General features: G+C 70.6%; 102 protein-coding genes (1 of these 102 cut by a window edge). 68 read left to right on the top strand and 34 right to left on the bottom strand.

The genetic code is table 11. From position 1 onward, the window contains the following. Positions 1–599: the 5' portion of an SDR family oxidoreductase gene (locus tag AB0N16_RS25865; protein ID WP_351708045.1), read on the bottom strand. Its footprint begins 172 nt before the window's first position; 599 of the gene's 771 nt are visible here — the first part of the coding sequence; it begins with the start codon at positions 597–599; its stop codon lies off the left edge, out of view. A gap of 131 nt (positions 600–730) precedes the next feature. Here AB0N16_RS25865 and AB0N16_RS25860 point away from each other — a divergent pair, with 131 nt between their 5' ends. Both AB0N16_RS25860 and AB0N16_RS25855 read left to right on the top strand, forming a co-directional pair. Continuing rightward, on the top strand, positions 731–1,372 hold the full coding sequence (locus AB0N16_RS25860; RefSeq protein ID WP_365800521.1) for a TetR/AcrR family transcriptional regulator: 642 nt from the start codon (positions 731–733) through the stop codon (positions 1,370–1,372). A gap of 96 nt (positions 1,373–1,468) precedes the next feature. Next, a complete protein-coding gene (locus AB0N16_RS25855; RefSeq protein ID WP_365800519.1) occupies positions 1,469–1,684 on the top strand; it encodes a DUF4177 domain-containing protein in 216 nt (71 codons plus the stop codon). A 70-nt stretch (positions 1,685–1,754) separates the two neighbouring features. Here AB0N16_RS25855 and AB0N16_RS25850 read toward each other — a convergent pair whose 3' ends face one another. Further along, positions 1,755–4,037: a (Fe-S)-binding protein gene (locus AB0N16_RS25850; RefSeq protein WP_365800517.1), complete on the bottom strand. Its 2,283-nt coding sequence runs from the start codon at positions 4,035–4,037 to the stop codon at positions 1,755–1,757. A gap of 247 nt (positions 4,038–4,284) precedes the next feature. On the opposite strand from AB0N16_RS25850, the gene AB0N16_RS25845 reads away from it, so the two are divergent. From AB0N16_RS25845 to AB0N16_RS25825, 5 genes are all read left to right on the top strand, one after another. Next, the gene (locus AB0N16_RS25845) at positions 4,285–5,304 is read left to right on the top strand and encodes an MraY family glycosyltransferase (RefSeq protein WP_365800515.1); all 1,020 of its coding nucleotides are present in this window, start codon (positions 4,285–4,287) and stop codon (positions 5,302–5,304) included. A 94-nt stretch (positions 5,305–5,398) separates the two neighbouring features. Continuing rightward, positions 5,399–7,240 (top strand): molecular chaperone DnaK, encoded by a 1,842-nt coding sequence (gene dnaK, locus AB0N16_RS25840; protein WP_351740615.1) that lies wholly within the window; start codon positions 5,399–5,401, stop codon positions 7,238–7,240. Further along, a complete protein-coding gene (grpE, locus tag AB0N16_RS25835; protein ID WP_365800512.1) occupies positions 7,237–7,893 on the top strand; it encodes a nucleotide exchange factor GrpE in 657 nt (218 codons plus the stop codon). Before dnaK ends, grpE begins: the two co-directional genes overlap by 4 nt. Positions 7,894–7,938: 45 nt before the next feature. Beyond that, positions 7,939–9,114, top strand: coding sequence for a molecular chaperone DnaJ (gene dnaJ, locus AB0N16_RS25830; protein WP_365800510.1), 1,176 nt, complete (start codon positions 7,939–7,941; stop codon positions 9,112–9,114). A gap of 5 nt (positions 9,115–9,119) precedes the next feature. After that, positions 9,120–9,566 (top strand): helix-turn-helix domain-containing protein, encoded by a 447-nt coding sequence (locus tag AB0N16_RS25825; protein ID WP_351708068.1) that lies wholly within the window; start codon positions 9,120–9,122, stop codon positions 9,564–9,566. A 54-nt stretch (positions 9,567–9,620) separates the two neighbouring features. On the opposite strand, the gene AB0N16_RS25820 is transcribed toward AB0N16_RS25825, so the two are convergent. Continuing rightward, positions 9,621–11,597 carry a PA14 domain-containing protein gene (locus tag AB0N16_RS25820; RefSeq protein WP_365800508.1) on the bottom strand — a complete coding sequence of 659 codons (1,977 nt, stop codon included), beginning with the start codon at positions 11,595–11,597 and terminating at the stop codon, positions 9,621–9,623. Between the two features lie 292 nt (positions 11,598–11,889). Here AB0N16_RS25820 and AB0N16_RS25815 point away from each other — a divergent pair, with 292 nt between their 5' ends. Then, positions 11,890–13,002 carry a substrate-binding domain-containing protein gene (locus tag AB0N16_RS25815; RefSeq protein WP_365800506.1) on the top strand — a complete coding sequence of 371 codons (1,113 nt, stop codon included), beginning with the start codon at positions 11,890–11,892 and terminating at the stop codon, positions 13,000–13,002. 285 nt (positions 13,003–13,287) lie between these two features. On the opposite strand, the gene AB0N16_RS25810 is transcribed toward AB0N16_RS25815, so the two are convergent. The 3 genes from AB0N16_RS25810 to AB0N16_RS25800 are packed head-to-tail and all read right to left on the bottom strand — an operon-like array spanning position 13,288 to position 16,608. Then, positions 13,288–14,130 (bottom strand): transglutaminase family protein, encoded by an 843-nt coding sequence (locus AB0N16_RS25810; RefSeq protein ID WP_365800504.1) that lies wholly within the window; start codon positions 14,128–14,130, stop codon positions 13,288–13,290. Between the two features lies 1 nt (position 14,131). After that, positions 14,132–15,064: an alpha-E domain-containing protein gene (locus AB0N16_RS25805; protein WP_365800502.1), complete on the bottom strand. Its 933-nt coding sequence runs from the start codon at positions 15,062–15,064 to the stop codon at positions 14,132–14,134. Further along, entirely contained in the window at positions 15,061–16,608 is a 1,548-nt protein-coding gene (locus AB0N16_RS25800) for a circularly permuted type 2 ATP-grasp protein (RefSeq protein WP_365800500.1), read from the bottom strand. Before AB0N16_RS25800 ends, AB0N16_RS25805 begins: the two co-directional genes overlap by 4 nt. 394 nt (positions 16,609–17,002) lie before the next feature. Here AB0N16_RS25800 and AB0N16_RS25795 point away from each other — a divergent pair, with 394 nt between their 5' ends. Beyond that, positions 17,003–18,055, top strand: coding sequence for a helix-turn-helix transcriptional regulator (locus AB0N16_RS25795; protein ID WP_365800498.1), 1,053 nt, complete (start codon positions 17,003–17,005; stop codon positions 18,053–18,055). On the opposite strand, the gene AB0N16_RS25790 is transcribed toward AB0N16_RS25795, so the two are convergent. From AB0N16_RS25790 to AB0N16_RS25780, 3 genes are read right to left on the bottom strand one after another with little or no spacing between them, the layout of a single operon-like run. Next, the gene (locus AB0N16_RS25790; RefSeq protein ID WP_365800497.1) at positions 18,018–18,998 is read right to left on the bottom strand and encodes a helix-turn-helix transcriptional regulator; all 981 of its coding nucleotides are present in this window, start codon (positions 18,996–18,998) and stop codon (positions 18,018–18,020) included. The two genes, AB0N16_RS25795 and AB0N16_RS25790, sit on opposite strands and share 38 nt — an antisense overlap. Beyond that, positions 18,995–19,993 (bottom strand): helix-turn-helix transcriptional regulator, encoded by a 999-nt coding sequence (locus AB0N16_RS25785; protein WP_365800495.1) that lies wholly within the window; start codon positions 19,991–19,993, stop codon positions 18,995–18,997. The genes AB0N16_RS25790 and AB0N16_RS25785 overlap by 4 nt, the downstream gene beginning before the upstream one ends. Continuing rightward, positions 19,990–21,021, bottom strand: coding sequence for a helix-turn-helix transcriptional regulator (locus AB0N16_RS25780; RefSeq protein ID WP_365800493.1), 1,032 nt, complete (start codon positions 21,019–21,021; stop codon positions 19,990–19,992). The genes AB0N16_RS25785 and AB0N16_RS25780 overlap by 4 nt, the downstream gene beginning before the upstream one ends. Positions 21,022–21,355: 334 nt before the next feature. Here AB0N16_RS25780 and AB0N16_RS25775 point away from each other — a divergent pair, with 334 nt between their 5' ends. The 3 genes from AB0N16_RS25775 to AB0N16_RS25765 all read left to right on the top strand — a co-directional run bounded on the left by AB0N16_RS25775 (position 21,356) and on the right by AB0N16_RS25765 (position 25,707). After that, the gene (locus AB0N16_RS25775; protein WP_046730465.1) at positions 21,356–21,652 is read left to right on the top strand and encodes a (2Fe-2S)-binding protein; all 297 of its coding nucleotides are present in this window, start codon (positions 21,356–21,358) and stop codon (positions 21,650–21,652) included. 568 nt (positions 21,653–22,220) lie between these two features. Next, the gene (gene clpB / locus AB0N16_RS25770) at positions 22,221–24,878 is read left to right on the top strand and encodes an ATP-dependent chaperone ClpB (RefSeq protein WP_365800491.1); all 2,658 of its coding nucleotides are present in this window, start codon (positions 22,221–22,223) and stop codon (positions 24,876–24,878) included. A gap of 295 nt (positions 24,879–25,173) precedes the next feature. Then, positions 25,174–25,707 (top strand): YbjN domain-containing protein, encoded by a 534-nt coding sequence (locus AB0N16_RS25765; protein WP_351740584.1) that lies wholly within the window; start codon positions 25,174–25,176, stop codon positions 25,705–25,707. A gap of 6 nt (positions 25,708–25,713) precedes the next feature. On the opposite strand, the gene AB0N16_RS25760 is transcribed toward AB0N16_RS25765, so the two are convergent. From AB0N16_RS25760 to AB0N16_RS25750, 3 genes are all read right to left on the bottom strand, one after another. Then, positions 25,714–26,772, bottom strand: a complete 1,059-nt coding sequence (locus AB0N16_RS25760; protein ID WP_365800640.1) for a hypothetical protein — start codon at positions 26,770–26,772, stop codon at positions 25,714–25,716. A 405-nt stretch (positions 26,773–27,177) separates the two neighbouring features. Then, complete coding sequence (locus tag AB0N16_RS25755; protein WP_365800489.1) at positions 27,178–28,344, bottom strand: pyridoxal phosphate-dependent aminotransferase; 1,167 nt, start codon at positions 28,342–28,344, stop codon at positions 27,178–27,180. Between the two features lie 681 nt (positions 28,345–29,025). Next, positions 29,026–29,484 (bottom strand): hypothetical protein, encoded by a 459-nt coding sequence (locus AB0N16_RS25750; RefSeq protein ID WP_365800487.1) that lies wholly within the window; start codon positions 29,482–29,484, stop codon positions 29,026–29,028. A gap of 408 nt (positions 29,485–29,892) precedes the next feature. On the opposite strand from AB0N16_RS25750, the gene AB0N16_RS25745 reads away from it, so the two are divergent. The 8 genes from AB0N16_RS25745 (at position 29,893) to AB0N16_RS25710 (ending at position 37,890) form a co-directional block, all read left to right on the top strand. Next, positions 29,893–30,204 carry a hypothetical protein gene (locus AB0N16_RS25745; RefSeq protein WP_365800485.1) on the top strand — a complete coding sequence of 104 codons (312 nt, stop codon included), beginning with the start codon at positions 29,893–29,895 and terminating at the stop codon, positions 30,202–30,204. Between the two features lie 380 nt (positions 30,205–30,584). Continuing rightward, the gene (locus tag AB0N16_RS25740) at positions 30,585–31,115 is read left to right on the top strand and encodes a DUF2617 family protein (protein ID WP_365800483.1); all 531 of its coding nucleotides are present in this window, start codon (positions 30,585–30,587) and stop codon (positions 31,113–31,115) included. Positions 31,116–31,200: 85 nt separating this feature from the next. Continuing rightward, the gene (locus tag AB0N16_RS25735; protein ID WP_365800481.1) at positions 31,201–32,835 is read left to right on the top strand and encodes a polyamine aminopropyltransferase; all 1,635 of its coding nucleotides are present in this window, start codon (positions 31,201–31,203) and stop codon (positions 32,833–32,835) included. Positions 32,836–32,929: 94 nt separating this feature from the next. After that, positions 32,930–33,652 carry an SRPBCC domain-containing protein gene (locus AB0N16_RS25730; RefSeq protein WP_365800479.1) on the top strand — a complete coding sequence of 241 codons (723 nt, stop codon included), beginning with the start codon at positions 32,930–32,932 and terminating at the stop codon, positions 33,650–33,652. A gap of 189 nt (positions 33,653–33,841) precedes the next feature. Further along, positions 33,842–34,630 (top strand): aldose 1-epimerase, encoded by a 789-nt coding sequence (locus AB0N16_RS25725; RefSeq protein WP_365800477.1) that lies wholly within the window; start codon positions 33,842–33,844, stop codon positions 34,628–34,630. Between the two features lie 10 nt (positions 34,631–34,640). Next, positions 34,641–35,189: an orotate phosphoribosyltransferase gene (gene pyrE / locus AB0N16_RS25720; protein WP_365800475.1), complete on the top strand. Its 549-nt coding sequence runs from the start codon at positions 34,641–34,643 to the stop codon at positions 35,187–35,189. A gap of 168 nt (positions 35,190–35,357) precedes the next feature. Further along, positions 35,358–36,380: a class II fructose-bisphosphate aldolase gene (fbaA, locus tag AB0N16_RS25715; RefSeq protein ID WP_365800473.1), complete on the top strand. Its 1,023-nt coding sequence runs from the start codon at positions 35,358–35,360 to the stop codon at positions 36,378–36,380. A gap of 67 nt (positions 36,381–36,447) precedes the next feature. Continuing rightward, complete coding sequence (locus AB0N16_RS25710; protein ID WP_365800471.1) at positions 36,448–37,890, top strand: MFS transporter; 1,443 nt, start codon at positions 36,448–36,450, stop codon at positions 37,888–37,890. Between the two features lie 10 nt (positions 37,891–37,900). On the opposite strand, the gene AB0N16_RS25705 is transcribed toward AB0N16_RS25710, so the two are convergent. The 3 genes from AB0N16_RS25705 to AB0N16_RS25695 are packed head-to-tail and all read right to left on the bottom strand — an operon-like array spanning position 37,901 to position 40,100. Beyond that, positions 37,901–38,578 carry a hypothetical protein gene (locus AB0N16_RS25705; protein ID WP_365800469.1) on the bottom strand — a complete coding sequence of 226 codons (678 nt, stop codon included), beginning with the start codon at positions 38,576–38,578 and terminating at the stop codon, positions 37,901–37,903. Then, positions 38,575–39,606, bottom strand: coding sequence for a metallophosphoesterase (locus AB0N16_RS25700; RefSeq protein ID WP_365800467.1), 1,032 nt, complete (start codon positions 39,604–39,606; stop codon positions 38,575–38,577). The genes AB0N16_RS25705 and AB0N16_RS25700 overlap by 4 nt, the downstream gene beginning before the upstream one ends. Continuing rightward, entirely contained in the window at positions 39,603–40,100 is a 498-nt protein-coding gene (locus AB0N16_RS25695) for a cupredoxin family copper-binding protein (RefSeq protein ID WP_365800465.1), read from the bottom strand. Before AB0N16_RS25695 ends, AB0N16_RS25700 begins: the two co-directional genes overlap by 4 nt. 203 nt (positions 40,101–40,303) lie before the next feature. On the opposite strand from AB0N16_RS25695, the gene AB0N16_RS25690 reads away from it, so the two are divergent. The 4 genes from AB0N16_RS25690 to AB0N16_RS25675 all read left to right on the top strand — a co-directional run bounded on the left by AB0N16_RS25690 (position 40,304) and on the right by AB0N16_RS25675 (position 42,988). Next, the gene (locus tag AB0N16_RS25690) at positions 40,304–40,906 is read left to right on the top strand and encodes a sigma-70 family RNA polymerase sigma factor (protein WP_365800463.1); all 603 of its coding nucleotides are present in this window, start codon (positions 40,304–40,306) and stop codon (positions 40,904–40,906) included. A 25-nt stretch (positions 40,907–40,931) separates the two neighbouring features. Further along, on the top strand, positions 40,932–41,711 hold the full coding sequence (locus AB0N16_RS25685) for a zf-HC2 domain-containing protein (RefSeq protein WP_365800461.1): 780 nt from the start codon (positions 40,932–40,934) through the stop codon (positions 41,709–41,711). Positions 41,712–41,972: 261 nt separating this feature from the next. Then, positions 41,973–42,401, top strand: a complete 429-nt coding sequence (locus tag AB0N16_RS25680; RefSeq protein ID WP_365800459.1) for an ATP-binding protein — start codon at positions 41,973–41,975, stop codon at positions 42,399–42,401. Beyond that, on the top strand, positions 42,398–42,988 hold the full coding sequence (locus tag AB0N16_RS25675) for a hypothetical protein (protein ID WP_365800457.1): 591 nt from the start codon (positions 42,398–42,400) through the stop codon (positions 42,986–42,988). Before AB0N16_RS25680 ends, AB0N16_RS25675 begins: the two co-directional genes overlap by 4 nt. Before the next feature lie 12 nt (positions 42,989–43,000). On the opposite strand, the gene AB0N16_RS25670 is transcribed toward AB0N16_RS25675, so the two are convergent. After that, positions 43,001–43,420 (bottom strand): DUF3151 domain-containing protein, encoded by a 420-nt coding sequence (locus tag AB0N16_RS25670; RefSeq protein WP_365800455.1) that lies wholly within the window; start codon positions 43,418–43,420, stop codon positions 43,001–43,003. 206 nt (positions 43,421–43,626) lie between these two features. Here AB0N16_RS25670 and AB0N16_RS25665 point away from each other — a divergent pair, with 206 nt between their 5' ends. The 11 genes from AB0N16_RS25665 to AB0N16_RS25615 all read left to right on the top strand — a co-directional run bounded on the left by AB0N16_RS25665 (position 43,627) and on the right by AB0N16_RS25615 (position 55,542). Beyond that, positions 43,627–44,472, top strand: coding sequence for a tryptophan 2,3-dioxygenase family protein (locus tag AB0N16_RS25665; protein ID WP_365800453.1), 846 nt, complete (start codon positions 43,627–43,629; stop codon positions 44,470–44,472). Continuing rightward, on the top strand, positions 44,465–45,706 hold the full coding sequence (gene kynU, locus AB0N16_RS25660; protein WP_365800451.1) for a kynureninase: 1,242 nt from the start codon (positions 44,465–44,467) through the stop codon (positions 45,704–45,706). The genes AB0N16_RS25665 and kynU overlap by 8 nt, the downstream gene beginning before the upstream one ends. A gap of 192 nt (positions 45,707–45,898) precedes the next feature. After that, entirely contained in the window at positions 45,899–46,774 is an 876-nt protein-coding gene (locus tag AB0N16_RS25655) for an alpha/beta hydrolase (RefSeq protein ID WP_365800449.1), read from the top strand. A 381-nt stretch (positions 46,775–47,155) separates the two neighbouring features. Further along, positions 47,156–48,166 carry an alpha/beta hydrolase gene (locus tag AB0N16_RS25650; protein WP_365800447.1) on the top strand — a complete coding sequence of 337 codons (1,011 nt, stop codon included), beginning with the start codon at positions 47,156–47,158 and terminating at the stop codon, positions 48,164–48,166. Further along, positions 48,159–49,409: an acyltransferase gene (locus tag AB0N16_RS25645; protein ID WP_365800445.1), complete on the top strand. Its 1,251-nt coding sequence runs from the start codon at positions 48,159–48,161 to the stop codon at positions 49,407–49,409. The genes AB0N16_RS25650 and AB0N16_RS25645 overlap by 8 nt, the downstream gene beginning before the upstream one ends. Positions 49,410–49,419: 10 nt before the next feature. After that, positions 49,420–50,820, top strand: coding sequence for a sensor histidine kinase (locus tag AB0N16_RS25640; RefSeq protein WP_365800443.1), 1,401 nt, complete (start codon positions 49,420–49,422; stop codon positions 50,818–50,820). Beyond that, on the top strand, positions 50,817–51,506 hold the full coding sequence (locus AB0N16_RS25635; protein ID WP_365800441.1) for a response regulator transcription factor: 690 nt from the start codon (positions 50,817–50,819) through the stop codon (positions 51,504–51,506). Before AB0N16_RS25640 ends, AB0N16_RS25635 begins: the two co-directional genes overlap by 4 nt. Positions 51,507–51,662: 156 nt before the next feature. Further along, positions 51,663–53,000: a histidine kinase gene (locus AB0N16_RS25630; protein ID WP_365800638.1), complete on the top strand. Its 1,338-nt coding sequence runs from the start codon at positions 51,663–51,665 to the stop codon at positions 52,998–53,000. After that, positions 52,997–53,662 (top strand): response regulator transcription factor, encoded by a 666-nt coding sequence (locus AB0N16_RS25625; RefSeq protein WP_365800439.1) that lies wholly within the window; start codon positions 52,997–52,999, stop codon positions 53,660–53,662. The genes AB0N16_RS25630 and AB0N16_RS25625 overlap by 4 nt, the downstream gene beginning before the upstream one ends. A gap of 151 nt (positions 53,663–53,813) precedes the next feature. Further along, entirely contained in the window at positions 53,814–54,284 is a 471-nt protein-coding gene (locus AB0N16_RS25620; protein ID WP_365800437.1) for a ricin-type beta-trefoil lectin domain protein, read from the top strand. Between the two features lie 52 nt (positions 54,285–54,336). After that, positions 54,337–55,542 (top strand): cytochrome P450, encoded by a 1,206-nt coding sequence (locus AB0N16_RS25615; protein WP_365800435.1) that lies wholly within the window; start codon positions 54,337–54,339, stop codon positions 55,540–55,542. Positions 55,543–55,641: 99 nt separating this feature from the next. On the opposite strand, the gene AB0N16_RS25610 is transcribed toward AB0N16_RS25615, so the two are convergent. Then, positions 55,642–57,165, bottom strand: a complete 1,524-nt coding sequence (locus AB0N16_RS25610) for an APC family permease (protein WP_365800433.1) — start codon at positions 57,163–57,165, stop codon at positions 55,642–55,644. Between the two features lie 160 nt (positions 57,166–57,325). Between AB0N16_RS25610 and AB0N16_RS25605 the strand changes: the two genes are divergently transcribed. Beyond that, complete coding sequence (locus AB0N16_RS25605; RefSeq protein ID WP_365800431.1) at positions 57,326–58,708, top strand: ethanolamine ammonia-lyase subunit EutB; 1,383 nt, start codon at positions 57,326–57,328, stop codon at positions 58,706–58,708. After that, the gene (gene eutC, locus AB0N16_RS25600) at positions 58,705–59,544 is read left to right on the top strand and encodes an ethanolamine ammonia-lyase subunit EutC (RefSeq protein WP_365800429.1); all 840 of its coding nucleotides are present in this window, start codon (positions 58,705–58,707) and stop codon (positions 59,542–59,544) included. The genes AB0N16_RS25605 and eutC overlap by 4 nt, the downstream gene beginning before the upstream one ends. A gap of 221 nt (positions 59,545–59,765) precedes the next feature. Here the strand turns inward: eutC and AB0N16_RS25595 are convergent, their stop codons facing one another. Then, the gene (locus AB0N16_RS25595) at positions 59,766–60,605 is read right to left on the bottom strand and encodes a diacylglycerol kinase family protein (protein ID WP_365800427.1); all 840 of its coding nucleotides are present in this window, start codon (positions 60,603–60,605) and stop codon (positions 59,766–59,768) included. 197 nt (positions 60,606–60,802) lie between these two features. On the opposite strand from AB0N16_RS25595, the gene AB0N16_RS25590 reads away from it, so the two are divergent. The 9 genes from AB0N16_RS25590 (at position 60,803) to AB0N16_RS25550 (ending at position 77,003) form a co-directional block, all read left to right on the top strand. Beyond that, positions 60,803–62,086, top strand: coding sequence for an adenylosuccinate synthase (locus tag AB0N16_RS25590; RefSeq protein ID WP_365800425.1), 1,284 nt, complete (start codon positions 60,803–60,805; stop codon positions 62,084–62,086). Between the two features lie 113 nt (positions 62,087–62,199). After that, the gene (locus AB0N16_RS25585) at positions 62,200–63,468 is read left to right on the top strand and encodes an ATP-binding protein (protein WP_365800423.1); all 1,269 of its coding nucleotides are present in this window, start codon (positions 62,200–62,202) and stop codon (positions 63,466–63,468) included. Positions 63,469–63,545: 77 nt separating this feature from the next. Continuing rightward, positions 63,546–64,238 (top strand): RloB family protein, encoded by a 693-nt coding sequence (locus tag AB0N16_RS25580; RefSeq protein ID WP_365800421.1) that lies wholly within the window; start codon positions 63,546–63,548, stop codon positions 64,236–64,238. 96 nt (positions 64,239–64,334) lie between these two features. After that, a complete protein-coding gene (locus AB0N16_RS25575; protein WP_365800419.1) occupies positions 64,335–67,064 on the top strand; it encodes a class I SAM-dependent DNA methyltransferase in 2,730 nt (909 codons plus the stop codon). Continuing rightward, entirely contained in the window at positions 67,054–68,271 is a 1,218-nt protein-coding gene (locus AB0N16_RS25570; protein WP_365800417.1) for a restriction endonuclease subunit S, read from the top strand. The genes AB0N16_RS25575 and AB0N16_RS25570 overlap by 11 nt, the downstream gene beginning before the upstream one ends. Before the next feature lie 344 nt (positions 68,272–68,615). Then, positions 68,616–72,368, top strand: a complete 3,753-nt coding sequence (locus AB0N16_RS25565; RefSeq protein ID WP_365800415.1) for a type I restriction endonuclease — start codon at positions 68,616–68,618, stop codon at positions 72,366–72,368. Positions 72,369–72,420: 52 nt separating this feature from the next. Next, entirely contained in the window at positions 72,421–73,191 is a 771-nt protein-coding gene (locus tag AB0N16_RS25560; RefSeq protein WP_365800413.1) for a SprT family zinc-dependent metalloprotease, read from the top strand. Positions 73,192–73,586: 395 nt separating this feature from the next. Next, positions 73,587–75,419, top strand: coding sequence for a 5'-nucleotidase C-terminal domain-containing protein (locus AB0N16_RS25555; protein WP_365800411.1), 1,833 nt, complete (start codon positions 73,587–73,589; stop codon positions 75,417–75,419). Positions 75,420–75,701: 282 nt separating this feature from the next. Further along, a complete protein-coding gene (locus AB0N16_RS25550) occupies positions 75,702–77,003 on the top strand; it encodes a DUF3500 domain-containing protein (RefSeq protein WP_365800409.1) in 1,302 nt (433 codons plus the stop codon). Here the strand turns inward: AB0N16_RS25550 and AB0N16_RS25545 are convergent. Beyond that, positions 76,976–77,683 (bottom strand): hypothetical protein, encoded by a 708-nt coding sequence (locus AB0N16_RS25545; RefSeq protein WP_365800407.1) that lies wholly within the window; start codon positions 77,681–77,683, stop codon positions 76,976–76,978. The two genes, AB0N16_RS25550 and AB0N16_RS25545, sit on opposite strands and share 28 nt — an antisense overlap. Before the next feature lie 68 nt (positions 77,684–77,751). On the opposite strand from AB0N16_RS25545, the gene AB0N16_RS25540 reads away from it, so the two are divergent. From AB0N16_RS25540 to uppS, 4 genes are read left to right on the top strand one after another with little or no spacing between them, the layout of a single operon-like run. Next, positions 77,752–78,411, top strand: a complete 660-nt coding sequence (locus tag AB0N16_RS25540) for a HupE/UreJ family protein (protein ID WP_365800405.1) — start codon at positions 77,752–77,754, stop codon at positions 78,409–78,411. Positions 78,412–78,460: 49 nt separating this feature from the next. After that, the gene (locus AB0N16_RS25535) at positions 78,461–79,069 is read left to right on the top strand and encodes an ABC transporter ATP-binding protein (RefSeq protein ID WP_365800403.1); all 609 of its coding nucleotides are present in this window, start codon (positions 78,461–78,463) and stop codon (positions 79,067–79,069) included. After that, positions 79,066–79,932: an ABC transporter permease gene (locus AB0N16_RS25530; protein WP_365800401.1), complete on the top strand. Its 867-nt coding sequence runs from the start codon at positions 79,066–79,068 to the stop codon at positions 79,930–79,932. The genes AB0N16_RS25535 and AB0N16_RS25530 overlap by 4 nt, the downstream gene beginning before the upstream one ends. 16 nt (positions 79,933–79,948) lie before the next feature. After that, a complete protein-coding gene (gene uppS / locus AB0N16_RS25525; RefSeq protein WP_365800399.1) occupies positions 79,949–81,754 on the top strand; it encodes a polyprenyl diphosphate synthase in 1,806 nt (601 codons plus the stop codon). A 34-nt stretch (positions 81,755–81,788) separates the two neighbouring features. On the opposite strand, the gene AB0N16_RS25520 is transcribed toward uppS, so the two are convergent. After that, positions 81,789–82,304: a DinB family protein gene (locus tag AB0N16_RS25520; protein WP_030947091.1), complete on the bottom strand. Its 516-nt coding sequence runs from the start codon at positions 82,302–82,304 to the stop codon at positions 81,789–81,791. 172 nt (positions 82,305–82,476) lie between these two features. Here AB0N16_RS25520 and AB0N16_RS25515 point away from each other — a divergent pair, with 172 nt between their 5' ends. Continuing rightward, on the top strand, positions 82,477–82,827 hold the full coding sequence (locus AB0N16_RS25515) for a hypothetical protein (RefSeq protein ID WP_365800397.1): 351 nt from the start codon (positions 82,477–82,479) through the stop codon (positions 82,825–82,827). On the opposite strand, the gene AB0N16_RS25510 is transcribed toward AB0N16_RS25515, so the two are convergent. Beyond that, entirely contained in the window at positions 82,824–83,078 is a 255-nt protein-coding gene (locus AB0N16_RS25510) for a DUF397 domain-containing protein (RefSeq protein ID WP_365800395.1), read from the bottom strand. The two genes, AB0N16_RS25515 and AB0N16_RS25510, sit on opposite strands and share 4 nt — an antisense overlap. Continuing rightward, positions 83,075–83,911, bottom strand: a complete 837-nt coding sequence (locus AB0N16_RS25505; protein WP_365800393.1) for a helix-turn-helix transcriptional regulator — start codon at positions 83,909–83,911, stop codon at positions 83,075–83,077. The genes AB0N16_RS25510 and AB0N16_RS25505 overlap by 4 nt, the downstream gene beginning before the upstream one ends. 88 nt (positions 83,912–83,999) lie before the next feature. Here AB0N16_RS25505 and AB0N16_RS25500 point away from each other — a divergent pair, with 88 nt between their 5' ends. The 3 genes from AB0N16_RS25500 (at position 84,000) to AB0N16_RS25490 (ending at position 85,678) form a co-directional block, all read left to right on the top strand. Next, the gene (locus AB0N16_RS25500; protein ID WP_365800391.1) at positions 84,000–84,929 is read left to right on the top strand and encodes a hypothetical protein; all 930 of its coding nucleotides are present in this window, start codon (positions 84,000–84,002) and stop codon (positions 84,927–84,929) included. 75 nt (positions 84,930–85,004) lie between these two features. Next, positions 85,005–85,268, top strand: coding sequence for a hypothetical protein (locus AB0N16_RS25495; protein ID WP_365800389.1), 264 nt, complete (start codon positions 85,005–85,007; stop codon positions 85,266–85,268). Positions 85,269–85,273: 5 nt separating this feature from the next. After that, positions 85,274–85,678: a hypothetical protein gene (locus AB0N16_RS25490; RefSeq protein WP_365800636.1), complete on the top strand. Its 405-nt coding sequence runs from the start codon at positions 85,274–85,276 to the stop codon at positions 85,676–85,678. Between the two features lie 43 nt (positions 85,679–85,721). Here the strand turns inward: AB0N16_RS25490 and AB0N16_RS25485 are convergent, their stop codons facing one another. The 4 genes from AB0N16_RS25485 to AB0N16_RS25470 all read right to left on the bottom strand — a co-directional run bounded on the left by AB0N16_RS25485 (position 85,722) and on the right by AB0N16_RS25470 (position 91,094). Then, positions 85,722–86,372 carry a hypothetical protein gene (locus AB0N16_RS25485; protein WP_365800387.1) on the bottom strand — a complete coding sequence of 217 codons (651 nt, stop codon included), beginning with the start codon at positions 86,370–86,372 and terminating at the stop codon, positions 85,722–85,724. An 89-nt stretch (positions 86,373–86,461) separates the two neighbouring features. Further along, positions 86,462–88,885, bottom strand: a complete 2,424-nt coding sequence (locus tag AB0N16_RS25480; protein ID WP_365800385.1) for a dolichyl-phosphate beta-glucosyltransferase — start codon at positions 88,883–88,885, stop codon at positions 86,462–86,464. Further along, positions 88,882–89,580, bottom strand: a complete 699-nt coding sequence (locus AB0N16_RS25475; protein ID WP_365800383.1) for a GntR family transcriptional regulator — start codon at positions 89,578–89,580, stop codon at positions 88,882–88,884. The genes AB0N16_RS25480 and AB0N16_RS25475 overlap by 4 nt, the downstream gene beginning before the upstream one ends. 158 nt (positions 89,581–89,738) lie before the next feature. Next, entirely contained in the window at positions 89,739–91,094 is a 1,356-nt protein-coding gene (locus AB0N16_RS25470; RefSeq protein ID WP_365800381.1) for an aspartate aminotransferase family protein, read from the bottom strand. 222 nt (positions 91,095–91,316) lie between these two features. On the opposite strand from AB0N16_RS25470, the gene AB0N16_RS25465 reads away from it, so the two are divergent. After that, positions 91,317–93,137: a serine/threonine-protein kinase gene (locus tag AB0N16_RS25465; protein WP_365800379.1), complete on the top strand. Its 1,821-nt coding sequence runs from the start codon at positions 91,317–91,319 to the stop codon at positions 93,135–93,137. 42 nt (positions 93,138–93,179) lie between these two features. On the opposite strand, the gene AB0N16_RS25460 is transcribed toward AB0N16_RS25465, so the two are convergent. Together AB0N16_RS25460 and AB0N16_RS25455 are read right to left on the bottom strand one after the other, a co-directional pair. After that, on the bottom strand, positions 93,180–94,334 hold the full coding sequence (locus AB0N16_RS25460; RefSeq protein ID WP_365800377.1) for a Gfo/Idh/MocA family oxidoreductase: 1,155 nt from the start codon (positions 94,332–94,334) through the stop codon (positions 93,180–93,182). Positions 94,335–94,432: 98 nt separating this feature from the next. Continuing rightward, positions 94,433–95,185: an SLATT domain-containing protein gene (locus AB0N16_RS25455; protein WP_365800375.1), complete on the bottom strand. Its 753-nt coding sequence runs from the start codon at positions 95,183–95,185 to the stop codon at positions 94,433–94,435. 304 nt (positions 95,186–95,489) lie between these two features. Here AB0N16_RS25455 and AB0N16_RS25450 point away from each other — a divergent pair, with 304 nt between their 5' ends. From AB0N16_RS25450 to AB0N16_RS25415, 8 genes are all read left to right on the top strand, one after another. Next, positions 95,490–95,834 (top strand): YbaB/EbfC family nucleoid-associated protein, encoded by a 345-nt coding sequence (locus AB0N16_RS25450; RefSeq protein ID WP_351708258.1) that lies wholly within the window; start codon positions 95,490–95,492, stop codon positions 95,832–95,834. A gap of 153 nt (positions 95,835–95,987) precedes the next feature. Then, entirely contained in the window at positions 95,988–96,587 is a 600-nt protein-coding gene (recR, locus tag AB0N16_RS25445; RefSeq protein WP_123975374.1) for a recombination mediator RecR, read from the top strand. Next, positions 96,580–97,242: a DUF5063 domain-containing protein gene (locus AB0N16_RS25440; protein WP_365800372.1), complete on the top strand. Its 663-nt coding sequence runs from the start codon at positions 96,580–96,582 to the stop codon at positions 97,240–97,242. Before recR ends, AB0N16_RS25440 begins: the two co-directional genes overlap by 8 nt. A 280-nt stretch (positions 97,243–97,522) precedes the next feature. After that, positions 97,523–97,714 carry a hypothetical protein gene (locus tag AB0N16_RS25435; RefSeq protein WP_365800370.1) on the top strand — a complete coding sequence of 64 codons (192 nt, stop codon included), beginning with the start codon at positions 97,523–97,525 and terminating at the stop codon, positions 97,712–97,714. 165 nt (positions 97,715–97,879) lie between these two features. Then, positions 97,880–99,151 (top strand): aspartate kinase, encoded by a 1,272-nt coding sequence (locus tag AB0N16_RS25430; protein ID WP_365800368.1) that lies wholly within the window; start codon positions 97,880–97,882, stop codon positions 99,149–99,151. Next, positions 99,148–100,227 carry an aspartate-semialdehyde dehydrogenase gene (locus tag AB0N16_RS25425; protein ID WP_365800366.1) on the top strand — a complete coding sequence of 360 codons (1,080 nt, stop codon included), beginning with the start codon at positions 99,148–99,150 and terminating at the stop codon, positions 100,225–100,227. Before AB0N16_RS25430 ends, AB0N16_RS25425 begins: the two co-directional genes overlap by 4 nt. Before the next feature lie 550 nt (positions 100,228–100,777). Continuing rightward, a complete protein-coding gene (locus AB0N16_RS25420; RefSeq protein ID WP_365800634.1) occupies positions 100,778–101,374 on the top strand; it encodes a SigE family RNA polymerase sigma factor in 597 nt (198 codons plus the stop codon). 257 nt (positions 101,375–101,631) lie between these two features. After that, positions 101,632–102,723 (top strand): hypothetical protein, encoded by a 1,092-nt coding sequence (locus AB0N16_RS25415; RefSeq protein WP_365800364.1) that lies wholly within the window; start codon positions 101,632–101,634, stop codon positions 102,721–102,723. 33 nt (positions 102,724–102,756) lie between these two features. On the opposite strand, the gene AB0N16_RS25410 is transcribed toward AB0N16_RS25415, so the two are convergent. Next, on the bottom strand, positions 102,757–103,548 hold the full coding sequence (locus tag AB0N16_RS25410) for an SURF1 family protein (RefSeq protein WP_365800362.1): 792 nt from the start codon (positions 103,546–103,548) through the stop codon (positions 102,757–102,759). A 148-nt stretch (positions 103,549–103,696) separates the two neighbouring features. On the opposite strand from AB0N16_RS25410, the gene AB0N16_RS25405 reads away from it, so the two are divergent. Beyond that, positions 103,697–105,505, top strand: coding sequence for a prolyl oligopeptidase family serine peptidase (locus AB0N16_RS25405; RefSeq protein ID WP_365800360.1), 1,809 nt, complete (start codon positions 103,697–103,699; stop codon positions 105,503–105,505). 46 nt (positions 105,506–105,551) lie between these two features. On the opposite strand, the gene AB0N16_RS25400 is transcribed toward AB0N16_RS25405, so the two are convergent. Further along, complete coding sequence (locus AB0N16_RS25400; RefSeq protein ID WP_365800632.1) at positions 105,552–107,441, bottom strand: NAD-binding protein; 1,890 nt, start codon at positions 107,439–107,441, stop codon at positions 105,552–105,554. 285 nt (positions 107,442–107,726) lie between these two features. Here AB0N16_RS25400 and AB0N16_RS25395 point away from each other — a divergent pair, with 285 nt between their 5' ends. Together AB0N16_RS25395 and AB0N16_RS25390 are read left to right on the top strand one after the other, a co-directional pair. Further along, a complete protein-coding gene (locus tag AB0N16_RS25395; RefSeq protein ID WP_365800630.1) occupies positions 107,727–108,656 on the top strand; it encodes a permease in 930 nt (309 codons plus the stop codon). Next, positions 108,653–109,402, top strand: coding sequence for a TIGR03943 family protein (locus tag AB0N16_RS25390; RefSeq protein WP_365800359.1), 750 nt, complete (start codon positions 108,653–108,655; stop codon positions 109,400–109,402). Before AB0N16_RS25395 ends, AB0N16_RS25390 begins: the two co-directional genes overlap by 4 nt. A gap of 4 nt (positions 109,403–109,406) precedes the next feature. Here the strand turns inward: AB0N16_RS25390 and AB0N16_RS25385 are convergent, their stop codons facing one another. The 3 genes from AB0N16_RS25385 to AB0N16_RS25375 form a co-directional block, all read right to left on the bottom strand. Continuing rightward, positions 109,407–109,544, bottom strand: a complete 138-nt coding sequence (locus AB0N16_RS25385) for a hypothetical protein (protein ID WP_365800357.1) — start codon at positions 109,542–109,544, stop codon at positions 109,407–109,409. Between the two features lie 622 nt (positions 109,545–110,166). Continuing rightward, a complete protein-coding gene (locus AB0N16_RS25380; RefSeq protein WP_365800355.1) occupies positions 110,167–110,535 on the bottom strand; it encodes a peptidoglycan-binding domain-containing protein in 369 nt (122 codons plus the stop codon). A gap of 10 nt (positions 110,536–110,545) precedes the next feature. Next, positions 110,546–111,541, bottom strand: a complete 996-nt coding sequence (locus AB0N16_RS25375) for a sulfite exporter TauE/SafE family protein (protein ID WP_365800353.1) — start codon at positions 111,539–111,541, stop codon at positions 110,546–110,548. A gap of 223 nt (positions 111,542–111,764) precedes the next feature. On the opposite strand from AB0N16_RS25375, the gene AB0N16_RS25370 reads away from it, so the two are divergent. Both AB0N16_RS25370 and AB0N16_RS25365 read left to right on the top strand, forming a co-directional pair. Further along, entirely contained in the window at positions 111,765–112,802 is a 1,038-nt protein-coding gene (locus AB0N16_RS25370; protein ID WP_365800351.1) for an ATP-binding cassette domain-containing protein, read from the top strand. Beyond that, positions 112,799–113,593 (top strand): ABC transporter permease, encoded by a 795-nt coding sequence (locus tag AB0N16_RS25365; protein ID WP_365800349.1) that lies wholly within the window; start codon positions 112,799–112,801, stop codon positions 113,591–113,593. Before AB0N16_RS25370 ends, AB0N16_RS25365 begins: the two co-directional genes overlap by 4 nt. Here the strand turns inward: AB0N16_RS25365 and AB0N16_RS25360 are convergent. Next, entirely contained in the window at positions 113,571–113,816 is a 246-nt protein-coding gene (locus AB0N16_RS25360) for a hypothetical protein (protein ID WP_365800347.1), read from the bottom strand. The two genes, AB0N16_RS25365 and AB0N16_RS25360, sit on opposite strands and share 23 nt — an antisense overlap. Between the last annotated feature and the right edge of the window lie 153 nt (positions 113,817–113,969).

Genomic DNA, 113,969 nt, shown 5'->3' with positions numbered 1-113,969 from the left:
TCCGCGCCCGCCGGGGCCGGGGGCAGGATCACGCCCGGCGAGACGGCGTTCACCCGCACGCCCTGGGGGCCGAACTCCGCCGCCCAGGCCCGGGTGAGGGTCTCCATGGCCCCCTTGGTGGAGCTGTAGAGCGCGCCGACGGGGACGGCGAGCCGGGCGATCCACGAGCCGAGGTTGATGATCGCCCCGCCGCCGGCCTCGGCCATCGCCGGGGCGACGGCGGCGGTGAGGAAGAACGGCGCCTTCACGTTCACCCCGTAGACCTTGTCGAAGGTCTCCTCGTCGGTGCCGGTGGTACCCGGGGACGGATAGATGCCGGCGTTGTTCACCAGGATGTCGATCCGCCCGCCCAGGGTCTCCCGGGCCCGGGCGGCCAGGCTCCGGGAAGCCTCCGGGCTGCCGTCGAGGTCCGCCGCCACGAAGTCGGCCAGGCCGCCGGACGCGCGGATCCCCGCCACGACCTGTGCGCCCCGTTCCGCATTGCGCCCGGACACGATGACATGTGCCCCCTCGGCGGCGAAGGCCTCGGCGATCGCCTGCCCGATGTTGCTGGTCGACCCCGTGACCAGGGCCGTCTTGTTCCGCAGCCGTTCACTCATGACGCAGTCTCCCTCAGTCCGTCTGCTGTGCCGAGCGGTGTGCGCTCCACTGTGCGTCGGATAAAATGGACCAGCAAGTCCAGAAAGTCGATCGCGCGGACGGGCTTTGACGGAGTCGGAGGAGGAGTCGCATGCCGGAAACGCTGACCGCGAAGGGGCGCGCTACCCGGGCCCGGATCGTCGAGGGGGCCGCCGAGGTGCTGCGCGCGCAGGGTGTCGCCGCCACCACGCTCGACGACATCCGCGGCCGCACCGGCACCAGCAAGAGCCAGCTCTTCCACTACTTCCCCGACGGCAAGGACGCCCTGCTGCTCGCGGTGGCCCAGTTCGAGGCGGACCGCGTCCTGGCGGACCAGCAGCCGCACCTGGGGCGGCTGGACTCCTGGGAGTCCTGGCGGCAGTGGCGGGACGCGGTGGTGGAACGCTATGAACTCCAGGGCGACCAGTGCCCCCTGGGCTCCCTGTTCCTCCAGGTCGGCCGGTCCAGCCCCGGCGCACGGGCGATCGTCACGGAGCTGATGCGCCAGTGGCAGCGGCAGCTTGCCCGCGGTATGCGCGCGCTCCAGGCGAACGGTCTGGTGTCACCGGACCTCGATGTCGACCGGACGTCCGCCGCACTGCTCGCGGGCATCCAGGGCGGTGTCTCGATCATGATGTCCACCGGTGACTCGACCCACCTCAGAGCGGCCCTGGACACCGGCATCGAGTACCTCCGGGTCAGCGGGCCGGGTGGGTGGCCGCCACCGCGGCCTGACGCGACCGGTGCCCCGTAATTCCGGTCCCGCGGTGTGCGGCGGTGCCCCGGGGTGATTGTCTGGCTCCGGCAACCCCGTCCCGACCCGGCCCCGCCGCAGGAGGATCCCGCAGTCATGAGCAGTGCCTACGCGTACGAGTACAAGGTCGTCACCTTCCGGGAGTCGCTGGTCGGCGACGCGCTGGACAGCGACAAGCTGGAGAAGGTCCTCAACAAGCACGCCGAGGACGGCTGGGGCCTCAAGGTCATCACCTCCGCTGACGTCAAGGGCCGGATTGGTCCCGGAGCCGTCGAGGGCCTGCTGCTGACCTTCGAGCGCCCGCGCGCCTGACCGAGGCAGACCACAGCGGAACGCCCCCCGACCTAAGCAGTGGGTCGGGGGGCGTTGCGCTGTGCGCGGGTTACTTCACCGGCTCCGGCTCCGGCGCGCTCTCCTGCTCCGTCTCGCCCGCCGGGTCGACCGGGGTCTTCACGGAGTCGAGGAGCAACTGGGCCACGTCCACGACCTGGATGGACTCCTTGGCCTTGCCCTCGTTCTTCTTGCCGTTGACCGAGTCGGTGAGCATCACCAGGCAGAAGGGGCAGGCCGTCGAGACGATGTCGGGGTTGACCGACAGCGCCTCGTCGACGCGCTCGTTGTTGATGCGCTTGCCGATGCGCTCTTCCATCCACATCCGGGCGCCGCCGGCACCGCAGCAGAAGCCGCGCTCCTTGTGGCGGTGCATCTCCTCGTTGCGCAGGCCCGGGACGTTGGCGATGATCTCGCGCGGGGGCGTGTAGATCTTGTTGTGGCGGCCCAGGTAGCAGGGGTCGTGGTAGGTGATGATGCCCTCGACCGGGGTGACCGGGACCAGCTTGCCCTCGTCCACCAGGTGCTGGAGCAGCTGGGTGTGGTGGATGACCTCGTAGTCGCCGCCGAGCTGTGGGTACTCGTTGCCGATGGTGTTGAGGCAGTGCGGGCAGGTGGCGACGATCTTCTTGGCCGACTTGGGCTTGCGGGACTCCTCGGTCACCTTGCCGTCGTCGTCCGTCTCCTCGCCGAACGCCATGTTGAGGGCCATGACGTTCTCCATGCCGAGCTCCTGGAAGAGGGGCTCGTTGCCCAGGCGGCGGGCGGAGTCGCCGGTGCACTTCTCGTCGCCGCCCATGATCGCGAACTTGACGCCCGCGATGTGCAGCAGCTCGGCGAAGGCCTTGGTGGTCTTCTTGGCGCGGTCCTCGAGGGAGCCGGCGCAGCCGACCCAGTAGAGGTACTCCACCTCGGTGAGGTCCTCGATGTCCTTGCCGACGACCGGGACCTCGAAGTCGACCTCCTTGAGCCACTCCAGGCGCTGCTTCTTGGCCAGCCCCCAGGGGTTGCCCTTCTTCTCCAGGTTCTTGAGCATCGTGCCCGCCTCGGAGGGGAAGGCGCTCTCGATCATCACCTGGTAGCGGCGCATGTCGACGATGTGGTCGACGTGCTCGATGTCCACCGGGCACTGCTCGACACAGGCACCGCAGGTGGTGCAGGACCACAGCACGTCCGGGTCGATGACGCCGTTCTCCTCGGCGGTGCCGATCAGCGGGCGCTCGGCCTCGGCGAGGGCGGCGGCGGGCACCCCGGCCAGCTGCTCCTCGCTCGCCTTCTCCTCGCCCTCCATGGTCTTGCCGCCGCCCGCGAGCAGGTAGGGCGCCTTGGCGTGGGCGTGGTCCCGGAGGGACATGATCAGCAGCTTGGGGGAGAGCGGCTTGCCGGTGTTCCAGGCCGGGCACTGCGACTGGCAGCGGCCGCACTCGGTGCAGGTGGAGAAGTCCAGCAGGCCCTTCCAGGAGAACTGCTCGACCTGGGAGACGCCGAAGACGTCGTCGTCACCGGGGTCGGTGAAGTCGATCGGCTTGCCGCCGGAGGTCATCGGCAGCAGGGCGCCCAGGGAGGTCTCACCGGTGGCGTTGCGCTTGAACCAGATGTTCGGGAAGGCCAGGAAGCGGTGCCAGGCGACGCCCATGTCGGTCTTGAGGGCGACCACGATCATCCAGATGAAGGAGGTCGCGATCTTCAGGCCGGCGAAGAAGTAGGTGAGGTTCTGGAGCGTGGAGACGTCCATGCCCCGCAGCCAGGAGACCACCGGGTAGGAGATGAAGAAGGAGGCCTCGTAGGAGTCCACGTGGTGCTGGGCGCCCTCCAGGGCGTGCAGCATGAAGATGCAGACGCCGACGATCAGGATGACCGTCTCCACGAAGTACGCCTGGCCGAAGTTGGAGCCGGCGAAGCGGGACTTGCGGCCCGGCCGGTTCGGCTTGCTCAGCTGGCGGATGACGATCAGCACCAGGATGCCGAGGACCGTCATGGTGCCGATGAACTCGACGAAGACGTTGTACGGCGGCCACTCGCCGATGACCGGCAGCAGCCAGTCGGCCTGGAACAGCTGGCCGATGGCGTTGACGATCGTCAGCAGGAGCGAGAAGAAGCCGACCGCGACGAACCAGTGCGCCACGCCGACGATGCCCCACCGGTTCATCCGGGTGTGGCCGAGGAACTCCCTGACCACCGTGACGGTCCGTTGCACGGGCTCGTCGGTACGGGTGCCGGCGGGCACGTTCTGGCCGAGCCGCATGAAGTTGTAGATCTGCAGGACGGCGCGGGCGAACAACGCCACGCCGACCACGATCAGAACCAGCGACACGATGATCGCGGCGAGTTGCATGGGGGCTCCTCGGGCCTGCGAGGGGTCTCTTCGGGTCTCTTCGCGAGAGAGGGTTCCCGAAATTACTAAGCGGTAACTTATGCAGTCGGTCTGAGACTACCCGCATCTTTACTCGCACTGTAGTCAGGTGCGAGGTGATCTGAATCGCTGAGGTGTGCCTGACCTGCCGCTGCCTTGCGGTGGCAAAGTGATCGTGTTATTCGTGTTATTCGTACGGAATTGTTACATTCAGGTCTAATTTAGACCTGTGCTCTACGGGATCGCCGCCGCCACCACCGCCCTGCTGCTCGCCGCCGTCCTCGCCGCGCTGATCCGGCCGCTCGCGCTGCGGCTGGGGCTCGTCGACCGCCGGCGGACGCGGCCCGTCCCGGTGCTGGGCGGATTCGCCGTCGTGGGTGCCACCTGTCTGGTCGCCGGTGCCGGCGACTGGACCGGGGTCGCCCCGCTCGGCACCGGGGTCGGGGAGCTGCTGATCGCCGGGGGAGCCGTGTCGCTGCTCGGGCTGGTCGCCGACGTGTGGCGGCTGAAGACCCGGTTCCTGCTGATCAGTACGGCGGTGGCGGCCGCGTGTGTGGTGCCGTACGCGGAGTTCGGTGTGGCCGAAGGGCTGCTCGGCGTCGGATGGATCGCCTTCGTCGCCGTCGCCTTCAAGGGGCTCGACCACGCGGACGGACTGGCCGGGACCGTGGGAGTGATCACCGCCTTCGGGGTGGGGGCCTGTGCCACCGCCGAGGTCATGGACGGGCTGGCCGTGCTGCTGAGCGTGCTCGCGGCCGCCCTCACCGGGTTCCTGATGCACAACTGGCATCCCGCGCGGATCGCGCTGGGTGCCACCGGCTCGCTGTTCGCGGGGTTCGTGCTGGCCGCGGCCGCGCTGATCACCCGGACCGGCCACGATCCGGTCGCCAGCGCGGGCGTGCTGTTCGCGCTCACCTGCGTCGCCAGCGCCGACGTGCTGCTCGTCGTGCTGTCGCGGCTCCTTGCCGGGCGGCCGGTGCTGCGGCAGGGGCCCGACCATCTCGCGCACCGGCTGCGGCGGCTGGGGCTCACCCCGCCGGGCGTGACCGTCGTGCTGGGTGTCGCGGCCTTCGCGGGGGTGCTCGTCGGGGTGCTCGTGCACGGCGGCTGGATCGGGCGGACGGGTGCCACATGCGTCGCCTGCGTCACCGTCAGCGTCGTGCTGCTACTCCTTCGGGTGCCGGTTTATGGGCCCGGCCGCCTGGAATCAACGCAGGTCAGCGGGCGCTTGCGTGTAAGGAACGGATAAGAGTTGAGTCTTCGCGACTCAGGTCTGTTGACCCATGGCGAGGCTTGATGCACACTTGAGTCCGTTCCACTCAAGTCAGCTGGAGGAAATCACCATGGCACGTGCGGTCGGCATCGACCTGGGCACGACTAACTCTGTCGTCAGCGTTCTTGAAGGCGGCGAGCCCACCGTCATCACCAACGCCGAGGGTGCCCGGACCACGCCGTCCGTCGTCGCCTTCGCCAAGAACGGCGAGGTTCTGGTCGGCGAGGTCGCCAAGCGCCAGGCGGTCACCAACGTGGACCGCACCATCCGGTCCGTGAAGCGTCACATGGGCACCGACTGGAAGATTCAGCTGGACGGGAAGGACTTCAACCCCCAGCAGATCTCCGCGTTCATCCTGCAGAAGCTGAAGCGGGACGCGGAGGCCTACCTGGGCGAGAAGGTGACCGACGCGGTCATCACCGTCCCGGCCTACTTCAACGACTCCGAGCGCCAGGCGACGAAGGAGGCCGGCGAGATCGCGGGCCTGAACGTCCTGCGTATCGTCAACGAGCCCACCGCGGCCGCGCTCGCCTACGGCCTCGACAAGGACGACCAGACGATCCTCGTCTTCGACCTCGGTGGCGGCACCTTCGACGTGTCCCTCCTGGAGATCGGCGACGGCGTCGTCGAGGTGAAGGCCACCAACGGCGACAACCACCTCGGTGGTGACGACTGGGACCAGCGCGTCGTCGACTACCTGGTCAAGCAGTTCGCGGCCGGCCACGGCGTGGACCTCGGCAAGGACAAGATGGCCCTCCAGCGCCTCCGCGAGGCCGCCGAGAAGGCCAAGATCGAGCTGTCCTCGTCCACCGAGACCTCGATCAACCTGCCCTACATCACGGCGTCCGCCGAGGGCCCCCTGCACCTGGACGAGAAGCTCACCCGCGCCCAGTTCCAGCAGCTGACCGCGGACCTCCTGGAGCGCTGCAAGACGCCGTTCCACAACGTCATCAAGGACGCCGGCATCCAGCTCGGCGAGATCGACCACGTCGTCCTCGTCGGCGGCTCCACCCGTATGCCCGCCGTCGCCGAGCTCGTCAAGGAGCTGACCGGCGGCAAGGACGCCAACAAGGGCGTCAACCCGGACGAGGTCGTCGCCATCGGCGCCGCCCTCCAGGCCGGTGTCCTCAAGGGTGAGGTCAAGGACGTCCTGCTCCTCGACGTGACCCCGCTGTCCCTCGGTATCGAGACCAAGGGCGGCATCATGACCAAGCTCATCGAGCGGAACACGACGATCCCGACCAAGCGGTCCGAGATCTTCACCACCGCCGAGGACAACCAGCCCTCCGTCCAGATCCAGGTCTACCAGGGCGAGCGCGAGATCGCGGCGTACAACAAGAAGCTCGGCATGTTCGAGCTGACCGGTCTGCCGCCGGCCCCGCGTGGCGTCCCGCAGATCGAGGTCGCCTTCGATATCGACGCCAACGGCATCATGCACGTGACCGCGAAGGACCTGGGCACGGGCAAGGAGCAGAAGATGACCGTCACCGGCGGCTCCTCGCTGCCGAAGGACGAGGTCGACCGGATGCGCCAGGAGGCCGAGCAGTACGCGGAGGAGGACCACCGCCGCCGCGAGGCCGCCGAGACCCGCAACCAGGGCGAGCAGCTCGTCTACCAGACGGAGAAGTTCCTCAAGGACAACGAGGACAAGGTCCCGGGCGAGATCAAGACCGAGGTCGAGGAGTCCATCGCCGAGCTGAAGGAGACGCTCAAGGGCGAGGACACCGCCGAGATCCGCACCGCCACCGAGAAGGTCGCGGCCGTCTCCCAGAAGCTGGGCCAGGCCATGTACGCCGACGCCCAGGCCTCGGGTGCCACCGCCGGCGGTCCCGCCGGTGCGGCTGCCGGTGACGCCGACGACGTGGTGGACGCCGAGATCGTCGACGACGAGCGCAAGGACGGTGCCGCGTGACGGAGGAGACCCCGGGCTTCGAGGAGAAGCCCGACGTCCCCTCCGGCGCCACCTCCGACGACGCCGAGCCGAAGGCCACTCCCGCACAGGGGGCGGCCCCGGCCGGGGACTCAAGCGCACAGCTGGCCGGTCTGACGGCGCAGCTGGACCAGGTGCGCACCGCGCTCACCGAGCGCACCGCGGACCTCCAGCGGCTCCAGGCCGAGTACCAGAACTACCGCCGCCGAGTGGAGCGCGACCGGATCACGGTCCGGGAGATCGCCATCGCGAACCTCCTGACCGAACTCCTGCCGGTGCTCGACGACATCGGCCGGGCCCGGGAACACGGCGAACTGGTCGGTGGTTTCAAGTCGGTGGCCGAGTCACTGGAGACCGTCGCGGCGAAGATGGGACTCCAGCAGTTCGGCAAGGAGGGCGAGCCCTTCGACCCGACGATCCACGAGGCCCTCATGCACTCGTACGCGCCCGACGTCACCGAGACGATGTGCGTGGCGATTCTGCAGCCCGGGTATCGCATCGGCGAGCGCACCATCCGTCCCGCACGGGTGGCGGTCGCCGAACCGCAGCCGGGGGCGACGCCGGTGAAGGCCGAGGGGACCGATGAGGCCCCCGCGGCCGGCGACGAGAAGGACAACGGCCCTGAGGAGGGCTGAAGTCGTAGAGATCGAGCGGAACACCGGAAAGGGGGCGCGTCGAGGATGAGCACCAAGGACTTCATCGAGAAGGACTACTACAAGGTCCTCGGCGTCCCCAAGGACGCCACCGAGGCCGAGATCAAGAAGGCGTACCGGAAGCTCGCCCGCGAGTTCCACCCGGACGCCAACAAGGGCAACGCCAAGGCCGAGGAGCGCTTCAAGGAGATCTCCGAGGCGAACGACGTGCTCGGCGACGCCAAGAAGCGCAAGGAGTACGACGAGGCACGCGCCCTCTTCGGCAACGGCGGCTTCCGCCCCGGGCCGGGCGCGGGCGGCGGCAACTTCAACTTCGACCTGGGCGATCTCTTCGGGGGCAACCCGCAGCAACAGGGCGGGGGCGGCTTCGGCGGCGGTTTCGGCGACGTCCTGGGGGGCTTGTTCAACCGGGGCGGCGGCGCGGGCACGCGCACCCAGCCCCGGCGCGGCCAGGACATCGAGTCCGAGGTCACGCTCAGCTTCACGGAGGCCATCGAGGGGGCCACGGTCCCGCTGCGGATGTCCTCGCAGGCCCCCTGCAAGGCCTGTTCGGGTACCGGCGACAAGAACGGCACACCGCGCGTGTGCCCGACCTGCGTCGGTACCGGACAGGTGGCGCGAGGGTCCGGAGGCGGTTTCTCGCTCACCGACCCGTGCCCGGACTGCAAGGGCCGTGGCCTGATCGCGGAGCATCCCTGCCTGGACTGCAAGGGCAGCGGCCGCGCCAAGTCCTCCCGGACCATGCAGGTCCGCATCCCCGCCGGGGTGACCGACGGCCAGCGGATCCGGCTGCGCGGCAAGGGCGCACCGGGCGAGCGCGGCGGTCCGGCGGGCGACCTGTACGTCATGGTCCACGTCGACGCCCACCCGGTGTTCGGCCGCAAGGAGGACAACCTCACGGTGACCGTCCCGGTGACCTTCACCGAGGCGGCGCTCGGCGGCGAGGTCAGGGTGCCCACCCTGGGCGGACCGCCGGTCACCCTGAAGCTGCCCCCGGGCACGCCCAACGGCCGCACCATGCGCGCCCGTGGCAAGGGCGCGGTCCGCAAGGACGGCACCCGTGGCGACCTCCTGGTCACCGTCGAGGTGAGTGTCCCGAAGGACCTGTCGGGGAATGCTCGTGACGCGCTGGAGGCGTATCGCGAGGCGACCGCGGACGAGGACCCGCGGGCCGAGCTGTTCGAGGCCGCGAAGGGAGCATGACAGAGATGGACGGCCGTCGACGCAACCCGTACGAGCTGACCGAGGAGACTCCGGTCTACGTCATCTCGGTGGCGGCCCAGCTCTCCGGACTGCACCCGCAGACGCTGCGCCAGTACGACCGCCTCGGCCTGGTCTCCCCGGACCGCACGGCCGGGCGGGGTCGGCGCTACTCGGCCCGCGACATCGAACTGCTCCGCCAGGTGCAGGCGTTGTCGCAGGACGAGGGCATCAACCTGGCCGGCATCAAGCGCATCATCGAACTGGAGAACCAGGTCGCCGCGCTCCAGGCCCGCGTGGCCGAGATGGAAGCGGCCCTGGACGGCGCGGCGGCCGCGATGCGGCAGCGCGAAGCGGCGGTGCACGCCTCGTACCGCCGTGACCTGGTCCCGTACCAGGAGGTCCAGCAGACCAGCGCGCTGGTGGTGTGGCGGCCGAAGAAGGCGAAGGACTGAGCACACGGGAAAGGGCCCGGAGGCGGTGAACCTCCGGGCCCTTTCGCATGCCGGTCACGGCTCCAGGATGGCCCACTCCGCACCGGGCGCCGACTCCGTGCCGTCGGCGTACAGGGCGGTCACCCAGTAGTAGTGGGTGGTACCGGGGGCGGCCGTGGTGTCGTCGTAGGAGCGGTCGGTGGTGGCCGCCAGCTTCTCGTACGTTTCGGTGGCCGGGCTCCAGCGGTAGACCTGGTAGCCCGTCGCCGCGTCGGCCGCGTTCCACGCCAGGCGGACGCCCGAGTCGGTCACGTCCGTCGTGAGAGTGAGCGGGGAGCCCTCCGGGGTCGCCACCGACGGGGTCAGGTCCAGTTCGTCCACGGCGACGGCGGACACGGGCCCCAGCCATTTGCTGGAGTTGTTGGCGTTGTCGATCGCGTCCACCCAGTAGCAGGCATGGTCGCCGTCCGGCAGCCGTACGTCCCGGAAGTGGGAGGTACCGGCCGGCAGATGCGCCCACTCCCCGGCGGAGCAGACCTGTTCCTCGCCCTCCTCGCCGAGGACCGTGCCCCGGTAGACCGCGTACCGCTTCAGGTCGGGCTCGGTGTTGTCGTCCCAGTCCAGCTCGACGCCGTACTCCGTGGCCGTCGCCGTCAGCCCGGTCACCTGGGCGGGCGGCTTGTCCGAGACCAGCGTGGTGACGGTCACGGTGTCGGAGAGCGGGGAGACCTGGGGCCACTGCACGTTCGCCACCGCGTAGTGGTACGTCGTGTCCTCCTCGGCCGAGAAGTCGCCGCAGCTGTACCGGCGGGACCCGTCGGGGAGGGTGGTGAAGCTGGTCGTACAGGTCACCCACCGCGCCGTCGAGGTGTCCACGGGCAGCGTGGTCGAGCGGTAGACGCGGAACTCGCCGTACGGGGCGTCCTCCTGCTTCATCGTCCACTGGAGGGTCGCGCCGCCGATGCCCGCGGTCGCCGTGAGCTCGCGGGGTGCGGCCAGCGGGCGGGTCACCGTCTGGAGGTCGGTGAACGGCGACAGGTGGCCCGAGCCGTCCACGGACGCGACCCGGTACTTGGCGGTCTCGCCCCGCGCGAGCGTGTCGTCGGTGAGGCCCAGGGTGTATGTGAGGTCCCAGGACTTGGTGACGACGCCGTAGAAGTCGGTCCGCTCCACCCGGTACTTCACCGCCGCGTGCACCCCCGACCAGCTGAGTTCGGCGGCCGTGTCGGTGGCGGACGCGGTGAACCGGTCCGGTGTCCGCAGCACGGTGCTGGTGACCAGGGCGTCGGCGGTGCCGGTCGACTCGTTGCCCGCCTTGTCGTAGGCGCGGATCTCGTAGTAGTAGAGGTCGCCGGTCGCGGGCGGGGCGTCGGTCAGGGACGTCACCGTGGTCGTGCCCACCTTCGTCCAGCCGGTGCTGCCCCGCAGGCGCCGGTAGACCCGGTAACCGGCGAGGTCCATCTCCTGGTTCCTCGTCCAGCTCAGCTTCGTCGTGTTGGCGTCGCTGTCGTAGGACACCAGCGGATCCAGCGGGGTGAGGGGCCTGACCTTGTCGACGGCGGCCGAAGTCCTCGGGGTGTACGTGAACTTGGCCTTGGCGGCGCCGGTCCAGTTGACGTAGTCGATCCGCAGGGTGTGCCTGCCCTTGGGGATCGTCACGTTGACGGTCTTGCTGACCGTCTTGGAGGTGTTCTTCCAGAGGTCGACCTTGCGGGTGCCGTCGACGTACACCCGGATCCCGTCGAGCCCGGAGGCGGCGAGGGCGAAGGGGCCGCCGGAGCCGAAGTCGCGGGTCACCGTCCAGCGGACGCCGAAGTTGTCCTTCGGCAGGCCGGAGGCGGGGGCGCCGCTCCAGCTCTCGCTGATCGCGGAGTCGCAGTCGGTCTTCTTCGGTGTGCCCTTGAACGTGGTGTTCGCGAACAACTGCCGCTTGTAGACAGGTGCGGTGCAGGTCGTCGTGGCCGCGGAGGCGGACACGGTGGCGCCGCCGAGCAGGGTTCCGGCGGTGGCGAGCACCACGGCGCCGGCCGCGGTGCGTCTGGCTGGGTTCATTCGATCCTCTGGTCGTATCCGGGTGACGGGCCGAACCGTCCCGATGTCGACTCATGAGGAAAGGAGTTGGTTGTACTGATCTTTGCCCGCCCGTGAACTCCCTTTGGATGGAGAGCCCGTAAAGGGTGTTTGGAGGCGGTTCCGCATACCCTTCACAGACACAGCGGAGCGTAGTGTTGCCCACTCGTTAAGTGGTTCCGCTTGACGCCGGGTGTGGCGTACGCGTTGTCTTTTCAGACATCTGGGTCGCAAGCAGTCCCATGTCCGGAACGCACCTGAAGTGAGCCCCCGAATGCGTCGTATAGCCAGGTTTGTGGCCGCGTCCACGATGTCCCTCTCGCTCGCCGGCTGCGGCGTGCTCAACGCGACGGGATCGTCGACCACCGCGACCCCCACCAAGGGCAACGACATCACGGTGGGTGTGCTGATGCCGGACAAGATCAACACCCGATACACCAACTTCGACTACCCGATCATGAAGTCGAAGATCGCCGAGCTCACCAACAAGCAGGGCAAGGTCGACTATCAGAACGCCGGGTCGTCCGCCCCCAAGCAGGCCGAGCAGCTGCAGAAGATGATCGACGACAAGGTCGACGTCGTCGTCCTGGACGCGGTCGACTCGCACGCCATCGCGGACAAGGTGAAGAAGGCCACGGACGCGGGCATTCCGGTCATCGCCTACGACCGCCTCGCCGAGGGCCCGATCGCCGCCTACGTCTCCTTCGACAACGAGCTGGTCGGTGAGGTGCAGGCCCGTACGCTCCTGGAGGGCCTCGGGTCGAACGTCGACACCTCCGACAAGGTCATCATGATCAACGGCTCGCCGACGGACCCGAACGCCAAGCAGTTCAAGACGGGTGCCCTGTCCGAGCTGACCGGCAAGGTGACGATTCCGGACGGCGCCATGTTCGACACCAAGGACTGGGACCCGCCGACCGCCGGGAAAGAGACGACCGAGGCGATCAACGCGATCGGCAAGGACAACGTCGCCGCCGTCTACTCCGCGAACGACGCGATGGCGGGCGAGATCATCAAGGCCCTCAAGGCGGCCGGAATCACCAACGTGCCGCCGGTCACCGGCCAGGACGCGGACCTCGACGCCATTCAGCGGATCCTCACCGGCCAGCAGTACATGACCGTCTACAAGCCCTACCCGGCCGAGGCCGAGGCCGCCGCCGAGATGGCCGTCTACAAGGTGCAGGGCAAGGACATCCAGTTCGACGCGCTCACCCAGGACCAGGTCGACAGCCCGTCCAACAAGGACATCCCGGCCCAGCTGGTGCAGGTCAGCGCCGTGACGAAGAGCAAGATCAAGGACACCGTCGTCGCGGACGGCATCTACAAGATCTCGCAGATCTGCACCACCGAGTACAAGACGGCGTGCGCCGAGGCCGGCCTCAAGTAGGGCCCTGCCAACGGCCCCGTTCCCCGCCAGGGAAGGGGGCCGTTGTGCGCCCCGGCTGTGCGCGCTGGGGGTGCGCCCCGGCTGTGCGCGCTGGGGGTGTGCGCGGCGGCTGTGCGCGCTGGTTGTGCGCGCTGGTCGTGCGCGCTGGGGTGTGCGCGCTGGTTGTGCGCGCGCCGAAGGGGCGCGGGGCTGTTCCGATAGGCGGCTCCGCCGCGCTGGGGCTCCCCCCCGATCGAGCGAAGCCGAGAGCGGGGGAGCGACCAGCCCCCACCGGCCCGCAGCCGACTACGCGACCCGAGTGAACTCCACCGTCACCTCCGGCGCCCCTGCCGGCACCCCCCGGTAGATCCCCTTGTGAGGCGTGACATCGTCGTAGTCCCGCCCCCTCCCCACCACCACGTGGTCCTCCCCGGCCCGCACCCCGTTCGTCGGGTCGTACCCGCACCACTCACCGGCCCAGTACTCGATCCACGCATGGCTCTGCCCGGCGACGGGACGGTGCAGCTCCGCCTCCCGCTCCGGGTGCAGATACCCCGAGACGTACCGGGCGGGCAGCCCCAGCCCCCGTAGCATGGCGATCGTCAGATGCGTGATGTCCTGGCACACCCCCGCCCGCTGGGCCCACGCCTCGGCCGGTGACGTGTTCACACTGGTCGCGCCCGGCAGGTAGGTCACCCGGTCGGCCACCATCCCGGAGACGGCCACCGCGGCCTCGTGCGGCCCCAGCCCGGCGGCGGCCTCCCGTGCCTTCTTCACCAGCTTCTTCGGCACCGTCGTCCGGGACGTCCCGGACACGAACTCCAACAGGCGTGATCCGCCCGCCCGTTCGGCCACCTCCGCCCAGCCGGGCGGCTCCGGCAACGGCCCCGGCGCCGAGGTCTCCACCAGGCTCGACGCCGTGATGGTCAGATCCTCGTGCGGCTCCAGCAGGTCGAACCCGGTGACCTGGGTCCCCCAGTAGTCCCAGTACGACCAGACGGCGGTCGCCGGAGTGACGGTGACCCGCGCGTCCAGCGTGGTCTGCCCCGGCAGGGTCAGCGGGGTCATCCGGACCTCGTTGTGCGAGGAGGCCGCGGGCCGCGCGTACGCGACGTGGGTGACGTGCCGGATACGGAGGCGACGAGCCATCTCAGGCTCCTTCCTGGGCCCACTCGACGGGCCCCTGGTACGGGAAGAACCGCTCCGCCACCGCGTCGGCGGACGCCATGCAGGCCTGCTGCAGATCCCGCAGCAGCACCGGCAGCTGGTCCTCCAGGGTGTGCGTGTCCAGGTACTCCAGCCGGGTCCGCAGCCGTCCGACCGGCGACCGCGCCGGATCCTGGCGCGGCCGGCCGAGCGCGGCCAGACACTCCTCCGCCGTGGTCAGCGCGTGCAGCACCGAACGCGGGAAGTCCCGGTCCAGCAGCAGGAACCCGGCCACTCTCGGGGTGTCCCCGAACCCGCTGTGCACCCGCGCGTAGGCCTCGTCGGCGCCGCTCGCGCTGAGCAGCGTCGGCCAGTCCGGGGCGTGCGCCGCGTCCAGCACGCGTACCGACAGCAGCCGGACGGTCATGTCCACCCGCTCCAGGCTGCGGCCGAGGACGACGAACCGCCAGCTGTCGTCGCGGCTCATGGTGGAGTCGGCGAGGCCGAAGAAGAGGGCGGCCCGGCGCCGTACCAGCTCCAGGTAGGAGTACGGGCCGGTGCGGCGGGCCGCCAGGCGCCGCTCGGCGAGGGCGTGCCAGGTCGAGTTGAGGCACTCCCACATCTCGGAGGAGACGGCCTCACGGGCGCTGCGCGCGTTCCGGCGGGCGGCGCCCAGCGCCCCCTCGATCGCGCCGGTCGAGCGGGCGTCGAAGGCGAGCTGGTCCAGGACCTGCTGCATGTCCACGGGCTCCGGGCCGGCGTCGACGCCGAGGATCGCGTACAGCGACCGGCAGGCCGTGTCCTCGTCGCGCCAAGGGTCCTCCAGCATCCGGTGCAGGTAGGCGTCGAGGATGCGGCCGGTGGCGTCGGCGCGCTCGACGTACCGCCCGGTCCAGGTCAGTGCCTCGGCGATGCGGGAGAGGATCACGTCGTTCACTGCTGGTGCGCTCCTTCCGGTACGTCGGGACGGGTGCCGTCGGGGCCCAGGAGGCGCGGGGCGATCTCCGGGACGGCGCCGGCCGGGGCCGGTGCGGGCCGCTCGGCGGGGCCCTCGGCGAGCACCCAGGTGTCCTTGGAGCCGCCGCCCTGGCTGGAGTTGACGATCAGGTTGCCCTCCTGGAGGGCGACCCGGGTCAGTCCGCCGGGCAGCACCCAGATGTCGTCGCCGTCGTTCACGGCGAACGGGCGCAGGTCAATGTGGCGGGGTGCCATGCGTTCACCCGCGAGGGTGGGAGAGGTGGAGAGGGCGACCGGGCGCTGCGCGATGAAGCCGCGCGGATCGGCGACCACGGCTTTGCGAGTGCGTTCCAGGGTCTCGGCGTCGGCCTTCGGTCCGATCACGATGCCCTGTCCGCCCGCTCCGTCGACGGGCTTCACCACCAGCTGGTCGAGCTGGTCGAGCACCGCCTCCAACTGGCCCGGTTCATCGGGTCGGTAGGACTCCACATTGGGGAGAATCGGTTCCTCACCGAGGTAGTAGCGGATGAGATCCGGGACGTAGGTGTAGAGGAGCTTGTCGTCCGCGATGCCGTTGCCCACGGCGTTCGCGAGTGTGACGTGACCGGCGATGGCGGCGTTCAGGATGCCGGGGCAGCCGATCACCGAGTCGGGGCGGAAGTGCAGCGGGTCGAGGAAGTCGTCGTCGAGGCGCCGGTATACGACGTGCACGGGCACCTCGCCGCGCGTCGTCCGCATCCACACCCGGTTGTTGCGGTACACCAGGTCATGGCCCTCGACCAGCTGCACGCCCATCAGCCTGGCCAGCAGGGCGTGTTCGAAGTAGGCCGCGTTGCCGGGCCCGGGGGTGAGCACCACGACCCGGGGATCGCTCGCCGCCCCGCCGGGCGCGGCGGCGCGCAGCGCGGCGAGCAGCCGCCCGGCGTAGCCGTCCACCGGCAGCACATGCTGTTCGGTGAAGAGCGAGGGGAAGATCCGGGTCATCGCCCGCCGGTTCTCGATGACGTACGACACCCCGCTCGGCACCCGCACGTTGTCCTCGAGCACCCGGAACTCCCCGGCCTCGTCCCGCACCAGGTCGATTCCGGCCACGTGGATGCGCACCCCGCCGGCCGGTTCCACCGCGTGCGCCGCCCGGTGGAAGTGGGGCGAGGACAGCAGCAGCCGCCAGGGCACCACCCCGTCCTCGAAGGCCCGGGCGGGCCCGTAGGCGTCGGCCAGATAGGCCTCCAGGGCTCTGACCCGCTGGGCCACGCCTCTTCGTACGAGATCCCACTCCAGGGCGTCGAGGATCCTGGGCACCAGGTCCAGCGGCCAGGGCCGCTCCTCGCCCGCGAAGGCGTAGGTCACGCCACGGTCGGTGAAGGCGCGGGCCATCTGGTCGGCCCGGAAGCGCAGTTCACCGGGCTCGATCGGCTGGAGTGCCGCCAGTACCGGCTCGTAGGCGGTCCTGACCTCACCCGGCCGCACAAACATCTCGTCCCACGCGTCGGCCAACGCGTACGCGTCAAATATGTCCGCCATGAAGGGACGTTAGAGCGGGCACGTAACACCGTGATCACCGGCGGATTTCGGGGATTCGCCAGGTCCTCGCGTGACGTGCCCGCGAGCGGCCCTCCCCGCAACGCGCCTCCCCCGTGGGCGCGTTGCGGGGGCCCCGCGACCGATCGGGGGAGGCCGGTCCGGGGCCCCTCCGGGTGTCCGGCGAACACCCGTGGGAAGCGGTACCCACGATGCTCCTGTGATCCCGCCGCCACCACCGTCATCTTGTTGCAGTGCGGACTGCGGAGGCCGGGAGATACCGGGGTGTATCAGCCCATTGCGCCGCCCGGTGCGAGGGGAGCCGTGTTGCGGACCCGGCACGAACCGCTCATAGTTGCGCTGCGGAAGAGGCAGCAAACCGGGGGTGGAATGGGCGATGGCCGGGCACGGGACGGAGAAGCATCCACACGGTGCCGACCGACTGTGCGCCGCCGGGGATCGCGTGTATTCCCGTGCCGTGCGCCGGGGCCGGGTACCGCGCACGGACGCCGACGCGGTGCCCTGTCTGCTGGAGCTGGCCCTCCTGCACCCGGACCCCGACGACATGGACTGGCTGGTGCCGACCTCCCCGCAGGAGGTCATGACCCGGCTGCTGCGCGGGGTCTACGACGAGGTCACCGACAGCCAGCGGCGGGTGGGCTCGGCGGTCGAGGCCTTCGAGTGGTACGCCGGTCTGGGGCGGCAGCTGCAGGCCGTGTCGGCCTCCGCCGAGGGCACGGCGGCGATCCGGGTCCTGGACGGGCTGTCACGGATCCAGGCGGCGATGGACCAGGCGACGGAGGCGTGCACGAGCGAGGTGCTGACCGTGCAGCCGGGCGGTATCCGGCGTGAGTCGGAGCTGACCGAGGGACTGCACCGGGCGGTCGCCCTGCGCGGCCGGGGCGTGCGCATGCGGGACCTGTACACGCATGTCGCCCGGCACGGCCAGGGCCTGCTCAACTACCTGGAACTGATGGGCGACGCGGTGGAGGCCCGGACGCTCGACGAGGTCATCGACCGCCTCATCCTCTTCGACCGCACGGTGGTGTTCATTCCGGCGAACGCCGACCGCACGATGGCCCTGGAGCTGCGTCACCCGGCCCTGGTCGAGTACTTCGTCACCGTCTTCGAACGGCTGTGGCGCCTCGCGATCCCCCTCACCGCCCCGCTCCCCGACACCGGTATCGAGGGCATCTCGCACCGGGAACAGTCCATCGCGGCGCTGCTCGCGGAGGGGCACCAGGACGCCGTCATCGCCGAGCGCCTGGGCATCAGCGTCCGTACCTGCCGCGCCCACATCGCCCGCCTCTCGGAGACGCTGGGCGCGGCCAGCCGTACCCAGTTGGGCGTGCGGATAGCGCAGGTGGGGCTGGACCGGCCGCCGGGCGAGGCGAGCGGGGCGCCGGCCGTGATCAGCCTTCCTGATCAAGGATCCCCGAGCGTCCGATGAGATAGCCGAGTTGGGCCCGGCTCTCGCTGCCGAGGGTGGCGGCGAGCTTGGCGATGTGGTCACGGGCGGTGCGGACGTTCATGCCGAGGCGCTCGGCGATGACGGCGTCGGTGTGGCCCTCGACGAGCAGGGCCGCGATGGCCCCCTGGCGGGGGGTGACGCCGTTGACGGTGGGGCGGTGCTGCAGGTCCGGGTAGAGGGGGGTGGCCAGCCGCCACAGCCGGTCGAAGGCCGTGACGAAGTACGTGATCAGCGCGGGATGACGGACTTCGAGGGCCAGGCTGCCGTCGTCCGCCGCCGGCAGGAAGGCGACGGTGCGGTCGATCACGAACAGCCGGTCCGGCAGCTCGTCCAGGCCGCGCACCTCGAGGTCGCCCCGCAGCCGCTCGAACCCGCCGAACACGGCCGGCACATGGCGCAGGGTGTGCTGGTAGAGGGCGCGGATACGGGCCCCGCGATCGAGGATCGCCTGGTCCCGGTCCAGCGCGGTCTCGGCGGCGGTCCGGCCGCGGGCGCCGATGAGACCGGAGTGCGACTGGATGCCGAGCACTTCCAGGCTCGCCTGGGCCATGGCGTCGTCGATGGCCTGGTTGATCGGCCGGGTGCCGCTGTGCAGCCGGAGCATGGGGGTGTCGGTGCCGGCCACCTCCGGTACCGCGCCTTCGACGAGCGCCTCGAACCGCGCCACCAGTTGTTCCTCGCGCCGACGTGCGTCGGCGACCCGGGCGGCGGAGGCGCGCAGCAGCCGGTGCAGGGCCGCGGCGGGGGTCACGGGCTCCAGCCGTTCCAGGTCGTCGAGGGCAGGGTGGAGCAGACCGAGGTCGATGAGGCAGGGCACGTCCACGACGTCCCGGGCACTGATGTACCCGGTGCGCAGAGCCTGGCCGTACGCCCTCTGCCCGGCGGCGCACAGCGCCTCGACCCCGTGCTCGCACCGGCTCACAGACCGCGCTCCCGTTCCTCCAGGATCCCGGATCGCCCGATCAGGTAGCCGAGTTGGGCCCGGCTCTCGCTGCCGAGGGTGGCGGCGAGCTTGGCGATGTGGACGCGGGCGGTGCGGATGTTCATGCCGAGGCGCTCGGCGATGACGGCGTCGGTGTGGCCCTCGATGAGCAGGGCCGCGACGGCCTGCTGGCGGGGGGTGACGCCGTTGACGGTGGGGCGGTGCTGGGCCTTGGGGAACATGGGCGTGGCCAGGCGCCAGAGGCGGTCGAAGGTGGTGACGAAGTACGTGATCAGCGCCGGGTGGTGGACTTCCAGGGCGAGTTTCCCGTCGTCGTCGGCGGGCAGGAAGGCGACGGCGTTGTCGATGACGAACAGCCGGTCGGGCACCTCGTCCAGACCCCGGGCCACGTTGTCGCCCGTCATCTCCTCGGCATAGGCGTACACGTTCGGCACATGGAAGAGGGTGTGCTGGTAGAGCGTGCGGAACCGGCCGCCGCGGTCCAGGAACGCCTTGTCGCGGTCGTGGGCTGCGGAGTACGCGGCGGCGCCGCGCTCGCCGACCATGCCCGCGTGCGGCTGGATGCACAGGACTTCCCGCCGGGCCTGCGCCATGGCCTCGTCGATGGCCTGGTTGATCCGCCGGGTGCCGCTCAGCAGCCGCAGTGGGGGCGTGTCGGCCGTCGTGGTGTGCCGGTGCTCGATACGGGTCAGCGGCTCGAGGGACTCCACCAGGAGCTCCTCCCGCCGCCACTCCGCCGCGATGCGGGCCCGACCGGCGCGCAGCAGCCGGTTCAGGGCGACGGCGGGGGTCACCGGCTCCAGCCGGCCGAGGTCGTCGAGTGCCGGGTGCAGCAGACCGAGGTCGACGAGACAGGGTGCCTCGGCGGCCTCCCCGGCCGATATGTGCCCCTTGCCCAGGGCCCGTTCGTACAGCTCCGTCCCTGCGGCGCACAGGTTCTCGATGCCGTGCTCGGTGTGCGGAGCCGATGTCACCCGGCACCGCCCTCCTCGGGGAGCTTGTGGTCCAGGATCCCGGACTGGGCGATCAGGTAGCCGAGCTGTGCACGGCTGCCGCTGCCGAGCACCTGGGCCAGCTTGGCGATGTGGGCACGGCAGGTGCGGACGTTCATGCCCAGCCGGCGCGCGATGGCTTCGTCGACGTGCCCCTCGACGAGCAGCTTCGCGATCGAGTGCTGGATGTCGGTGATGCCGTCGGCAGCCGTTTCATAGGGGGTGCCCGCGCTCAGCGGAACCGCTCTGGTCCACATGAACTCGAAGACCTTGACCAGATAGCGGACCAGGCCCGGATGGCGCAGTTCCAGAGCGACCTGCTGGTCGTCCCGGATGGGGATGAAGGCGACCGTCTCGTCGCAGATGATGAGACGTTCCACCAACTCGTCTATGGAGCGGTACTCCACCTTGCCGTCGGCGAGCTGCGCCGCGTAGGCCAGCTTCTCCTGGCTGTAGCGGGCGGTGTGCTGGTACAGCGTCCGGATCCGTACACCGCGTTCTATGAGCGGCTTGTCGCGTTCCAGCCCGCGCAGCACGCTCTGCTCGGAGACGCGGTCGCTCGGCTGGACGGTGAGCATCTCCGTATGGCACTGGGCCGTGGCCAGGTTGAGCGCGGCGTTGATGCGCTCGCCGCCCTCCAGCACCGTGATCGACCCGCCGCCCGACTCCGACTGACCGCCGATGGAAAGGAAGGGCTCGAAGGTGCCGGCGATGTCGGTGGCCAGCTGACGGCGTGCGCTGATCTCGCGCTCGATGGGATTGAGACGCTGGGCCAGTGCGATCGCCGGCGGCACCGGGCGCAACCAGTTCGGATCGTCGGGATCCGGGTGCAGCAGGGCAGAATCCATCAGGCAGGGAGCCGGTTCCGCGTCCGCGCGGGCGATCCGTCCCGCACGCAGAGCGGCCGCGTACAGCCGACTACCCTCCGCACACAGTTGGTTCGACGCGTGGGGATGTGTCGCATTTGAGTGACTTGTTACCAAAACTCCACCCCCCAGGGTCCTGAACATGCAGGAACATGATGCACCGATTGTGTGGCCACAACGTGCCCGAATGAGCCATCGTCGTACCTGACGGGGGAAGAAGGGACCTTACAAGTGAGGACGAAGCCGAACATGCGTAACAGACTGCTTCGCTCGGTGCTTGTCGCTGCCTTCTCCGCCGTTGCAGCCCTCGGGGTGCTCAGTGGCTTTTCGGCCGCAGGGGGGAGTGAGGTTCACGCGAACAGCACTTGGCCTGCGGTGGCCGCGGACTCGGGGAGTGCCGGCACTGCTGATTCCGCGACCGATGGAGCCGGGAGCTGAAGTGACCACCCCACCCGACGACCGATCCTTCCGCCGTGAAATGGCCACCGCGTACCGCTCGGGCTGGCATTTCATCGACCTGGTCACCGCCATCCCCCACAGCGGTGACTCGCTGATGGTGACCGTCTTCGGTGAGCCGGTCGTCGTCACGCGGGACGAGGACGAGGACGTACGGGCCTACCGGTGTCTGCGCAAGCCCCGGGGTGCGCCGCAGCCCGTGCGGTGCGCCGTCCGGTACGGAATGATTTTCGTGAATCTGGACCAACGGGACCACCGGCTGGCTGAGCCGGAGGTGCCGGACGTGAGGACCATCTCGGCCACCCCCCGCAGTGCCTGACGCGATTCCCCCGTCGTAAAAGATCGCTCAGGTGCTTCCCCCCGCAGCGGCGTCACCGTGACCTGAACACGGTGACGCCGCTGCAGTTTTCTGCGGACATTTCGCGGTATCGGCCGGTTTCGGTCACGGTTCACGGTGGCTGAAACCCGTCAATGGAACCCCGGCGGAACAGGGCGGTCACCCTGGGGCGCCGACTCCATCCCGCCCCCCCGCGCCCCGGCATCCACACCGCCGTGCCTCCGCTGCCCGCCTCCGAGGGCGCCCCTCTCACCCGGAGCACTCTCCCACCCCCTCCGGGTGCCTCACCCGGCCAGCCGCCGTCACGGCCCCCTCCCGGCCATCGACCCCCTCCCCGCGCCTCCCGGTCGCCACCCGTAATCTCCCCCCCCCGCCCGGCCGATCGCCCTTGCGGTCCCCCCGGCCGCCCGCCCGCCCCTCGTCGGCAGGGCTCTCGTGCCCCCGAAGCCGGTCCCGGGAAAGGCTCCCGTCCCTACCTTGAGTGGAATAGACTCAACTTTGTGTACGTTGGCTGAGTCAGCCGAACGATGCCGAGGAGGAGAACGCGAACGTGGACGCCGAGCTGACCAACAGGAGCCGGGACGCGATCAACGCGGCCAGCAGCCGGGCCGTGACCGAGGGGCATGCGGACCTGACGCCTGTTCACCTGCTGCTGGCTCTGCTTGCCGGGCAGGACAACGAGAACATCACCGACCTGCTCGCGGCCGTCGACGCCGACCAGGCCGCCGTACGCCAGGGCGCCGAACGCGCGCTGGCCGCGCTGCCCAGCGTGACCGGCTCCACGGTCGCGCCCCCGCAGCCCAACCGCGAACTGCTCGCGGTCCTCGCCGACGCGGCCGACCGCGCCCGGGACCTCGGCGACGATTACCTCTCCACCGAGCACCTGCTCATCGGCATCGCCTCGAAGGGCGGCGCGGCCGGCGAGGTGCTCGACCGGCAGGGGGCCACCGCGAAGAAGCTGGTGGAGGCCTTCCAGAAGGCACGCGGCGGCCGCCGGGTGACCACCGCCGACCCCGAGGGCCAGTACAAGGCGCTGGAGAAGTTCGGCACCGACTTCACGGCCGCCGCGCGGGACGGCAAGCTCGACCCCGTCATCGGACGGGACCAGGAGATCCGGCGGGTCGTGCAGGTGCTGTCCCGCCGTACCAAGAACAACCCCGTGCTCATCGGCGAGCCGGGCGTCGGCAAGACCGCCGTGGTCGAAGGGCTGGCCCAGCGGATCGTCAAGGGCGATGTGCCCGAGTCGCTGAAGAACAAGCGGCTGGTGGCGCTGGACCTCGGGGCCATGGTCGCGGGCGCGAAGTACCGGGGTGAGTTCGAGGAGCGGCTGAAGACCGTCCTCGCCGAGATCAAGGACTCCGACGGGCAGGTCATCACCTTCATCGACGAACTGCACACGGTCGTCGGCGCCGGAGCCGGCGGTGACTCCGCCATGGACGCCGGCAACATGCTGAAGCCGATGCTGGCCCGCGGTGAGCTGCGCATGGTCGGCGCGACCACCCTCGACGAGTACCGGGAGCGGATCGAGAAGGACCCGGCGCTGGAGCGCCGCTTCCAGCAGGTGCTGGTGGCGGAGCCGACCGTCGAGGACACCATCGCCATCCTCCGTGGCCTGAAGGGCCGTTACGAGGCCCACCACAAGGTGCAGATCGCGGACAGCGCCCTGGTGGCCGCCGCGGCCCTCTCGGACCGTTACATCACCTCCCGGTTCCTCCCCGACAAGGCCATCGACCTGGTCGACGAGGCGGCCTCGCGGCTCCGCATGGAGATCGACTCCTCGCCCGTGGAGATCGACGAACTCCAGCGTGTCGTGGACCGGTTGAAGATGGAGGAGCTGGCGCTGGAGAAGGAGACCGACCCGGCCTCCCTGGAGCGCCTGGAGAAGCTGCGCCGCGACCTCGCCGACAAGGAGGAGGACCTGCGCGGCCTCAACGCCCGCTGGGAGCGTGAGAAGCAGTCACTGAACCGGGTCGGCGAGCTGAAGGAGAAGCTCGACGAACTCCGCGGCACCGCCGAACGCGCCCAGCGCGACGGCGACTTCGACACCGCCTCCAAGCTGCTGTACGGCGAGATCCCGCAGCTGGAGAAGGAGTTGGAGGCCGCCTCCGAGGCCGAGGTGGAGACCTCCCGGGACACCATGGTCAAGGACGAGGTCGGCTCCGACGACATCGCGGACGTGGTGGCCGCCTGGACCGGCATCCCCGCCGGGCGTCTCATGGAGGGCGAGACCCAGAAGCTGCTCCGCATGGAGGATGAGCTGGGCCGCCGGCTCATCGGCCAGACCGAGGCCGTACGCGCGGTCTCGGACGCCGTACGACGCTCCCGTGCCGGTATCGCCGACCCGGACCGCCCGACCGGCTCCTTCCTCTTCCTCGGCCCGACCGGTGTCGGCAAGACGGAACTGGCCAAGGCGCTCGCCGACTTCCTCTTCGACGACGAGCGGGCGATGGTCCGGATCGACATGTCGGAGTACAGCGAGAAGCACAGCGTGGCCCGGCTGGTCGGCGCCCCGCCCGGATACGTCGGCTACGAGGAGGGCGGCCAGCTGACCGAGGCGGTCCGCCGCCGCCCCTACACCGTGGTCCTCCTGGACGAGGTGGAGAAGGCCCACCCCGAGGTCTTCGACATCCTCCTCCAGGTGCTGGACGACGGCCGGCTCACCGACGGCCAGGGCCGCACCGTCGACTTCCGCAACACCATCCTGGTGCTGACGTCGAACCTGGGCAGCCAGTACCTGGTCGACCCGGTACTCGGCGAGGAGGAGAAGAAGCGGCAGGTTCTGGAGACGGTCCGGCAGTCCTTCAAGCCGGAGTTCCTCAACCGCCTCGACGACCTGGTCGTCTTCTCCGCCCTGGCCAAGGACGAGCTGGCCCGGATCGCCCGGCTCCAGATCGACCGGCTGGCCAAGCGCCTGGCCGACCGCCGTCTCGCCCTGGAGGTCACTCCGGAGGCGCTGGCCTGGCTCGCCGAGGAGGGCAACGACCCGGCGTACGGCGCCCGGCCGCTGCGCCGCCTGGTCCAGACCGCCATCGGCGACCGCCTGGCCAAGGAGATCCTGTCCGGCGAGGTCAAGGACGGCGACACGATCCGCGTGGACGCCTTCGGGGAGGGCCTGATCGTGGGCCCGGTGACCGCGGAAACCACCGAGGAAAGCACCCCGGAAACCACCGCGGAAAGCACCGCCGAAGGCACCGGGAAGACCCTGTAACGACCACGAGAGGCGGGCCCGTCACCCCATGGGTGGCGGGCCCGTCCGCCTTCACGGCCTCGAGGAGCCGGGCGGAATCCACTGCCGTGAAGAGCGGGCCCGACGCTGTTTCGCCGAGCTTCGGCGGACCAGGGACAGGGGGCCTGGATTCTGCCATCCACCTCGTTGATCCGGCGCGAATCGGCGGCACGGGGCGGAGCGGGTTGCCGGTCGCGGTCCAAGGGAGAGAGGGTGGGACCTACGTCTGGTCTCAGCGATGACCGGACGAGTCAGACGACCGCAGGAGTGTTCACATATGTCCATCGACCCGTCCTCGATTCCGAGCTTCGGGGGCCAGCCCGAGCCGCAGCCCCAAGGACCGGCGGGCCCCGTCGTCCCGGATCAGGATCTTGTGAAGCAGCTCCTCGACCAGATGGAGCTCAAGTACGTCGTCGACGACGAGGGTGACCTCGCGGCGCCGTGGGAGCAGTTCCGTACGTACTTCATGTTCCGTGGCGAGGACGAGCAGTCCGTCTTCTCGGTGCGGACGTTCTACGACCGTCCCCACAAGATCGACGAGAAGCCGCAGCTCCTGGAGTCCATCGACGACTGGAACCGTCGGACGCTGTGGCCCAAGGTCTACACCCACACCCACGACGACGGCACCGTCCGTCTCATCGGTGAGGCGCAGATGCTGATCGGCATGGGCGTGGACATCAACCACTTCGTGTCGTCCACGGTCAGCTGGGTGCGGGCCGCGATCGAGTTCGACAAGTGGCTCGTCGAGCAGCTCGGCCTGGAGGAGGCCGTCAACGGGGCCGACCAGCCCGAGGGCGACGACGAGGAGTAGGCAGCTCTACAGGGGCGTGTCGGCGACGACGACCAGGTACGCGCCGTAGCCGAACGAGAGCCCGGCCAGGGCCGCGACCACCACGGACGCGTGCCAGGGCCGGGCTCTCGCCGTGCGGACCAGCGCCCGGGCCAGCGGGAGGAGGAGCGGGAAGGCCGGCAGGAGGAAGCGCGGCTTGGACTCGAAGAAGCCCGAGCCGCCGAGCGTGATCAGCAGGAGTACGGCGGTGTAGGCGAGGAGCGGCAGCGGGGCCCGGTCCAGCAGCAGGAGCGCGTAGAGGACCACCGCCGTCGCCACGATCACCAGGGTCATCGGGAAGACGAAGCGGTCGCCGCGCAGCAGCAGGTCGCGGACGAAGCGGAGCGAGCCCCGGCCGAAGTCGAAGCGTGAGCCCCACAGGCGCTGTACGCCGAAGTAGCCGCCGAGTGGATCGCCGGTGCGGTGGCCCACCCACAGGACGTACCCGAGCCAGCCGAGCGGGGCGAGTGCCGCGCCCGTCCACAGCCTGTGGGTAACCCGGCCGCGGGAGCGGTGTATCGCGCAGCCCGCGGCGAGCAGGACGGCCGCCGCGACCGCGAAGCCGTTCGGCCGGGACAGGCCCGCCAGGGCGGCCAGCGCGCCCGCCCACAGCCAGTTCCCGGCCAGGACCGCGTACAGGGACCAGGCGGCGAACGCGGTCAGGACCGGTTCCGTGTACGCCATGGACAGCACCACGGAGTGCGGGAGCAGGCCCCAGAGCAGGACGAGGGCCGTGCCCACCGCGCGGCCGTGCAGCCGGGCGCCCACCGCGTAGATGCCGGCGGCGGCCACGGCCGCCGCCGTCCAGGACACCAGCAGGCCGGCACCCGCCCCGCTCAGCGGGGTGACGGCCGTCAGGGTCCGGATCAGGGCCGGGTAGAGCGGGAAGAACGCCAGGTCGCTGTGGATGACGTCGGGGCGGAAGTACAGGGTGCGGCCGTAGCCGTGCGCCGCGATACCCAGGTACCAGACCGAGTCCCAGGACCGGCCGAGCAGGGTCAGCGGATGCCTGCCGCCCGCCCAGGCGGCCAGCGCGACCACGGCCATGCCGGTGAGCCGGGCCACCGCGAACAGCCCCACCGCGAGGCCGCCCGCGGTGACGAGGGACGGGGCGAGAGCGGCGGTACCGGTGGTAGTGCCGGTGCTCGTGCTGGCGGTGGTGCTGGCGTGGCTCACATTCGCACCCTGCGGGGGACCGGGGCGAAGTGCGAGAAATATGCGCCCGATGGGGTAGCGGAGGACCACGCCTCCTGGCGCGCCATGGGCCACCGACGGCCCCGGGGGTGGTATCGGGCACCGCGGGGTGGGGCGGCGCCCCCGGTGCGTCGGGAGCGGCTACGCCGGCCGCCGCAGCCGCTCCGCCGCCTGATCTCTCCAGCACCGCCGTTGAGCCGGCCGCAGAACCTGTCCGGACCGATGCCTCGGTCTCACTCGGGGCGAAGGGGCGTGAGCTCAGGAAGCCAGTCGTCGCAGGCGGTCGGCGGCCTCGTGGAGGACGTCGTCCTTCTTGCAGAAGGTGAAGCGGACCTGGCTGCGGCCGGCGTCGGGGTCGTCGTAGAAGACCGAATTGGGGATGGCGACGACGCCGCAGCGTTCGGGGAGCGTGCGGCAGAAGGCGTAGGCGTCCTTTTCGCCGAAGGGCGTGATGTCGGTGGTGATGAAGTACGTGCCCTGGGGCTGGTAGACCTCGAACCCGGCCGCGCGCAGGCCGTCGCCGAGCAGGTCGCGCTTGCGTCGGAGGTCGCTGCGGAGGTTGTCGAAGTAAGGGTCAGGCAGCCGCAGAGCTTCGGCGATCGCGTACTGGAACGGGCCCGCGCTGACGTAGGTCAGGTACTGCTTGGCCGTCCGGACGGCAGAGACGAGCGGACCGTGCGCCGTGACCCAGCCAACCTTCCATCCGGTGAAGGAGAAGGTCTTGCCGGCCGACCCGATGGTGACCGTGCGCTCGCGCATGCCGGGCAGGGCCGCGATGGGGCGGTGTGTGCCCTCGAAGACCAGGTGCTCGTACACCTCGTCGGTGACGACGAGCAGGTCGTGCTCGATGGCGAGTGCGGCGATGGCGCTCTGCTCCTCGGCGGTCAGGACCATCCCGGTCGGGTTGTGCGGGGTGTTGAGGAGAAGGAGGCGGGTCCGAGGGGTGATCTTGGCTCGCAGCTCGTCCAGGTCCGGGCGGAAGGACGGCGCTCGGAGGGTGAGCGGCACGCGCTTCGCACCGGCCATCGCGATGCAGGCGGCGTAGGAGTCGTAGAAGGGTTCGAAGGCGATGACCTCGTCGTCCGGCTCCAGCAGCGCCAGCATGCTGGCGGCGATGGCCTCGGTGGCGCCGGCGGTGACCAGGACCTCGGTGTCGGGGTCGATGGAGAGGTCGTAGAAGCGCCGCTGGTGGTCGGAGATCGCGGCGCGGAGTTCCGGGATGCCCGGGCCGGGCGGGTACTGGTTGCCCTTCCCCTCCCGCAGGGCGCGGACGGCGGCCTCACGGATCTCCTCGGGCCCGTCGGTGTCGGGGAAGCCCTGGCCCAGGTTGATCGCACCGGTCGTAGTCGCCAGTGCCGACATCTCCGCGAAGATCGTCGTCCCGAGTCCGTCCAGCCTTCGGTTCAGCAGCGGCCTGGCGTTCATGTCTCCACCGTTCTCACTCGAGCGTTCGTCGATTCTCCGGGGACCATCCTGACTCATGGCCGGTCGCGGCCTCGCGCGGTGTAGGGATGACCGAGGGCCGAGGGGGGTGCACGCGCTCTTCGTCGGGCTCCGCCTCCTGCGAGGGCTCAGGGCGGAAATCTCCTGGGCGCTTCCGCCCTGAGCCAGTTGCGCGGTGCTGCTACTCCGGCTTCTCAGCTCGTGGAGCAGCCACCAGCTGTCTTCCTCGCTTGCAGGTCACACCGCCACGACGCCTCTGGTGGGTGACGCCGGGTGTTGCGTCACGACGATGTGCGCGCCGTCGGGAGGCGCGCGGAACCCGTGCCGGTTTTCGCCTTGGCGACCTCGCCGAGCAGTCGGGTTTCCCAGACCGTTCGTTGAAGGTCATGCCGGCCAACCTGCGCCCCACGCCTTGGAGTTCCTCAACTTGCCTACGAGGGACGGACACCTGCGGCGATACGCCACATGCCCCCTCTGGGCCGGGGGAGAACCGTCGGCGACTGCCGCCCTCGGTCGGCGTCGGACGGCCCGGCCGGTCCCCCTTCTCGCCGACGACGCCGGACTCGACGGCCGCCCACGCGGAACGCTCGGCTGGGAAACCCCAGCCGAGCGCCTCATGCCGTCTGGCCACAGCCAGTTGAGCACCTGCCGTGCGCCTCGGGATCAGGCGGGCGGACCGTCGAAGGGGGACCAGTTGCTCCACGCGGCGTCAGGGTTGGTGCTCACCTTCCAGGAGGACACCGAACCGGAGTCGGTGCCGACCACGATCTGTGGACGGCCGTCCGTCAGGGTGGCCACACCCACGCTGCGGGCCGATCCCGGCAGGCCGTTGAACTTCGTCCAGTCGGCCCAGGCGGCGCTCGGGTCGGTGGTCACCTTCCAGGTGGACCACAGTTCGCCGCCGTCGGACACGGCGAATATCTGCGGCCGTTCGTCCGTGAGCGGGGCTGCGGCGAGCGACACCACACGGCCGTGGTCGAAGTCGAACTGCTGCCAGCCGGTCCAGGCGGCGTTCGGGAGCTCGCTCACCTTCCACCTCGTGAACAGCCCGTGGTTGCTTCCCGCGAACACCTGCGGGCGGCCGTCCGTGAGCCGTGCTGACGTCATGCTTCGAACAGACATGTGATCTCCTTTCAAACGCCCAGGCGGACGTTCACGCCCCCACGTCCCCTCCCTCCGCTCAAGCGTTCGTTCCGCCAGGCATATTCGCAAGTCGGGCACTCGGCGGCAGGCGCAGCCGCCCACCTGATGCCCGGCAGCCGGCAGCGTGCCCGCCGGGCCGTCGACACCGTGTTTCGGCACCTCTCCCGGGAAGACCACGGCCCACAGCCGGCCCAGTGAGTCACCCACGGCTCCAGAACCGACTATCTTTGCAGGTCAGGAGCGATTTTCCGGGATGGACCCTCAGAAGTTCCTCAACTCTGCTTTGGCCGCCGACAGGGCCGGGCATCCCCCGCTCACGCCGCGCTCTCGCGGCGGCCGGGGCGCCCACGGGGGGTCGCTCCGTGCGAACGGAAAGAAGGTGACGCCATGGGCATCGTCTTCATCGTGGCGGCGGCCGCGATCGTCTGCCTGGTGATCGTCGGGACCGCGGCCCGCAAGGGCGGGGTGACCAGGGGGGCGTCCGGCCGGGGCGGCTCCTCCTCCTACGACAGCTCGGGCAGTTGGTGGGCCGGGGACTCGGGTTCGCCGTCCTCGAACGGAGGCCACGGCGGGCATGGGGGACACGGGGGTCACGGTGGTCACTCGTGCGGCGGCGGCCACTCCTCCTGCGGCGGCGGCTCGTCCTGCGGGGGCGGCTCGTCGTGCGGCGGCGGGGGCGGCTGCGGCGGGGGCAGCTGACCGGGGAGCCGGGGGAATCGGGAGAGCCGGGGGAATCGGGAGAGCCGGAAGACCCGGGGGAATCGGGGAAGTCGGGGCGTCCGGACGGAGAGCGGGGGGCTCTCCCCGGGCGCCCCGGCGTGCGCCAGAGGGAGCAGGGCGCACAACGTGGTTGAACAGTTGAGCTGTGGAGCCCTCTGAGGGATGGAAACCCCACGAACTTGGGTAAAAACGCTGTGGCAGCGCCACAGTTCATGATTCCCTCTAAATCACCGAAGCAGCGCCTCGGACGTCCTGACGACACCCCTTCCCCGGCTGGGCCGGCCGGGCCGATCTCCCGGTGTCCACCGAGGTGTGCCGGACCACCCTCCTCCCCATTTGCGTGTTAGCGGAGCCGATCCATGCTCACGACCCTGAACACCACCTACACCGATACGCGCGCGGCCGACCTCGCCTGGGCCCTGGGGCGCGAGCCGCTGCCCGCCCTGGCCACCCTCGACCTGGAACTGTCCGGGGCGAAACTGCAGCTCAGACTGCTGGGCGCGTCCCACCAGGTGCTTCTGGAGGAGGAGTGCGGCGGCTGCTCGGAGACGGTGGCGTGCATCCAGGGGTCCAGCACCCCCCTGCCGCTCGGGGTCGCCAAGCGCATCGGCGACTGGGAGTACGAGTTCGCGGCCCGCGTCGAGGTGCTGTCACCCGGCTCCTTCGCCGGCCGAGCCCAGGAACTGCTCGCCCTCGTCTCCGAGCATCCGCACGGCCTCGCCGGAGTCTTCCCGGGCAGCCCGCACGCGTTCACCGCGATGCTCGCCCAGCGCCACGAGGGCCAGGTGCACTGGTGGACCTGGCACGCGTACCCGCAGGACGGCCAGTTGGTGGCGACCCGGACGAGGGTCGGGGTACGGGTTCCGGCGCCCCAACGCCTCCCCGGATGACATAAACCAACAGGGCGTCAAGGGCGCCGATTTTCCACACGTGTGGGTGACGAAGCGTACCGACTGAGTGACGTAACGTCGCAGAGTGATCGATCCGCACGCACCCGCCCCTCCCGGCGCACCGCCGCCCTGGGGTGCCCCCGCGCCGCTGCCCGTGCGGCCGGGGACGGGCCGGTTCCTGGTCCTGGCGTGCGTCTTCGTCTGCGCGGCCTGCGGGTTGGTGTACGAACTCGAACTCGTCGCCCTCGCCTCGTACTTGATCGGCGACTCGGTCACGCAGGCCTCCGTGGTGCTGTCCGTGATGGTCTTCGCGATGGGCGTCGGCTCGCTGGCCGCGAAGCGGCTCCGCTGGCACGCGGCGGCCGGATTCGGCGCGGTGGAGGCCGCGCTGGCGCTGATCGGCGGCTGCAGCGCCATGGCCCTGTACGCCGTCTTCGCCTGGACCGGCGGCTGGGGCGGCCTGTGGTCGGCCGGCCCGCGCTGCCTCCTGGTCGCCTTCTCCCTCGCCATCGGCCTACTGATCGGCGCCGAGGTGCCGCTGCTGATGGAACTCATCCAGCGCATCCGCCGCCAGGACGCGGGCGGCGCGGTGGCCGACCTGTTCGCGGCGGACTACGTCGGCGCGCTGGTCGGCGGCCTGGCCTTCCCCTTCCTCCTGCTGCCCTTCCTGGGCCAGTTGACGGGCACCCTGCTCACCGGCACGGTCAACGTCGTCGCCGGCGGCGCCCTCGTCCTCGGCCTGTTCCGTCGCGACCTGTCCCGCCGGGCCCGCTGGACCCTCCTCGTCACCAACGTGACCGTCCTCGGCGTCCTCGCCTCCGCCGCCGCCCACGTCGACGACTTCGAACGGGCCGCACGGCACGCCGTCTACGGCGACGACGTCCGGGTCGCCCTCCAGACGGACGTCCAGGAGGTCGTCCTCACCGGCGGCACCCACGGCCGCCCCCTCGACCTCTTCCTCGACGGCCGGCTGCGCGTCGGCGGCCGTGACGAACGCCGGTACCACGAAGCCCTCGTCCACCCGGCGATGAGCGGCCCGCACGCACGCGTGCTGATCCTCGGCGGCGGTGACGGCATGGCCGTGCGCGAGGTGCTCCGCCACCCCGGCGTCGACCGCGTCGACGTAGTCGAACTCGACGCGGGCCTGGTCCGGCTCGCCCGCCGGGACCCCGCCCTCTCCGCGCTCAACGGCCATGTCTACGACGACCCGCACGTCCACGTGACCACCGCCGACGCCTTCTGCTGGCTGCGCCGGACCGCGCCGCACGCCGCGTACGACGTGGTCGTCGCCGACCTGCCCGACCCCGGCATCACGGCCAGCACCAAGCTGTACTCCGAGGAGTTCTACGGCCTGGCCCGCCGCGCCCTCGCCCCCGGCGGCCGTCTGGTCGTGCACGCCGGCCCGGTCCGGTCCCGCCCCCGTGACTTCTGGACGGTGGCGGCGACCATGCGCGCCGCCGGCCTGGCCACGACCCCCTACCGGGTCCTCGGCCGCGACCCCGGCTTCACCGCCGGACCCGACCGCTCGGCGGGCGCGTCCAGGGCCCCGCACGACTGGGGCTTCATCCTGGCGGCGAAGAGTTCACGGGGGCCGCGGCTACGGCTGCCGGCCGACCATCCGAAACCGCGCACGCTGACCGGGCGGGACCTGCGCGGAGACGCACTGGAGACGCCGTCGACGCGACTGCCGGCCTCCACGTTGGTGGATCCGCGGTACTGAGCAACGGCCCGTCCACGGGGAGCCCCACGCCCCGGCAGCGTGCCGTGCGTCGCGGAGGGTACGTCGGCTTGACTCCTGGGTAGGCTCAGTCGGCATGGAGCACCAGGTGTACGTCCCGGTCCCGGCCTCGCGGCTCAGGGAGGCGCTGGCCGACCCCGCGCGGGTCGCCCGGGCGCTCCCCGGCCTCCAGCAGGACACCGGCGCCGCCCCCGGCACCGGCCGCGTCAAGGTCCGCGTCGGCAGCCACTCGATCACCTACCGCGGCTCCCTGCGCGTCAGCGCCCGTGACGACGGTTCGTACGCGCTCGACTGTGACGCCACCGAGGCGCGCGGCACCGGCACGGTGAAGCTGGCGCTCACGCTCCGTCTCGCGGACACCGACGAGGGCTGCGAGGTCACGGTGACCGGCACGGCCTCCGCCGGCGGCCGGGTCGCGGAACTGCCGGCGGAGGCGGTGGAGTCGGCGGCGACACGGCTGCTCAACCGTTTCGTGGAGGGCCTGGGGGAGGCGTTGCCCGAGCCCCCGGACCAGCCGGTGTCGATCTTCGAGACGGAGGTCCCGCAGCCGTCCCTGGCGCCCGAACCGGTCGAGGAACCGCTGCCCGAGATCTTCGCCGAGGCGGCCCACGCCCGCCGCACGATGATCGGCCGCAGCGCGGAGGAGGTCGACCACGCCCCGCCCCGCGGCCGCTACGCGCCGGTGCCGGCCCCGCAGACGGTGGCGGCGGCTTCGGCACTGCGCTGGGCCGCACCGGCGGCGGCACTGGCCCTGGCATCGGCGATCGTGGTGACGAGGGCGTTGCGCAGACGCCGCTGAGCGAGGCAGCCGCAGGAGGGGTTCCACACTCGCGCGCGCTTGCGGGGTGCCGCTGCGCCCACCCGTGCCGCCCTGCGGCACGATGGCCCGCAGCTACGACGGGCCCGGTAAGGGGCGCGGGGAACTGCGCGACCAGCCCCCACCCACCCGCACCCGAAACCGAACCGCCCGCCCCAGTACTGTCGTCCCGTGAGTAACGAAGACATCACGCTGACCGCAGGCGACGCCACCCTCCACCTGCACCCCGGCAACGGCGGCCGCATCGCCGGACTAGAAGTCGGCTCCCTCGAACTCCTCCGCCAGGGCGACCGCTTCGGCTGCTTCCCGATGGTGCCGTGGTGCGGCCGTATCCGGGACGGCCGTTTCCGCGACGGCGCCGGCATCGTCCAGATGCCGCTCAACTCCCCGCCGCACGCCATCCACGGCACCGCCCGCGACGGCGCCTGGCGCACCGCCCGCCGCTCCGCGGACGAGGCCGTGATCACGTGCGAACTCGGCGACCCCTGGCCGCACCCCGCCCGCGTCACGCACGTCGTGCGGCTCACCGAGGACTCGTTGACGCTGACGATGGCCGTGGAGACGTACGACAACTCCTTCCCGGCGCAGATCGGCTGGCATCCCTGGTTCAACCGCAACCTCGGCGGCCAGGACGCCCGGATCGACTTCACCCCGGCCTGGCAGGAGGAGCGCGGCGCGGACCACCTGCCCACCGGCAACCGCATCGACCCCGAGCCCGGCCCCTGGGACGACTGCTTCGGCATGCCCGAGGGCGTCGACGTCACCCTCACCTGGCCGGGACAGCTGGAGCTGAAGGTGGCCAGCCGCGAGCAGTGGGTCGTGGTCTACGACGAGCAGGAGGCGGCCGTGTGCGTGGAGCCGCAGACCGGCCCGCCGAACGGCCTCAACACGCTTCCCCGTCTCGTCACCCCGCTGGAGCCGCTGGAAGCCACGACCACGTGGACCTGGCGCCGCCTCTAAGCTGGTCGGCATGACGGACGTACGCGCTGAGCTGCTGCAACAGATCAAGGACAAGGCCGTGGTGCACGGCAGGGTGACCCTGTCGTCGGGGCTGGAGGCGGACTACTACGTAGACCTTCGCCGCGTCACCCTCGACGGGACGGCCGCCCCGCTGGTCGGCCAGGTGCTGCTCGACCTGACCGACGGCCTGGAGTACGACGCCGTCGGCGGCCTCACCATGGGCGCCGACCCGGTCGCCGGCGCGATGCTGCACGCGGCCGCCGCGCGGGGCCGTCACCTCGACGCCTTCGTCGTCCGCAAGGCGGCGAAGGCGCACGGGCTGCAGCGCCGGGTCGAGGGGCCGGAGATCAAGGGCCGGCGGGTCCTCGTCGTGGAGGACACCTCCACCACCGGAGGCTCCCCGCTCGCCGCCGTGGAGGCCGTGCGCGAGGCCGGTGCCGAGGTCGTCGCCGTCGCGACCATCGTCGACCGGGCCACCGGCGCCGACGAGAAGATCCGCGAAGGCGCGGGCGTGCCGTACCTGTTCGCCTTCTCGAAGGATGAACTGGGACTGGACTGACACCCGGCCGACGGGTGGGATTGACCCGCATGCGCCCGGCGCCCGGCGCCCGGAGCATCGGTTCATGTCTGGAAAGATGGGGACGACGATGACGTCGTACCTCAAGGTCTAGGTCAGGGCCGTAGAGAACCAGCAGTACGCCGACCCGCACACTCAAGGAGCGGACAGATGCCCATCGCAACCCCCGAGGTCTACAACGAGATGCTCGACCGGGCGAAGGCAGGCAAGTTCGCCTACCCGGCCATCAACGTCACCTCGAGCCAGACCCTGAACGCTGCGCTGCGCGGCTTCGCGGAGGCGGAGAGCGACGGCATCGTCCAGATCTCTACCGGTGGTGCCGAGTTCCTCGGCGGCCAGTACAGCAAGGACATGGTGACCGGCGCGGTCGCGCTCGCCGAGTTCGCGCACGTCATCGCCGAGAAGTACCCGGTCAACATCGCGCTGCACACCGACCACTGCCCGAAGGACAAGCTCGACGGGTACGTACGTCCGCTGCTCGCGATCTCCAAGAAGCGCGTCGACGCCGGTCTGACCCCGCTGTTCCAGTCGCACATGTGGGACGGCTCCGCCGAGACCCTCGCCGACAACCTGGCCATCGCGCAGGAGCTGCTCGAGCAGGCCCGCGCGGCCAACATCATCCTCGAGGTCGAGATCACCCCGACCGGCGGTGAGGAGGACGGCGTCTCGCACGAGATCAACGACTCCCTCTACACCACCGTCGAGGACGCGATCCGCACCGCCGAGGCCCTGGGCCTGGGCGAGAAGGGCCGCTACCTGCTGGCCGCCTCCTTCGGCAACGTGCACGGCGTGTACAAGCCGGGCAACGTCGTGCTCCGCCCCGACCTGCTCAAGGAGCTGGCCGACGGCGTGGCCGCCAAGTTCGGCAAGCAGTCGCCGTTCGACTTCGTCTTCCACGGCGGCTCCGGCTCCACCGAGCAGGAGATCCGCACCGCGCTGGAGAACGGCGTGGTGAAGATGAACCTGGACACCGACACCCAGTACGCCTTCACCCGTCCGGTCGCCGACCACATGTTCAAGAACTACGACGGCGTCCTGAAGGTCGACGGCGAGGTCGGCTCCAAGAAGACCTACGACCCGCGCACCTGGGGCAAGCTCGCCGAGGCGGGCATGGCCGCGCGTGTCGTCGAGGCCACGCAGAACCTGCGCTCGGCGGGCAACAAGATCAAGTAGTCGCGCAGAGCCAGGCATTTCCTCGGACCCGGTGCTACGGCACCGGGTCCGCTGTATACCTGGAACCATGCCCGACGTCCGGCTCGCCTCACCGCAGGGCAAGTGGATCCTCTTTACCACGGTCCTCGGTTCCAGCATGGCCATGCTGGACTCCACCGTCGTCAATGTCGCGCTGCCCCGCATCGGGCGGGACCTGGACGCGAGCCTGTCGGCTCTGCAGTGGACCGTCAACGCGTACATGCTGACGCTGGCCGGGCTGATCCTGCTCGGCGGCTCGCTCGGCGACCAGTACGGCCGCCGCAAAATCTTCGTGATCGGCGTGGTCTGGTTCGCGTCCGCGTCCCTGCTGTGCGGCCTCGCCCCCACCGCCGGCGTCCTGGTCGGCGCCCGCGCGCTCCAGGGCATCGGCGGCGCGCTCCTCACACCCGGCTCGCTGGCGTTGATCCAGGCGTCCTTCCACCCCGACGACCGGGCCCGCGCGGTCGGCCTGTGGTCCGGCTTCGGCGGTATCGGCGCGGCCGTGGGCCCGTTCCTGGGCGGCTGGCTGGTGGACGGCCCGGGCTGGCGGTGGGTGTTCCTGCTCAACGTCCCGCTGGCGCTGCTCTGCGTCCCGGTCGCCCTGCGCCATGTCCCGGAGTCCGCCGACGGCCGGGTGCACGGCCGCTTCGACATCCTCGGCGCGGTCCTCGGCGCGCTCGCCCTGGGCCTGGTGACCTACGCGCTGATCCAGGGCGGCACGGTGGCCTACGTCGTCGGCGCTCTCGGGATCGCGACCGCCGTGGCCTTCGTCTACGTCGAGAAGCGGCGCCCGGATCCGATGCTCCCGCTCGGCATCTTCGCCTCACGCCAGTTCTCGGCGCTCAATCTGGTCACCCTGTGCGTGTACGGGGCGTTCGGCGGCTACTTCTTCCTGACCGCGCTCCAACTCCAGGTGGTGGCCGGGTACTCGGCCCTGGCCGCCGGTACGGCCCTGCTGCCGACCACCGCCCTGATGCTGCTCTTCTCGGCCCGCTCGGGCGCCCTGGCGGACCGGATCGGCCCCCGGATCCCGCTCACGGTGGGCCCGCTGCTGTGCGCCGGCGCGATGCTGCTGATGCTGCGGATCGGCGAGGACGCGAACTACCTCACGGACGTCCTGCCGGCCGTGCTGGTGATGGGCGTCGGCCTGGTCACCCTGGTCGCCCCGCTCACCGCCTCCGTCCTCGCCTCCGTGGACACGGCCCGGGCGGGCATCGCCAGCGGCATCAACAACGCGGCGGCCCGCGCCGCCAGCCTGATCGCGGTGGCGGCGCTGCCGCTGCTCGCGGGGATGGGCCCGGGGGCGTACCGGTCGCCCGCGGCGTTCGATGCGGCGTTCGACCGGGCCATGCCCATCTGCGCCGGCGTTCTGGTGGTCGGCGCGGCGCTCGCCTTCGCCCTGGTCCGCAGGCCGGCACCGGGCTGTGTACGCCCGGAGTGCCGTACCCACGGGAACGTGACGTCGCCGCCGATCGAGGCGAAGAGTCGCTAGGGGCTGGAGACTACTGCCGCCGGCGGAGCAGGGCGGTCCGCAGGTCGTGCTCGGTGATCTGGTCGGCGGGGCGGTGGAGTGTCCAGCGGTGAGCCTCGCCGCCGTCCATGGGCAGTACCTCGACGACGGTTTCCACCGGTGGGTGACCGCGTGCGGCACAGCCGAGCTGGCGGATCACGACGGCGGTGTCGTCGTCCAGACCGAGCAGGACGCGCACGGTGTCCCTCAGTTCGCGCAGACGCGGGCTCGGCCAGGCGCTTCCCGGGCGTGGTTCCCGGCGCGCGGGAGGTGCCTCGTGTCGTCCGGCCGCGGTCAGGGCCAGCTGCCAGGCCGCGAGGAGCAGCAGCGTGGCGGTTTCGGCGAGGAGGCTGAGGCCGGCCTGCGGCGCGGGCTGCAGACCGCGCTCGGTGAATCCGAACACACCCACCGTGCGCGAGGCCGCGAAGCCGCCGAGGGCGCCGAGCGCGACGCCGGCCGCGGCGGCCCTCAGCAGCAGGGGCGGCGTCCCCGCCGCCAGCAGGGCGGCGAGGGCGAAGGAAGCACTGGCCTGCAGGAGGAACAGAGGGCCGATGACGTGGACGTAGCGGTATCCGTCGACGTAGAGCTGGGCGTGGACGTATCCGCCGGCGGCGAGGGTTGCGGCAGTCGCCCACCGCAGGGCGGAGGCCGGGAGTCGTCGGTTGTTCATGCCAGCCTCTGATCCTTGATGGCCAGTTCGCGGTCGCCCTGCCGGTAGCCGACGGCTCGGATGCCGAGCGCGTCCTTGAGCTGTCGGGCGGGGACGACCTGCGGGGTGGGAGCGGGGGCACGGCCCGGTCGGGGCAGGGGGTAGGCGGTGGTGGTGGCGGAGTGGAAGGTGATGTTGCCCTCGGTCTTGCTGAACAGCTGGTGCACGTGCCCGTTGAGACAGGTGACGGAGGAGAAGCGGCGCAGCAGGGCGATGACCTTGAGTGCGTCGTCGGTGCTCCAGCCCCACTGCGGGTACATGGCGAACAGCGGGATGTGACTGAAGACCACGACGGGGGTGTCCGAGGGCAGGCCGGCGAGGTCCTTGCGGACGAAGTCGATCTGGTCGTTGCCGAGGTGGCCGAGCTTCTCCAGGCTCAGGGTGTTGACCAGGGCGATGAAGTGCACGCCGTGGGTGTCGAAGCTGTACCAGCCGTCGCCGAGCGTGCCCGCGCCGAAGGTCCGCCGGTAGGCGCGGCCCGCGTCGCCGATCGAGTCGTGCTCGCCCGGTACGGTGAAGACCCGGTCTGTCTTCAATCCGGACATCATCTGCTTGACCTGGTCGAACTGCCCGGCCATGGACAGGTGGGTCAGGTCGCCGCTGTGCATGACGAAGTCGGGCCTGAAGCCCAGCGAGTTGACCTGGTTGACCGCTTCGGTGAAGGAGCCGGCCACGTCCGTGTTCGCCGGGCCCTGGAAGCCGATGTGGCTGTCGGAGACCTGCACGAACCGCAGCGTGCCGCGTTCCGTCGCTGCGGCACCGGTGCCACCGGTGGCGGCCTCGGCGGTGCTGCCCCGGGCGTCGGCGATGTGGCTGATCACCTCTCCACCGGCCACGGTCAGCACCACCGCGCCGCCGAACCATCCGGCGTGCCGCATGAGCTGGCGACGTGTCATGCCGTGTTCCCCGTCGGGGAGTCCGGTCTCGTCGGCCGGCGCTCCGTCGTGACTGTCGTAGCGGTCGTCGTAGTAGCCGTCGTAGTCGGTCATCGGGTCACCTCGACGGTGGCGGTCATGAACGGATGGATGGTGCAGAGGTAGGCGTAGGTGCCGGGCTTGGTGAACGTGTGGCTGTAGGTGCCGTGGGTGGCCAGGGCGGCGGACTGCAACGGACCGCCCGATCCGGCGCTGGTGACGGTGTGCGCGTCGGTGTCCTGGTTGGTCCAGGTCACCGTCGTACCCACCGGCACCTTCAGCGTGGCCGGCGCGAACGCGAAGTTCTTGATCGCGACGGCGGTCCCGGACACCGGCTTGCCCGTGCTCGGGTGGTTCGTCGGCATGCTCATGCTGGGCATCGGCGACGCGCCGGGACGGCCGGGCGCGATGGCACCGGCTCCGACGGCCGAGGAGTGCGGCGACCGGCCGCATGAGGTGAGAAGTCCCAGCGTGCCGGCGGTGGCGAGGGCGGCGAGGGCCAGCCCGGCCGTGGCGCGTGATCGTCGGACTGGGGTGTGGAAGTTCGGGGGGTGGTGTGTCTCGGTCACGTCTGATCCGTCCTTTGCCGTGTGGATGTGGGCGATGAGGAACCGCGCGCAGGGCGGTTCCTGTCCGGCTCCACGGACGGCGACGGTCATAAGGTTCGGCATATATACACTTTTGTGGGATTTCTTGGCTGTGACGCGGAGTGCTACCTCTACCGCGCCCTGCGTTACAGGACAAAGAAGTCCATGTGCGCGATCATCGACTTATGCCCCGGAGTTTCCGAAAGCGTGAGCAAAGGGTTGATCCGGATCGCTCCGCGCGCCGTGTCTCCGGTAAAGGAACGCTTTCGACAGCGGATGAGGAGCTGCTGCGCACTCTGTACGCGGAGCACGCAGGGCCCCTGTTCCACTACGTGCTGCGACTGACCTCGGGAGACCGGCAATGGGCGGAGGATGTGGTGCAGGAGACGCTGCTGCGGGCGTGGCAGCACCCCGCCGCGTTCGAGCCCGCACGCGGCCCGGCCCGGGCATGGCTGTGCACGGTCGCCCGGCATCTGGTGATCGACGCCCACCGGGCCCGGCGGGCCAGACCGGCCGAGGCCGGCGGCGAGGCGCTGGAGCGGGCCGCCGAGCAGACACCGGGCGAGGACGAGATCGAGCAGGCACTGCAGAGCTGGGCGGTCGCCGACGCCCTGCGGGCGCTGTCCCCGGATCACCGCGCGGTGCTGCTGGAGACCTACTACCGCGGGCGGACCATGGCGGAGGCCGCGCAGGTGCTGGGTATTCCGCTGGGCACCGTGAAGTCACGGACGTACTACGCCCTGCACGCCCTGCGGCTGGCACTCCAGGAGCGGGGGATCGAGCCGTGACCGTGGTGGGCGGGAGGTGGCGACCGTGAGTACGGAGCATGACGACCTCCGGCTGGCGCTGGGTGGATACGTCCTGGGCACCCTGCCCTCGGCGGAGATCGAACAGGTACGCGTCCACCTCGCCGAATGCGACGAGTGCAGGGCCGAACACGCCCGGCTGTCGGGACTGCCCGCGCTGCTGGCGACCGTGACCGAGGCCGAAGCCGCGGGCCGGGCGATGCCGACGGCCGACGGCGACCTGGCCGACCGGCTGGTGGCTCACGCGGCCGAGAGCGCGCAGGTCTCCTCGCCCGCACCGCCTGTGGTGGCGGCACCACCACAGGCGGGCGTGCTGGAGAGCCTGCTGCAGCGGGCCGCGGCCCGGCGGCGCAGGAGCCTGCGCCTGCAACTGGCCGGCGCCGCCGCCTCCCTGACGTTCGTCGCGGCAGCGGTCGGCGGTACTTGGCTGGCGACGGTCGGATCCGTGACCAGTCAGGCGACGCCGCCCGGGGCGACCGCGCCGACGGCCTGGCGCACGTTCTCCGGAAGCGACCCCGCCACCGGTGTCACCGCCTCGGTGCAGGTCTACCCCTCCGCCTGGGGGAGTGTCCTACAGGTCCACGCCAAGGGAGCGCCCGCCGGAATCACCTGCCGGCTCCAGGCCGTTGGGCCCGGCGGCGCCAGGGCGGACGGCGCCACCTGGCGGGCCGGCACATACTCTCCCGGCACCACGGTCCCAGGGGCGGTCGCCATGTCCCCGGGGGACATCCAGCACTTCGAGATCCTCGCGGGCGACGGCCAGAAGCTGGTCACCATCCGGTCGTGAGGCGCTGTCCGGACGTGTGGCGCCGAGATCGAGGCCCCTACGGCTCGCCGCCAACCAGCCCGCCCCGTAAGCGACTTGACGTCGGCCGTAACTGACCCACAAGAATCCTGGCAAAAGGTGCGAACAGTTCGAACCATCGGATACGTCCCGTCCGTGGAACTGAATGAGCGCACCCATGCAGGACCGGTACACCGGCCCCCCGACCTGTCGGCGGTCTCCCCCGTTCCGGTCTCCGCACCTCCACGGAAGAGCCAGAAGACCATGTTCGTGACCGATTCGCCCCGCCCGAGTTCCCTGCCCGGCAGGCCCAGCCACCACCAGGCGCTGCTCACCCTGCCCGCGCAGGAGGCGCACGTCTCCGCCGCTCGGCACTTCACGGCCGATCTGCTGGAGGCCTGGAGCGTGCCCGCGAGCGAGCGGGACTCCGCCGTTCTCATCGTCGACGAACTCGCCGCCAACGCCGCCCAGTACGGCCGTGAGCACATGACGCTGTCGCTCGCCCTCGACCACGGCACTCTGCACATCGTGGTCACCGACTCCGGCATGACGGTGGAGCGCCGTCCCCGCGACACGGCTCCCGACGAGCACGGCCGCGGCACCGGCATCGTCCAGTACCTCGCCCAGTCGACCGAGGTCCACCAGACGCGCGGCGGCCGCGAGGTCCGCGCCTGCCTGAGGTGTTCGGCATGACCGGCCCGGGCGGCCCGGGCGGTCCGGGCGAGCCGCGGCACCGGGTCACCGCACGACCCCGCGAGTGGGCCCTGGCGACCCACAAGCCGTGTCCCGTCGACGGCTGCCCGGGACCGGCCAGGGTTCCCATGCGGTCCACGGCGCATCCGTCGGCCCTCGATCACGGCGAGCCCGGCGACCCCGGTGACGACACGGCGCCGTGCCGACGCTGCGGCACCGGCCCCCGCGCCTACGCGAACGCGCCCGAGCTGCGCCGCGAGATGCACCGGCTGCTGGCGCTCGGGGCCGAACGAGACGGCCGCCGGGCCGGGCCCGTCACCGGCCCCCCGGTCGACGCGAGGGCCGCCGAACGGGCCTGGCTGCTGCGCAGGGCCGCCCTCATGGACCGGATGGCCCTGGGCGGCGGCTCCGGCCCGGCCGCGGCCGCCGCGGAAACCGCCGAGCAACTCGTCCGGTACGACCGCCGCCATCCCGACCTGGTGGCCGGCCCGTACCACCCCGACGCGATCACGCTCGCCCGCAGGCGTCTGCGCTACGTCCGCCAGGAGTACGCCGCCTGGACGGCCGCCGGGTGCCCCGGAAGCTGAACCGCCTGCCGCTTATCCGTGCAGCTCGGCGTACGCCTCCGCGCTGCTGTCCTTCAGGAACTGCCAGCACCGCTCGTTCTCATCCTTCTCGCCGATCTCACCGGCGGCGCGGGCGAGCGCGGCGAGGCAGCGCAGGAAGCCCCGGTTGGCCCGGTGCTCCCAGGGAACGGGGCCGTGCCCCTTCCACCCGGCGCGGCGCAGGGCGTCAAGCCCGCGGTGGTAGCCGGTACGCGCGTAGGCGTACGACTCGACGACCGCGCCGCGCTCGAAGGCCTCGTCGGCGAGCAGCGCCCAGGCCGGCGAGAAGGTCGGGAACTTCGCCGCCACCTCGACGGGAGCCAGCGACTCCTCGCCCAGCAGGCGGTACGCCTCTTCGTTCTCCGGCAGATACGTCGGCTCCGGACCGCCGAGCAGGTTCGTGTGCGTCGTCATGGCGCAAGTCTGCCACCGCCGAGAGCGTCCCCCCACGTCCCGCCGGCTTCCGCGGGGCCGTCCCGGGGGAGGGTGTGGTCCGTCCGGCGGCGGGCGCCCTTGCCGTTTCCGGGTTACGTTGCGGAAGATGCGGGTGGGGACCGGGGCCCCCGTGTCGACAACGGCAGGGGCGGACCGCTACCCGGAGTACACAACAGGAGACAGCGATGTCCCTTCAGGCTCAGCCCGACGAGGCTTCGGAGCCCGAGACCCCGCATCTCGACTTCGCGGGCACGACGCCGTACGAGGACTACGTCAGGGCGGACGTGCTCACCCACCTCCAGCACACCCTCTCCGACGATCCCGGAGAGATGGTGTTCCTGGTCACGACCCAGGTCATGGAGCTGTGGTTCACCGTCATCGTCCACGAGTGGGAGACCGCGGGGACCGCCCTGCGCGGCGACGACATCCCCACCGCGATCAACGCGCTGAAGCGTTCCACCCGGGAACTGGAGGCGCTGAACGCCTCCTGGAAACCGCTCGGCCAGCTCACCCCCGCCCAGTTCAACTCCTACCGCTCCGCCCTCGGCGAGGGCTCCGGCTTCCAGTCGGCGATGTACCGGCGGATGGAGTTCCTGCTCGGCGAGAAGTCCGCGTCCATGCTCGTCCCGCACCGCGGCGCCCCCCGCGTCCACGCGGAACTGGAGAAGGCCCTGTACGAGCCGAGCCTGTACGACGAGGTGGTACGGCTCCTCGCGCGCCGCGGACACCTGGTCCCGGACGCGGTGCTCCACCGTGACGTGTCCCGGCGGTACGACCCCTCGGACGCCGTCGAGGCCGCCTGGACGGCCGTCTACTCGGGCGACGGGGACGCCGAACTCGCCCGGCTCGGAGAGGCGTTGACCGACGTCGCCGAACTGGTCTGGCGCTGGCGCAACGACCATCTGGTCGCCACCCGCCGTGCCATGGGCGCCAAGGCCGGCACCGGCGGCTCGGCCGGGGTCGCCTGGCTGGAGAAGCGCGCCCGCAAGAACGTGTTCCCGGAGCTGTGGACGGCGAGGTCCCATGTCTGAACTGGCCCTGAGGGCACAGAAGCTGGACGCGGAGGACGAGCTCGCCGGCGTGCGCTCCCGTTTCGTCCTCGACACGGTGTCCGATCACGCGGCCGACGCCGCGGGCGTCTATCTCGACGGCAATTCGCTGGGCGCCCTGCCCGCGCACGTCCCCGGCCGGGTCGAGGACGTGGTCCGGCGCCAGTGGGGCGAGCTGCGCATCCGGTCCTGGGACGAGAGCGGCTGGTGGACGGCGCCGGAGCGGATCGGCGACCGGATCGCCCCGCTGGTCGGCGCGGCGGCCGGCCAGATCGTGGTCGGCGACTCCACAAGTGTCAACGTCTTCAAGGCACTTGTGGGCGCGGTACGGCTCGCGGGGGAGGGGCGGACCGAGATCCTGGTCGACGCGACCACCTTCCCCACCGACGGTTACATCGCCGAGTCGGCGGCCCGGCTCACCGGCCGTACGCTGCGTCCGGTGGCTCCGGCGGACGTGCGCACCGCGCTGAGCGACCGTACGGCCGCCGTCCTGCTCAACCACGTCGACTACCGCACCGGCCGGCTGCACGACCTGCCGTCCCTCACCGCCGCGATCCACGCGGCCGGGGCCGTGGCCGTCTGGGACCTGTGCCACAGCGCGGGCGCGCTCCCGGTCGGCCTCGACGAGCACGGGGTCGACCTGGCGGTCGGCTGCACCTACAAGTACCTGAACGGCGGCCCGGGTTCACCGGCGTACCTGTACGTCCGCCGCGACCTCCAGGACCGCTTCGACTCGCCGCTGCCCGGCTGGAACTCGCACGCCGAGCCGTTCGGCATGAGCCCGGCCTACACCCCGGCCCCGGGCGCGGTACGCGGTCGCGTCGGCACCCCGGACATCCTCTCCATGCTGGCCCTGGAGGCGGCGCTGGAGGTCTGGGACGAGGTGCCGGTGGCCGCCGTACGGGAGAAGTCCCTGGCCCTGACGGACTTCTTCCTGGAGTGCGTCGAGGCGTACCTGCCGGCCGGCCGCGTCGAGTGCGTGACCCCGGTGGCGCACGAGGAGCGCGGCAGCCAGATCGCGCTGCGCTGCCCGGACGCCGGGGACGTGATGAAGCGGCTGATCGAGCGCGGGGTGGTCGGCGACTTCCGGCACCCCGACGTCCTCCGCTTCGGCTTCACCCCGCTGTACGTCGGTTTCGCGGACACGGAACGGGCGGCGCGGGTGCTCGGGGAGGTGGCGGGAGCGGCGCCGTCCAACGGGACGAGAGCGCTGTGACGAGCCTCGCGACGGGTGACATGACGACATAGTGACCCGGGTGGGAAGGCCGGGACGGTACAGAACCGTGTAATCCTCACCGTGCGTGACATCCACGTGTCGCCGCACGTCACCGGCCTGATACCGTCCCGGCCAACGGCCGAATTCCCCACCTGGTCCGCCAATGTAATTACGTCGCTGAGAGGTTGGAGCATGCCGGACGACGCCGCAGCAGAACGGGCCGCCGCCGAGGAGGAGTCGGCCTTCTCGCACCCGCACGTCGAGCCCGACGCCACGGCGGCCTACGGCGACCACCCCGACCAGGTGATCGACTTCTACGTCCCGCGCGGTGACGAGGCCATGGCCCCGCTGGTCGTGGTCCTGCACGGCGGCGCGTGGCGGGCACCGTACGACCGCGGCCACGTCACCCCCTTCGCCGACTTCCTGGCCCGGCGCGGCTTCGCGGTGGCCAACGTCGAGTACCGGCGCGGCGCGACGCTTCCCGCGCAGGGTGGCTCGGCCCCGGTGGCCGGCCGCTGGCCGGACACCTTCGACGACATCGCGGCCGCGCTGGACGTCCTGCCCGCGCTGGCCCGCGAGGCGCTGCCCCAGGCCGACCTGCGCCGCACGGTCCTCACCGGTCACTCGGCCGGCGGCCACCTGGCGCTGTGGGCGGCGGCCCGGCACGTCCTCCCGGCGGACGCCGCGTGGCGCACGTCCGGCCCGGCGTCGCTGCGGGGCGTGGTGGCCCTGGCCCCGATCGCGGACTTCGCGGTGGCGGAGAAGCTGGAGGTCTGCGGCCACGCGGCGCTCCAACTCCTCGGCGGCGTGGACCAGTTCACCGACCGGCAGCGCTATGCCGACCCGGCGCTGCTGCTCCCCACGGGCATCGCGACCACCCTGGTCCAGGGCCGCACGGACGACGTCGTCCCGCAGGCGGTCGCCGAGTCCTACGCGGAGGCGGCGGCGAAGGCGGGCGAGGTGGTGGGGCTGACGCTGCTGGAGGACGTCGGCCACTTCCCGCTGATCGACCCGGCGGCGGACGCGTGCGCGGTGGTGGCGGAGGAGATCGCCCAACTGGCGTATTGAGCCCGGCCGGCCTTGTGTTCGGGCCGACCTGCCGGGATCAGCCGAGCTGCCGTGCCAGTCTCGGCCGACCTGCCTTGCCGGGCGGACCTGCCGTGCCGACCTGCCGGGCCGAGCTGCCGGGCGGACCTGCCGTGCCGACCTGCCGGGCCGAGCTGCCGTGCCGGGCGGACCTGCCGTGCCGGGCGGACCTGCCGTGCCGACCTGGCGCGCCGGGCCGACCTCGTGACGACCTGCCCCCGAGCCTCCCCCGCATACCCGTAGTACCTGAGAGCTACCCGCCAGGTGAGTTCTCTGGCGGGACGCGAACGACGTCGCCCGCTCCGTAATTTCCCGATCAGACAAGCCCGACGGCCGGGCGGACTGAACGGGGAGGGGCCGACCATGACGGGGGAGCGGGAGAGGTCTGACCGGGGGCACGGGAACTGGCGTCACAGGCTGCGCCGCACCACGCTCGCCGCCCTCCTCACCGCGGCCGTGGTCCTGCCCCTCTCCGCGGCCACCCGGCCCCCGATCCCGGCTCCGGCACCGGCCGACCTCTCCGCACCCCTCACCCCGGCCGCCGTCACCACCGCCTACCAGGCCAACCGCGAGAACGCCGTCGAGGCCGCCCGCATGGCCGCCGCCCACGGCGACCCCTCCCGCGCCGCCGCCGACCGCGCCCTCGCCTCCCCCTCCCGCCGTCTCCTCCACTTCGACGCCCGCGGGACCGGCCAGGCCACCGAGGTCTTCGGCGACCTGGCGCACGCCGGCCGCGTCGCCGTCCTCGTCCCCGGCTCCGACACCACCCTCGACACCTACGCACGGTTCCACACCGCGGCCGAGTCCCTCTACCGGCACCTCACCGGCGGGCACCCACGGACCCGGACCGCCGTCGTCGCCTGGCTCGGCTACCGGACCCCCGCCACCATCAGCACCACCGTCCTCACCCCGGGCCGGGCCGACCAGGCCGCCCCGCACCTGCGCGCGTTCATCCGTGAACTGCGCTCCCTCACCGCCCCCGGGCCGGCGGCGGTCTCCCTCCTCTGCCACTCCTACGGCACGGTGGTCTGCGCCCGGGCCGCCCCCACCCTCACCGGCCTGGGTGTCACCGACATCGCGCTGGTCGGCAGTCCCGGCACCGGCGCCGACTCGGTCACGGCCCTGCACACGTCCGCCCGTGTCTGGGCGGCCCGAGGCGCCGGTGACTGGATAGCCGAGGTCCCGCACATCACCGCCGACCTCCTCGGCACCACCGTCGGTTTCGGCACCGACCCCGTGTCCCCGGCCTTCGGCGCCCGCGTCTTCGCGGCGGGCCCCGGCGGCCACAGCGACTACTTCACCCCGGGCTCGGTCTCGCTGGCCAACCTCGCCCGGATCGTCCTCGGCGAGACCACGGAGGTCACCCGTGCCTGAGTCACCGCCACCCCGCCTCCCGAACCGCATACGCCTTCTCGCCCACCGCATCGACGCCGCCACCCCACCCGACCGGGACCGCGCCGTGGACGCCCTCCGCGCGTTCGCCATCCTCGGTGTGGTGCTCGGCCACTGGCTGGTCACGGCGCTGGTGGCGGACGGCGACACGCTGCACACCAGCAGCCCCCTCCAGCAGTTGCCCTGGCTGGCCCCGATCTCCTGGATTTTCCAGTCCCTGGCGGTGTTCTTCCTGGTCGGCGGGCATGTGGCAACCCGCAGTCACCTCACCGCCCAGGCCGACGGCACCCCCTACCACCGTTGGCTGAAGTCCCGGCTGTCCCGTCTCTTCAAGCCGGTCGCCGCGGTCCTGACCCTCTGGACGGTCGCGACCACCGCCCTCCTGCTCTCCGGCACCGACGTCACCACCGTCCACACCCTCGCCAAACTCGCCCTGTCCCCACTCTGGTTCCTCGTGGTCTTCGCGGCACTCACGGCGGCGACCCCGCTCGTCGCCCGGCTCAACCCCCTGTGGCCGCTGGCCGTCGTCCTGCATGTGGACCTTCTCCGTTTCGGCTTCGGCGCTCCGGCCGCCCTCGGCTGGGTGAACCTGGCGGCGGGCTGGCTGGTGCCGTACACCCTGGGCGCCGCCTGGACCCGTGGCGAACTGGACCAGCCACGCGCCGGCTGGGTCCTGCTCGTCGGCGGTACGGCGGCGACGGCCGGGCTCGTCGCGTGCGCGGGCTATCCGGCCTCGATGGTCGGCGTTCCCGGCGCATCCGTCTCCAACCTCAACCCGCCCACGCTGGCCGCCGTCACCTTCGGCCTGGCCCAGTGCGGCTTGGCCCTGCTGCTGCGCGAGCGGCTGCGTCGCACGATGCGCCGCCCGCTCGCCTGGGCGGCGGTGGCCCTGGTGAACCTCTCCGCGATGACGATCTTCCTCTGGCACCAGACGGCCCTGATGGCGACCACCGCCACCGGCCTCCTGTTCGGCCGCCTCCCCGGTCTCCACACGCCCCCCGACCACCCCACCTGGGCCGCGGCCCGTCTGATGTGGCTCCCGGTCTTCGTCCTGGCGCTCGCCGTCTGCTGGGCGGCGTTCCACACGTACGAGCGCCCCGGCACGCCACACCGCCGCCGCACCCGCTCGCGTGTCGCCGTCTCCCGGCCGGACACCACCCGCCCGCACATCACGGACCACCGCTCGTCCGATCGGGCGACACCGATCGGAGCCCGTCGTGTCTAGGCTGGCCGACGTGACGGAAACGGGGAGCCGGCGGGCGTTCGCGGACCGCGTCCTGCTCGGGCTGCGGATCCTGCGGGACGACCTGTGCACCGTCCGGGCGGACCCGCTGCCCCCCTCGGTGTGGCTGCGCTGGCTGCCGCACGGGGTGCTGTGGCTGGCGGCGGTCGGCATCATGTTCGGCGGCCTCGCCGAGGTGCAGAACCACGGGCGTCTGGGCTTCGGCGGCGCCTTCCTGATCGCGCTCTCGCAGGGCGGCGCGGTCGTCCTCGCCATGTCGCGGCCGATCCCGGCGTGGTGGCTGTCGACGGGCGGCATGCTGGTGGGCGCGGTGACGCTGCTCGACCGGCTGGACATGCCCCCGGGAATGCGGTTCGCCTGGCCGTGGACGGTGTCCGGGATCATCGCGCAGCTGCTGGTCATGCTGCTCCTCGCGCTACGGGTCCGGTTCCGGGTGGCCGTCGAGGCGCTGGTGCTGACCGCGCTCGTCACCTTCTTCCTGGAGGGACAGCTGGGCGCGCGGCCGCATGTGTCCACCGCGGTGGTGACCGTCGCGCTGTCCGCGGTGGTCGTCCCGTTCGGCGCGGCGCTGCGCGGCCGCCGCGAGGCACGCGCGGAGCTCAGCCACCAGGCCACGCTGACCGCCGAGGAGCGGGCCCGGCGCACGCTGCTGGAGGAGCGCAGCCGGATCGCGCGCGAACTGCACGACGTGGTGGCCCACCACATGTCGGTCATCTCCATCCAGGCCCAGGTCGCCCCCCACCTGGTGGACAACCCGTCGGACGAGCTGCGCGAGAACCTCGACGGCATCCGGCACAACGCCCTGGAGGCGCTGACCGAACTGCGCAGAGTCCTGGGCGTCCTGCGCGCGGAGAGCCCCGACGAGGACGCGCCCGACGACGCCGGCGTCGGCCCGCACAGCCCGCAACCGACCCTGGACCGGCTGGACGCGCTGGTCGAGAACACCAGGGCGGCCGGCCTGACGGTCACCGCGCGGATCGTCGGCGACAGCCGCCCGCTGCCGCCGGGCGTGGAACTGTCGGCGTACCGGATCGTGCAGGAGGCCCTGAGCAACGTCCTGCGGCACGCGCCGGGGGCCACCGCCCATGTAGAGATCGAGTACATGTCGTACGGGCTGCTGGTGGGGGTCGGCAACACCCGGCCGACCCGCCCCGCTCCGCCGTCGCCGGGTGCCGGGCACGGACTGCTCGGCATGCGGGAGCGGGCGGCGATGCTGGGCGGCGCGCTGACGGCGGAACCCCGGCCGGACGGCGGCTACCAGGTCTTCGCACGGCTTCCGGCCGCCGGCGCCGACGCGGCCCTGGCGCCCCGCCGCACCCCCGGCATCCTGCCCGGTGCCTCCGATCGCACCGGCACCATCCCTGCCCTTGATTCGAAGGACGGCCGCGCATGACGAGCAGCAATGGCAGCAGCCCCATCCGCGTGGTCATCGCCGACGACCAGCAGATGGTCCGGCAGGGCTTCACCGTGCTGCTGAACGCCCAGCCCGGCATCGAGGTGGTCGGCCAGGCCGTGGACGGGCTGGAAGCCGTGGTGAAGGTCGCCGAACTCACCCCGGACGTCGTCCTCATGGACATCCGCATGCCCGAGCTCAACGGCATCGAGGCCACCCGCCGGATCGTCGGCGAACGCCCGGACATCAAGGTGCTGGTGCTGACCACCTTCGACCTGGACGAGTACGTGTACGAGGCGTTGCGGGCCGGGGCCTCCGGGTTCCTGCTCAAGGACGCGTCCGCGGACCAGCTCGCCGAGGCGGTCCGGGTGGTGGCGGCCGGCGACGCGCTGCTCGCGCCGGGCGTCACCCGTCGGCTGATCGCCCAGTTCTCCCAGCTGGACGGCGGCGGGGTGCGCGCCCCGCTGAAGACACGCGTCGGAGATCTGACCGAGCGCGAGACGGAGGTCCTCGCGCTGATCGCGCAGGGGCTGTCGAACGCGGAGATCGCCGAGCGGCTGGTCGTCGCCGAGCAGACCGTGAAGACCCATGTGGGCCGCATCCTGGTGAAGCTGGGCCTCCGGGACCGCACCCAGGCGGCGGTGTTCGCGTACGAGTCGGGGCTGGTACGGCCGTCGGGATACTGACGGCCCGGAGCCCTGTGGTGACGCTGCGGCCGGAACCCCGCCGGACCCCCGTAGTACCTGAGGGGGATGCCGGAGAACCCGTCTCACTGGTGACGACGGCGACCCCGCCCGCCGCATACCGTCGTGTACGTGACCGAGACGACCCAGACGCACGCGATGCCATCGGAGCCGCCGGACGGCGCGTTCGAGCCGTACAAGCCGCGCAGTCCGGAGGTCCGGGCCGCGCTGGACGCCCTGCGCAGGCTGCGGCAGGACCTCTTCCAGGATGCCTTCGCCTACCGGCCGTTGCCCCCGTTGAGCAGCGACGGTCCGCGCATCCGCCGCCTGTCCGGCCGCATGCGGGAGTACGCGGTCTGGACCCCGCATCTCGCGGTGGCCGCGGCCGGCATGGTGGCGCTGCTGACGACCGTCACCGACCGCTCGCCGGGATCGGCCGGGGGCCTGCTGGCCGGCCTGATCGTCCTGGCACCCGTGCTGCTGACGCTGGCGCGCCCGGTCGCCGCCTTCTGGCTGTCGCTCGTCGCGAGTTGGGCCGGCACCCTGCTGGGCAGCTCCTGGGACGAGTGGCCGTGGACGCTGGGCAACTTCATCTCCCACCTGGTGGTGCTCACGGTCGTCGCCGTCCGCACCCGGCCGCGCACGGCGGCCTGGATGTGGGCGATCACCGCGTTCTACGGTTTCGCGTTCGTCTCGGTCCTCGGCGGCAGCCACTACACCAACGACGTCGGCCCGATGCTGGTCGTCTCCGCGATAGCCCTGCTGACCGTCACCGTCCGGCAGATCCGCCGGGAGGCCGAACAGACGGTGACCGCCCAGCAGTCGCAGACGGCACACGAGCGGTCCCGGCGCACGCTCCTCGAGGAGCGCACGACGATCGCCCGTGAACTGCACGACGTGGTGGCCCATCACATGTCCGTCGTCGCCATCCAGGCGGAGGCCGCCCCGTACCGGGTGGAGAACCCGCCGCCTGAGCTGGAGAAGGCGTTCGTCACGATCCGGGAGAACGCGGTGGCGGCGCTCACCGAGCTGCGCCGGGTGCTGGGCGTGGTCCGTGCCGAGGACTACGAGGCGCCGGACGCCCCGCAGCCCACCCTCGCCGACCTGGACGGCCTGCTCGCCAATGTCCGGGAGGCGGGTCTGACCGTCGACAAGGGGGTGACCGGTGCGGTCCGTGAACTCCCGCAGGGCGTGGAGCTGTCGGCGTACCGCATAGTCCAGGAGGCTCTCAGCAACACCCTGCGCCACGCGCCGGGTGCCTCCGCCCGGGTGGAGATCGGATACGTCATCGGCGGCCTCGGCCTGCGCATAGTCAACGGGCCCCCGCCCCGGCCCGCCCTCCTCAAGCCCTCTCCCGGCGCCGGCCACGGCATCACGGGCATGCGGGAGCGCGTGTCGATGCTGAACGGCGAGATGACAGCGGCCCCGACGGCCGAGGGAGGCTACGAGGTGACGGTCTTCCTGCCGGCCGTCGCCCTTACCGAAGGTGATGCATGACCATCCGCGTACTGATCGCGGACGACCAGATGATGGTGCGCGAGGGCTTCTCGGTCCTGCTGAACGCGATGCCGGACATCGAGGTCGTCGGCGAGGCGGTCAACGGCCGTGAGGCGGTGGACCGCGTCCGTGAACTCGCCCCCGACGTGGTCCTGATGGACATCCGGATGCCCGAGCTGAACGGCATCGAGGCGACGAGGGAGATCGTGGCCCTCGACAGCACGGCCAAGGTCCTGGTCCTGACGACCTTCGACCTGGACGAGTACGTCTACCAGGCCCTGCGCGCCGGAGCCTCCGGCTTCCTCCTCAAGGACGCCTCGGCCCGCCAACTGGCGGAAGGCGTGCGGGTGGTGGCGGCGGGCGAGGCCCTCCTCGCCCCGTCGGTGACCAAACGCCTGATCACGGAGTTCTCCAAACTCTCCGGCACCCCGCGTCTGATGCCCACGGCCCACGCGGCCTACGGCGACCTCACCGACCGCGAGACGGAGGTCCTGGTCCTCATCGCCCAGGGCCTCTCGAACGCGGAGATGGCCGAACGCCTGGTGGTGGCCGAGTCCACGATCAAGACCCACGTCAGCCGCATCCTGGTCAAGCTGGGCCTGCGCGACCGGACCCAGGCGGCGGTCTTCGCATACGAGGCACGCCTGGTGACACCGGGCTAGCGGCCGAGGGGGCGGGCTCGAGCCGGAGCGGCGCCATGCTCGGTGGCCCCCGCAATGATCACCTCAAGGCCGGTGAAACCGATCCGCCAGTCGGGTGAAGCCCCTGCTCACAGCCTGTCGGCGGACCACGCGGCCCCGCTACACAGATCTCATGATCAAGTACCTGGAGCGCGGCCTGCCCGCGCTCGCGCTGGCCTCTGTCCCCCTTCTTGTCACCGCCCTGCCCTTCCAGGCGACCGCGGTGCCGCAGTACTTCCAGATCACCACTCAGCTGAACGGCAAGTGCCTGGCCTCCAACGGCGACAATGTCGAGGTGCGGACCTGCAACGCCGGCACCGGCGACCAGCTCTGGTACTGGTCGGGCAAGAAGCTCGTCAACGGCGCCGAGCAGCACTGTCTCGACGTGAAGAACGGCGAGGTCAACGCCGCGGCCCAGGTCGTCGGCGACTGCCACGGACTGGCCAACCAGCGCTGGTACAAGGACGGCAGCTGGCTGCGCTCGGACGTCAACAGCCAGTGCCTGAGCATCCAGAACAACGGCGACCAGCGCGAGCACGCGGGGATCAACCTCCGCGACTGCGGCTCCAACACCTGGCAGTGGTGGACGCTGCCCAACCCGTAAGCATCTGAGACACCCCTGGTCAGGAGGGGGACCGGCGGTCTAACGTCCGTCCATGGCAGCCTTCGACCCCTGGGACCCGGACTTCCTCGCCGACCCGTACCCCTCCTATGCCGAGCTCCGCTCCCGGGGCCGGGTGCAGTACTACGAGCCCACCGACCAGTGGCTGGTCCCGCACCACGCCGACGTCTCGGCACTGCTGCGGGACCGGCGGCTGGGGCGGGCGTACCAGCACCGGTTCACCCACGAGGACTTCGGGCGGACCGCACCGCCGCCGGAGCACGAGCCGTTCCACACGCTCAACGACCACGGCATGCTCGACCTCGAACCCCCGGACCACACCCGCATCCGCCGCCTGGTGTCGAAGGCGTTCACCCCGCGCACCGTCGAGCGGCTCAAGCCGTACGTGGCGAAGCTCGCCGGCGAACTCGTCGACGACCTGGTCCACAAGGGCGGCGGCGACCTGCTCGCCGACGTCGCCGAACCGCTCCCCGTCGCCGTCATCGCCGAGATGCTGGGCATTCCGGAGGCGGACCGGGCCCCGCTGCGGCCCTGGTCGGCGGACATCTGCGGAATGTACGAGCTGAACCCCTCGACGGAGACGGCGGCGCGGGCGGTCCGGGCCTCGGTGGAGTTCTCCGGCTATCTGCGGGAGCTGATCGCCGAGCGGCGCGCGGAGCCGGGCGAGGACCTCATCTCGGGGCTCATCGAGGCCCACGACGAGGGCGACCGGCTCACCGAGCAGGAGATGATCTCCACGGTCGTCCTGCTCCTCAACGCCGGCCACGAGGCGACCGTCAACGCCACGGTCAACGGCTGGTACGCGCTCTTCCGCAACCCCGCCCAGCTCGCCGCCCTCCGCGCCGACCACGCCCTGGTCCCCACCGCCGTGGAGGAGTTGATGCGCTACGACACCCCGCTCCAGCTCTTCGAACGCTGGGTGCTGGACGAGATCGAGATCGACGGGACGACGGTCCCGCGCGGCGCCGAGATCGCCATGCTCTTCGGCTCCGCCAACCACGACCCGGCCGTCTTCCAGAACCCCGACCGCCTCGACCTGACCCGCGGAGAAAACCCGCACATCTCCTTCAGCGCCGGCATCCACTACTGCATCGGCGCCCCGCTGGCCCGCATCGAACTGGCGGCCTCCATGACGGCGTTGCTGGAACGGGCCCCGACGCTGAGCCTGGCGGCGGAGCCGAAGCGAAAGCCGAACTTCGTGATCCGGGGGCTAGAGGGGTTGAGCGTGGAGGTGGGGTGATCACCCGTTCGGATGATCACCGACCGATTCCATGCGAGGCGTCTGCCCGGCCGGTGGGACTTTCACTCAGCTTCCACGAACCGTTGGGCGCACGCGTCCCTACCGCTCCTTGGTCTCCTCCAGTACCGTCCGCCCCAGCAGCGCGTACCGCTCGGGCGAGCGGCGCTTGAGGTACTGCGCGTAGCCGACGCCCGTCGCCGCCACCAGCGCCACCAGCCACGGCGTCGCCTTCAGCACCGGCGAGCCGGACTCCGAGCCGGCCGCGACGCTCATGTTGGACACCAGGAGCAGCACCACCGCGAGCATCGCGAGGCCGCCGACGAGCGGTGCGGTGAAGGTCTTGAACCAGTGCCGGCTCTCGGGGTGGTTGTTGCGGAAGTAGACCAGCACCGCGAACGAGCAGACCGCCTGCACGACCAGGATCGCCATCGTGCCGAGGATGGCGAGCAGGACGTAGAGGGCGTTGGCCGGGTCCTTGCTCGTGGCCCAGAACCCGACGATCAGCACCGCGCTCACCACCGTCTGCACCAGGCCCGCGATGTGCGGGGAGCCGTGCCGGGCGTGGGTGCGGCCGACGGTGTTCTGCAGCGAGGGGAGCACGCCTTCGCGGCCCAGGGCGTACATGTAGCGGGAGGCGCAGTTGTGGAAGGCCATGCCGCAGGCGAGCGAGCCGGTGATCATCAGCCACTGCATGAGGTCGACCGCCCAGTGGCCGACATAGTGCTCGGTGGGGTTGAAGAACAGCGCGAGCGGGTTCGCCGACGAGGCGACCTTGACGGCCTCCGTCTCGCCGTTGCCGATGATGGCCATCCAGGAGACGAAGACGTAGAAGACGCCGACGCCCAGGACGCTGATCATCGTGGCCTTGGGGATGATCTTCTTCGGGTCGCGGGACTCCTCGCCGTACATCGCCGTCGACTCGAAGCCGACCCACGACCAGAAGGCGAAGAAGAGGCCGAGGCCGGCCGAGGTGCCCTTGAAGGCGTTGACCGGGTCGACCGGGCCGAAGGTGAAGCCGTGCGGGCCGCCGCCGTGCAGGGCGACCGAGATCGCCATCGCCGCGAGGACGGTCACCTCGGTGCCGAGCAGGACCACGAGGAGCTTCTCGGCGACCGAGACGCCGAACCAGGTGCCCGTCGCGTTGACGGCGAGCATCAGCAGCGCGAAGGCCCACCACGGGATGTCGAGTCCCGTCTGGTCCTTGAAGGTTCCGGTGGCGAAGGTCGAGAAGATGCCGATCAGCGCGGGCTCGAACACGGCGTAGGCGAAGGTGGCGAGCAGCCCCGACGCCAGGCCCGCCGTGCGGCCCACACCGTAGGAGATGAAGCCGTAGAAGGCGCCCGTCGACGTGATGTGTTTCGCCATCGACGTGAATCCGACGGAAAAGATTGCCAGGACGACCATTGCGACGAGATAGCTCGCCGGGGCCCCGATGCCGTTGCCCGACGACACCATGAAGGGCACGTTGCCGGTCATGGCGGTGATCGGCGCGGCGGTCGCGACGGCCATGAAGACCACCCCGAGCAGGCCGATCGCGTTGGGCTTCAGCCGGTGGACCGTGCCCTCGCCGTCTGTCTTCCCGTCCGGTTTCGTCGCCGGGGCGACTCCCTCGTCCACTGCCATCGGGGTGGCCCCTCTCCTGCTGTTCGCTGGCTGTACTGGACCGGAACTCTGTAGCCCGAATGAGTCGGTAGAGGGTCTCGGGGCGTTAAATGTTTGTCAACCAGACCTTTAGAAATCTGACGCAATCTGTCGGCAACACCCGGCTCGTACGGTCGCCGCCATGAGCACGTACACGGCCACCCTCGGCGGCGAACGCCACCGCTTCGACTCCCTGGCCCGCCTGCTGGCCGCCGCGAGCCCCGAACGCTCCGGCGACCGGCTGGCCGGCCTCGCCGCGACGAGCGCACGGGAGCGGGTCGCGGCCCGCTGGGCGCTGGCGGAGGTGCCGCTCGCCACCTTCCTGACCGAGCCGGTGATCCCGTACGAGACCGACGACGTGACCCGGCTGATCCTCGACACCCACGACCCGATGGCGTTCGCGCCGGTGGCCGGGCTGACGGTCGGCGAGTTCCGGGAGTGGCTGCTGGCGGCGGACACCGGGGCCCTGGGCGCCGTGGCCCCGGGGGTCACGCCGGAGATGGCCGCCGCCGTGTCCAAGCTGATGGGGAACGCGGACCTGGTGGCCGTCGCCCGCAAGGTGCGGGTGGTCACCGCGTTCCGCTCCACGATCGGCCTGCCGGGCCGCCTGGCCACCCGCCTTCAGCCGAACCACCCCACCGACGACCCGGCGGGCGTCGCGGCCGCCCTCCTCGACGGCCTCCTCCTCGGCTCCGGCGACGCGGTGATCGGCATCAACCCGGCGACGGACAGCCCGAAGGCGGTCCGGGACCTGCTGGAACTCCTGGCCGGAGTGATCGACCGCTACTCGATCCCCACCCAGTCCTGCGTGCTGTGCCACGTGACCACGAGCGTGGACCTGATGGAGCGCGGCGCCCCGGTCGACCTCGTCTTCCAGTCCATCGCGGGCACCCAGGCCGCGAACGCCTCCTTCGGGGTCACCCTCGGCCTGCTCGACGAGGCGTACGAGGCGGCCCGCGGGCTGGGGCGGGGGACGGTCGGCGACCACGTCATGTACTTCGAGACCGGCCAGGGCAGCGCCCTGTCGGCGGACGCGCACCACGGCGTGGACCAGCAGACGGTGGAGGCGAGGGCGTACGCCGTGGCCCGCCGCTACCGGCCCCTCCTGGTGAACACCGTCGTGGGCTTCATCGGCCCGGAGTACCTCTACGACGGCCGCCAGATCCTCCGGGCCGCCCTGGAGGACCACTTCTGCGGCAAGCTCCTCGGCCTGCCCATGGGCCTGGACATCTGCTACACGAACCACGCCGACGCCGATGACGACGACATCGCCACCATGCTGACCATGCTCGCCGTCGCGGGCGCCTCCTTTGTGATCTGCACACCGGGCGGCGACGACATCATGCTCAACTACCAGTCCGCCTCCTACCACGACGCGCTCTACCTGCGGGAGGTGCTCGGCCTGCGCCCGGCGCCGGAGTTCGAGGCGTGGCTGGAATCGATCGGGCTGCTGGACGGCGACGGCGGCGTGCGCGAGGTCAGCGGCCATCCGCTGACGGCGATCGGAAGGGAGCTGGCCGCATGACCGAAGTGACCGAAGTGACCGAAGTGACCGAAGTGACCGAGGTGACCGAGGTGACCGAGGTGGCCGAGGTGGCCGAGGTGGCCGCCGCCGGATCCGACGACCTGTGGCCGCTGCTGCGCCGCCACACCCAGGCCAGGATCGGCCTCGGCCGCTCCGGCTCCGCCCTCCCCACCCACCACCGGCTGGGCCTCCAGGCCGCGCACGCGGCCGCCCGGGACGCGGTGCACTCGCCGTTCGACCCGGACGCGGTGGCCGCGGGCCTGGCGGGGCTGCCGACGGTACGGGTCCGCAGTGCGGCCGGCGACCGGCTGACCTACCTCCAGCGCCCCGACCTGGGCCGCCGCCTGCACCCCACGGACCGCGCGCACCTGCCGGCCGGTGACTGGGACGTCGTCTTCGTCGTCGCCGACGGGCTGTCCAGCCGGGCGGTGCACGAACACGCGGCGGCGGTGGTGCGGGCCACGGCGACCCGGCTCCCCGACTGGCGCGTCGCCCCGGTCGTCCTGGCCGAACAGGCCCGGGTGGCCCTCGGCGACGACATCGCCCACACGATGGGGACGGCCCTGGTGGTCGTCCTGATCGGCGAACGCCCCGGCATGTCGGCGGCGGACTCCCTGGGCGCGTACCTGACGTACCAGCCGGTCCCGGGCGTGACCACGGACGCGGACCGGAACTGCCTGAGCAACATCCGGCCGCCGCTGGGGCTGACCTACGAGGTCGCCGCCGGGAAGCTGGCGGAGTTGCTGAGGAGGGCACGGGAGCTGGGGGTCACCGGCGTGGCGCTGAAGGACGAATCCGAATCCGATCACGGGAACGTGCCCGAGCGGACCCACTGAGCCACGGCCGGCCCGCGATCCGCGGGGCTCTCCTGAGCAGTGACCGGCCCGCGACCTGGGGGGCTCTCCTGAGCAGTGGCCGGCCCGCGATCCGCGGGGCTCTCCTGAGCGGTGGCCGGCCCGCGACCTGGGGAGCTCTCCTGATCAGTGGCGGCTTCGCGATCCGGGGGTTCTCCTGCGTCGCGGAGCACCCCGGGAAGTTCCCCCCGCCGGGCCCGTCGCTACGGGGCGCCCGGCACCGTAAGCCCCCAGGCCCCCTCCACCACCCGCCAGGTCCGCCGTCGTACCGGACCCGCCACCGCCACGTCGGCCCGGTACCGGAAGTCCGCGCCCGTCACCGTCACCGTCCGTCCGGCGGCCCGTATTGGTGTGGCCTCCGCGCCCACCGACAGCGGCCGCACCTCCACCTCGGCCAGCCCGTCACGGCGGCCGGGCGTCACCGAGATCCCGTCCACCGGCTGGTCCAGGTCCACCACCGTCTGCCCGTCGACCTCGACCCGCAGCCGCGCGGGCCCCAGGCGGGGCACGGCCTGGGCCGGGCGGGTGGACAGGGAGCGTACGAGGGTCTGGTACGGCCGTAGCCACCCCCGGGCCGCGACCGCCTCCGCGGCCCCCGGCACCGTCGCCAGCGGCGGGATCCGCAGTGCGCCGAGTACCACCCCGTCGCTGTCGTCGACCAGCAGGTCCAGGCGCCGTTCCACCCCCTCCAGGACCGCCCGTGCCGCCGCCACCGCGCCGGTGGGCACCCCGAGCGCGTGCGCGACGCCCAGCGAGCCCCCCACCGGGACCACGGACAGCACACATTCGGCCAGCTCCCGCTGCCGGTGCAGAAAGGTCACCGCACGGATCAGCGCGCCGTCGTCGCCCACCACCACCGGCCGCCGCGACCCCCTGCGGGAAAGTACCCGGGCGAATTCCTCGGGACCGTCCGGCAGACACACCTTCGTGGTCGCACCCGCGCTGAGCACGTCTTTCACGATCCGGACGGACTCACCGTCCGTCTGCCGTGCCGCCGGATCGATGATCACCAGCAGCTGATCGGACGTCGCGAATGTCGCCACCTCGGTCGTGCCTCGCTTCCTCGGGTAGCATCACTGTGCAAGAGCCCCTTGCGCTATTGCGCCAGGGGCTTCGTCTATTCCGGGGCATCCGGTCCGACGGTTGTGCGGCCAACGACGGTCGCAGTGGTACGCGGCGCCGAACCTTACGCGTACGTCCCTGACCTTGGACATGCCCCGCCCGGAAGGGGTGTACGCGCGTGCCCGCACTTGTGCTGCTCGGTGCTCAGTGGGGTGACGAAGGCAAGGGAAAGGCGACGGATCTGCTAGGTGGCTCCGTCGACTACGTGGTGCGTTACCAAGGTGGCAACAACGCCGGTCACACGGTCGTCGTCGGCGACCAGAAGTATGCGCTCCACCTCCTCCCTTCCGGAATCCTCTCGCCTACTTGTGTTCCGGTCATCGGCAACGGTGTCGTCGTCGACCCGTCGGTCCTGCTCTCCGAGCTGAGCGGTCTGAACGAGCGTGGCGTCGACACGTCCAAGCTCCTGATCAGCGGTAACGCACACATCATCACGCCGTACAACGTCACCGTCGACAAGGTGACGGAACGCTTCCTCGGAAAGCGGAAGATCGGCACGACCGGGCGCGGCATCGGCCCGACCTACGCGGACAAGATCAACCGCGTCGGCATCCGGGTCCAGGACCTGTACGACGAGTCGATCCTGACCCAGAAGGTCGAGGCGGCCCTCGACGTCAAGAACCAGATGCTCACCAAGCTCTACAACCGGCGCGCGATCGCCATCGAGCAGGTCGTCGAGGAGCTGCTGACGTACGCGGACAAGCTCGCCCCGTACGTCGCCGACACGGTCCTGGTCCTCAACCAGGCCCTGGAGGAGAACAAGGTCGTCCTCTTCGAGGGCGGCCAGGGCACGCTCCTGGACATCGACCACGGCACGTATCCCTTCGTCACCTCGTCCAACCCGACGGCCGGCGGTGCCTGCACGGGCTCCGGCGTGGGCCCGACGAAGATCAGCCGGGTCATCGGCATCCTCAAGGCCTACACGACCCGCGTCGGCGCAGGCCCGTTCCCGACCGAGCTGTTCGACGCGGACGGGGAGGCGCTGCGCCGGATCGGCGGCGAGCGGGGTGTCACCACCGGACGGGACCGCCGCTGCGGCTGGTTCGACGCGGTGATCGCCCGCTACGCGACCCGCGTGAACGGCCTCACCGACTTCTTCCTCACCAAGCTCGACGTCCTCACCGGCTGGGAGCAGATCCCGGTCTGCGTGGCGTACGAGATCGACGGCAAGCGCGTCGAGGAGCTGCCGTACTCCCAGACCGACTTCCACCACGCGAAGCCGGTCTACGAGACGCTGCCCGGCTGGTCCGAGGACATCACCAAGGCGAAGTCCTTCTCGGACCTCCCGAAGAACGCCCAGAACTACGTCAAGGCGCTGGAGGAGATGTCCGGCGCCCCGATCTCCGCGATCGGCGTGGGCCCGGGCCGCGACGAGACGATCGAGATCAACTCGTTCCTTTAGGACCGGGTCTGACCTGGCGCGGCGGCGGCTCCGGCAGAGGCGTCGGATGCCGCCGCGCACAGGGGACGCGGGCGGGATGGTGTGGCTACTCTGTCCGCGATGAAGGAGTCAGGATGCTGCTGAGATTCAGGGCGGCGAACGTCCGGTCCTTGCGTGATGAACAGGAGCTGTCGTTCGTCGCGCGCGAGGACGCCGAGGGTGATGTCGCGGCGGCCCGCGAGGTGGAGCTTTCCGACGGCCGGCGCCTTCCCGTTCACACCGTTCTCGGCGTCTTCGGCGCCAACGCATCCGGCAAGTCCAATGTCATCACCGCTCTGAAGAACATGCGCAAGGCGGTGCTGCGTTCCTACGCCGACTGGACCTCCTACGACGGCATCCCGCGCGACGAGTTCGCCCTGGATCCGAAAGCGGTCTCGGAGACCACGCTGTACGAGGCGGACTTCGTCCTCGACGCGGGTGTCCGCTGGACGTACGGCTTCGAGCTGGGCGAGCGCCGCGTGGAAGCCGAGTGGCTCTACGCCTACCCCAAGGGACGCCGTCAGGTGTGGTTCGAGCGCGATGCGACGCGGGAAAAGGATTTCGACTTCCCTGGTGACCGTATCCACGACCGTGCTCGCCTGTCCCGCACCACCCGGCCCGACGCCCTTCTGCTCACCCGTGCGGCTAATGACGGGCACAGGCAACTCACCCCGGTCTTCGACTGGTTCAAGGACAACCTCTGGGACGTCACGCCAGAGACCGAGCGTGCACAGCGCGAGGACTACACGGCGATGCGGCTGCTGCGCAGCGAGGACTTCCGCCGGCGGACCGAGGAACTGCTGCGAGTGGCCGACCTCGGTATCGCGGGCGTTGAGGTCGAGCAGTCGTCCTCCGGCCGCCCGGTGGTGCGTCTCGTCCACGTCGGCGGCGGTGAGCGGACCCCCCTGGACTGGTCGTCGGAGTCATGGGGGACGCGCTCCTGGTTCGCTCTGATCGGTCCCGTGCTCCTCGCCCTGGACACCGGCGCGGTCCTCCTGGTCGACGAACTCGACGCCAGCCTGCACTCGCGCTTCGCTGCGGAGGTCGTACGGCTCTTCCAGTCGCCGTGGGTGAATCCGAAGGGTGCTCAGCTGGTCTTCACCGGCCATGACCCGTCCCTCCTGCGGACACCGGGCGGGGGCCGACTTCTGCAACCGGGACAGATCTGGCTCACGGAGAAGGACGAACGAGGCGCGACCGAACTCTCCTCGGTCGCCGAGTGGGAGCCGACGGAGGAGGAGGACCTGATGGCCTCGTACCTGGCCGGCTCCTTCGGTGCTGTGCCCAGGGTTTCCGAAGGGCAGATCGGGCGGCGGCTGCTGCGTACGGACGACATCGCGCGGATGGAGGCGGAAGAGGTCTGATGGCCAGGCCAAAAGGAGGGGACAGCGTTACCCCCAGGAAGGGCGGCGCGAAGGGGCGCGCGCTTCGACCTCGTCAGGTGTACGTCTACACCGAGGGTGAGGTCACCGAACCTGAGTACATCGACCTCATCGTCAAAAAGGGCGCTCCCGACAAGCCGGGCCGCACGGTCCAGCACCACATCGAGAACCCGAACGCCGAGGGCAAGCTGCGCAAGCCCTACCGGATGGTGCAGGACGCCGCGCGCACGTTACGGAAGGTGGAGCGGGAGGCGAAGGCGGCGGGCCTGAAGCCGTACCGGGTCACGGGCGGCGTCGAGGAGGGGGACTGGAACTGGCCCCAGGTGTGGGTGCTGTTCGACCGCGATGACCATCAGAACATCCCCGAGGCCTTGCGCCTGGCGGAGAAGGAGGGGATCCGGATCGCGTACTCCCACCCCTGCTTCGAACTCTGGAGACTGCTGCACTACACGAACTACACCAGCACCTTCGGCGGGGTCTGCGGCGATGCCAACGGCCGCCTGCGGTCGAGCCGAGGTTTCGCGGAGACGTACGGGCGGGGTGTCCGCACAGTCACCGAACAGCAGTCCAAGCATGTGCGCGAGGAACAGGTGCTGAGCCCCCGGGACAAGGACGGCAGCCGATACCGCGAGGCCAAGAAATACGCCCAGACGATCAACAAGCGCTGCGAGTCGTCCAACCCGAACGACTGGGACCCCTACACGGACGTCTGGTCGTTCGTGGAGGAGGGACTGCTCCTCAGGCACTACTAGGCTGAGGGGTCGTACTTCTCCGTCCCGTCTGCGGCAGAGCGGTGTGCGTCGCCGCCGCCCTGCCCGTCCGCCCGCTCACACTCAGGGAGCCCGTACGTGGCCAAGCTCACGCTCGACCAACTGGAGCGCCACCTCTTCGCGGCCGCCGACATCCTGCGCGGCACGATGGACGCCGCCGAGTATCGCGACTTCCTCCTGGTCCTGCTCTTCCTCAAGCGTGCCAACGACGAGTTCGAGGCCGCCTACGAGGAGATCGTCAAGCGGGAGATGGCGGGCGGGGCCTCGCGCGCGGAGGCGGAGGAGGAAGCCGAAGAACCGGCCAACTACACGGCCCGCCGCATCATGTACGTCCCGCCGGAGGCACGCTGGCAGAAGCTGACCGAGGGTGTGGACGACGTGGCCACCAAACACCTCCAGCCCGCCCTCGACGCGATCGAGGGCCAGAAGGGCAACGAGCGGCTGCGGGGGCTGTTCAACCACATCAACTTCAACCGCATCGGCGGGGGCGGCGGCACCGGCGCGACGGCGGCCAAACTCGCGGACAAGCGCCTGTCCGCGCTCATCGGCCACTTCGGCAGTCTCCGTCTCCGCGGCGAGGACTTCGAGTTCCCGGACGTCATCGGTGCCGCGTACGAGTACCTGCTGAAGGACTTCGCCGACTCGGCGGGAGCCAAGGGCGGAGAGTTCTACACCCCGCGCGCGGTGGTGCGGATGATGGTCGAGCTGGCCCGTCCCCGTCCTGGCGACAGCGTGTACGACCCGTGCGTCGGCTCGGGCGGCATGCTTATCCACGCCAAGGAGTACATCGAGGAGCACGGTGGCGACACCGAGGACCTGGCCCTGGCCGGTCAGGACGCCAACAACGGCTCCTGGGTCATGGCCACCATGAACATGCTGTTCCACGGTGCCCACGACTTCGAGCTCTGGACCGGCGACACCCTGACCCAGCCGCTCCACCTGGACCGGTCCTTCGACGTCGTACTCAGCAACCCGCCCTTCTCCATGGATTACCGGGCCGGGGACATCGGCGACCTCGAAGACCGCATGCCGTACGGCCAGACGTCCGAGAAGGGCAAGGCCGACCTGATGTTCCTCCAGCACATGTTGCACATGGTGAAGGGACGCGGTGGTTCCGTCTTCACCGTCATGCCGCACGGAGTGCTCTTCCGGGGTGGCGCGGAGGAGAAGATCCGCGCGAAGATCATTGAGGACGATCTGCTCGAGGCCGTCATCGGCCTGCCGTCCAACATCTTCTACGGCACCGGCATCCCGGCCTGCGTACTGGTCCTGCGCACCCGCGGCCGTAAGCGCGACGGCCGGGACGACCAGGTCCTCTTCATCAACGCGGACCGCGAGTACCACTCCGAGCGGGCCCAGAACGTCCTGCTGCCCGAGCACACGGAGAAGATCGTCTCCACCTTCCACGCGCCGGCCGGCACGGAGGTGCCGCGCTTCGCGAGGTGGGTGCCACGGGACGAGATCCGGAAGAACAAGTACAACCTCAACATCCGCCGGTACGTCGACAATACTCCGCCGCCGGAGCCGCAGGACGTGCGGGCGCACCTGGTGGGCGGGGTGCCCCGGGCGGAGATCGAGGCGCCGGAGAAGGCGGCGGTGCTGTCGGCGTACGGGGTGGGTGTGTCGGACCTGTTCGCCGAGCGGGCGGAAGGGTCGTCCGAGTACGTCGACTTCCTGCCGGAGGACCGGCGCCCGGACGCCGACCGGCTGACCGTACTGGCCGAGGAACGGGAGCGTGAACTCTGGGAGTCCTTCGATTCCTGGTGGACGGCGGAGACGGAACAGATCGTCGCCATCGCGCCGTACGAGGAGGACGACCGCACGGGAGCCGAGAAACGCGCCCAGTTGGCCCGCCTGCGCGCCGACCTCATCGACTCCTTCCGTAAGCGGCTCCTGAGTGTCAAGCTCCTGGACCAGTACGCGCTCGCCGGCGCGGTGGCCGGCTGGTGGCAGGACGCCAGGAACGAACTCAAGGCGCTGGCGGAGAACGGCTTCAAGGGCGTCGTCGAGGGCTGGGTCGACACGGTGGAGACCCTCCTGGAACCGGAACCCGACCCCTGGACGGGCGGCGCGCGCAAACGAACGGCGGCGGAGCGGCGGCAGGCTTACGGGCACAAGGTCGTGGCGCGTATCGCCGGTGAGTTCCTGAAGGAACTTGCGGACGCGGATGCCGAGAAGGCCCGGCTGGACGCGAAGGTGAAGGCGGCCGAGGAGGCGGAGGCGGCGCGGGCTGCGGCGGCGTCGGGGGTCTTGGAGGACGGGGAGGCCGGTGACGGAGCCGAGGACGCTGAGGGCGGTCTGGCTCTCGACCCGGCGGTGGCGGAAGCGCTGCTCAGCGAGGCCGACTTGAAGAAGGCCAAGCGGGAGCGGACGGCGGCCGGGAAGGCGGTGAAGGCGCTGGAGGAGGCGTTCTATCCGCTGGACGGCCTGGGTGCGGGGGCTGCCGCGAAGGCCGGTAAGTCTTCTGCTGCTACGACCTCGGAGGCCGTCGCCTCCGACGAAGCGACCGGACAGACATCCCTTGACGTGATGTCCCCGGCCGAGCCGGACCGCCCGACGCCGGGCCTGCACGCCGCGCGCGACGCACTCGACGAGGAGGCCGCGCGTGATGTGGTCCTCGGCATCCTCCGTGACGACCTGGCGTCGAAACTGGAGGGCCATGTGGTGCGCAGGCGCCGCGAGTTGATCGACACGTACGTGGGCTGGGAGTCCAAGTATCTGGTGTCGATGCGTGACATCGAGGCGCGTCGGGAGGCTGCGGCGGAGCGGCTGAACGGGTTTCTGAGGGAGCTTGGGTATGTCGGCTGAGTCGGGAGACGTGCGATGGGCTCCTGTGGGCGAGGTCGGCGAGGTGCGGATGGGAAAGCAGCTTTCGCCGACAAGTAAGAGCGCTGCCGGCCAGATGCCCTATCTTCGCGTTGCAAATGTATTTGAGGGTCGCATCGATTATGGCGACGTCAAGACTATGGGGTTCAGCGACGTCGAGAAGCGTATCTATGAACTGCGCCCCGGGGACATTCTTCTTAATGAAGGACAGGAGAGTCTGTTCAATGTCGGGCGGAGTGCCATCTATGAAGGTGGCGCTGGAGGGTTTTGCTTCCAGAATACCCTGATCCGCTTCAGGCCGAGTGAGCATGTTCTACCCGAATATGCTCAGGAGGTCTTCGTGTGGTGGCGTCGCTTGGGACGCTTTGCGAGCGTGGCAGAGAAGACTAGCATCTCCCACCTGGGGGGAAATCGCTTTGCGGCGATGTCCTTCCCTCTCATTCCTATGGGTCAGCAGCGGCGAATCGTCGATATTCTGGGTGCAATTCAGGAGAATATCAAGGCTGAAGAAGAATTTCTGGCGAAGCAGGATCGTCTCTGGGGCGGCGTTCTGAACCAGGAACTGGAGCGACACGAGAAGCAATACGGCTCTACCCCGCTCCGTGATGTTAGTCGTGGAGGTGGTTCTTACGGGAGTAACTCACCTGCAAGCCCGCACCGGATCGGCATGCCGAGATATGTCCGCATCACGGACATTGACGAGAAGGGCTTTCTCTCCCCAGCTGACTCCGGGGCGGCAAGTATTTCTGAGTCGGCGGCTGCCCGCTATCTACTTGGCGAAGGCGACCTACTCATCGCCAGGACGGGCTACACGACTGGTAAGTCCTACCTGTACAGGCCTTCGGATGGGCCATGCGCATTCGCTGGGTATCTCGTGAGATTCCGCATCGATCCGAACCAGATGCTCCCCGACTATGCCTTTCTGTGGACCAGTGGAAATAGGTTTCGCGAGTGGGTTTCTCGGAATGTTCGAGAAGTGGGGCAGAGAAACATCAGTGCCCGCGAGTTTGATGACCATGAGGTTGCGCACCCGCCTCTGTCGGTTCAGCGGAAGCTTGTCGAAGCTGCTGAAGCGGCCCGTGAAGCGCGCAGCTTGCGGATGATGGAAATCAATCGTTTGCGTACGCTGCGGAGCGCTCTGGCGGATGCCCTGCTCAAAGACAGCGTTGGCTCGCAGGCGATTTCCTAGACGAAGCGGGAGTGACTGTGCACGCGAAGGAGAGGCTCACGGTCACCGTCCCCTTCGCCCTCGACCTGACTGCCCTTGTCCCGCGCAAAGGCTGATGCCGACCGCGCAGCACACCCCTTTTCAGGAGACCCACTCGTGACTGCCGGCCCGGGGGCCACATGACGGCGACCTGCTGATCCCCATGTCCGGCAGACTTCCGGCATGTCCGGCAGACTTCCGGCAGCCCTCGGCCCAGGCGCATCGCCCTGATCGGCGAACGGCTGCCACGAGCCGCCCGCGCTCCTCTCCCATGGCCCACAATGGACCCTCACACGTTCACATGACGCAGTGGAGGACGCGGACGCATGGCTGTCGGAGGGGGCAGGGAGTCGGCCGAGCGGGTCGAGGCGGAGCGGCCGCTGCTGGAGCACCTCAAGGCGATGGGCTGGCAGCACATCCAGGGCGCCCGGCTGAAGGAGGCGGGCGAGCGCGGCGACTTCCGGGAGGTGCTGCTGGAGCGGCGCCTGCGGGCCGCCCTGCGCCGGTCCTCGTCCTGGATGACGAGCGACACGCACGCCGAGGCGGCCGTTTCAGCGCTTCGTACCGCCACTCGTCACGTGTCCGCCCAGTCGCTGCCGCAGGCCAACCGCGACGTCACCACGCTCCTGCTGCACGGGGACATGCAGCAGGGGCCCGACGACAAGCAGGTGCAGGCGAAGTTCTTCGACTGGTCGCAGGAGGCGCTGGAGGGGAGCCGGGACGAGATCCTCGCTCGTAACGACTACCTCGTCGTCGACCAGTTCCGGGTGCACGACGCGGACGGGCGGCCGTCCGTGCTGGACCTCGTCCTGTTCGTGAACGGTGTCCCGCTCGTTGTCATCGAGTGCAAGTCGCCGGACATACCCGATCCGCTCAGCAAGGCCATCCGTGATCTGCGGGCCTACACCGGTCGGCCCCTGGAAGAGGACACCCGGCGTGGCTCAGGCGCCCCCCGAGGCGTGCCGCACCTGTTCGTTCCCGCACAACTCCTGGTCGCCGCCGACGGAACACACGCGGCGCTCGGCACGTACTCCTCGGCCGAGCAGCACTACGCGCTGTGGCGCAGCGTCACCCCGGACTACGGCGATCCGGACCGGCCGGGTGACGACGGCGTCGAGGACCTACGCCGTGAGCTGCGCGGATGGGGGTTGCTCGGACCGCAGGAGGCGCCCTCGCTGCAGCAGCGGTTGAGCGCGATCGTCCTCAAGCCGGGCAACATCCTCAACATCGTCCGGCACTATGTCTTCGAGAAGCCGGTCGACGAGGACAACGACTCCGGCCCCGTGCGGACGAACCGTCGTGTCAAGGCGGCCGAGCCGAAGACGGTCAAGGTGGTCTGCCGTCATCAGCAGTACCGGGCGACCGAGAAGATCGTGGCACGGCTGCGCACCCGACCGAGCCGTCGGGTCACGGGTGGCGAGCGGGACGAGCGCGGCGGTGTCATCTGGCATACCCAGGGCGCCGGTAAGAGCTTCACCATGCAGTTCCTGGCCCGTCGGCTGCACATGAGCCCGGACCCCACCCTGAACGGGATCACGCTCGTCGCCATCACGGACCGTACCGACCTCCAGCGGCAGCTGCGCCGGGCTGTGGCACTGAGCGACTCGGAGATCCGGGAGGCCACCTCGCGCACGGACCTGGAGAGTCTGCTCCGCCGGGCCGGACGCTCCGGCGGACGGGCCGTGATCTTCGCGACGATCCAGAAGTTCCTCGGCGATCTGGCGCCTGCCACGGGGGAGAGCAAGGACACGGCCGACGGTGTGGACCGGGCGCTGGCCGAGGACTTCGAGCAGGCACGGCAGCGCGTCGATGCCGGCGAGAACGCCGAGGAGGTCGCCGACCCCACCCCGGACGAACGCACTCTGAAGCGCGCCGAGCGGATCTTCCCCGAGTGCAGTGACGAGGACCGGGTCCTGGTCCTCGTCGACGAGGCCCACCGCTCGCACACCTCGGTCCTGCACGCCTGTCTGCGCAAGGCACTGCCCAACGCGGCCCGGATCGGTTTCACCGGCACCCCGCTGATGCAGGGCCGACTCACCGACACGGGGCGCATCTTCGGTCTGGAACCGAGCAGCGAACCCGGAGGCCGTCCAGAGTTCCTCGACACGTACCGCATGACCGAGGCCGAGCGCGACAAGGTCGTCGTACCCGTGCGGTACGAAGGCCGGGCCACCACCGCAGAGGTGCGTGACAAGGAGCGGCTGGACGAGTGCTTCGCGGACCTGATCGAGTCGCTGGACGAGGACCAGCAGGAACTGGTGCGGGAGAAGTACGGCGCGCCCTCCGCACGGACCGTGGCCGAGTCCATGCCGTTGATCCGCGCCAAGGCGGCCGACATGCTGGCCCACTACATCACCGGACCGCTCACTGGCGGCTTCAAAGCCCAGGTAGCCGCGGTGAGCCGACGGGCGGCAGTCCTCTACCGCGCGGCCTTCTGGGACGTCCGAGCCGAATTGCTGGTGCGCGTCGCCGAGTTCGACCGCAGCGGACGGCGTGAAGCCCTGCGGGGCAAGGCTCCGGAGACGTACACCGCGGAGGAATCACTCCTGCTGCGGGCCTGGCAGTTCCAGGAACTGCTCCGGCGGATCGACTTCGTACCTGTCATCTCCGCCGGAGCCGAGCAGAAGGAGGGGGTGTGGCGCGAGTGGACCGACCCGGAGGAGCAGCGTAAGCACATCGCGCGCTTCCTGCGGCCCTTCCCGCAACTGCCGCCCGACAACCCCTGGGCGACCTACCCGACCGCAGAGCCGGACCCGGTACCGGCCGGATCCGTGGGCAACATGAACCCCTGGAGCGATCTGGTCTTCGGCGGCGGTGCCACCTCCGCCGACAACAGAGGTGACGAGGCGGGGCAGCCGCCCATCGCGTTCCTCATCGTGAAGTCGATGCTGCTCACGGGTTTCGACGCTCCCATCGAGCAGGCGCTCTACCTGGACCGGCCCATCCGTGACGCCGAACTCCTCCAGGCGATCGCCCGCGTCAACCGCCCGGCCCGCCGGAAGCAGGAGGGGCTCGTCGTCGACTACTACGGTGTCCTGACCAACCTCGGCGTGACCCTGGCCGCCTACCGGGGCAACCCGGCCGCCCTGGACTCGCTGCGCAGCATGGCCGCCGAGATCCCCGAGATGAAGCGGGCGGCAGACCTGGTCCGCGAGTTCCTGACGGCGACGGGCATCGATCCGGACGGCCTCACGACCCGCACGGCCCTCAGCAGCGCCGTGCTTGCGCTCGCGGATCCCACCGTGCGCGCCGAGTTCGACACCCGGCTGGGCGACTTCCTGGGTGCTGTGGACCGAGTCCTGCCGCACGAGAAGGCACTGGACCATCTCCACGACGTACGGGAGTGGAGCGTCCTCCAGATGCGGGTACGCCGCCACTACCGGGACGACACCGGTGGCGGCTTCGCGATGCGGGGATACGGTCGGAAGGTACGTGCCCTCATCGCCGAGCATCTCCGGGCGCAGGAGGTCGAGCAGAGGATCCCGCCCGTCTCCATCCTCGCCCCGGACTTCGACGAGGTGGTCGGAACCCTTCCCGTGCGCGAAGCGGCCGCCGAGCAGGTGCAGGCGCTGCGCTACCACCTGGAGGAGCGTCTGGCGGTGGAGGAACGACCTGTATACCGGCAGCTCTCCGTGGAACTGGAACGCGTCCTGGAGGAGTTCGCCGGGAACTGGGAGGAGATCTCCCGTGAACTCCTGCCGTTGGTCGACCGGGCCCGGCGGGCGGAGGAGACCGATCCGGCCATCGCCGACCTGTCGCCGATGGAGCAACGGCTGTATGTGCTGATCGGGGAGAAGCTGACCGACAGCGAGACGCTGGAGGAGGCCTCGCCGGAGCGGCTGCGGCAGCTCGTCGACGAGGTGTACGACGAGATCACCGCCGTGGTACGGCTGGCGTCGTTCGGCGGGCGGGAGCGCCATGTGACGTTGCTGGAATCACGTCTCTACCAGCGGCTGCGGGCCGCGGGACTGCGCGGTTCGGGTGCCGCGCGCGAGGCGGTCAAGCGGCTCGCATCGGCCCTTGCGGGATACGCGACGGAGCACCTCGCGGAGTTCCGGGCCGAGGCACGGCAAGAATAGGTCCATGACCGATGCCCGGCCCGCCGACGATCAAGCTTGCTGCGACGACTCCGTGATCACCGAAGACGGGCGGCTGTCCGTCGACGGGCGGGAGGTCTGCGTCCGGATCAGCGCACGGCGTCGTCGCCTCGGCTTGACCGTCGAGCGGGACCGTTCCCTGACACTGCATGTTCCGAAGGGATGTGGCCTTCAGCGGGCTGAGCAGTTCGTAAGGGACAGCGACAGGTGGATCGGTGACAAGACCCGCCTCAGCGCCGAGCGTCGCCAACTGCATCCCGTCCGGGAGCTCCGGGGCGGGGAGATTCACCGCTACCTGGGACGGGACTACCGGCTACTCGTCGTCGACGACGAGTACGGAGATGAGGAGCCGGGCGGCTTGGCGCCGCCCGCTGCAAAGCTCGTGGCGGGGAGGCTGCGCATGCCTGCCTCCGTCGTCGCCGATCCGGCTCTGGCGAAGAAGGTACTCGCTGACTGGTACATCCGGGCAGGGCAGCGCTGGATGCGGGGGAGGCTCCAACCCTGGGCGTCTCGGATGGACGTTCCGGAAGCGCTGGTACGAGTACGGGATCTGGGACACCGGTGGGGAAGTTACCGCACCGGGGCCGGAGGCGAAGGAACGATCTCCCTTCATTGGGCGACCTTCCAACTGCCGATTCACCTCATCGACTACGTCGTCGCGCACGAACTCGCCCATGCGCGGGTGTCCGGTCACGGACCCGACTACTGGAGACTGCTCGGCAGAGCGCTCCCCGAGTGTCGCCGACTGAAGACCGAGCTGGACGAACTCGGCAGACGGGTGTGGATGGGCGACCTGCCGGGGTGAGGGCGTGGGCCCGGGCCGCGACGAGACGATGTACTTCGCCCCGGCCGCGGACCCTCCCGGCTACTACCACCTGGCCAACCGCACCAGCTACAAGTGCGCGGACGTCGGGGGGCGTCGTACGCGGACGGCGCCAAGATCCGCCGTTGCGGCTGTCTGCCGAACCTGCCGAACAACCAACTCCGGCGTTACGGCAATTGACGACCGCCTGACGGCCGCCTGACGCGCCGACGACAGACGGCGGTCCGGGCCCCGGCCCCGGGCCGCCATATCCATTCCTTGACCGTGCCATGGGTTGTTCCTGGTTCCCGGAAGACAGGCTGAGGACAAGCATCTACGCGGGTAGCCCGCCGCCCCGCACGCCACGCCCGTCCTCACCGCCCTTCCAGGAGTCCTGAATGCCCGTCAATCCCATGAACCGCCGTGAGTTCGTGCAGAAGTCGGCCGTCACCGGTGCCGCCGTGGCCGTCGCGGGAACCGTCGGTACCGGTACCGCCCAGGCCGCCGAGGCCGGCCACGGCCGGCCCAAGCCGCCGAAGGCGCCCAAGACCTGGAGCTTCTCCATCCTGGGCACCACCGACCTGCACAGCCACGTCTTCAACTGGGACTACTACACCAACGCCGCGCCCGTGGACTCCAAGGGCAACACCTACGGCATCGCCCGCATCGCCACCCTGGTGAAGAACATCCGCAAGGAGAAGGGCGCGGACCGGGTCCTGCTGGTCGACGCCGGCGACATCATCCAGGGCACCTCGCTCGCCTCCTACTACGCGAGCGTCGACCCCATCACCGGCAAGAACGGCAAGCGCGGCCCCAAGCACCCCATGGCGATCGCCATGAACGAGATGCGCTACGACGCGGCCGCCCTCGGCAACCACGAGTTCAACTACGGCATCGAGGTCGTCCGCACCTTCGAGAAGCAGTGCGACTTCCCGCTGCTCGGCGCCAACGCCCTGGACGCCAAGACGCTGCGGCCCGCCTTCCGGCCCTACACCGTCAAGCACATCAAGGTCCCGCACGGCCCGGACATCAAGGTCGGCATCCTCGGCCTCACCAACCCGGGCATCGCCCTGTGGGACAAGGACAACGTCTCCGGGAAGATGGCCTTCACCGGTCTGGTCGAGCAGGCGAAGAAGTACGTCCCGCGACTGCGCGCCCTCGGCTGTGACGTCGTCTTCCTCACCGACCACTCGGGCCTGGACGGCTCTACCTCGTGGGGCGACGAACTCCCCTACGTGGAGAACGCGTCGAACCTGGTCGCCGAGCAGGTGCCCGGCATCGACGCGATCCTCGTCGGCCACACCCACGTCGACGTCCCGACGTACACGGTGAAGAACGCGGAGACGGGCGAGGACGTCCTCCTCTCCGAGCCGTACTGCTACGGCTACCGCCTCTCCCGCTTCGACTTCGAGCTGGAGCTGGTGAACCACTCCTGGAAGATCACCAAGAAGACCGCCACCACCCTGAACAGCAACACGGTCGCCGAGGACCCGCGGATCACCGAACTCCTCACCGCCGACCACGAGTTGGTGGTCAAGTACGTCAACACCGCGATCGGCACCAGCACCACGGCGATGTCGACGGCGGAGGCCTGCTGGAAGGACGTCCCCGCCATCGACTTCATCCAGCAGGTCCAGATGGACGCGGTGAAGGCGGGCCTGTCGGCGGCGGACGCCGCGCTCCCGCTGATCTCGGTGGCCGCGTGCTTCAGCCGGACGGCCACCATCCCGGCCGGTGACGTGACCATCCGCGACGTCGCGGGCCTCTACGTCTACGAGAACACCCTCTACGGCAAGAAGCTCACCGGCGCCCAGCTCAAGGACTACCTGGAGTACGCGGCGAAGTACTACCACCAGGTCCCGAGCGGCACGGCGGTGGACACCGCCACCCTCACCAACGCCAACAGCTTCTGGGACTACATGTACGACATGGCGGCCGGCGTCGACTACGAGATCGACATCGCGGCGGCCGAGGGCTCGCGCATCAAGAACCTGACCTACAACGGCACCGCGGTCGCCGACGACCAGGTCTTCGTCGTCGCCGTCAACAACTACCGCGCCAACGGCGGCTCCGGCTACCCGCACATCGCCGCCGCGGAGATCGCCTACAGCTCCACCAACCAGGTCCGCGACCTGATGGTCGCCTACGCCACGGCGAAGGGCACCATCGACCCGGCGGCCTTCGCGGCCACCAACTGGAAGCTGACGCAGGGCGGCACGCCCGTCTTCTAGTACCTCACAGCTCCACGCGCGGTGGCCCCACCCCTCGGGTGGGGCCACCGCTTTTTCTTTTCCCTGAATAAGAGTGACCTGTCGATTTCATTTGTGGATTTCGTTGTTTCTGTGAATCCTGAAAATCTTGCACCGATCGTCATTCGACATCTCTATTCGGCTGGGTTTTCGCATTGAGTGTCAACAATGTTGTTGGTAGCGTCCGCGGTGCGTTCCTCAGATCTTCCGACCAGCCAACGGGTCCCTCCGTATGGCTAGTTCGGCATGCCGAAGGAGTAGTTTGTGAGCAGAGAGAGAACCCGCCTTGTCCGCTCCAGGCGGACTCGAAGGGCCGTGCTCGGAGCCGCCACGGCCCTGGTGCTCGTCGGCGGCGGATTCGCCGTGGCAAATGCGGCCACGGCCGGCAGTGAGAAATCTGCCGCAGGCGTCCAACGCCCGGTCGACAAGCAGGCAAAGGGCACCGCGGCCGTGGTCAGCGCCGCCAACGCCTTCCTGAACACCCTGACCTCCGACCAGCAGGCCTCGACCCTGCTGGACTTCTCCCAGGCGAACGCCACCGCCTGGTCGAACCTGCCCTGCGGCGGGACCTGCCGCCCCGGCATCCAGTTCGGCACCCTGTCGGACGACCAGCTGGCCGCCGCCGAGGCCCTGCTGAAGACGGCCCTGGGCACCGGCAAGGACACCGGCTACGAGCACGTCCTGCAGACCCTCGAGGCCGACGACGTGCTCGCGTCGGCCGAGAGCACCAGCTCCGCCTCGGCAGCACCGACGGACGCGCCCACGGCGACCGACTCGGCCTCCGCCACGGCGACGGACTCGGCGTCGGGAGACCCGTCCGCCACGGCCACCGACTCCGCCTCCGCGGCGCCCACCGACGTCCCGACCGGCGCCCCGCCCTCCGGCGGTGCCGGCGGCGGGGGCGGCTTCTCGTACGGCAGCGGCTCCTACTACCTGGCGTTGCTCGGCACCCCGTCCAAGACCGGCTCCTGGCAGCTGCACTTCGGCGGCCACCACCTCGCCGTGAACATCACGTACAAGGACGGCAAGGTCTCCGGCGCCAGCCCCTTCTTCACCGGCGTCGAACCGACCAGCTGGACCGCGGACGACGGCACCACGTACGCGCCGCTGGCGAAGTTCCGCAACGGCCTGCTGAAGCTGACCGGCAGCCTGAGCACCGCGCAGCTGGCCGAGGCCAAGCTGTCGGAGTCGTTCAGCGACGTGCTGCTCGGTCCCGGCAAGGACGGCGACTTCCCGGAGACCAAGGAGGGCGTCAAGGTCAGCGAGCTGTCGCCGAAGCAGAAGAAGCTGGTGCTGTCCGCGATCCACCCCTGGATAGCGGACGTGGACGACGCCACCGCCGCGCAGCTGATGAAGACCTACGCGAAGGAGCTCGACCAGACCTACGTCTCGTACTCCGGCGGCACCGGCCTCGACACCCAGGGCGACTACGTTCGCATCGACGGTCCCAGCGTGTGGGTCGAGTTCGTGGTCCAGAACGGCGTCGTGTTCCGGGACCAGGTCCACTACCACACCGTGTACCGGGACCACACCCGCGACTACGGGAACGAGTTCTCCTTCTCATGACCGGATCGCGAAACTGGCTGACCACCGTCCTGACACGCCTGGTGGCCGGGATCGCGATCGTGGTACCGGCGGCGCTCCTGCTCGGGGCGTCGCCGGCCGCCGCGCATCCGATGCCGCACTCGGTGGTGCAGCTGGACGTGTACAGGTCCTCGGTGTCCGCACGGCTGGAGCTGCCGGTCTCCGACTTCTCGAGGGCCAGCGGCATCGACCTGGACGACGTCAGCGGCAAGGCCGTCCCTGCGGCGCGGGCGAAGGCGATCCGCACCTACCTCGCCCGGCACATCCACCCGACCACCACCGGCGGCACGGCGTGGCGGGTCGGCATCGGCGCGATGCACCTGAGCGCCACCCAGCAGACGTCCACCGGCCCCTACCGCGAACTGTCCGTCGCCGCGGTCCTCACCCCGCCCGCCGGCGCCGACGTGCGCCACTTCACCTTCCGCTACGACGTCATCGTGCACCAGGTCGTCACCCACGTCACCCTCGTGACGGTCCGCCAGGACTGGGCGAACGGCCAGGTCGACGGCGAGGGCACCACCCAGGTCGGCACGATCGAGCTCGACGTCCGGCACATGAAGGTCCCGGCCCTGAAGGTCGACCTCGGCCCCGGCAGCGCCTGGCGCGGCTTCGTCGCGATGGTCGAACTCGGCGGCAACCACATCCTGACCGGCACGGATCACCTGTTGTTCCTGCTGATCCTGCTCCTGCCGGCCCCCTGGCGGCGACCGGCGGCCGCTGGACCGGACTGGTGGGCCCTCGCAAGGCGCTGGCCCGCATCGGCGGCATCACCCTCGCCTTCACCGCGGGCCACTCGGTGGCCCTGGCCGCCACCGCCCTGGGCCGCCTCCAGATCCCGTCCTGGCCGGTGGAGGCGTTCATCGCCGCGAGCATCCTGGTCGGCGCGATCCACGCGATCCGCCCGCTCTTCCCCGGGCGGGAGGCGGTCGTGGCAGGCGTCTTCGGCCTGGGCCACGGCATGGCGTTCTCCTTCGTCCTGGCCGAGATGCACCTCTCCACGGGCCAGTTGGTCACCAGCCTCCTCGGCTTCAACCTCGGCATCGAATTGGTCCAGCTGCTGCTGGTCTGCCTCGCGCTGCCCTCGCTCCTGGTCCTGGCCCGGCTGCGCGTCCAACCCGCGCTCCGGCTGACGGGCGCGGTGCTCACCGGCGTGGCGGCCCTCGGCTGGCTGGTCGACCGCCTCGGCCTGCCCAACCCGGTCGCCCGCGCCGCCGACAGCGCCGGCTCCCACACCACGCTGCTCCTGATCACCCTCACGCTGGCCGCACTCACCAGCGCCGGGTGGACCCTGGCCACCCGCCCGCACGGCACCCCACAGGGGCTCAGGCCCCGATGGCGCGCAGACCCGGGCGGCATGGGCTCCGTGTCTGTGACCCGTCGCGAGCGTTAGGCCATTTGATCAGGGTCGGTCCAGGATCACGAGGGGGGAGGAGACGGGCGTGGAGATCAGGGATGTGCATCATTCCTACCGTCGGCGTGTGGTCTTACGGGGCGTTGACCTGCGACTTCGGGCCGGAACTCTGTGCGGGATCGTCGGGGAGAACGGCGCCGGCAAGTCCACGCTGCTGAAAATTCTGTCCGGCGAACTGCGGCCCACGCATGGAACGGTCCGTCATAGCGGCCGGTTCGGCTACTGCCCACAGCACGTGGTCATCAATGACGCACTGACCGTCCGGCAGCACCTGACGTTCTTCCGGACGGCCTACCGCCTCACCGATGTGCACTACGCCGAAGAGATCATGGGCGTGCTGGGCTTCACCGAATACGCCGATGAGCGAGCCGGTGTGCTCAGCGGCGGCACGCGGCAGAAGCTGAACGTGACACTGGCGCTCATGCACGATCCGCAGGTCCTGTTGCTGGACGAGCCGTACCAGGGCTTCGACTGGGACACCTACCAGCGGTTCTGGGATCTGGCCGCGCGGCTGCGGGATGCGGGACGCTCGGTCCTGGTCGTCTCCCACCTCGCGTACGACACCGGGCGCTTGGACGAGCTGTGGCGCCTGGACAGCGGAATGCTGCGCGCGGACGAGGCGGGGGCCGCCGCGTGAGGTCTCACCTGACCCACTTCGCTGTCGCCACCCGGTTCACGCTCATCGAACACGGCCGCAACCGGTTCGCCATGATTTTGGTGATCCTGTTCGTCCCGGTGTGGACCTCCCTGGCGTACCTGGCGATGCCCGACACCCCGGCCCGGATGCGGCTTCGCGCCACCGGGGAAGCACTGGCCCCGCACGGCAATGAACTGACCGCGATCAGCGGAGCGCTCAACGCCGTCACCCTGATCACCGGTTTCATGATGTTCGCCGCCACCTTCTCCGGCAGCGGCTTCGACCGCCGCCTGGCGATGGCCGGCTACCCCCGCCCCCACCTCGTCCTGGCGAAAGTCACCGCTCTGGCTCTGGTCTCGGCGGCGGTGGCCGCTTATGCGACCGGGGTCATCTGCCTGGCCTGGCCCCCCCGCCAGCCTCTCCTGCTCGCCGCCTCCCTGTTCTGCGCCGGACTTACTTACGGCGCTCTGGGAGTCGGCTTCGGGTCCCTGCTGCGCCGGGAAGTCGAGGGGATGTTCGCCATCGTGATGACCAGCATCATCGATCTCGCGCTGCAGAACCCCATCACGAGTTCCGGGGCCGACAATCCGCTCATGCGCTACCTGCCCTCGTATGGGGCCATGCAGGCCAGTACGGCGGCCGGATTCTCCACCAGCCCGGTCCCCGGGCATCTGGCCCTCCAGCTCACCTGGTTCGGGCTGGCCGCCCTCGTCGCCCTGCTGGGCTTCCGCAACAGCACCCGCAACTGCCTGCCGACCGCCTCCGCTCCGCCGCTCGGGCCGCGAAGCGGCGAGGCCGACATTCCCGCACCGCGCCAAACTGCCGGCCCGTCGGTCACGGCGTCCGACACGAAAGCACACTGAGGTCCCGGCTCCCGACATGCGCACCACCTCGCACTCCACTACGGCAGACCTCGACGCCTCTCTGCCAGCACAACGAGGGCGACCCACCCACCGCCCGCCCACCGGCGAAGACCCGTCTCTGCGGGCGGCGTACCGGCTGTGCCGGCGCACCACACGACAGCACGATCCCGCGATCTACCTCCTCATCCAGCTGATGCCGACCATGCTGCGCCCGGCCGGGTGGGCCCTGTGGGCGGCAGCGACCGTCCTGGACGACCTGGCCGACCAGCGGGATGCGGAGCCGGCCGAACGCGCGGCCCGCGTCGAAGCGTGGACAGAAGCCCTGCAACGCGACCTGGCGGTCGGCACGAGCGGGGATCCGGTCCGGCACGCCCTGGTGGACACCGCCCTGCGATGGGGCCTGGACCTGTCCAGCCTACGAGGCGCCATGAACAGCACACGTGATGACACCCGCGGCCGGCACTTCGCCGACTGGGCCGCGTGGCGGGCCTGGTGCCGCGAGGGGGTCGTGCCCTGGGCCGACCAGGTACGGCACCTGTTCGAACGGGCCGGAGCGCCGATGACGCTCCGGCTGGACCGGCAGCAGGACTACAAGCGGTTCATCGACGGCGCCCAGCTCACCGACATCCTCACCGACCTGAGCGCCGACCTCGCCCAGGGCGACCTGCTCCTGCCCCAGGAGGCCCTGGAAGCCTTCCCCGGCGCCGAGGACGATTTGCGGCAAGGAAGCTGGAGCCCGGTCACAGCGGCTTTGATCCGGGAGCTGACGGCTCTGGCCCGTCAATGGGTGACCAGGCCGGCGATGACCAGAGGTATGCACCCGGGCGCTGCCACCGTGCTCGACACGGCCGCCTGCCTGATGCGCGCCCAGCTCGATGCCGTCGACGCGGCCGGCCACGCCCTGCTCAAGCGCGCCCCGCGCCCATCTCTCGCGGCCCGCACCCGCATCCTCGCCCCCGCCCGCATCCGCTCGAGACTGGCCTGGAGCCTGACGCCCCTGACCGTGCCCGGACCCCGACGACCCGCGGCGACCGTGAGCGGTCCGAGTCCTGAAGCCGAGAGCACCACCCTTCGGCCCCCGCCACCGCACCCCGGCGGCGCCCGGCCCCCGCAGATCGCGGCCGACCGGATGCCCGCCCACGTGGCGGTCATCATGGACGGCAACGGCCGCTGGGCCGAGCAGCGCGGTCTGCCCCGCCCGGAAGGCCACCGCGCCGGCACGGCCGCCGGCCACGAGATGGTCTACGGCGCCCTGGAGATCGGCCTGCGCCACCTGACCCTCTACGCGTTCTCCACCGAGAACTGGAAACGCGACACCGAGGAGATCACCACGATCCTGGAAGCGATCCGACGCGACCTCGACGAGGGTCCCATCCGTGACCTCGACGTACGCCAGCGCTGGTCGGGCCACCCCGACGGACTGCCCGAGGAACTCGTCCAGGCTCTCCTGCGCGAGGAGCGCCGCACCCGCAGCCGCACCGGCCTGACCCTCACCGTCTGCATCAACTACGGCGGCCGCGACGAGATCACACGGACAGCCGCGGCCCTCGCCCAGGCAGCCCACGCAGGCGACGTCGACCCCGACCTCATCGGTGAAGACGACTTCGCCCGCCACCTGCCCCACCCCGACATGCCGGACGTCGACCTGCTGTGGCGCACCGGCAACGAACAGCGCACCTCCAACTTCCTTCCCTGGTACACCACGTATGCCGAGTTGTACTTCACCCCCAACTACTGGCCCGACGTCGACCGGCGTGATCTGTGGCAGGCCATCACCGAATACAGCCGACGCCAACGACGCCACGGTGGCGCCCCGCAGTAAGGCGCACCGCTTGTGACCGGCTGAAGGGAGCTAATTAGACGCCGGTCCGTCCGTCGACGAGCTCTCGCACGATGTCGAGATGCCCGTTGTGTCGGGAGATCTCTTCGATGAGGTGGAGGATCACCCAACGGAGGTCCACGTGGCGACCGTCACTGATGGGACGCTTGGCCCTTGCGTTCAAGTCGTGGTCGGACAGCAGGCGACGGTAGCGGTCGCTCTGCTCTTCGTATGCGGCGAGAAGCTGGGGCAACGGGATGTCGACAGCTGTCCGCATCTCGGGGTCGGGGTCGTCGTCACTCGCCTGCGTGAGCGGACCCGCTGGTTCCTCCCCCAGGAACATCACTTGGACCCAGTGGTACTCGACCCACCGCAGATGGCTGATCAGCCCACACAGGGTCATCAGCGGTGAGTTCGGAAGCGGCGCCCTGCGGGCGTCTTCCACAGACACGCCCTCGCACTTGGCTCGCGCCGTGTCACGAGCGTAGTCCAGGAAGGTGATCAGCTGCGTGCGCTCGTCCCAGGTGGGAGGCGTATCGGTTCGTTGCGTCATCGCGGGGAGTCTCCCGCAGGTCGTAGGGGCACGCGAGTGATTAATGAACACCACCCCGTCGAGTACTGCCTCATCCACCCTGGGCACGTCGGCCCGGCAAGATCCGCCGGACAGCCTCTAGTGCGGTGACCGCTCTATATCCTGTGTCGGCATCTTCGGGGAGGGCATGTCCATGCAGCACACCAAGCGAGCAGCGGTCGTTGTCGTTGCCGCTGTCCTGATGAGCGGTTGTTCGTCGGACGATCCGGCGCAGGCCAAGGAGTGGCAGGGCGATTACTGCGCCAAGCTGGGGTCCTGGCAGGATGCGGCGCACGCCACGACCCCCAGCGACAACACCGAATGGGCAGGGCACGAGGCCATCGAGGCCGCGAAGAGGCTGGACCGGGCCGGACTGGAACACGGCGGCACCCACATCCTCGACGACACCGTCAACGCGGTTCGCGGCGACCGCGGGGCCGAGGGGCGTGCGGTGGCCTACTGCGACAGCGCCGGCTTCGAGGGCTCGGTCGACTGGGCCGGCTAGCGGGCCGAGGCGCCACCCTCCAGGAAGGCGGCCCAGGAGGCCGGGGAGACGGTGAGGCGGGGGCCGTCGGGGCCGTTCTTGGAGTCGCGGATGTGGATGGTGCGGGGGCAGGGGGATATTTCGAGGCACTGGCCGCCGCTGTCGTCGCTGTAGGACGACTTGCGCCAGGTGTAGGCGGTCTCGACGCAGTTGCCGCCCCCGCCGTCGCTGTAGCTGGACTTGAACCACCGAAGGGTTCCGGTGTCGGTCATCGCTTCTCTCCTGCCAACCGTTCGATGAGGCTCACCGAGTCGTCGGTACTCAGGGCCTGTGCGCGGATCTTCGCATAGCGGTGGGCGAGTTGGGACACTTCCTCCGGTTCGCTGACCAGGATGCCCTGGTCTTCGGTCTCCATGTAGACAACGTGTTCGTGGTCCGCGGTCACCACCATCTTCATGGCGCCGCGATCACCGGCGTGCGTGCCCCGCAACCCTCGCTCCATCGGCAGCACTTGCAGACACACATTGTCCCGCTGTGCGTCCTCGGCGAGCGAGAGCAGTTGTCCACGGAGTACCTCCCAGGACCCGAACGGTCGCCGCAGCACGCTCTCTTCGAGGATTAGCTCGATCATCGGCGCCGGCTCCCGCTTGAACAGCGCCCGGCGGGCCAGTCGCGCCTCGACCAGCTCCTCCCGCTTCTGCTCGGAGGCCGGCGGGAAGCTGCCTCCGATCAGTGCCCGTGCGTAGTCCTCGGTCTGGAACAGACCGTCGACCACGAACGTCTCGTACGACGAGATCGTGACCGCCCCGGCCTCCAGCTCCGAGAAGCCCCGGAACCGAGGAGGGTACTTCTCCAGCAGCATGTACTTGCGGGCCTTCTCGAAGACTCCCATCCCGCCGCCGATCGCCTCCTCCAGCGCCACCAGCATCTTGTCGCTGGCGGGCTGCGCGCAAGTCTCCATCGCGCTGATCGCGGACGCCGTGTAGCCGGTCCGCTTCCCCAACTCCTCCTGTGTCAGCTCCTGTTGCTCACGCAGTGCCTTCGCCAGGGCGGCCACCATCTGTGCCGTGCCGCTCGCTTCCTCTTTGTTCTCAGCCCGCGCCATTGCGGTCACCCCCGAACTCAACCGAACTCAACCGGTCACAACCAACCCACCCTGATTTCCGACCGTATTCGGTGGTCGACTCAGAGTTATGGCGACGGTAGCCGCAGGTGCCGAAACTGATCCCATGAATGCGCAAAATGCTCCCTTAAGCCTCGGCTGGCTACCCGCCTCCGGTGTTCAACTCCGCAAGGCCGGCGTCCAGTTCGATGCCGTCCGCGTGGACGACGGCGACTGGGGGCGGCGGCTCGCCGACCGGCTCGCGGGGATGACCGGCGGGGATCCGGGGCCGGTCATCGAGGTCGCGAGCAGGCGGCGGTGTGTGTACTTCCTCGTCGCGGCCGGGAGTACGGACCACCTGCCGTGGCCTGCGGAGGTGACCAGACTGACCGCCGATCCGGCCCGGGTGTCGTACATCCCGATCCCCGCGCTGGACGACATGACCTGGCCGTTGTCCTGGCGCTTCCGGCCGACCGCCCCCGACCGTTTCGTACACACGCGACTTCTGCGCACCGCGCCTTCACTCGCCGGAGTGAAATGCGCGAACAAACAGCCAGGAAAAGGGGGTTCCGGCTTGCGCGCGCCGCTTTGTGTGGCCCTAAAGTCACGATCAACAGATTGCCCCCGCGGTGCGCCAACACCCGGGGGCTCGACACCGGGAGCTACCACTCCGATGCGCGTTCATCGTACGGCGCCCCTGCGCGCCTTCGCAGCCCTCGCCAACTCCCGTTTCGGGGACCGACGTCTGTCCTGGGCGGCGGCGGGCGTACTGGCGTACCTCTTGAGTCTTCCGAGCGGCTCGTGGATCACGGAGCGCATGCTCGCGGCGCGGCGCCGGGAAGGCTGCATGACGGTCGTCGCCTCCCTGCGTGAGCTGGAGGAACGGGGCTATCTGCGGCGGGTGGTGCGGCGGGATCCGGTGACGCGGCAGTACTCGACGATCTGCGAGGTATTCGAGAGGCCGTACGAATGTCGGCCACCGGTGGGTGAATTGCAAAAAGTTCACCCCGTGGCGGCCTAGTCCCCAAGAGAAAGGAACGTAATGACCGCTGTGCTTGATCGGCCCGAGACGGTATACCGGAGGTATACTTGCATCATGGCTGACACCACCGTCAAGGTCGACCCCGCTGTCCGTGATCGCCTCATGGTGCTCGCCCGAGAGCGTGGGATGACCATGCGCGACCTGATCGCCGAACTCGCTGGGGCCACGCCCACGCAGGAGGAACTGCGCAAGCGGTATGAGGAGGCGAAGGCGTACTGCGAGACGCACTTCGGGGTGACCTTCACCGACGAGGAGCACGACCGGACGGAGAAGGTCTGGCAGGACCTTGAGGCCGGTCGGCCCGTGGACAGCCTGTGAGCGCGATGAGGGCCGGTTCCACCGGTGTCGTCTTCGACGAGTCCGCCCTGCTGGCACTCGGCTCGGGGAACTCGCTGGCCTCCCACTTCGTGGCGAACACGGAGCACGGGCCCACCCGGCATGTCTACGTCCCCGCACTCTGCCTGGCCGCCGCCGACGGCATGCGCAAGGGCGTCGCGGAGCACATCGGTGCGCTTCCGGCCGTCGAGATCGTGGAGTTGGACTTCGCCGGTGCCTCCACGGTCGGCGCGCTGCTGCGTGACGGCGTGGAGTGGCGGCTCGGGCACGCGGTCCATCTGTCCCGGCCGACGGGCGACTGGCCCGACGGGCGTCATGTGGTGACCGTCGACCCCGACCTCTACGCCGACATGCCCCTCGTCCGCACGATCAGGCTGCCGCACCAGCGGTGACCGCACTACGGGCGGGGCGCCTCTCCACCCGGCGCCCCGCCCGTCAGCTGAAGACGATCATCGACCCCTGCGCCAGACTCCGCGTCGCCGCCGCGTGCAGGCCCAGCCAGACGTGGCGTTCGCGGGCGAAGGGGCTCGGGTCGTAGGGAGCCGGGACCGCCGGTTCCTCCAGGTCGGTGGGGGCGGCGGGGGGTTGCGGCGGGGCCGGGGGGTTCGCCGGGTCGATGCCGATCGACGGGGCTACGTACTCCAGCTCGCGCAGCAGCGACTGGGAAGAGCCCAAGGGGCCGCCGCTCGCGAGGAGTTCGTCGCTGGAGAGCGGGTTCGGGAAGTCGACCGGGACGTAGGCGCCCGCGTGGTCGTAGTGCCAGACCAGATGCGACTGCTGGGCCGTCGACTCGAACATCTCCAGGAGCTGCTCGTAGTCACCGCCCAGGTCGTCCACCGGGGAGACGGGGAGGCCGCAGACCTGGAGGAGATAGGCGCGGCGCAGGAAGTGGAGCGCGTCGTAGTCGAAGCCGGCCACCGGGGCGACCTCGCCGGACAGGCCCGGCATGTACTGGTACACCGGCACCGGGGGCAGCCCGGCCTCGGCGAGCACCTTGTTGTATTGCGCGAGTTCCTCGGCGAACGGGTTGTCGGGCGTGTGGCACAACACGTCGACGAGCGGTACCAGCCAGAGGTCACAGGCCAAAGAGGGCTCCTCATATCAGCGCGATATCAGCGCGTTCACAGCAAGTGCTCAGCTAGGTGGTCAGGGAAGAGTAATCGGTGCGGCGCCGGTCAGCTCCCCTCGTGCAGATCCCATACCCAGACCCCACCGGTCCACTTACCGGGTTTTCCGGTCAGAGCCTCGACCGCCTGCCGCAGCTTGTCGTCGTTGGGCTGCGGGGCGACCACCAGGACGCCCGCCTTCCAGTAGGCGAAGTCCTTCGCGGCCTGCGCCCGCCAGTTCTTGCCGATCACCGGCACCTTCCCGCTGTAGCGGACGTCCCGCAGCATGCTGGAGGTGTAGCGCGGGACGGCACCGTAGATACCGATGCGGTCCTCGCCGTAGGGGCCGTTGAAGTATCCGCCGGGGAGCTTGAACCCGAGGTCCGCCGCCGTCTGCCAGTGCAGCGCCTCCGCGTACCCGGGATCGGGGAGCGGGAGCGGGACGAGGGACTCGCCCTTTCCCACGTACGACTTCCACATCCCGCTCGCGATGAACTCCGGCACCGCCGTCCGCTGCTCGGACTTGAGCGGGGCGGGGACGATCGGGAGCACCGCGAGCGCGATGGCGAGCAGGCCGAGGTACTGGGTGCCGACACGACGGGTGGCCAGCACCTTCTCGATCGCGAGCGCGAGCAGCACACCCAGCGCCGGGGCGCAGATCATCGCCACCCGGCCCTCGATCACCGACTCGAAGAGCGGCAGCTTCCGCACCAGCGCCCAGGGGCCGGAATACACCGTGTCGGTCAGCGGGACGCGGATCTTCGGGCCCAGCGACAGCACGGCCGCGGCCAGGGAGGTGAACGCCAGCGCCTTGACCAGCGGCCGCTCCCACAGGCGTACGACGATCCCGAAGGCGAGCAGGACCAGCGGCCAGCCGTAGAACGCGTTCTGCTCGGTGGGGTTGAGGGCGAGCTCGTTGGCGCGGCCCGCGTCCCCGAAGAGCAGCGAGCGCTCCGCGAAGGCGAGGAGCGAGAGCGGACTGTTTCCGGCGTCGTCGCCGTGCAGGACGCTGTGGTAGCTCTGCGGCCCGGTGAACTGCCAGTAGAGCGGAAAGGCGACGACCGGGAGGCAGACCGCCCCGGCGATCAGAAGCCCCTTGCCCAGCGGGCGCCAGGACTCCTTCGCCACCTGCGGTCGTACGGCCGCGTAGGCCACGGCGAACAGGGCCATGCCCAGCGCCGCCAGCAGGAACGGCTCCTCGCCCAGGAAGATCTGGTAGGCGGCCATCAGACCGAGCACGATCCCGTCCCGCCGGACCCGGGCGCCCGCGGCCAGCCGCAGGGCACGGTCGATGATCAGCGGGATCATGAACAGGATCACGAAGTTGGGGTGCGCGTTGGCGTGGCTGACCATCGGCGGCGCGAAGGCCGCGAGGGCCGCGCCGACGAAGGCGGCACCCCGGTGCCGCACCACCCGCTTCACGATCAGCCAGTACCAGGCGACGGCGGTCGCGGCGAGGCCGAGGGCCATGCAGACGCTGAGCGAGACGGCCGGTCCGGCGAGCAGCGTGAGCGGGGCGAAGGGGACGGAGACGCCCAGCATGACCGTGTTGGCCATCAGGTTGACGCCGTCGGGGAAGTTCTGGAAGTCGGAGAAGAGCGGGTTGCGGAAGTGCGCGAGGTTGTCCGCGGTCACCGCGAAGAACCACTCCCACTGGTTCTGGTCCTGGAGGGAGTCGGTGAGATAGCGGTGGTCCGGGTCGAAGAAGCGGCCCGAGTAGAGGGCCATCGACAGGGCCAGGAAGAGGACCGTGACCAGCAGGTCGGCCGGGCGCAGGCGGCGCAGCCGGAGGCGGGCCAGGTCCCCGAGGACCCTCGGGTAGGCGAGCGGGCCGACCTTGGAGCCGGGCTGGTGGCTCCAGCGGACCGGCACCTCGGCGATGGCCCCGCCGCCCCGGTGCAGATGCTGGAGGACCTCGACGTCGATGCCCCAGCCGTCGAGGCGGGACCCGGCGAACGCCTCCCGGGCCCGGTCGCCGTCGAACAGCTTGAAACCGCACTGCGTGTCCTTGATGCCGGGCACCGCGGTGGCCCGTATCAGCAGGTTCCCGGCGCGGCCGAGCAGCTCGCGCAGCCGGTGCTGGTGGTCGGATATCTCCGCGCCCGGCACCGCGCGCGAGCCGATCGCCGCCGCGTTGCCCTCGCTGAGCGCCTTGTCGAGCAGCTCCAGCTCCTCGATCGGGGCCGCGAGATCGGCGTCGGTGACCAGCACCCGGCGGCCGCCGCTGGCGGCGACCCCGAGGCGCAGGGCGTTGCCCTTGCCGCGGTTGCGGTCAGCGGAGACCAGCCGGACGTGCGGATGCCCTAAGGCCGCGACCTCGCGGGTCCCGTCGGTGGAACCGTCGTCGGAGACGATCACTTCCCAGGAGCCGAAGCGGTTCTCGTTGCCGGCGAGGTAGCGGGTGACGGCGTCGAGCGTCGGGCCGAGCCGTTCCTCCTCGTTGTACGCGGGGATGACCACGGACAGGTCCACGGTCTCCGGGGGCGCGGTCATCCGTTCTCCGACAGACGCTCGATGAGGGCGAGGGAGTGTGTGTTGTACGCGGCGACGATCCCCCGGGCGGCCTCGGTGTCCCGCCGGGACAGCGCATCGACCAACTCGGTGTGCCGGGACCACAGATACCCGCGTAGATCGGGCAGCCGGCGCAGCTGCTGCACCGCGCACACCCAGGACTGCACGCGCAGCCGGTGCAGGAAGTCCCCGAGATAGGGGTTGCCGAACAGCGCGGACAGCTCCCGCCAGAAACGCAGGTCGTAGCCGACCAGCACGGTGAGGTCGCCGGCGGTCGCGGCGCGCTGGGCCTCCTCGCCGCGCCGGCGGACCGCGGCCAGGGCGGCCGTGACCCGGGGCTCCTGGGGGTCCTTGAACGCGGGGTGGTGGCCCTGGGCGAGGGCGTGGAACATACCGTCGATGACCAGGCTGCGGGCCTCGATCATGTCCCGGTAGTCGGTGAGCGAGTACTCCGGGACCCGGAAGCCGCGGTGCTGGTCGGCGTCGAGGACGCCCTGCGCGGACAGGTCGACCAGAGCCTCGCGGACGGGCGTGGCGGAGACCCCGTACTGCTCGGCGATCTCCTTGACCGTGAACTCCCGGCCCGGCTGGAGGCGTCCGGCGAGCACCTCGTCACGGAGCGCGTCCGCGATCTGCTGGCGCAGGGTACTGCGGGTCACAGCGCCGTTGCCGGGCATCGTCGGGTGCCTCTCCTCACGCGTTCGGGTGACGTGCTCGCTTACATGTACATCTACGAGCACGCCACCTTACGCGTTCGGGTTCCATGAGCGCCCCTTCAGGGGCGCGGGGAACTGCGCGCTCAGCCCCCACCGCCCCGCACCCGAAATCGGCGCCCTTACACCGTGTACTCGTCGGCCACGCCCAGCGCCGCGTCGAGCGCCGCGAAGCCCTCCTTCAGCTCCGCCTCGGTGACGTTGCACGGCGGCACGACATGGGTCCGGTTCATGTTCACGAACGGCCACAGACCCTGCTGCTTGGCGGCAGCCGTGAACGCGGCCATCGGCGCGTTGGCCTCCCCGGTCGCGTTGTACGGCACCAGCGGCTCCCGGGTCTCCCGGTTCTTCACCAGGTCCAGCGCCCAGAACATGCCGGTGCCGCGCACCTCGCCCACGCTCGGGTGCCGCTCGGCCAGCGCGGCCAGCGCGGGTCCGACGACGTCCGCGCCGAGCCGCTTCGCGTTCTCCACGACGCCTTCCTCTGCCATCACGCCGATGGTGGCGACGGCGGCGGCACAGGCCAGTGGATGCCCGGAGTACGTGAGCCCGCCCGGGTAGGGCCGCCTGGCGAAGGTCTCGGCGATCCGCTCGCTGATGGCGACACCGCCGAGCGGCACGTACCCGCTGTTCACGCCCTTGGCGAAGGTCATCAGGTCGGGTACGACCCCGAACAGGTCGGCGGCGAACCACTCACCCGTGCGCCCGAACCCGGCCATGACCTCGTCCAGGACGAAGACGATGCCGTACTTGTCGCAGATCTCCCGGACGCCCGCCAGATACCCGGCCGGCGGAACCATGATCCCGGCGGTCCCGGGGATGGTCTCCAGGACGATCGCCGCGACCGTGCCCGGCCCCTCGAACGCGATCGTGGTCTCCAGGTGCTCCAGCGCCCGCGCGGTCTCCTGCTCCTCCGTCTCCGCGTAGAAACGGGAGCGGTAGAGGAAGGGCGCCCAGAAGTGCACGACCCCAGCGGCGGCGCCGTCGGAGGCCCAGCGGCGCGGGTCGCCGGTGATGTTGATCGCCTGCTGGGTGCCGCCGTGGTACGAGCGGTAGGCGGACAGCACCTTCGGGCGGCCGGTGTGCAGCCGGGCCATGCGCACGGCGTGCTCGATCGCGTCCGCGCCGCCGTTGGTGAAGAAGATCTTGTCAAGGTCGCCGGGCGTCCGCTCGGCGATCAGGCGGGCCGCCTCCGAACGGGCCTCGACGGCGAAGGCGGGCGCGAAGGTGGTCATCCTCGCGGCCTGCTCCTGGATCGCGGCGACGACCTTCGGATGCTGGTAGCCGATGTTGGTGAAGACGAGCCCGCTGGTGAAATCCAGGTAACGCCTGCCGTCGTAGTCCCAGAAGTACGACCCTTCGGCACCGGCCACGGCCAGCGGGTCGATGAGGTCCTGCGCGGACCAGGAGTGGAAGACATGCGCACGGTCGGCCGCCTTGACGGCGGCTCCGGCCTCGGGACTGGGCTGAGGGGTCATGGCGCCGAGCCTAGGAGTACCCGGTGCGGACGCGATATCGGCGACATGTTCCATGGCCGGGCGGATTCCGCGACAGGTTGTCCACAGCCCGTGGACACAGCCGCGGATACGGCGGGGCGACCGGTACCTGTTACGGAACCGTAGACAAGGCGGGGCCCGGCCGCCGGAGCGGCCGGAATATTCTCGGCTCGATCACAAGTGTGGAGAAGGGGCGGATCTGCCATGGAGAAGCTGGGGCCCGGGGATCCGCAGCACATCGGGAGGTACCGGCTGCTGGCGCGGCTGGGCGCGGGCGGCATGGGGCAGGTGTATCTCGCCCGGTCGGAGCGCGGTCGTACCGTCGCCGTGAAGCTGGTACGGGCGGAACTCGCCGCGCAGGAGGACTTCCGGGCCCGCTTCCGGCAGGAGGTGCGCAACGCCCAGCGGGTCGGCGGGTTCTGGACCGCGCCCGTCCTGGACGCCGACACCGAGGCCGCCGTGCCCTGGGTGGCCACCGGCTATGTCGCCGGGCCGAGCCTCCAGCGGGTCGTCGAGCACGACCACGGGCCCCTGCCCGAGCGGTCGGTGCGCATCCTCGCCGCCGGGCTGGCGCACGCGCTCACCAACATCCACGCGGCCGGGATCGTCCATCGCGACCTCAAGCCGTCCAACGTGATGCTCACCATAGAGGGCCCCCGGGTCATCGACTTCGGCATCGCGCGAGCCCTGGAGACCCTGCCCGGCGAGGGCATCACCCGGACCGGCTCGCTCGTCGGCTCGCCGGGCTTCATGGCCCCCGAGCAGGTGCGCGGCGACCGGATCACCCCGGCCTCCGACGTCTTCAGCCTCGGCTCGGTGCTCACCTACGCGGCCACCGGCCGGCTCCCCTTCGGCTCGACCGAGGGCGGCGCCCACGCGCAGATGTTCCGCATCGCCCAGGAGGACCCCGACCTGTCCGGGCTTCCCGAGGGCATCGCCGACGTGGTCCGCGACTGCCTCCGCAAGGACCCGGCGACCCGCCCCTCCCTGGACGCGATCCTGGCGAGAACGGGAGCGGTCGACACGGTCGAGGAGGGCCGCTCCAGGGACCCCTGGCTACCCGGTTCCCTGGTGGCCCAACTGGGCCGCCATGCGGTGGAGTTGCTGGAGGTGGAGGACCCGACGGGGTACGGCGCCGTGGCGGAGGCTCCGCGAAGCGGATCAACCGACCCATGGGTGCGGGGGCCGGCCGACCCAGGGGCGCGGGGCGGTGCCGAATCCGCGGCGGCCGCGGCGGGGCCGCGACCGGCCGCGGCATACCCGCAGCCGACACTCCGCCCACCGTCCCCCGAACACGCCCCCGCCCACCCGGCCTACGGCTACCCGAACCAACCCCACCAGCACCCGCAGCCGTACAACCCCTACACCACCCCTCACACCACCGTCGCCACCCCCGAGCCCACCCAGCCGCTCTACACACCCCCGCCGCCTCCGCCGTACGACCCCACACCCGATGGCGAGTCCCGCCGTACCCCCCGCTCCACCGCGCTCCTCGTCACCGTCGCCCTGGTCGTGCTGCTGGCCGCCGGCGGCTCCGTGTACGCGCTCATGAACAACGGCGGCGACGACAAGGCGGGCGGCACCGCGGGCGGTACCGCCGACCCCACCTCCTCCGCGCCCGCCCGGACCTCCACCGGAGAACCGGCGCCCACCGGGTCGCCCTCCTCCTCGGCCCCCTCCACCGGCACCGTGCCCACCGCCTTCCTCGGCACCTGGACCACGGCGATAGACAACTCCACCGGCCACAACACCCGTGAACTCACCATCCGCCAGGGCGCGGTGGGCGACACGGTCCTCACCCTGGTCGCCGACGGCCCCGGCTACCACTGCGAGTTCGGCGCGAAGCTCGCCGAGAAGCCCGGCTCGGACGGCCCGTTGGAGATCGGTCCTTCCACGGTCACGACGGGCAAGCCCCGTTCGTCGTGCAGCGCCGGAGAGGCCACCGAGGTGACCCTGCTCTCGGACGGCAGGCTGAAGCGGGTCCGGAAGGACGGCGAGGAGAGTCTCACGTACAGCAAACGGTGATCCGCACGCACGGGCAGGTGCCCTGTCGCAGAGCCTGGTGGTTCAGCCGAGGCTCTCCCAGGTGCCCTGAGCGGCCGAGCGGCTCATCGCGTCCAGGGCGGTGGCGCTGTGCACCGCGTCCCGCAGGGTCGGGCCGTACGGGGTGTCCTCGGCTATCGAGCGCAGGAAGTTGCGGGCCTCGATGACCTTGAGGTCGTCGTAGCCCATGGCGTTGGCCGCGCCGGGCTGGAAGGCGCCGTACTCGCCGTGCCCGGGGCCGACGTAGACCGTGCTGACGGGCTGGTCCTGGTAGGAGGTGCCGCGGCTGACGCCGAGTTCGCCCATCCGCCGGTAGTCCCAGAAGACGGCGCCCTGGGTGCCGTGCACCTCGAAACCGTAGTTGTTCTGCTCGCCGACCGAGACCCGGCAGGCCTCCAGGACACCCCGGGCGCCGGAGGCGAAACGCAGCAGGCAGCTGACGTAGTCCTCGTTCTCGACCGGGCCGAGTGCGCCGCCGGTGGCCAGGGTGTGGCCGGCGGTGGCGCCGGTGGGGCGGGCGCGCTCGGGGATGAACACGGCGGTGTCGGCGGCGAGTGCGGTGATGTCACCGAGCAGGAAGCGGGCCAGGTCGACGCCGTGCGAGGCGAGGTCGCCGAGGACCCCGCCGCCGCCGCGTGCGCGCTCGTAGCGCCAGGTCAGGGCGCCGTCCGGGTGGGCCGCGTAGTCGCTGAAGAGCCGGATGCGGACGTGCGTGACGGTGCCCAGCTCGCCGGAGGCGATGAGGTCACGGGCGTACGCGACGGCGGGCGCGTTGCGGTAGTTGAAGCCGACCGTGCCCTGGACGCCCGCCTTCGCGACGGCGTCGGCGACCGCGCCCGCGTCCTCGGCGGTGAGGCCGACCGGCTTCTCGATCCAGATGTGCTTGCCGGCCTCGGCCATGGCGACGCCGATCTCCCGGTGCAGGAAGTTCGGCGCGGTGATGCTGACGGCATGGACGCGCGGATCGGCGATCACCGCACGCCAGTCCCGGGTGGTGGACGCGAACCCGAACTGTGCGGCGGCCTCCTCGGCCCGGCCCGGCACCTCCTCGGCGACGGTCACCAGCTCAGGGCGTAGGGACAGCTGCGGGAAGTGGTGCGGGACCCGCTGGTAGGCCTGGGTGTGCACCCGCCCCATCCAGCCGAACCCGACGACGGCGACGCCGAGCGTACGCACCATGTGGCTGCCCCCCTTCGGACCGTTCCGGAGACTGTCCGCTCACGATGCGGGGCCGCTTCCGCCGATGTCAAGACATTAGGCCGTCTTAACAAATCTGCTCACCGGGGCTCCGGCGGCCGCTGTCTGGGCATGTTCGGGCGGGTTCCGTTCGTGCCCGGGGGCAGCGGGAAGCGGCCGTTCAGATGTCCCGCGTCCGCGCGTGGGCCCGCCGTCACCGTCGCCTGCATGCCGAGCGGTGCCGGGCCCGTGCGGAACTCCACCATCCAGTCGGCCGTCTCCGTACGGACCAGCTCGGTCACGTCCTCCGAGAACCGCCGCAGCACCGCCAGGCACCGCTCGGCCGCCTCGCTCGCCGTGCCCTCCGCCGGTCCCAGCACCTCCCGCACGCTCTCCGCCGCCCAGTCGAACTGGAGCACCTGAAGCCGTCGCTGCACGGCCTGCGCCGTCGCCATGTCCCTTATCCAGCCGGAGGTCACCCCGAAGAACCGGTCGATGCCGACGCACGCCACCGCCATCAGCAGCGCGAGATACCCCCAGGGCGCGACCCCGCTGACCACCCCGGTGAGGTCGAGGAGCGGCAGCGCGGCGCCCAGTACCGCGCCCACGGCCGCCCCGCACCGCAGTGCCCTGGCCCCCCGCCGTTTCCACACCCGGTCCGACAGATACCACTCGGCGGTCACCAGCGCCCCGCGCTCCACCCACCGGTACAGCTCGTCGAGCCGCTCGGCCGGTTCACCCCAGTCCCCGAGCGGGAACGGCCGCCCGGTCAGGTCACCCGGCCGCAGTCCGGCCGCGCCCTCGCCCCGCCCTTCCTGAGGCGGTCCCTCGGGCTGCATCTCCGGCTGGCCCACCCGGCACTCCCTACTGATCACAACCGATCGCGTTCCGTGACATCGGACCGTCATTGCGCATGGCCTCGGCCATCGCACCGCACGTGACAATGGATGCTGACGACGGGAACCCTTCCTACCGCCCAATGGGTGGCGAAGGCCTTGCTTTCGCCTCTTTTCCGCTCGGAAGGGGGCCTTGATCAGGTATAGGGCCGCCAGGATTCTCACTCGAAAGAGTGGCGGGGCGATGGCTGCGTCAACCACGTAGGCTCATCCACAGCAGAGCAGAACGAACAAGACACGTACGCGGACCCAGGAGCTGATCGTGATCCCCGGTGGTGGCCAGCCCAATATGCAGCAGCTGCTCCAGCAGGCCCAGAAGATGCAGGAGGACCTGGCACGGGCCCAGGAGGAGCTGGCGAACACGGAGGTCGACGGGCAGGCGGGCGGTGGCCTGGTGACGGCCACCGTGACCGGCGCCGGCGAACTGCGCGCGCTGAAGATCGACCCGAAGGCGGTGGACCCGGACGACACCGAGACCCTCGCCGACCTGGTCGTCGCGGCCGTCCAGGCGGCCAACGCGAACGCCCAGGCGCTCCAGCAGCAGAAGCTCGGCCCGCTGGCGCAGGGCCTGGGCGGCGGCAGCGGCATCCCCGGTCTGCCGTTCTGATCCCCTACCGTCCCCTACCGTCCCCTACCGTTTCCTACCGCTCTGATCTCGCCGTTCTGATGTTCGTCGCCCGCGCGACACCCGCACCGCCTTCCTAGGACAGGCGGCAGCCAACTACGGTACGTACCGAAAGACTCCAGGAAGGGCAGTCCGTTGTACGAAGGCGTGGTCCAGGACCTCATCGACGAGCTGGGGCGGTTGCCCGGCGTCGGTCCGAAGAGCGCGCAGCGGATCGCCTTCCACATCCTGCAGGCGGAGCCCACGGACGTACGACGGCTCGCCCAGGCCCTCCTGGAGGTGAAGGCGAAGGTCCGCTTCTGTGCGACCTGCGGCAACGTGGCACAGGAGGAACTGTGCAACATCTGCCGTGACGCGCGCCGCGACCCGACGGTGATCTGCGTGGTCGAGGAGCCCAAGGACGTGGTCGCCATCGAGCGCACCCGCGAGTTCCGCGGCCGTTACCACGTGCTCGGCGGCGCCATCAGCCCGATCGAGGGCGTCGGCCCCGACGATCTGCGGATAAGGGAACTGCTCGCCCGTCTGGCAGACGGCGCGGTCACCGAACTCATCCTGGCCACGGACCCGAACCTGGAGGGCGAGGCGACCGCCACCTACCTCGCCCGCATGATCAAACCCATGGGCCTGAAGGTCACCCGCCTGGCCAGCGGCCTCCCGGTGGGTGGCGACCTGGAATACGCGGACGAGGTCACCCTCGGCCGCGCCTTCGAGGGGAGACGACTCCTAGATGTCTGACGCCACACTGCACGCGACCGCCCAGGACCCCGACGACTTCGCGGTCCAGATCGCCGACCAGGTCGAGAGTTTCCTGGTGGCCGTCACGGAGGTGGCCAAGGGCGACGAGCCGGACTCGGCGGTCCCCTTCCTCCTCCTGGAGGTCTCCCAGCTGCTGCTGGCCGGCGGCCGCCTCGGCGCGCACGAGGACATCGTCCCCGACGAGCGCTACGAGCCGGACCTGGGCCCCGAGCCGGACGTCGACCAGCTCCGCGAGAACTTCGCGCGCCTCCTGGAGCCCATCGACGTCTACTCCGAGGTCTTCGACCCGTACGAGCCCCGCAGGGCGCCCGTGCCGGCCCGTCTCTCGGACGACCTGGCCGACATCATCGCCGACCTCCGCCACGGCATGGCCCACTACCGGGCCGGCCGCACCACGGAGGCCCTGTGGTGGTGGCAGTTCTCCTACTTCTCCAACTGGGGCCCCACCGCCTCCGCCACCCTGCGCGCCCTCCAGTCCATCCTCATCCACGTCCGTCTCAACCAGCCCCTGGCCGAGCTGAACGGCCTGGACACGGACCAGGACACGATCGGCGACGAGACACTGGAGTTCGAGGCGGGTCAGGTCATGCAGGAGGAGATCGGCGGACAGCTGGGCCTGGGACCGGTCAAGTAGCCGTCCTCGGGAACCGGCCCACCTGTCCCAGCGGGACGAACAGCTCCGTCGGGGACTGTGTGACGCCGGTGCCCCGGCGTCGGCCACCTGGTCCCGGCAGGCCGCCGCACCGGGCGCCTCCGTAGTGGAACACGGTGTCGTGTCGGAGGAGAAGGATCGGCGCCGTCATGGTGTACCTGCCTACACCAACGGTTCGGGAGCGCGCGCCCTCGTCGCGGTCCCCGGGAGACGGAAACGTTGATCTCGTCGGATCAGCCGTTCCCGAACGAGGACATCTCCCATGAAGCCCCTGCTCTCCTCCCGCCCCGTCCTGTGGTTCCTCTTCCTCTTCAACCTCGTCGTCGCCGCCACCGTGCCCTTCGTCGTCGACGGCACACCGGGGGTGACGGCCGCCGTCGGGATGGGGGTCGTCTCGCTCGGTGCCGGAGTCGGCCTGCTCAGGGGGGCGGGCGGACGCCGGTCGTCCCTGTGAGCCACCGCACTTTCCTGCGTGGTGTGTCGCGAGTTGGGCATGTTCCGTCCCGGAAGTGAGCGGTGGACCACCCCGCCAGGACGTCTCACCATGCGGGAGCGCGCTGGTGGAATTCGGCCGCTCGTTAAACTGAGCCGACAGAGACAAACCGAGCGAGGAGCGCACGTGGGCCTTGTCGTGCAGAAGTACGGAGGCTCCTCCGTAGCCGATGCCGAGGGCATCAAGCGCGTCGCCAAGCGGATCGTGGAAGCGAAGAAGAACGGCAACCAGGTGGTTGTCGTCGTTTCCGCGATGGGCGACACGACGGACGAGCTGATCGATCTCGCCGAGCAGGTGTCCCCGATGCCTGCCGGGCGTGAGTTCGACATGCTGCTGACCGCCGGAGAGCGTATCTCCATGGCACTGCTGGCCATGGCGATCAAAAGCCTGGGCCACGAGGCCCAGTCGTTCACCGGCAGCCAGGCAGGCGTCATCACCGACTCGGTCCACAACAAAGCCCGGATCATCGACGTCACGCCGGGGCGGATCAGGACGGCACTGGACGAGGGCAACATCGCCATCGTGGCCGGGTTCCAGGGCGTCAGCGCGGACAAGAAGGACATCACCACGCTGGGGCGCGGCGGGTCCGACACCACGGCCGTGGCGCTCGCCGCAGCGCTCGACGCCGAGGTCTGCGAGATCTACACCGACGTCGACGGTGTGTTCACCGCCGACCCACGCGTGGTGAAGAAGGCGCGGAAGATCGACTGGATCTCCTTCGAGGACATGCTGGAGCTCGCCGCCTCCGGTTCCAAGGTGCTGCTCCACCGCTGTGTGGAGTACGCCCGCCGCTACAACATCCCGATCCACGTCCGGTCCAGCTTCAGCGGACTTCAGGGCACGTGGGTCAGCAGTCAGCCGATTGGGGACAAGAAGGTGGAGCAGGCCATCATCTCCGGTGTCGCGCACGACACCTCCGAGGCCAAGATCACGGTCGTCGGTGTGCCGGACAAGCCGGGTGAGGCCGCCGCGATCTTCCGGACCATCGCCGACGCCCAGGTCAACATCGACATGGTCGTGCAGAACGTGTCCGCCGCCGCGACCGGCCTGACCGACATCTCCTTCACGCTGCCGAAGACCGAGGGCCGCAAGGCCATCGACGCGCTGGAGCGCAACCGGCCGGGCATCGGCTTCGACTCGCTCAGGTACGACGACCAGATCGGCAAGATCTCGCTGGTCGGCGCGGGTATGAAGACCAACCCCGGGGTCACCGCCTCGTTCTTCGAGGCGCTGTCCGACGCGGGCGTGAACATCGAGCTGATCTCGACCTCCGAGATCCGTATCTCGGTCGTCACCCGCGCCGACGACGTGCCGGAGGCCGTGCGCGCCGTGCACACCGCCTTCGGGCTCGACTCCGACAGCGACGAGGCCGTGGTCTACGGAGGCACCGGCCGATGACTGCCAAGCCGGCGCTCGCGGTCGTGGGGGCGACCGGGGCGGTCGGCACGGTCATGCTCCAGATCCTGTCCCAGCGGGCGGACGTCTGGGGCGAGATCCGCCTGATCGCCTCCGCGCGCTCGGCCGGCCGCAAGCTGACCGTGCGCGGGGAGGAGGTCGAGGTCGTCGCCCTGTCGGAGGAGGCCTTCGACGGGATCGACGTCGCGATGTTCGACGTGCCCGACGAGATCTCCGCGCGCTGGGCGCCGGTCGCCGCGGCCCGGGGCGTGGTCGTCGTGGACAACTCCGGGGCCTTCCGGATGGACCCCGAGGTGCCCCTGGTGGTGCCCGAGGTCAACTCGCACTGCGCCCGCAGCCGGCCGCGCGGGATCATCGCCAACCCCAACTGCGCCACCCTGTCGATGATCGTCGCCCTGGGCGCGCTGCACGCCGAGTTCGGGCTGCGCGAGCTGGTGGTGTCGTCGTACCAGGCGGTGAGCGGGGCCGGGCGGGCCGGTGTGGAGACGCTGCGGGCCCAGCTGTCGATGGTCGCCGGTACGGAGCTGGGCACCAAGCCCGGTGACGTGCGGCGGGCCGTCGGGGACAGTACGGGGCCGTTCCCGGAGCCGGTCGCGCTGAACGTCGTACCGTGGGCCGGGTCGCTGCGCGAGGACGGCTGGTCGTCGGAGGAGATGAAGGTGCGGGACGAGTCCCGCAAGATCCTCGGGCTGCCGAAGCTGCCGGTCGCGGTGACCTGCGTCCGGGTCCCGGTGGTCACCACGCACTCCCTGACCGTGCACGCCCGGTTCCAGGGCGAGGTCACGGTCGACGGGGCCCGGGAGATCCTGGACACCGCCCCGGGCGTCGTCCTCTTCGACAATCCGGCCGCCGGGGAGTTCCCGACGCCCGCCGACGTGGTGGGCACCGATCCGACCTGGGTCGGGCGGGTGCGGCGGGCGCTCGACGACCCGACCGCGCTGGAACTCTTCGTCTGCGGCGACAATCTTCGCAAAGGTGCCGCTCTGAACACCGCGCAGATCGCCGAGCTGGTGGCGGCGGAACTGACCGGCCGTTCAGGTAGGGCGGAATTCGCGTGAACAGCCGGTGACCATGGGAAACGTCCTGGGTGGGAGCGGGCCCACACGTAGGGTCCGGGTAAGAAATGTGGCCATGAGCATGGTCCAAACCACTTGAACCCCAGCCCCTTGGCGTTCGAAGATTTTCCTCCCCGTCCTCCGCAACCACGCGGACGGCGGGGAGCGTCTTTGCGTTCGCCCTCTTACGGGGCGCTTACGCGGCCGGCCCTCGGGTCATTGGACGCATGATCCTGGCGTGGGGACGCCGTGATCAGGGCGTGGGGACGCCCGTTCATATGGGACACAAGGGAAGAGCGGGACGCATGACGGCATGTGAGGCACCGTCGGGTGGACTGCCGGACGCGCGGAGAACGGTCTCGACCGCGCGGGCCGGCCGATCCGGCATGCCCGGCGCGGCCCCGCCCGGCGCGCCTGACGCGAAAGTGTTGCCCGGCACGTACAACCCCGAAGGGGGCAGACGTGTCCAACAGGCGTGGCAGAGGTACTCGAACTCAGTGCGCCCCTCGGCGCGACGGCCTTGCGGCCGCCCCGCGCGGGCCTGCGCCCCCGCATGTCCGGCGCTGCCGGCGGCATGCCGGTGATCGCGCCCATGCCCGCAGCGCGGCCCACCCGCATACCCAGCCAGCGCGACGGCGCCGAGGAGACGGCGGCGGCCGGTACCACCGTCGATCACCTCACCGAGACCTACCGGGCGCACTACCGTTCGCTCCTCGGCCTCGCCGCGCTCCTCCTCGACGACACCGCCTCCTGCGAGGACGTCGTCCAGGAGGCGTTCATCCGCGTTCACTCCGCCCGTAAACGCGTCCGTGACCCGGAGAAGACCCTGGCGTATCTCCGCCAGACGGTCGTCAACCTCTCCCGCTCCGCGCTGCGCCGCCGCATCCTCGGCCTCAAGCTCCTCTCCAAGCCGATGCCCGACATGGCGAGCGCCGAGGAGGGCGCCTACGACCTGCTGGAGCGGCGCGACCTGATCAAGGCGATGAAGGGCCTGCAGCGCCGCCAGCGCGAGGTCCTCGTGCTGCGCTACTTCGCCGACATGACCGAGGCCCAGGTCGCCGAGACGCTCGGCATATCGCTGGGCTCGGTGAAGGCGTACGGCTCGCGCGGCATCGCGGCGCTGCGAGTGGCGATGGAGTCGGCGGCATGACGGACAGCCCCGAGGGAGGCGACTCACATGATCGCCACGAGCCCTACGCTTGGCACGAGCCGACCCGGGACGGTGCACGGGGGGACGGTGCGCCGCGCGGCGCCGGTCACGAGCCGCACGGTTCTCATGGTCCGGGGGAGCCACAGGGTTCCCGCGGTACGGGGGAGCCGGTGCGGGATCACGAACCTGCCGGTCGGCGAGAGCCGGCGCGGGACCACGAGCAAGAGCACACGCAATCGCACGCTGGGAACGGAACTGTGAACCACCGCCCCGACGAAGAGGGCCCCGAGGAGCTCGGACAGGGCGTCGACGGGCTCGGCCCCGGCCATGACGGGCTCGGCGGCGACGAACTGGCCCTGCGCCGGATGCTGCACTCCGCGGTCGACGATCTCGCACCACGCGACGGCGCCCTCGACCACCTGCGCCGCGCGGTGCCGGCCCGCCGGGCCCGCAAGCGCCAGGCCGCCGTCGGCATGGCGGCCGCCGCCCTGTTCATCGGGACCGCGGTCCCCGCCCTCGTGCACGTCTCCAACTCCGGCGGCACCGACCCCAACACCTCCATGGCCGGCCAGGCCTCCCAGGCCCAGGGCGGCGCCACCGGCGGCAAGAACCCGGACGGCGGCGCCAGCACCGCCGGCGGCAGCAGCGGCCGGGCCACCGACCGGCATCCGGGCGGCACCAAGGGCAGCGGCAAGGACGAGAGCACCGGCGCCGTCGGCGGCACCAAGGTCGTCCCCTCGGCCAGCGCCGACACCGCGGCCCCGGTCTGCACCTCCGACCAGCTCGGCACCCCGACCGCCACCGTCGGCGCCCCCGACTCGACGGGCGTCGTCTACGGCAGCTTCCGCGTCGTGAACGTCTCGCAGACGAGCTGTACCGTCGGCGGCCCCGGCAGCGTGGGCCTGCTCCCGCAGGGCGCGGCCGACGCCACCAAGCTCAGCCAGGTCCGGCACACCTCGGGCGACGCGGCGGCCGGGCTCCCCGACCCGTCCACCGAGCTGACCGGCCTGGTCCTGGCACCCGGCGCGGCCTACGACGAGAAGTTCGGCTTCGTCCCCCTGGAGACCTGCCCGACCAGCGGCTCCGGCACCGACGGCTCCACCGACACCGGCGGCACCGGCGGCAGCACGCCCTCCCCGAGCCCCTCCGAGGACACCGGCAGCAGCACCGGGACGACCACATCCGGGTCCGACGGCACCACCACCCAGCTGCTCCCCGAGGACGGCACGGCCGACGGCAGCGTCACGGTCTCGTACACCCCGGAGGCCGGGTCCCCGACCGGCTCCGCGACGGTGACGAACGCGTGCGCCGGGACGGTCTACTGGACCGGGGTCCTGCCGGCGGTGTGACCGGCGCCGCGGGGGCGGCGCCGTCGGCGACCGTCAGACGGCGGTCGGCTGCGCCCGGGGCTCCTCGTCCGGAACCAGGCCGAGCGCCGCGTCCCGGGCGAACTCCGCCTCGCGGCGCAGCAGCCGGAACCACATGAACACCACGAACCCCGCGAACACGAACCACTCGCCGGTGTAGCCGAGGTTCTGGAACGCCTTCAGGTCGAGCCCCGAGTTGTCCGGCGCGGTCGCCGGTACGGCCGTCATCCCCGAGTCGGCCTTCTCCAGCGTGATCCACGCGTCGTACACCCGGTACGGCACCAGGTTCACCAGCGAGGCCGCGCTGATCGCCGCCGTCTGCCCCGAAGGCAGCCCGCCCTGGGCGCTGACGCCGTTGTCCCCCGGCGTCTCCGAGGCCTGGAGGGCGCCGGTGACGGTGACCTCGCCGGCCGGCGGGGCGGGCGCCTCGGCCGCGTCGGCCCGGCCGGGCAGCCAGCCGCGGACCACGGGCAGGGCCTGGCCGGAGTCGGTGCGCAGCAGGGTCAGGACGTAGAAGCCGTTCCTGCCGTCGAGTTGCCGGTCGGGCACCAGCAGCTGCTTGGCGTACCGGCCGCTGACGGTGGCCCGCTTGCCGGAGGTCGACTGGTCGACGGGGAGCAGGTCGGCCAGGGGCCGGGCCGCTTCCGTCCGGGCGTCCTCGACCTGCCTGTCGGCGCTGCGGTGCGCCTCGACCCGCGACTCGAAGCGGCTCAGCTGCCACGACCCCATGAAGACGCAGAACGGGATGGCGAGCAGCACGAAGACGTTGATGCCCCACCAACGGGGTGTCAGCAGAAAGCGGTACACGCCTTCCACGGTACGGGGCGCTTTGCGGCGGGTTGGGAGTGGGGTCGGCCCCACGCACGCGGCCGCTCGCAAAGTTATCCACAGGCTGAGGACGCCCGCCAGCGCATTGTGGGCGGGGGCGGGCACTATGGGGGCCATGACTGCGGCCATGAGTGAGAGCGACATGCCGGACTGGGAGAAGCGCTTCCGCGCCCCTCGGGTCTCCCTTCCGGACTGGGCGGAGGACGCCCCCGACCGTTCCCTGTTCGTGTCGAACGCGACGGGGACGTATGAGCTGTACGCCTGGGACCGCGCGAGCGGGGAGCAGCGCCAGGCGACGAACCGGCCGAACGGCACGACGGACGGGCTGCTCTCCCCGGACGGCGCGTGGATCTGGTGGTTCGACGACAAGGACGGCGACGAGTTCGGGGTCTGGCGCCGCCAGCCCTTCGGCGGCGGCGCGGACGAGGAGGCGACGCCCGGCCTGGAGCCGTCGTACCCCTCGGGCCTGGCCCTGGGCCGGGACGGCCGTACGGCGGTCGTCGGCCGCTCCACGGACGACGAGGGCACGACGATCTACCTGGTCGTGGAGGGGAAGGCGCCGCTGGAGATCTACCGCCACGCCGAGTCGGCGGGCGTCGGCGACCTCTCCCACGACGGCTCGCTCATCGCGATCGAGCACACCGAGCACGGCGACGCGATGCACTCGGCGCTGCGCGTGCTGCGCCCGGACGCCACGCCGGTCGCCGAGCTGGACGACACCAGGGGCGGCACCGAGGAACTGGGCCTGGAGGTGCTGGGCTTCGCCCCGGTCGACGGCGACCCGCGGCTGCTCATCGGCCACCAGCGGCGCGGCCGTTGGGAACCGCTGGTCTGGGACGTCGTGACCGGCGAGCAGACGGACCTGACCCTCGACCTGCCGGGCGACGTGAGCGCGGAGTGGTATCCCGACGGCAGCGCGCTGCTGATCGCCCACAGCCACAAGGCCCGCAGCGAACTGTTCCGCTACGACCTGGCGACGCATGAGCTGACCTCGATCCCGACCCCGGCAGGCTCGGTCTCCGGCGCCACGGCCCGCCCCGACGGAACCGTCGAGTACCTCTGGTCCTCCGCCGCCGAGCCGCCGGTGGTCCGCTCGACGACGGGCGAGGTGGTCCTGGACCCGCCGGGCATGAAGTGCCCCCCGTCCGTCCCGGTCTCGGACGCGTGGGTGGAGGGCCCCGGTGGCCCTATCCACGCCCTGATCCAGAAACCGGCGGGAGCGGAGGGGCCGTTGCCGACCGTCTTCGACCTGCACGGCGGCCCGACCTGGCACGACAGCGACAGCTTCGCGGCGGGCCCGGCGGCCTGGGTGGACCACGGTTACGCGGTGGTCCGCATCAACTACCGGGGCTCCACGGGCTACGGCCGCGCCTGGACGGACGCGCTGAAGCACCGGGTGGGCCTGATCGAGCTGGAGGACGTGGCGGCGGTACGGGACTGGGCGATCGAGTCCGGCCTGGCCGACCCCGACCGGCTGATCCTGACCGGCGGCTCCTGGGGCGGCTACCTGACCCTGCTCGGCCTGGGCACCCAGCCCGATTCCTGGGCGGTGGGCATCGCGGTCGTCCCGGTCGCCGACTACGTCACGGCGTACCACGACGAGATGGAGTCACTGAAGGCGATGGACCGCACGCTGCTGGGCGGCACGCCGGAGGAGGTCCCGGACCGCTTCGCCGCAAGCTCGCCGTTGACCTACGTGGACGACGTCAAGGCCCCGGTCTACATCTCGGCCGGTGTCAACGACCCCCGCTGCCCCATCCGCCAGATCGACAACTACGTCACCCGCCTGGCAGCCCGCTCGGCCCCCCACGAGGTCTACCGCTACGACGCGGGCCACGGCTCCCTGGTGGTCGACGAACGGATCAAGCAACTGAGACTGGAGATGGAGTTCGCGGAAACCCATCTCACGCCTGCGGCGACAGCGCCGACGGACTGAGCGGACCAGCCCCCTGAGCGGACCAGCCCCCACCCACCCTCACCTCTCAACCGAGCGAGTCGGGTGGGTGGGTGGACGGGACCCGGCGCCCGGACAGCTCCGCCAGCCCCCTGCGCGTGACCGCGACCACCACCCGGTCCCCGGCCCGCAGCAGATAGTCCCCGGCGACCGGCCGCCCCTCCAGCGCCAGCACCCGCCACGCCCCCGCCCGGAACGCCCCGTCCACCGTCCGCCCCTCCAACTGCGGATGCCCGCTCACATCCACCGCCGCCACCAGCAGCACCTTCCGCTCCACCGGAATCGCCCCGAGAATCTGCCGCCCCAGCATCGCCCCCGCGAAGGACGGCGCCGCCAGATAGGACACACTCCGGCTCCGGGTGACCGCACGCGGATGCGCGGCCCGCAGCGTCCGGTACACGGCCGTCGCGAAGTCGTCGTCGTACAGCCGCAGCACGGCCTTCAGGTCCGGCCGTACCGCCCGTGCGTACAGCACGGCCTCCAGATTCGTCGTGTCCGCGCTGGTCACCGCGAGCAGCGCCTGCGCCCGATGGATCTTGGCGGCCTCCAGGACCCCCTCCTGGGTGACGTCCCCGAGCACCACCGGCACCCGCAGCCGCCGGGCCACCGCCAGCCCGCGCGCCTCCGGATCGGACTCGACGCACACCACGGGAACATGCAGTTCACGCAGCCGCGTCAGCACCCGCGTCCCGATCTTCCCCAGCCCGAGCAGCACCACATGCCCGCTCACCCCCCGCGGCGGCTTCCGCAGAGCAGAGGCCGTCCGGAAGGTACCGAGCGCTTCGAGCACCGCCGCCAGCAGCACCGGCAGCAACAGCAACCCCATCAACCCGGACAGCAGTTGAAGGATCTGCCGCCCGAGCGACTGCCCGATCGCGGGATCGTCGATGGCGAACAGATCGAGGAGCGTGTAGTAGAAGGCCCGTACCGGATGAATACCCGTCACCACCGACAACGCGACCGCGAGCGCGACCACACACCCCACGACCCCGGCCAGCGACCACCGCAGCCGCCGCGAGAACAGCGAGACGAGCAGCGGTCCGACCCCGACCCCGGCCCGGCGCCGGTCCTGCGCCGCCGCCGCGGACGAGGACGAGGACACCTGTTCCAGCACCATCACGCCCCGCTCACCCGCGGCCCGTACCTCCGCGTCGTCGGGCAGCAGCCGCGGCCCCTGCTCCCCGGCGCCCTCGGCCGGTTCGGGACCGTTGCTGTTCGCCGAGAACAGCGCCAGCGTGCACAGCCCCTGGCCGGCGTCCGGCCCGGCGAGGGCCCCCGGCGGCAGGTCCACCGCCCGCAGCACCAGCCCGTCCGTCTGGATGACCTTCCCGGTCCCGGCGAGCGCGGTGGCGGCGAGCGCGGGCGCGGCGGTGTCGGCGTCGGAGAGTACGGTCGTGGACGTGTCGCCCGCACCGCCGTCCGTGTCGCCGACCGCCAACACGGCGGCCTGGTCGAGGAGTTCCTCGATGTGCTGGCCCAACCGGCGGTTGTACAGCCGCAGCACGAGCCGCAGCCGGGGGTTCAGCCGGCGGGCGGTGAGGGCGGCCCGGATGTTGGTCTCGTCGTCGTCGTACACGAGCGCGAGCGCGGCGGCCCGCTCCACGCCCGCCTCGGCCAGCACGGTCTCGGTGGCCTCGACGGCCTCCAGCACCCGCTCCCCGCGCGGGCCTTCACCGGGGACCGGGCCGGTGCCACCGTTGCCGTTGCCGTTGCCGTTGCCGTTCCCGCCTGCCCGACCGACGGCGGCGCTGACCACCCGGTCGAGCAGCGCGGCCGAGGCGGCCCGGGCCCGTCCGACCACCGGCGGCCTGGCGATCCGCACGTTCGGCGGTACGACAAGGGTGACCTGCTCGCCGTACACCACGCGCAACTCGGCCGCCAGCCGGTGCGCGAGCCCGTCGTCGCCGCAGACCACCATGTGCGCCGGGGCGCCACCACCTTGATACGGAACGCTCGCCACAAGGGAAAAGACTGCCTCAACGGGACGCATGGTTCCAGCAACGAAGTGAACAGCCGCCCCCGACCGCCCGTAGGGAGGGGGAGGGAGCATAATCCCGGATCTGACCGAAGTGCCGGAGGTATCCCACCCGTGGCCATCACCGAGAAAGCCGCCCCGCCCGGCGTCGCGCCCGAGGACGGGACCCCCGGCGCCGACGCCACCCCCGCCCCGCCCGATCACGAGGGCTGGCATCTCAGCTCCCCCCTGGCCCTGACCCTGCTCCTCCTCCTGGTCGTGGTGTTCCAGGGCCCGGTGCGCGGGGCGCTGTCGAAGCCGGTGATGCAGAGCTGGATGACGGTGTTCGTGGCGGTGGTCGTCCAGGCGCTCCCGTTCCTCGTCCTCGGTGTGCTGCTCTCGGCGGCGATCGCGGTCTTCGTGCCCCCGTCCTTCTTCGCCCGCGCCCTGCCCGGCCGCCCCGCGCTGGCCGTCCCGGTCGCGGGGCTGGCCGGTGCCGTACTGCCGGGCTGCGAGTGCGCGTCCGTTCCGGTGGCCGGCGCCCTGGTCCGCCGGGGCGTCACCCCGGCCGCGGCCATCGCCTTCCTGCTCTCCGCCCCCGCGATCAACCCGATCGTGCTGACGGCGACGGCGGTGGCGTTCCCGCGCAACCCCGAGATGGTGCTGGCGCGGTTCGCCGGCAGCCTGCTGGTGGCGTGCGGGATGGGCTGGCTGTGGCAGCGCCTCGGCCGTACCGACTGGCTGCGCCTGCCGGCGCACGCGCACCACGAGGGCGAGACCAAGGCGGAGGCGTTCTGGGACTCGGTCCGCCACGACACCGTGCACGCGGGCGGCTTCCTGGTCCTCGGCGCGATGGCGGCGGCGACGCTGAAGGCGGTGGCCCCGGCGGAGTGGCTGCGTACGGCCGCCGCCAACCCGGTGATCGCGATCCTCGCCCTGTCGATCCTGGCCGTACTCCTCTCCATCTGCTCGGAGGCGGACGCCTTCGTGGCGGCGTCCCTCACCCAGTTCTCGCTCACCGCGAAGCTGGCGTTCCTGATCGTGGGCCCGATGATCGACCTCAAACTCTTCGCGATGCAGGCGGGCACCTTCGGCCGCGGCTTCGCCCTGCGTTTCGCCCCGGCCACCTTCGCCGCGGCGATCGCCGGCGCGGTCCTGACCGGGGCGGTGCTGCTGTGAACCGGCAGGCCCAGGCGGCGATGATGTTCCTGGTGGGGGCGGCCCTGCTGCACGCGGGCGCCACCGACCTCTATCTGCGCTATGTGAAGGCGGGCCTGCGCCCGCTGCTGCTGGCGGCGGGCGCGGTCCTGATCGTCTCGGCCCTGGCGACGGCGTGGTACGAATGGCGCCGCAGCCGCCGCCGTACCGCATCCACCGCTACCTCCACTGCTACCTCCACCGCTTCGGACCACGGCCACCCCGAACCCCGGATCTCCTGGCTCCTGGTCCTCCCCCTGCTGGCCCTGATCCTCATCGCGCCGCCCGCGCTCGGCTCCTACAGCGCCCTGCGCGCGGGCACGGCCCTGCAACAGCCGTACGGCTACACGAAGCTGCCGGCCGGGGACCCGATCCCACTCGCTCTGGTCGACTACGCGGGCCGGGCGGTGTACGGCCACGGCCGCTCGCTCGACGGCCACAGCGTCCGCGTCTCCGGCTTCGTGGCCGTGGACACCGCGGGCACCCCCTACCTGGTCCGCATGGCCCTCAACTGCTGCGCGGCGGACGCCCAGCCGGTGAAGGTGGCCCTGACCGGCAAGATCCCCCCGGTCCTCCAGCCGGACGCCTGGCTCCAGGTGACGGGGACCTACACCGCCCGGCAGACCCGCGACCCGGTGAACGGCGGCCCGATCCCGTTCCTCCAGGTCACCGAGGCCAAGCCGATCCCGACGCCGGCCGACCCGTACGACGAGACCTGGAACAACTGAGGGATCACCGGAAGAAGCCGGCCGGCTTCCCGCCCCCCGGGGTGACGTACGCGTCCCGGTCGTAGAGGTCGAGGTGGGTCGCGCCGTCGATCCAGACCGGCTCCTTGGGACCGGAGACCCGCTGGAAGGCCTCCACGCTCATCCAGGGGGTCGTGCATCCAGGGGGTCGTGCATCCAGGAGGTCGTGCATCCAGGAGGTCGTGCCGGTCCCGTTCAGGCCCGGCCGGCCGTGTCCTGCTGTTCCGCGCCGGCCGGGACGGGGACCGCGTCCTCGCCCGGGAGGGGCAGCTGGGGTTCGCCGTTGGGCAGGGCCTTGTCGAAGACCTTCTACCCGGCCGGGGTGAGTCCGTGGCCGTGGTGGTTGCTCTTGCCGACGTCCAGGCCGAGGAAGACGCCCGTCCCGTCGATGTCGATCACCGTGCCCCCACATGCGTCGATGCTGTGCCGGCCTCGGTGGTGGGGCCGTTCGCGCGCATCCACGTTGTGCAGACCTGCTGCCCACGAGCTGCCCGGCATTGCGCCGGGCCGGGCAGTGGCCGGACCTCTGATCAGCGTCTCCGACGGCACCCCTTGGACCCGGTGACACCACCCCCCAGGTCATCCGATCGACAGGGGGCAACAGTCATGCCCGGCCCGGAGGCCAGCGGCCCTCTTGCAGGACCGCGAAGAGGATAACGGAGGGCTGGAGTGTGCCTCGGTTCCGGCCGCCGGGGCCGGGCGGCCGGGGTCGGCGGCCGGGGCCGGGCGGCCGGGGTCGGCGGCCCTCAGGTTGGATACGGTGCGTAACAGTCCAGGGCCGGGTGGTACAGGGCCTGCCAGGTGCGGCCCTCGATCACGCCGCTCTCCGGCAGGCCGTGGCAGACCTGGATCCACTCGATCTTCTTCAGCATGAGGGTGCCGTAGAGCCCGTTGGGGGCGAGTCGGGGCGGTTCGCCGCCCCAGGCGTTGCTGAGGCACTGGGCCTGCTGTACCGCCGCGCCGGTGTCGCCGTACGTGAGGGTGGGCCGGACGCCCGACGGCACGTAGGAACAGTGGTGGTCGGGGGCGGCCGCGGCGGTGTGGGGCGCGGCCAGGCCCAGTGCGGCGGCCGCGCTCAGGGCCGCGGCCGAGGTGAGCAGTCGGTTCCGTCGCATGCGCGCTCCTTCAGGGCCGGCTCATGCCATGGTCGCGCGGGGGCGGGGAACTCCGCGACTCGGACTCGCGGGCGAAGGAGGGAAACGCGCCCACCGACTCGGCTGCCGGTTCGTCTGCCGTCCCGGCCGCCGCCCGGGAGCGTTCGGTACGGCGGTCGCGCACGCTGACGATCCCGCCGAGCAGTGCCATCCCCAGGCAGCCGAGCACGATGACGGTGGACGATGCCTTCAGCATCGACAGCCCCGACCCGGTCAGCAGGATGACCAGCGCCCAGCGCACCGCGCCTCCGGCGACCCGGCTGGAGATGACGGAGCCGAGCAGGACACCGGGGACGGCGCCGATCAGAAGGGTGGCCGCGAGTCCCAGGTCGGCGTCGCCGACGAGCAGGTGGCCCAGGGCCGCGGCGGCCACCATGGGGATGGCCTGTACCAGGTCCGTACCGACGAGATGGTTCGCCTTGAGACGTGGGTGGGCCAGCATCAGCATCACGATGATCAGGGAGCCCGAGCCGACCGAGGTCATCCCGACGATCACCCCGCCCACCAGCCCGATGAGCAGCGTCGCCACCGGCCGTACCGGAACGTGGGCGTCCTCGGCGTCGGACTCGGTGGCGGCGCGACGGCGGTCGAGCCACAGTCGGGTGAGCATGCCGACGACGGCGAGCATCAGCGCCGTACCGACGACGTACTTGACGCGTTGTTGCAGGTCGTCGCCGTCGCCGAGGGCGCGGAGCAGGAAGACGCCGCCGAAGGCGGCCGGGGCCGCGGTGGGCAGCAGCCAGCGCACGATGTCCCAGCGCACGGTGCCGGCGCGCTGGTGCACCAGCGCGCCGAACGGCTTCATGAACACGGACGCGGCCAGGTCGCTGCCGATGGCCGCCGTCGGGTTCACCCCGAACACCATGACCATGATCGGGGTCATGAGGGCTCCGCCGCCCATGCCGGTGAGACCCACGGCGAAGCCGACCAGGGCTCCCGCGATGATGATCGGGCCGGTGGAATCCATGGGGCGGACCGTAACCACCATTCCTATGGGAAAGGTATGGAACGCTCTGCTCCGGTTCCCCGAGGCTGTCCGCCGAGACCGTCCGCTGAAACCGACTGTCCCGCGCCGAGACCGTCCGCTGGAACCGCCAGCCCCGCGTCGAGACCGCCCGCTGAAACCGCCCGCCCGGCGCTGAAACCCGGCTGAAGCCGTGCTGAACCGCCGTGGCCGCAAGCTCTGCGGCATGACGACGACAGACAGCGAACTGGCCATCGAGGCCACCGGGTTGCGCAAGGCCTACGGGGACAAGACCGTCCTCGACGGCATCGACATCCGGGTACCGGCCGGCACGATCTTCTCCCTCCTCGGACCGAACGGCGCCGGCAAGACCACGGCGGTCAACATCCTCTCCACCCTGCTCTCCGCCGACGCCGGCCAGGCCCGCATCGCCGGCCACGACGTCACCGCCGAGGCCCAGTCGGTACGGGCCGCCATCGGGGTCACCGGACAGTTCTCCGCCGTGGACGGCCTGATCACCGGCGAGGAGAACATGCTCCTCATGGCCGACCTGCACCACCTCTCCAAGAGCGAGGGACGGCGGGTCACCGCCGAACTGCTGGAGCGCTTCGACCTCACCGAGGCCGCGAAGAAGCCCGCGTCCACCTACTCCGGCGGCATGAAGCGCCGCCTCGACATCGCCATGACCCTGGTCGGCAGCCCGCGGATCATCTTCCTCGACGAGCCGACCACCGGCCTCGACCCGCGCTCCCGTCACACCATGTGGCAGATCATCCGCGAGCTGGTCTCCGGCGGGACCACCGTCTTCCTCACCACCCAGTACCTGGACGAGGCCGACCAGCTCGCCGACCGCATCGCGGTGCTCAACGGCGGCAAGCTCGTCGCCGAGGGCACCGCCGAGGAACTCAAGCGGCTCGTCCCGGGCGGCCACGTACGCCTGCGGTTCTCCGACCCGGTGGCTTACGAGCAGGCGGCCACCGCGCTGCGCGAGACCACCCTCCCCCACGCTCGGCTTCGCTCGCGCGGGGGGACCCCCATCGACGAGGCGCTCGCCCTGCAGATCCCCAGCGGCGGCAGCCAGCGCGAACTGCGCGCCATCCTCGACTGGCTCGACGCGGCCGGTATCGAGGCCGACGAACTCTCCGTGCACACCCCCGACCTGGACGACGTGTTCTTCGCCCTGACGGGCAGCCCCGTGGCCGTCACCGCCAACGCCGCCAACGCCGCCAGCGCCGCCAACACCGCCAAGGAGACCGCCCGATGAGTACCGGGACCTACGCCTTCCGCGACAACCTCACCATGCTGCGGCGCAACCTCCTGCACGCCCGCCGCTACCCCTCCCTCACCCTGAACCTCCTGCTCACCCCGGTCATCCTGCTGCTCCTGTTCGTCTACGTCTTCGGCAACGTGATGAGCGCCGGCATCACCGGCGGCCACGCCGACCGGTCCGAGTACGTCGCCTACCTCGTCCCCGGCATCCTCTTCCTGACCGTGGCGATGACCTCCCTCGGCACCGCGGTGTCCGTGTGCACCGACATGACCGAGGGCATCATGGCCCGGTTCCGCACCATGGCGATCTCCCGGGCCTCCGTACTGGTCGGCCACGTGATCGGCAGCGTGATCCAGACGATGATGGCCCTGGTGCTGGTTCTCGGCATCGGACTGGCCATCGGCTTCCGGCCCGACGCGTCGCCGGTGGAGTGGCTCGCGGCGGCCGGCCTGATGGCCCTGGTCAGCCTCGCGCTGACCTGGCTCGCGGTCGGCATCGGTCTGATCAGCCCCAACCCCGAGGGGGCCAGCAACATCGGGACGCCGCTGGTCATGCTGCCGTTCCTGTCCAGCGCGTTCGTGCCGGTGGACGCCATGCCGGGGTGGTTCCGCTGGTTCGCCGAGTACCAGCCCTTCTCACCCTTCATCGAGACCCTGCGCGGCCTGCTGCTGGGCAGCGAGATCGGTACGAAGAACGCCGTGCTGGCCCTCGGCTGGGGCCTGGGGCTGACCGTGCTGGGCTACCTGTGGTCCAGGGCGAAGTTCAACCGCGAGCCGCGACAGTGAGTTCGCGCAGGGCCGCGGCCCGCAGCTCCTCCGGCCCCAGGGCGGCGTACGTCGACCTCGCGTCGTCGTACGCCGCCCTGTTGGCGTTCTCGGCGGCCTGCCGGGACCGCGCCCAGGACAGGGTCGGGAAGTCCTGCACCGTCGGCATCCGCTCCGCCAGAGCCACCAGCCGGACAGCCGCCGGGTCGCCACCGACCAGCCCGGCGAAGCCGAGTGCCAGCAACGCGGTGCCGCACGTCGGCAGCTCGACCGGAGACCGGTCCGCCGGAGACCGGTCCGTGGGAGACCGGTCCGTGGGAGACCGGTCCGTGGGAGACCGGTCCGTGGGAGACCGGTCCGTGGGAGACCGGTCCGTGGGAGACCGGTCCGTGGGAGA

Source organism: Streptomyces sp. NPDC051105 (genome assembly GCF_040682795.1).
Classification (GTDB): Bacteria; Actinomycetota; Actinomycetes; order Streptomycetales; family Streptomycetaceae; genus Streptomyces.
The sequence above is the reverse complement of the archived record's forward strand: the minus strand, read 5'-3'. Positions and strand labels throughout refer to the sequence as shown.

Excerpts from the sequence above, each read along its gene's own strand:
- AB0N16_RS25860 (WP_365800521.1), top strand. The coding sequence starts at position 731 with ATGCCGGAAACGCTGACCGCGAAGGGGCGCGCTACCCGGGCCCGGATC.
- AB0N16_RS25855 (WP_365800519.1), top strand. The coding sequence starts at position 1,469 with ATGAGCAGTGCCTACGCGTACGAGTACAAGGTCGTCACCTTCCGGGAG.
- AB0N16_RS25850 (WP_365800517.1), bottom strand. The coding sequence starts at position 4,037 with ATGCAACTCGCCGCGATCATCGTGTCGCTGGTTCTGATCGTGGTCGGC.
- dnaK (WP_351740615.1), top strand. The coding sequence starts at position 5,399 with ATGGCACGTGCGGTCGGCATCGACCTGGGCACGACTAACTCTGTCGTC.
- dnaJ (WP_365800510.1), top strand. The coding sequence starts at position 7,939 with ATGAGCACCAAGGACTTCATCGAGAAGGACTACTACAAGGTCCTCGGC.
- AB0N16_RS25825 (WP_351708068.1), top strand. The coding sequence starts at position 9,120 with ATGGACGGCCGTCGACGCAACCCGTACGAGCTGACCGAGGAGACTCCG.
- AB0N16_RS25820 (WP_365800508.1), bottom strand. The coding sequence starts at position 11,597 with ATGAACCCAGCCAGACGCACCGCGGCCGGCGCCGTGGTGCTCGCCACC.
- AB0N16_RS25815 (WP_365800506.1), top strand. The coding sequence starts at position 11,890 with ATGCGTCGTATAGCCAGGTTTGTGGCCGCGTCCACGATGTCCCTCTCG.
- AB0N16_RS25810 (WP_365800504.1), bottom strand. The coding sequence starts at position 14,130 with ATGGCTCGTCGCCTCCGTATCCGGCACGTCACCCACGTCGCGTACGCG.
- AB0N16_RS25800 (WP_365800500.1), bottom strand. The coding sequence starts at position 16,608 with ATGGCGGACATATTTGACGCGTACGCGTTGGCCGACGCGTGGGACGAG.
- AB0N16_RS25795 (WP_365800498.1), top strand. The coding sequence starts at position 17,003 with ATGGCCGGGCACGGGACGGAGAAGCATCCACACGGTGCCGACCGACTG.
- AB0N16_RS25780 (WP_365800493.1), bottom strand. The coding sequence starts at position 21,021 with ATGTTCAGGACCCTGGGGGGTGGAGTTTTGGTAACAAGTCACTCAAAT.
- AB0N16_RS25775 (WP_046730465.1), top strand. The coding sequence starts at position 21,356 with ATGGCCACCGCGTACCGCTCGGGCTGGCATTTCATCGACCTGGTCACC.
- AB0N16_RS25765 (WP_351740584.1), top strand. The coding sequence starts at position 25,174 with ATGTCCATCGACCCGTCCTCGATTCCGAGCTTCGGGGGCCAGCCCGAG.
- AB0N16_RS25760 (WP_365800640.1), bottom strand. The coding sequence starts at position 26,772 with ATGGCCGTGGTCGCGCTGGCCGCCTGGGCGGGCGGCAGGCATCCGCTG.
- AB0N16_RS25755 (WP_365800489.1), bottom strand. The coding sequence starts at position 28,344 with ATGAACGCCAGGCCGCTGCTGAACCGAAGGCTGGACGGACTCGGGACG.
- AB0N16_RS25750 (WP_365800487.1), bottom strand. The coding sequence starts at position 29,484 with ATGTCTGTTCGAAGCATGACGTCAGCACGGCTCACGGACGGCCGCCCG.
- AB0N16_RS25745 (WP_365800485.1), top strand. The coding sequence starts at position 29,893 with ATGGGCATCGTCTTCATCGTGGCGGCGGCCGCGATCGTCTGCCTGGTG.
- AB0N16_RS25740 (WP_365800483.1), top strand. The coding sequence starts at position 30,585 with ATGCTCACGACCCTGAACACCACCTACACCGATACGCGCGCGGCCGAC.
- AB0N16_RS25730 (WP_365800479.1), top strand. The coding sequence starts at position 32,930 with ATGGAGCACCAGGTGTACGTCCCGGTCCCGGCCTCGCGGCTCAGGGAG.
- pyrE (WP_365800475.1), top strand. The coding sequence starts at position 34,641 with ATGACGGACGTACGCGCTGAGCTGCTGCAACAGATCAAGGACAAGGCC.
- fbaA (WP_365800473.1), top strand. The coding sequence starts at position 35,358 with ATGCCCATCGCAACCCCCGAGGTCTACAACGAGATGCTCGACCGGGCG.
- AB0N16_RS25710 (WP_365800471.1), top strand. The coding sequence starts at position 36,448 with ATGCCCGACGTCCGGCTCGCCTCACCGCAGGGCAAGTGGATCCTCTTT.
- AB0N16_RS25705 (WP_365800469.1), bottom strand. The coding sequence starts at position 38,578 with ATGAACAACCGACGACTCCCGGCCTCCGCCCTGCGGTGGGCGACTGCC.
- AB0N16_RS25700 (WP_365800467.1), bottom strand. The coding sequence starts at position 39,606 with ATGACCGACTACGACGGCTACTACGACGACCGCTACGACAGTCACGAC.
- AB0N16_RS25690 (WP_365800463.1), top strand. The coding sequence starts at position 40,304 with ATGCCCCGGAGTTTCCGAAAGCGTGAGCAAAGGGTTGATCCGGATCGC.
- AB0N16_RS25680 (WP_365800459.1), top strand. The coding sequence starts at position 41,973 with ATGTTCGTGACCGATTCGCCCCGCCCGAGTTCCCTGCCCGGCAGGCCC.
- AB0N16_RS25675 (WP_365800457.1), top strand. The coding sequence starts at position 42,398 with ATGACCGGCCCGGGCGGCCCGGGCGGTCCGGGCGAGCCGCGGCACCGG.
- AB0N16_RS25670 (WP_365800455.1), bottom strand. The coding sequence starts at position 43,420 with ATGACGACGCACACGAACCTGCTCGGCGGTCCGGAGCCGACGTATCTG.
- AB0N16_RS25665 (WP_365800453.1), top strand. The coding sequence starts at position 43,627 with ATGTCCCTTCAGGCTCAGCCCGACGAGGCTTCGGAGCCCGAGACCCCG.
- kynU (WP_365800451.1), top strand. The coding sequence starts at position 44,465 with ATGTCTGAACTGGCCCTGAGGGCACAGAAGCTGGACGCGGAGGACGAG.
- AB0N16_RS25655 (WP_365800449.1), top strand. The coding sequence starts at position 45,899 with ATGCCGGACGACGCCGCAGCAGAACGGGCCGCCGCCGAGGAGGAGTCG.
- AB0N16_RS25650 (WP_365800447.1), top strand. The coding sequence starts at position 47,156 with ATGACGGGGGAGCGGGAGAGGTCTGACCGGGGGCACGGGAACTGGCGT.
- AB0N16_RS25635 (WP_365800441.1), top strand. The coding sequence starts at position 50,817 with ATGACGAGCAGCAATGGCAGCAGCCCCATCCGCGTGGTCATCGCCGAC.
- AB0N16_RS25630 (WP_365800638.1), top strand. The coding sequence starts at position 51,663 with ATGCCATCGGAGCCGCCGGACGGCGCGTTCGAGCCGTACAAGCCGCGC.
- AB0N16_RS25625 (WP_365800439.1), top strand. The coding sequence starts at position 52,997 with ATGACCATCCGCGTACTGATCGCGGACGACCAGATGATGGTGCGCGAG.
- AB0N16_RS25620 (WP_365800437.1), top strand. The coding sequence starts at position 53,814 with ATGATCAAGTACCTGGAGCGCGGCCTGCCCGCGCTCGCGCTGGCCTCT.
- AB0N16_RS25615 (WP_365800435.1), top strand. The coding sequence starts at position 54,337 with ATGGCAGCCTTCGACCCCTGGGACCCGGACTTCCTCGCCGACCCGTAC.
- AB0N16_RS25610 (WP_365800433.1), bottom strand. The coding sequence starts at position 57,165 with ATGGCAGTGGACGAGGGAGTCGCCCCGGCGACGAAACCGGACGGGAAG.
- AB0N16_RS25605 (WP_365800431.1), top strand. The coding sequence starts at position 57,326 with ATGAGCACGTACACGGCCACCCTCGGCGGCGAACGCCACCGCTTCGAC.
- eutC (WP_365800429.1), top strand. The coding sequence starts at position 58,705 with ATGACCGAAGTGACCGAAGTGACCGAAGTGACCGAAGTGACCGAGGTG.
- AB0N16_RS25585 (WP_365800423.1), top strand. The coding sequence starts at position 62,200 with ATGCTGCTGAGATTCAGGGCGGCGAACGTCCGGTCCTTGCGTGATGAA.
- AB0N16_RS25570 (WP_365800417.1), top strand. The coding sequence starts at position 67,054 with ATGTCGGCTGAGTCGGGAGACGTGCGATGGGCTCCTGTGGGCGAGGTC.
- AB0N16_RS25565 (WP_365800415.1), top strand. The coding sequence starts at position 68,616 with ATGGCTGTCGGAGGGGGCAGGGAGTCGGCCGAGCGGGTCGAGGCGGAG.
- AB0N16_RS25555 (WP_365800411.1), top strand. The coding sequence starts at position 73,587 with ATGCCCGTCAATCCCATGAACCGCCGTGAGTTCGTGCAGAAGTCGGCC.
- uppS (WP_365800399.1), top strand. The coding sequence starts at position 79,949 with ATGCGCACCACCTCGCACTCCACTACGGCAGACCTCGACGCCTCTCTG.
- AB0N16_RS25520 (WP_030947091.1), bottom strand. The coding sequence starts at position 82,304 with ATGACGCAACGAACCGATACGCCTCCCACCTGGGACGAGCGCACGCAG.
- AB0N16_RS25515 (WP_365800397.1), top strand. The coding sequence starts at position 82,477 with ATGCAGCACACCAAGCGAGCAGCGGTCGTTGTCGTTGCCGCTGTCCTG.
- AB0N16_RS25510 (WP_365800395.1), bottom strand. The coding sequence starts at position 83,078 with ATGACCGACACCGGAACCCTTCGGTGGTTCAAGTCCAGCTACAGCGAC.
- AB0N16_RS25505 (WP_365800393.1), bottom strand. The coding sequence starts at position 83,911 with ATGGCGCGGGCTGAGAACAAAGAGGAAGCGAGCGGCACGGCACAGATG.
- AB0N16_RS25500 (WP_365800391.1), top strand. The coding sequence starts at position 84,000 with ATGGCGACGGTAGCCGCAGGTGCCGAAACTGATCCCATGAATGCGCAA.
- AB0N16_RS25495 (WP_365800389.1), top strand. The coding sequence starts at position 85,005 with ATGGCTGACACCACCGTCAAGGTCGACCCCGCTGTCCGTGATCGCCTC.
- AB0N16_RS25490 (WP_365800636.1), top strand. The coding sequence starts at position 85,274 with ATGAGGGCCGGTTCCACCGGTGTCGTCTTCGACGAGTCCGCCCTGCTG.
- AB0N16_RS25480 (WP_365800385.1), bottom strand. The coding sequence starts at position 88,885 with ATGACCGCGCCCCCGGAGACCGTGGACCTGTCCGTGGTCATCCCCGCG.
- AB0N16_RS25475 (WP_365800383.1), bottom strand. The coding sequence starts at position 89,580 with ATGCCCGGCAACGGCGCTGTGACCCGCAGTACCCTGCGCCAGCAGATC.
- AB0N16_RS25470 (WP_365800381.1), bottom strand. The coding sequence starts at position 91,094 with ATGACCCCTCAGCCCAGTCCCGAGGCCGGAGCCGCCGTCAAGGCGGCC.
- AB0N16_RS25465 (WP_365800379.1), top strand. The coding sequence starts at position 91,317 with ATGGAGAAGCTGGGGCCCGGGGATCCGCAGCACATCGGGAGGTACCGG.
- AB0N16_RS25460 (WP_365800377.1), bottom strand. The coding sequence starts at position 94,334 with ATGGTGCGTACGCTCGGCGTCGCCGTCGTCGGGTTCGGCTGGATGGGG.
- AB0N16_RS25440 (WP_365800372.1), top strand. The coding sequence starts at position 96,580 with ATGTCTGACGCCACACTGCACGCGACCGCCCAGGACCCCGACGACTTC.
- AB0N16_RS25435 (WP_365800370.1), top strand. The coding sequence starts at position 97,523 with ATGAAGCCCCTGCTCTCCTCCCGCCCCGTCCTGTGGTTCCTCTTCCTC.
- AB0N16_RS25425 (WP_365800366.1), top strand. The coding sequence starts at position 99,148 with ATGACTGCCAAGCCGGCGCTCGCGGTCGTGGGGGCGACCGGGGCGGTC.
- AB0N16_RS25420 (WP_365800634.1), top strand. The coding sequence starts at position 100,778 with ATGTCCGGCGCTGCCGGCGGCATGCCGGTGATCGCGCCCATGCCCGCA.
- AB0N16_RS25405 (WP_365800360.1), top strand. The coding sequence starts at position 103,697 with ATGAGTGAGAGCGACATGCCGGACTGGGAGAAGCGCTTCCGCGCCCCT.
- AB0N16_RS25400 (WP_365800632.1), bottom strand. The coding sequence starts at position 107,441 with ATGGTGGTCTGCGGCGACGACGGGCTCGCGCACCGGCTGGCGGCCGAG.
- AB0N16_RS25385 (WP_365800357.1), bottom strand. The coding sequence starts at position 109,544 with ATGAGCGTGGAGGCCTTCCAGCGGGTCTCCGGTCCCAAGGAGCCGGTC.
- AB0N16_RS25380 (WP_365800355.1), bottom strand. The coding sequence starts at position 110,535 with ATGCGACGGAACCGACTGCTCACCTCGGCCGCGGCCCTGAGCGCGGCC.
- AB0N16_RS25375 (WP_365800353.1), bottom strand. The coding sequence starts at position 111,541 with ATGGATTCCACCGGCCCGATCATCATCGCGGGAGCCCTGGTCGGCTTC.
- AB0N16_RS25370 (WP_365800351.1), top strand. The coding sequence starts at position 111,765 with ATGACGACGACAGACAGCGAACTGGCCATCGAGGCCACCGGGTTGCGC.
- AB0N16_RS25365 (WP_365800349.1), top strand. The coding sequence starts at position 112,799 with ATGAGTACCGGGACCTACGCCTTCCGCGACAACCTCACCATGCTGCGG.